The 115,343-nt window shown below is 43.5% G+C and carries 84 protein-coding genes and 1 pseudogene (1 of these 85 only partly in view); 31 read left to right on the forward strand and 54 right to left on the reverse strand.

Annotated elements, in window-relative coordinates:
* Positions 1 to 91 precede the first annotated feature (91 nt).
* Positions 92 to 7,201: a LamG-like jellyroll fold domain-containing protein gene (locus AM228_RS00230; RefSeq protein WP_054464078.1), complete on the reverse strand. Its 7,110-nt coding sequence runs from the start codon at positions 7,199 to 7,201 to the stop codon at positions 92 to 94.
* 629 nt (positions 7,202 to 7,830) lie between these two features.
* On the opposite strand from AM228_RS00230, the gene AM228_RS00235 reads away from it, so the two are divergent.
* From AM228_RS00235 to AM228_RS00255, 4 genes are all read left to right on the forward strand, one after another.
* Positions 7,831 to 9,612 carry an ATP-binding protein gene (locus AM228_RS00235; protein ID WP_054464079.1) on the forward strand — a complete coding sequence of 594 codons (1,782 nt, stop codon included), beginning with the start codon at positions 7,831 to 7,833 and terminating at the stop codon, positions 9,610 to 9,612.
* A gap of 520 nt (positions 9,613 to 10,132) precedes the next feature.
* On the forward strand, positions 10,133 to 12,511 hold the full coding sequence (locus tag AM228_RS00245; RefSeq protein ID WP_054464081.1) for a GAF domain-containing protein: 2,379 nt from the start codon (positions 10,133 to 10,135) through the stop codon (positions 12,509 to 12,511).
* A gap of 80 nt (positions 12,512 to 12,591) precedes the next feature.
* Positions 12,592 to 18,957, forward strand: a complete 6,366-nt coding sequence (locus AM228_RS00250; RefSeq protein WP_054464082.1) for an AAA family ATPase — start codon at positions 12,592 to 12,594, stop codon at positions 18,955 to 18,957.
* 160 nt (positions 18,958 to 19,117) lie between these two features.
* Complete coding sequence (locus tag AM228_RS00255; protein WP_054464083.1) at positions 19,118 to 19,492, forward strand: response regulator transcription factor; 375 nt, start codon at positions 19,118 to 19,120, stop codon at positions 19,490 to 19,492.
* Between the two features lie 385 nt (positions 19,493 to 19,877).
* Here the strand turns inward: AM228_RS00255 and AM228_RS00260 are convergent, their stop codons facing one another.
* Entirely contained in the window at positions 19,878 to 20,477 is a 600-nt protein-coding gene (locus tag AM228_RS00260) for a tRNA-(ms[2]io[6]A)-hydroxylase (RefSeq protein WP_054464084.1), read from the reverse strand.
* A 122-nt stretch (positions 20,478 to 20,599) separates the two neighbouring features.
* Here AM228_RS00260 and AM228_RS00265 point away from each other — a divergent pair, with 122 nt between their 5' ends.
* From AM228_RS00265 to AM228_RS00295, 6 genes are all read left to right on the forward strand, one after another.
* Positions 20,600 to 21,142, forward strand: a complete 543-nt coding sequence (locus AM228_RS00265) for an adenosine-specific kinase (protein ID WP_231636507.1) — start codon at positions 20,600 to 20,602, stop codon at positions 21,140 to 21,142.
* Between the two features lie 267 nt (positions 21,143 to 21,409).
* Positions 21,410 to 22,549 (forward strand): DegT/DnrJ/EryC1/StrS aminotransferase family protein, encoded by a 1,140-nt coding sequence (locus AM228_RS00270; RefSeq protein ID WP_054464085.1) that lies wholly within the window; start codon positions 21,410 to 21,412, stop codon positions 22,547 to 22,549.
* A gap of 125 nt (positions 22,550 to 22,674) precedes the next feature.
* On the forward strand, positions 22,675 to 23,559 hold the full coding sequence (crtB, locus tag AM228_RS00275; RefSeq protein WP_054464086.1) for a cyanoexosortase B: 885 nt from the start codon (positions 22,675 to 22,677) through the stop codon (positions 23,557 to 23,559).
* Positions 23,560 to 23,693: 134 nt separating this feature from the next.
* Positions 23,694 to 24,476: a cyanoexosortase B system-associated protein gene (locus tag AM228_RS00280; protein ID WP_255353121.1), complete on the forward strand. Its 783-nt coding sequence runs from the start codon at positions 23,694 to 23,696 to the stop codon at positions 24,474 to 24,476.
* Between the two features lie 68 nt (positions 24,477 to 24,544).
* Positions 24,545 to 26,836 carry an SLBB domain-containing protein gene (locus AM228_RS00285; protein ID WP_054464088.1) on the forward strand — a complete coding sequence of 764 codons (2,292 nt, stop codon included), beginning with the start codon at positions 24,545 to 24,547 and terminating at the stop codon, positions 26,834 to 26,836.
* Positions 26,837 to 27,197: 361 nt separating this feature from the next.
* Entirely contained in the window at positions 27,198 to 29,429 is a 2,232-nt protein-coding gene (locus AM228_RS00295; protein ID WP_156331428.1) for a tyrosine-protein kinase domain-containing protein, read from the forward strand.
* A gap of 30 nt (positions 29,430 to 29,459) precedes the next feature.
* Here the strand turns inward: AM228_RS00295 and AM228_RS00300 are convergent, their stop codons facing one another.
* The gene (locus AM228_RS00300) at positions 29,460 to 30,413 is read right to left on the reverse strand and encodes a ChaN family lipoprotein (protein WP_054464091.1); all 954 of its coding nucleotides are present in this window, start codon (positions 30,411 to 30,413) and stop codon (positions 29,460 to 29,462) included.
* A 298-nt stretch (positions 30,414 to 30,711) separates the two neighbouring features.
* Between AM228_RS00300 and rnhA the strand changes: the two genes are divergently transcribed.
* A complete protein-coding gene (gene rnhA / locus AM228_RS00305; protein ID WP_054464092.1) occupies positions 30,712 to 31,551 on the forward strand; it encodes a ribonuclease HI in 840 nt (279 codons plus the stop codon).
* 178 nt (positions 31,552 to 31,729) lie between these two features.
* Here rnhA and cruG read toward each other — a convergent pair whose 3' ends face one another.
* The 3 genes from cruG to AM228_RS00320 form a co-directional block, all read right to left on the reverse strand.
* Positions 31,730 to 32,977, reverse strand: a complete 1,248-nt coding sequence (gene cruG / locus AM228_RS00310) for a 2'-O-glycosyltransferase CruG (protein WP_082348694.1) — start codon at positions 32,975 to 32,977, stop codon at positions 31,730 to 31,732.
* Positions 32,978 to 33,223: 246 nt separating this feature from the next.
* On the reverse strand, positions 33,224 to 34,162 hold the full coding sequence (gene cruF / locus AM228_RS00315; RefSeq protein WP_054464265.1) for a gamma-carotene 1'-hydroxylase CruF: 939 nt from the start codon (positions 34,160 to 34,162) through the stop codon (positions 33,224 to 33,226).
* 231 nt (positions 34,163 to 34,393) lie between these two features.
* Positions 34,394 to 35,719: a dihydroorotase gene (locus AM228_RS00320; RefSeq protein ID WP_054464266.1), complete on the reverse strand. Its 1,326-nt coding sequence runs from the start codon at positions 35,717 to 35,719 to the stop codon at positions 34,394 to 34,396.
* Between the two features lie 521 nt (positions 35,720 to 36,240).
* Between AM228_RS00320 and lepB the strand changes: the two genes are divergently transcribed.
* Entirely contained in the window at positions 36,241 to 36,846 is a 606-nt protein-coding gene (gene lepB, locus AM228_RS00325) for a signal peptidase I (RefSeq protein ID WP_156331429.1), read from the forward strand.
* A 272-nt stretch (positions 36,847 to 37,118) separates the two neighbouring features.
* Here the strand turns inward: lepB and AM228_RS00330 are convergent, their stop codons facing one another.
* Positions 37,119 to 37,571, reverse strand: a complete 453-nt coding sequence (locus tag AM228_RS00330) for a VOC family protein (RefSeq protein WP_054464093.1) — start codon at positions 37,569 to 37,571, stop codon at positions 37,119 to 37,121.
* Between the two features lie 118 nt (positions 37,572 to 37,689).
* Between AM228_RS00330 and AM228_RS00335 the strand changes: the two genes are divergently transcribed.
* The 3 genes from AM228_RS00335 to AM228_RS00345 all read left to right on the forward strand — a co-directional run bounded on the left by AM228_RS00335 (position 37,690) and on the right by AM228_RS00345 (position 38,595).
* Positions 37,690 to 37,980 carry a hypothetical protein gene (locus tag AM228_RS00335; protein ID WP_054464094.1) on the forward strand — a complete coding sequence of 97 codons (291 nt, stop codon included), beginning with the start codon at positions 37,690 to 37,692 and terminating at the stop codon, positions 37,978 to 37,980.
* A complete protein-coding gene (locus AM228_RS00340) occupies positions 37,917 to 38,264 on the forward strand; it encodes a hypothetical protein (RefSeq protein ID WP_156331430.1) in 348 nt (115 codons plus the stop codon). Before AM228_RS00335 ends, AM228_RS00340 begins: the two co-directional genes overlap by 64 nt.
* An 85-nt stretch (positions 38,265 to 38,349) precedes the next feature.
* Positions 38,350 to 38,595, forward strand: a complete 246-nt coding sequence (locus AM228_RS00345; RefSeq protein ID WP_156331431.1) for an endonuclease/exonuclease/phosphatase family protein — start codon at positions 38,350 to 38,352, stop codon at positions 38,593 to 38,595.
* A gap of 319 nt (positions 38,596 to 38,914) precedes the next feature.
* Here AM228_RS00345 and AM228_RS00350 read toward each other — a convergent pair whose 3' ends face one another.
* Complete coding sequence (locus AM228_RS00350; protein ID WP_231636508.1) at positions 38,915 to 39,829, reverse strand: mechanosensitive ion channel family protein; 915 nt, start codon at positions 39,827 to 39,829, stop codon at positions 38,915 to 38,917.
* A 222-nt stretch (positions 39,830 to 40,051) separates the two neighbouring features.
* Positions 40,052 to 41,269, reverse strand: coding sequence for an alanine racemase (gene alr, locus AM228_RS00355; protein ID WP_054464097.1), 1,218 nt, complete (start codon positions 41,267 to 41,269; stop codon positions 40,052 to 40,054).
* 467 nt (positions 41,270 to 41,736) lie between these two features.
* Between alr and AM228_RS00360 the strand changes: the two genes are divergently transcribed.
* The gene (locus tag AM228_RS00360) at positions 41,737 to 43,623 is read left to right on the forward strand and encodes a diguanylate cyclase (protein WP_156331432.1); all 1,887 of its coding nucleotides are present in this window, start codon (positions 41,737 to 41,739) and stop codon (positions 43,621 to 43,623) included.
* A 271-nt stretch (positions 43,624 to 43,894) separates the two neighbouring features.
* On the forward strand, positions 43,895 to 46,891 hold the full coding sequence (locus AM228_RS00365) for an adenylate/guanylate cyclase domain-containing protein (protein WP_054464099.1): 2,997 nt from the start codon (positions 43,895 to 43,897) through the stop codon (positions 46,889 to 46,891).
* 129 nt (positions 46,892 to 47,020) lie between these two features.
* Here AM228_RS00365 and AM228_RS00370 read toward each other — a convergent pair whose 3' ends face one another.
* The 4 genes from AM228_RS00370 to AM228_RS00380 form a co-directional block, all read right to left on the reverse strand.
* Complete coding sequence (locus tag AM228_RS00370) at positions 47,021 to 47,236, reverse strand: hypothetical protein (RefSeq protein WP_054464100.1); 216 nt, start codon at positions 47,234 to 47,236, stop codon at positions 47,021 to 47,023.
* A 23-nt stretch (positions 47,237 to 47,259) separates the two neighbouring features.
* Positions 47,260 to 47,397 (reverse strand): hypothetical protein, encoded by a 138-nt coding sequence (locus tag AM228_RS31500; RefSeq protein WP_156331433.1) that lies wholly within the window; start codon positions 47,395 to 47,397, stop codon positions 47,260 to 47,262.
* A 96-nt stretch (positions 47,398 to 47,493) separates the two neighbouring features.
* The gene (locus AM228_RS00375; protein WP_054464101.1) at positions 47,494 to 50,157 is read right to left on the reverse strand and encodes a CHAT domain-containing protein; all 2,664 of its coding nucleotides are present in this window, start codon (positions 50,155 to 50,157) and stop codon (positions 47,494 to 47,496) included.
* A gap of 220 nt (positions 50,158 to 50,377) precedes the next feature.
* Positions 50,378 to 52,984 carry an S-layer family protein gene (locus tag AM228_RS00380; RefSeq protein WP_054464102.1) on the reverse strand — a complete coding sequence of 869 codons (2,607 nt, stop codon included), beginning with the start codon at positions 52,982 to 52,984 and terminating at the stop codon, positions 50,378 to 50,380.
* Positions 52,985 to 53,115: 131 nt separating this feature from the next.
* Here AM228_RS00380 and AM228_RS35880 point away from each other — a divergent pair, with 131 nt between their 5' ends.
* Entirely contained in the window at positions 53,116 to 53,250 is a 135-nt protein-coding gene (locus tag AM228_RS35880) for a hypothetical protein (RefSeq protein ID WP_255353122.1), read from the forward strand.
* 147 nt (positions 53,251 to 53,397) lie between these two features.
* Here AM228_RS35880 and AM228_RS00385 read toward each other — a convergent pair whose 3' ends face one another.
* The 4 genes from AM228_RS00385 to AM228_RS31505 form a co-directional block, all read right to left on the reverse strand.
* Positions 53,398 to 54,252, reverse strand: coding sequence for a DUF928 domain-containing protein (locus AM228_RS00385; protein WP_054464103.1), 855 nt, complete (start codon positions 54,250 to 54,252; stop codon positions 53,398 to 53,400).
* A 720-nt stretch (positions 54,253 to 54,972) separates the two neighbouring features.
* A complete protein-coding gene (locus AM228_RS00390) occupies positions 54,973 to 55,158 on the reverse strand; it encodes a hypothetical protein (protein ID WP_054464104.1) in 186 nt (61 codons plus the stop codon).
* A 219-nt stretch (positions 55,159 to 55,377) separates the two neighbouring features.
* The gene (locus AM228_RS00395; protein WP_082348682.1) at positions 55,378 to 56,169 is read right to left on the reverse strand and encodes an isopentenyl phosphate kinase; all 792 of its coding nucleotides are present in this window, start codon (positions 56,167 to 56,169) and stop codon (positions 55,378 to 55,380) included.
* Between the two features lie 10 nt (positions 56,170 to 56,179).
* Positions 56,180 to 56,383 carry a hypothetical protein gene (locus AM228_RS31505; RefSeq protein ID WP_156331434.1) on the reverse strand — a complete coding sequence of 68 codons (204 nt, stop codon included), beginning with the start codon at positions 56,381 to 56,383 and terminating at the stop codon, positions 56,180 to 56,182.
* 64 nt (positions 56,384 to 56,447) lie between these two features.
* Between AM228_RS31505 and AM228_RS00400 the strand changes: the two genes are divergently transcribed.
* Complete coding sequence (locus AM228_RS00400) at positions 56,448 to 56,591, forward strand: hypothetical protein (protein WP_199317350.1); 144 nt, start codon at positions 56,448 to 56,450, stop codon at positions 56,589 to 56,591.
* 326 nt (positions 56,592 to 56,917) lie between these two features.
* Here the strand turns inward: AM228_RS00400 and metH are convergent, their stop codons facing one another.
* The 5 genes from metH to AM228_RS00425 form a co-directional block, all read right to left on the reverse strand.
* Positions 56,918 to 60,556: a methionine synthase gene (metH, locus tag AM228_RS00405; protein WP_054464106.1), complete on the reverse strand. Its 3,639-nt coding sequence runs from the start codon at positions 60,554 to 60,556 to the stop codon at positions 56,918 to 56,920.
* 200 nt (positions 60,557 to 60,756) lie between these two features.
* The gene (locus AM228_RS00410) at positions 60,757 to 61,323 is read right to left on the reverse strand and encodes a hypothetical protein (protein WP_054464107.1); all 567 of its coding nucleotides are present in this window, start codon (positions 61,321 to 61,323) and stop codon (positions 60,757 to 60,759) included.
* 1 nt (position 61,324) lies between these two features.
* Positions 61,325 to 62,707: an AAA family ATPase gene (locus AM228_RS00415; protein WP_054464108.1), complete on the reverse strand. Its 1,383-nt coding sequence runs from the start codon at positions 62,705 to 62,707 to the stop codon at positions 61,325 to 61,327.
* Between the two features lie 345 nt (positions 62,708 to 63,052).
* Positions 63,053 to 63,865 (reverse strand): SPFH domain-containing protein, encoded by an 813-nt coding sequence (locus tag AM228_RS00420; protein WP_054464109.1) that lies wholly within the window; start codon positions 63,863 to 63,865, stop codon positions 63,053 to 63,055.
* Positions 63,866 to 63,876: 11 nt separating this feature from the next.
* Positions 63,877 to 64,089 (reverse strand): hypothetical protein, encoded by a 213-nt coding sequence (locus tag AM228_RS00425; protein ID WP_054464110.1) that lies wholly within the window; start codon positions 64,087 to 64,089, stop codon positions 63,877 to 63,879.
* A gap of 433 nt (positions 64,090 to 64,522) precedes the next feature.
* On the opposite strand from AM228_RS00425, the gene AM228_RS00435 reads away from it, so the two are divergent.
* A complete protein-coding gene (locus AM228_RS00435) occupies positions 64,523 to 65,236 on the forward strand; it encodes a hypothetical protein (RefSeq protein WP_054464112.1) in 714 nt (237 codons plus the stop codon).
* Between the two features lie 184 nt (positions 65,237 to 65,420).
* Here AM228_RS00435 and AM228_RS00440 read toward each other — a convergent pair whose 3' ends face one another.
* The 7 genes and pseudogenes from AM228_RS00440 to AM228_RS00470 all read right to left on the reverse strand — a co-directional run bounded on the left by AM228_RS00440 (position 65,421) and on the right by AM228_RS00470 (position 73,951).
* On the reverse strand, positions 65,421 to 65,822 hold the full coding sequence (locus tag AM228_RS00440) for a fasciclin domain-containing protein (protein ID WP_054464269.1): 402 nt from the start codon (positions 65,820 to 65,822) through the stop codon (positions 65,421 to 65,423).
* A 307-nt stretch (positions 65,823 to 66,129) separates the two neighbouring features.
* The gene (locus AM228_RS00445; RefSeq protein WP_054464113.1) at positions 66,130 to 67,428 is read right to left on the reverse strand and encodes a CO2 hydration protein; all 1,299 of its coding nucleotides are present in this window, start codon (positions 67,426 to 67,428) and stop codon (positions 66,130 to 66,132) included.
* Between the two features lie 179 nt (positions 67,429 to 67,607).
* Positions 67,608 to 69,185, reverse strand: coding sequence for an NADH-quinone oxidoreductase subunit M (locus tag AM228_RS00450; protein WP_082348683.1), 1,578 nt, complete (start codon positions 69,183 to 69,185; stop codon positions 67,608 to 67,610).
* 24 nt (positions 69,186 to 69,209) lie between these two features.
* Entirely contained in the window at positions 69,210 to 71,069 is a 1,860-nt protein-coding gene (locus AM228_RS00455; protein ID WP_082348684.1) for an NAD(P)H-quinone oxidoreductase subunit F, read from the reverse strand.
* A 547-nt stretch (positions 71,070 to 71,616) separates the two neighbouring features.
* Positions 71,617 to 72,233: pseudogene (locus AM228_RS00460) on the reverse strand (Uma2 family endonuclease).
* Between the two features lie 204 nt (positions 72,234 to 72,437).
* Entirely contained in the window at positions 72,438 to 73,313 is an 876-nt protein-coding gene (locus AM228_RS00465; RefSeq protein ID WP_054464115.1) for a D-alanyl-D-alanine carboxypeptidase family protein, read from the reverse strand.
* A gap of 104 nt (positions 73,314 to 73,417) precedes the next feature.
* A complete protein-coding gene (locus AM228_RS00470) occupies positions 73,418 to 73,951 on the reverse strand; it encodes a phosphoribosyltransferase (protein ID WP_054464116.1) in 534 nt (177 codons plus the stop codon).
* Between the two features lie 39 nt (positions 73,952 to 73,990).
* Between AM228_RS00470 and AM228_RS00475 the strand changes: the two genes are divergently transcribed.
* On the forward strand, positions 73,991 to 75,415 hold the full coding sequence (locus tag AM228_RS00475; protein ID WP_054464117.1) for an MFS transporter: 1,425 nt from the start codon (positions 73,991 to 73,993) through the stop codon (positions 75,413 to 75,415).
* A 750-nt stretch (positions 75,416 to 76,165) separates the two neighbouring features.
* Positions 76,166 to 76,360, forward strand: a complete 195-nt coding sequence (locus AM228_RS00480) for a hypothetical protein (protein WP_054464270.1) — start codon at positions 76,166 to 76,168, stop codon at positions 76,358 to 76,360.
* A 222-nt stretch (positions 76,361 to 76,582) separates the two neighbouring features.
* On the opposite strand, the gene AM228_RS00485 is transcribed toward AM228_RS00480, so the two are convergent.
* The 6 genes from AM228_RS00485 to ribD form a co-directional block, all read right to left on the reverse strand.
* On the reverse strand, positions 76,583 to 76,891 hold the full coding sequence (locus AM228_RS00485) for a hypothetical protein (RefSeq protein ID WP_054464118.1): 309 nt from the start codon (positions 76,889 to 76,891) through the stop codon (positions 76,583 to 76,585).
* Positions 76,892 to 77,263: 372 nt separating this feature from the next.
* Positions 77,264 to 78,958: a methyl-accepting chemotaxis protein gene (locus AM228_RS00490; protein WP_054464119.1), complete on the reverse strand. Its 1,695-nt coding sequence runs from the start codon at positions 78,956 to 78,958 to the stop codon at positions 77,264 to 77,266.
* Positions 78,959 to 79,313: 355 nt separating this feature from the next.
* Entirely contained in the window at positions 79,314 to 79,457 is a 144-nt protein-coding gene (locus AM228_RS31510; protein WP_156331435.1) for a hypothetical protein, read from the reverse strand.
* A gap of 188 nt (positions 79,458 to 79,645) precedes the next feature.
* On the reverse strand, positions 79,646 to 80,677 hold the full coding sequence (locus tag AM228_RS00495; RefSeq protein WP_054464120.1) for a hypothetical protein: 1,032 nt from the start codon (positions 80,675 to 80,677) through the stop codon (positions 79,646 to 79,648).
* Positions 80,678 to 80,958: 281 nt separating this feature from the next.
* Positions 80,959 to 81,840, reverse strand: a complete 882-nt coding sequence (locus AM228_RS00500) for a hypothetical protein (RefSeq protein ID WP_054464121.1) — start codon at positions 81,838 to 81,840, stop codon at positions 80,959 to 80,961.
* A gap of 42 nt (positions 81,841 to 81,882) precedes the next feature.
* The gene (ribD, locus tag AM228_RS00505) at positions 81,883 to 82,962 is read right to left on the reverse strand and encodes a bifunctional diaminohydroxyphosphoribosylaminopyrimidine deaminase/5-amino-6-(5-phosphoribosylamino)uracil reductase RibD (RefSeq protein WP_072160605.1); all 1,080 of its coding nucleotides are present in this window, start codon (positions 82,960 to 82,962) and stop codon (positions 81,883 to 81,885) included.
* Between the two features lie 308 nt (positions 82,963 to 83,270).
* Here ribD and AM228_RS00510 point away from each other — a divergent pair, with 308 nt between their 5' ends.
* On the forward strand, positions 83,271 to 85,223 hold the full coding sequence (locus AM228_RS00510) for a mechanosensitive ion channel family protein (protein ID WP_190880742.1): 1,953 nt from the start codon (positions 83,271 to 83,273) through the stop codon (positions 85,221 to 85,223).
* Between the two features lie 334 nt (positions 85,224 to 85,557).
* On the opposite strand, the gene AM228_RS00515 is transcribed toward AM228_RS00510, so the two are convergent.
* From AM228_RS00515 to AM228_RS34755, 11 genes are all read right to left on the reverse strand, one after another.
* Complete coding sequence (locus tag AM228_RS00515) at positions 85,558 to 89,073, reverse strand: Swt1 family HEPN domain-containing protein (RefSeq protein WP_054464122.1); 3,516 nt, start codon at positions 89,071 to 89,073, stop codon at positions 85,558 to 85,560.
* A 171-nt stretch (positions 89,074 to 89,244) separates the two neighbouring features.
* The gene (locus AM228_RS00520; protein ID WP_054464123.1) at positions 89,245 to 89,661 is read right to left on the reverse strand and encodes a type II toxin-antitoxin system VapC family toxin; all 417 of its coding nucleotides are present in this window, start codon (positions 89,659 to 89,661) and stop codon (positions 89,245 to 89,247) included.
* Between the two features lie 8 nt (positions 89,662 to 89,669).
* Positions 89,670 to 89,897 (reverse strand): hypothetical protein, encoded by a 228-nt coding sequence (locus tag AM228_RS00525; protein ID WP_054464124.1) that lies wholly within the window; start codon positions 89,895 to 89,897, stop codon positions 89,670 to 89,672.
* Between the two features lie 306 nt (positions 89,898 to 90,203).
* The gene (locus AM228_RS00530) at positions 90,204 to 90,620 is read right to left on the reverse strand and encodes a type II toxin-antitoxin system VapC family toxin (protein WP_054464125.1); all 417 of its coding nucleotides are present in this window, start codon (positions 90,618 to 90,620) and stop codon (positions 90,204 to 90,206) included.
* Positions 90,617 to 90,832 (reverse strand): hypothetical protein, encoded by a 216-nt coding sequence (locus tag AM228_RS00535; protein WP_054464126.1) that lies wholly within the window; start codon positions 90,830 to 90,832, stop codon positions 90,617 to 90,619. The genes AM228_RS00530 and AM228_RS00535 overlap by 4 nt, the downstream gene beginning before the upstream one ends.
* 228 nt (positions 90,833 to 91,060) lie before the next feature.
* Complete coding sequence (locus tag AM228_RS00540; protein ID WP_054464127.1) at positions 91,061 to 91,459, reverse strand: type II toxin-antitoxin system VapC family toxin; 399 nt, start codon at positions 91,457 to 91,459, stop codon at positions 91,061 to 91,063.
* Position 91,460: 1 nt separating this feature from the next.
* Positions 91,461 to 91,754 (reverse strand): hypothetical protein, encoded by a 294-nt coding sequence (locus AM228_RS00545; protein ID WP_054464128.1) that lies wholly within the window; start codon positions 91,752 to 91,754, stop codon positions 91,461 to 91,463.
* Positions 91,755 to 92,077: 323 nt separating this feature from the next.
* The gene (locus tag AM228_RS00550) at positions 92,078 to 94,966 is read right to left on the reverse strand and encodes a DUF1156 domain-containing protein (RefSeq protein ID WP_054464273.1); all 2,889 of its coding nucleotides are present in this window, start codon (positions 94,964 to 94,966) and stop codon (positions 92,078 to 92,080) included.
* Positions 94,967 to 95,004: 38 nt separating this feature from the next.
* Positions 95,005 to 95,388: a GxxExxY protein gene (locus tag AM228_RS00555; protein WP_054464129.1), complete on the reverse strand. Its 384-nt coding sequence runs from the start codon at positions 95,386 to 95,388 to the stop codon at positions 95,005 to 95,007.
* Between the two features lie 138 nt (positions 95,389 to 95,526).
* A complete protein-coding gene (locus tag AM228_RS34750; protein WP_231636510.1) occupies positions 95,527 to 97,593 on the reverse strand; it encodes a helicase-related protein in 2,067 nt (688 codons plus the stop codon).
* Positions 97,594 to 97,770: 177 nt separating this feature from the next.
* Positions 97,771 to 99,051: a DEAD/DEAH box helicase gene (locus tag AM228_RS34755; RefSeq protein WP_231636512.1), complete on the reverse strand. Its 1,281-nt coding sequence runs from the start codon at positions 99,049 to 99,051 to the stop codon at positions 97,771 to 97,773.
* 715 nt (positions 99,052 to 99,766) lie between these two features.
* On the opposite strand from AM228_RS34755, the gene AM228_RS00565 reads away from it, so the two are divergent.
* Together AM228_RS00565 and AM228_RS00570 are read left to right on the forward strand one after the other, a co-directional pair.
* Positions 99,767 to 99,955 carry a hypothetical protein gene (locus tag AM228_RS00565; protein ID WP_054464130.1) on the forward strand — a complete coding sequence of 63 codons (189 nt, stop codon included), beginning with the start codon at positions 99,767 to 99,769 and terminating at the stop codon, positions 99,953 to 99,955.
* Between the two features lie 111 nt (positions 99,956 to 100,066).
* The gene (locus AM228_RS00570; protein ID WP_054464131.1) at positions 100,067 to 100,264 is read left to right on the forward strand and encodes a pentapeptide repeat-containing protein; all 198 of its coding nucleotides are present in this window, start codon (positions 100,067 to 100,069) and stop codon (positions 100,262 to 100,264) included.
* Between the two features lie 329 nt (positions 100,265 to 100,593).
* Here the strand turns inward: AM228_RS00570 and AM228_RS00575 are convergent, their stop codons facing one another.
* On the reverse strand, positions 100,594 to 101,103 hold the full coding sequence (locus tag AM228_RS00575; protein WP_072160606.1) for a DUF4168 domain-containing protein: 510 nt from the start codon (positions 101,101 to 101,103) through the stop codon (positions 100,594 to 100,596).
* A gap of 427 nt (positions 101,104 to 101,530) precedes the next feature.
* Positions 101,531 to 102,517 (reverse strand): DNA polymerase III subunit delta, encoded by a 987-nt coding sequence (gene holA / locus AM228_RS00580; RefSeq protein ID WP_054464133.1) that lies wholly within the window; start codon positions 102,515 to 102,517, stop codon positions 101,531 to 101,533.
* A gap of 135 nt (positions 102,518 to 102,652) precedes the next feature.
* On the opposite strand from holA, the gene AM228_RS00585 reads away from it, so the two are divergent.
* Both AM228_RS00585 and ndk read left to right on the forward strand, forming a co-directional pair.
* Entirely contained in the window at positions 102,653 to 103,432 is a 780-nt protein-coding gene (locus AM228_RS00585; RefSeq protein ID WP_054464134.1) for a DUF1868 domain-containing protein, read from the forward strand.
* Positions 103,433 to 103,908: 476 nt separating this feature from the next.
* A complete protein-coding gene (ndk, locus tag AM228_RS00590) occupies positions 103,909 to 104,358 on the forward strand; it encodes a nucleoside-diphosphate kinase (protein WP_054464135.1) in 450 nt (149 codons plus the stop codon).
* A gap of 68 nt (positions 104,359 to 104,426) precedes the next feature.
* Here ndk and AM228_RS00595 read toward each other — a convergent pair whose 3' ends face one another.
* Positions 104,427 to 105,152: a TerC family protein gene (locus AM228_RS00595; protein WP_054464136.1), complete on the reverse strand. Its 726-nt coding sequence runs from the start codon at positions 105,150 to 105,152 to the stop codon at positions 104,427 to 104,429.
* Positions 105,153 to 105,495: 343 nt separating this feature from the next.
* On the opposite strand from AM228_RS00595, the gene psaM reads away from it, so the two are divergent.
* The gene (gene psaM, locus AM228_RS28970; RefSeq protein ID WP_072160594.1) at positions 105,496 to 105,588 is read left to right on the forward strand and encodes a photosystem I reaction center subunit XII; all 93 of its coding nucleotides are present in this window, start codon (positions 105,496 to 105,498) and stop codon (positions 105,586 to 105,588) included.
* A gap of 241 nt (positions 105,589 to 105,829) precedes the next feature.
* Positions 105,830 to 106,321, forward strand: coding sequence for a hypothetical protein (locus tag AM228_RS00600; RefSeq protein WP_054464137.1), 492 nt, complete (start codon positions 105,830 to 105,832; stop codon positions 106,319 to 106,321).
* On the opposite strand, the gene AM228_RS00605 is transcribed toward AM228_RS00600, so the two are convergent.
* Positions 106,318 to 107,076 carry a tetratricopeptide repeat protein gene (locus AM228_RS00605; RefSeq protein WP_231636514.1) on the reverse strand — a complete coding sequence of 253 codons (759 nt, stop codon included), beginning with the start codon at positions 107,074 to 107,076 and terminating at the stop codon, positions 106,318 to 106,320. The two genes, AM228_RS00600 and AM228_RS00605, sit on opposite strands and share 4 nt — an antisense overlap.
* 577 nt (positions 107,077 to 107,653) lie before the next feature.
* Positions 107,654 to 108,373: a two-component system response regulator RppA gene (gene rppA, locus AM228_RS00610; RefSeq protein WP_054464139.1), complete on the reverse strand. Its 720-nt coding sequence runs from the start codon at positions 108,371 to 108,373 to the stop codon at positions 107,654 to 107,656.
* A gap of 173 nt (positions 108,374 to 108,546) precedes the next feature.
* Between rppA and hisG the strand changes: the two genes are divergently transcribed.
* Both hisG and AM228_RS00620 read left to right on the forward strand, forming a co-directional pair.
* Positions 108,547 to 109,191, forward strand: a complete 645-nt coding sequence (hisG, locus tag AM228_RS00615; protein WP_054464140.1) for an ATP phosphoribosyltransferase — start codon at positions 108,547 to 108,549, stop codon at positions 109,189 to 109,191.
* 203 nt (positions 109,192 to 109,394) lie between these two features.
* Entirely contained in the window at positions 109,395 to 111,248 is a 1,854-nt protein-coding gene (locus tag AM228_RS00620; RefSeq protein ID WP_054464141.1) for an ABC transporter ATP-binding protein, read from the forward strand.
* 482 nt (positions 111,249 to 111,730) lie between these two features.
* On the opposite strand, the gene AM228_RS34760 is transcribed toward AM228_RS00620, so the two are convergent.
* From AM228_RS34760 to mgtE, 3 genes are all read right to left on the reverse strand, one after another.
* Positions 111,731 to 111,970 (reverse strand): PAS domain-containing protein, encoded by a 240-nt coding sequence (locus AM228_RS34760; protein ID WP_156331436.1) that lies wholly within the window; start codon positions 111,968 to 111,970, stop codon positions 111,731 to 111,733.
* Positions 111,971 to 112,666: 696 nt separating this feature from the next.
* Positions 112,667 to 114,352, reverse strand: a complete 1,686-nt coding sequence (locus AM228_RS00630; RefSeq protein ID WP_054464143.1) for a WD40 repeat domain-containing protein — start codon at positions 114,350 to 114,352, stop codon at positions 112,667 to 112,669.
* 45 nt (positions 114,353 to 114,397) lie between these two features.
* Positions 114,398 to 115,343, reverse strand: partial view of a magnesium transporter gene (gene mgtE / locus AM228_RS00635; protein WP_054464274.1) — the 3' portion only. It continues 455 nt past the right edge of the window; 946 of the gene's 1,401 nt are visible here — the last part of the coding sequence; its start codon lies beyond the right edge, outside the window; it ends in the stop codon at positions 114,398 to 114,400.

The raw sequence follows: 115,343 nt of genomic DNA on the forward strand, positions 1-115,343 counted from the left end.
GGTTTTTTTTGTAATTTATAACTATGACAATTGCGATAATTAAAAAGGAGAGGAAATCATTTCCCCTCCTTTTTAATTATCTAATTATCGACTATTTCTGCTCTTGCAACAAACTGAGGATAGTATCCAGTTTTTCCTCAAGTTTTTGGTTTTTCTCCTCCAATTTAGTAATCTTATCCAACAGTGCTTGATTTTCCGAAATTTCCGCTGCCGCCCGCAATTTACGGACATCGCGACCAAAGCCCATCAATGCTGGACGTTCCACATAAGTAACCCGGTGCAGTACCCGCCAGGCTTTATTGGGTTTACCTGCTTGGGCCTGACGCAAAGCCACCGCTTCCTCATCATTACTGCGTAACCATTCAGGATCGACTACATAGTTAAAGAAGTCGTGGAAGTGATTGCTACTGCCTTCTAGGTAGAAACTCATAAACCGATAGCGGTCTACTTTTTCCCCAGGCATAATCGGGCGATCGTTGTAGTCGGTAATGCCTTTATATTCCAAACCACTCAGATCTACATTCAACTCAAAACCCTTACTCCGAGCTTCAGTTTTGCTCATGGTTTGAGTTAAGTTGACCGTAGCTTGGGCGGTGAGTTCTACATCAACCCCCCCTATTGAGAATGAACTGTCAACTCCTAACCCGGCATTCAGACCAAAAGAGCCACCAATGGTATGTTCTACGGTATTGGCAAAGCTTTGGGCTTCAGTTCGCAGACCACCATCGGCATCCCAAACGTAGGTATTGACGATGTTGCGCTTACCTGCCCGAATTTGGATACTTTCCATCCGTTTCTGCCAGCCGGCAAAACTTTCTGTGGCTTGCACTCGTTTGTCTTGGTCAGTAATTTGGCTTTGAATCTCCGCTTGTTTAGCTTGAGCGGCAGCGCTGGCCTTGTCAGAAGCAGCAGCAGTATCTGCTTGAAATTGTTCGGCTTTCTGGTCTTGGGCTTTTTTCTTCTCCTCGTCAGTCATTTGGGTATTCGGTTTGTCTTCTTCCCGTTGTACTCCAATGGTGGTTGGTGCATCCCCACTGTCGATGTTTCGGTTCAAAGAGAGTTCATCGACTAAACGCACATTAAAGTTAGAAAAGTAAGATTCTCGGCGTTTATCTTCCGCTTCAATTTGGCGTTTTAAGTCATACGCCTCTTTCAAGCGATAGTAACTAGCGGGATAGAGAGAACCATACTGGCTACGCATTTCGGGAACGTGCTTGAAGAAGCGCTGGCTAGTAGCACTGCTGCCGGTCATCCCGTCCAAGCTACCGCTCATCGTGTAGGCAGGATTCATCAAAAAGGTGATGGTGTTGACATCTGGAGGAATGCCATCTACCGGCTGCACTTGGTAGCCGACCATTTTGCCACTGCGGGCCAGTCGGGTGACAAACACATCTGCCAAGGCTGAAACAACCAAAGCATAGCCAATATTCTTGGGAATAAATCGTGTCCCCAAATGGGGAAACTTAGTAGTTTCTTCGGGTGTGCCGCGTAGTTCCAGTTTATCGGTCATGCTCAGAGATGAACTCGAAGTAATGTTACTTTCATTTTGGAATTGGTAGCTGAAGTCAAAGTTGCCTTTAAAACCCACTCTGGCACTGCTGTCGATGGAAGTCCCCACACCCGCAGCTGTAGTGATAAAAGACATTGTTCCCCCTGCTCCAATAAAGGTATCAATTGTTGCTCCTAACCCAGCATCTTGCGATCGGTTCCAGCTAAACTCGACATCTTCAGACATGGTTAATTCCACAGAAGTCGCGCCATTGTAATCGTCTGACAAGGTTAGGTTTTCACTGGGTACGGGGGGTGGACCTTCGATATAACCCAACAAAGTCGGAGCAAATTGGGCGTTACCAATCCATTTCAGTTCTAAGGTTTCAATCCGCTTATCTGGTAGCAGGGTGACTCCATTGGTGGCAGGATAAGCAAAGAATCGCCGCATGATGGCCACCTTGGTTTTCGTGGATGATTCCACAGTCACGCTGCTGTACTCAGCAGAAACTAGGGCATCGGCACTAGGGAGATTGTCAATTTTGCCAATGGGTGCTGTACAACCCCACCAATTTGCCCCCGATACCGTGGCATGATTGCCATTACCGGAATGGTCGCGCACTTCCACTCCTGTGGCTTCACTCATGGGGTAGTAAGCCAACAAACCTGGTTCGTTGCCACTCAGAAGTAGGGTGCTGTTGATAGCAATTTCATCATCACTTAGGGCAACTTTCCAAACACGAACTTCTGCCAATTTACCGAACTGCTCACCTCGGATGAAGCGGGCAATAGATAGGGTTTGATCCTGCACGATGTTCGCTTCCACCACAGTGCCACGATTATTCGCCACTAGGTCTAGAACTCTTCTGGTAGCACCTTCGACTTGAATGAAATTAAAGGGATAATAGGCCACTAAATTCGCTTCTTTTCCACTAAGGCGTCGAGACATATTAGCCTTAATTTCTGCTTGGGTGCGGGCTGTATTCCAGATGCGGACATCGGTAATTTGGCCATGAAAAAATCTGTCACTAGACCAGTTACTTCTGCCAATATAGTTAATAGTCCGTCTCAGATTATTTGGAAGATGCACTCTGCCTGTTTGAATCCGCTCACCATTTTTATAAAGGGTTGCCATTCCTGAAGCATCAATGGTTGCGGCTAGGTGAATCCATTTTTTTGTTTCTAATGCACCTGTTGCTCTAACTGACTGTTCTGTGGATTGCCGATATACCCCAAAGTGGAGTGTGTTAGATGATCCGTCATTGGCAAGCAGGATATTTTCATTACCAGCACCATTGCCAAAGTCGATAATTCTGGACCAAGATTGGAAACTGTCATACCATACCCAAGCTTCCACCGACATTCCTTTAGATAAGTCATAGTTGATTTCCGGTAAAGATACACAATCATTTACCCCATCAAACTTCATCACTGAATAATCAGGAGACTGATTAATAGCTAAATGATTGTTCGCAATCGCATAAACATGGCTATTAGATTTCAGACTAGCTTTTTTAATGTCTGTAACCTTTTGCTTCGCGGCGGCATCGTTGGGGTTTTTATTCAGATTCTCTTCCGCATCTTTTAGGGCTTTTGCTTTCACATCACCCACTTTTTTGCCATCAATATAAAACAGAGTCGTATCCCCCCGACCGACAGCAGCGACATGATGCCATCCCTCGGTTAACAACTCCATATTGAAACCGCTATCGTAAAAGTTCTGCCCCAAAGAATCATTGGTCAGATAAATCCCTAACTGTTTACGATTTCTGACCAGAATGTGATGATTGGCATCTTTTCCTCGGATTAAAGTATTCCATTCTGCCGTTTCTGGTAATGGATAAACAAACCAAGCTTCAATACTCCAGTCATCTGGAAGATACAAGGCTTGATTTAAGGTAACGATACTATTGCTGTTGCTAAAGTTTAAACAGGCCCGTTGAGCATCAGGAATCCACTGTTCAAAGGCGGCATTTTTTCCGTCTGCTGTGGCATCATAGTTCGTTTGTCGCATCCGTCCTTCCCTGTCCAAATAACTCAATTGGACATTGCCTTCACAGGTTTCAATGGCATTCAGACGGCCGGCAGGTTGCACAAAACCAAGTAACACTCCTTGAGTGACTAACCCCTTGCTATCTTTAGCAACCTGGGGCATTGTTTGAGGCTTTGCCTGAGTGTTTTTGACAGCATTGAGGAAGTCAGTGTTCAGGGTATTTAACTCTGTTTGAAGTGCAGTGATTAAAGCAATCACTTGTGCCAAACGCGCATCCCAAGCTGCTTTATCCGCAGGAGTCGCAATTAATGCTGCATTAAGCAATTTAAAGCGGTCTTGTGCTTGGTTGAGTTCTTGAAGTTTTTTCTCCCAAGCTTCGCGTGCAAGAATAATTTTATCATTGCTAGTCTGATTCGTTTTTTGGATTTGAAACAGATTTCCATTGCCCTGATGTCGAATTAGCCGAACATAGTCATTATTCGACTGGTTTTCAACGTGGATTCCTTTCCACTCAGTTCCTACTTGTACACTGATGTAATAATTGCCCCCGTCAGCGACAGAGAATCGGAAAAGATTCCCATTACCTTGATGCCGAATCAAAGAAGCATAGTCATTATTCGACTGATTTTCAACGTGGATTCCTTTCCACTCAGTTCCTACTTGTACATTAACGTAAGAATTTTCACTGTCAACGGCATAGAATCGGAAAAGATTCCCATTACCCTGATGTCGAATTAGCCGAGCATAGTCATTATTCGACTGGTTTTCAACGTGAATTCCTTTCCAAGAATCACCGACTTTTACTAGAATGTAGCAGAAATAATTAAAAGGGCTACTATTTTCGGCATTAAATCGAGATAATAGGGTTTGCTCTTCACTGGTGAGTTTTTGAATTTCTGCGGTTAATTTCTCAATCTCTGCTCTAGTCGCAGCCTGAGCATTATAGGCAGCAATTTTTGCTTCTAACTCTCGCTTTTCTTTGAGCAGAACAATTTCCTGTTTCTCTTTCACCTCCAGTTCTTTTAACTTCGCTGTTAAGGTGGCATGGTCATCGGCCAAAGTTGCCAAAGTCACACCATCTGAGTATTTCGCTTCCGTAATACTATCGGATAAGAGGCGAATCCGGTGTTTGCGAATTGCTAAGGATTGCCAACTTCCTTTAACATTGGCAATTTCAAAGGAACGTAACACACTGACTTCATCGGGAATTGTCACATTACAGGAAGCACGATACCAACCATTGCCCAAGTCTTCAAACTTATTTTGTACCCCCGAAATGGTCTTTTTCTCTTCGGCACTGCGGCTGGTTTTTCCCCAATAGGAAAAGGTGAAAATTTTCGTGCCAATATTTTTACCATCGGCATTGTCTAGATAGGCTAAATTAACCGGATTGGCTGAGTTAACTTTAAACTCAAAACTTTCCTCGTAAGTTGCCCGTTCGCTAACGGCAAATAGCTCAGGATTGCTATATTTAACCGCTGCAGATCCTCCGGCAAGATTGCGGTTGAGAGTTGCCGCACTGACATAAGGTTCACCATAGAGAGTGCCGTCATTGCAGTTCACAGAAAAGTCAACTACTTTGCCTTCAGAGATACCACCTAAGCGCCAATACCCCACTAAACCGACTTCTTTTCCTGTCAGTTGTAGGTACATACTATTTTTAATGTCTTCAGCAGTCCGGGCTACTGTCCAAAGACGCAAATCGCTAATTTTACCGTTAAAGTAGCTGTCATTAGACCAATTACTTCTGCCGATATAGTTCTTAGTCCGTTTGTTATTATTAGGCAAGGCAAATTTACCCGATTGTACCTCCAGACCATTTTTGTATAGTTTGGCAGTTCCTGAATCATCAACTGTGGCGGCTAAGTGCAGCCATTTTCCGGTTTCCAATGCTCCTATGGCTTTAATACTTTGGACTTTTCCTTCCTGAAAGATAAAAAAGGCTAGGTCATTGGATGTGCCGTCATTGGTAAACACAATATTATCCGCCGCGCTTCCATTGCCAAAGTCAATAATTCTTGAAGAAGATTGGATACTGTCATACCAAACCCAAGCTTCTACGGTAATTCCTTCGGAGAAATTGTGATTGATCTCGGATAGAGAGACATAATCATCCACCCCATCAAATACGATCCCCCGTCGCTTTTGGGATACCAATTTCACATTAACAGCTTCTCCCATTACCCATTTGCGTTCAATTACAAAATGGGTGTCATCAATTTTTTGCACGGGGTAGCTATCGTTGTAGTCTTCTGTGCCAGTAATTTGGACTTGATCGCCATTTTCCAAACCATGATTAGCACAGGTGACTCGTAATTTGCCATCGGCAGTTTTTTGATAAGCGGTAATCATGCCATCAACAATCAAACCACCTTCTTCTTGGTCTTCTTTTTCCCAATAACCCAATCCACCATCCAAGGAGATGTCAATATCAAAGGTATTTTCATCTACTTTAATCGTCGGATACAACCCTTGATAATCACTGGTGCCGCTGATTTTTACCAAATCGTAATTGGCTAAATCTGAAGCACCGCCATCGGTTGATATTTTAACTAAATCTTCGATATCTTCCTCATCAGTTCCTGCGGAGAATCCGCTAATAATGCCTTGGGGAGGAGGAGTTCTGTCACCTATTGCTTTTATTTCATCTAAGGTGTTTAAGGGTAACAAAACTTCTCGCTGACGACTGCGAATAATCTTGCTATCTGGGGTTTCGTCAATTTCTCCTAAAGTACCATCCCCTGCGATGGCAAAACTAAAAGCGGCCGCCCCTTTATCTGTGGGAATCGCTAACATTAATCGCGTGGCAGTCTTTAACAGTTGTTCTTCCCCAGACTGGGTTTGCTGGGCCTGTTGTAAATCGTATTTAGTGGCCGATAAACCGTTGGTGACTGTCACCCCATTAATGTCTAAAGTCCGCTTAATCACCCCCGGAATTTTTCGGGGAACTAGGCTATCGTTTGATTCTTCAAAAATGGTGTAATCTTGAACATCAAATAGTCCCACTTCCGAGGCGCGAATCGTGGTTAATTCCACTTTCTGAGTTTGACTATTGTAGGCGAAAATATGCCAGCGATAAACATCATTTTCAATCGTCGGAACCAATACCACGGAAAACCAGCCCTTATGCAGGTTATTGACTAAACTTAATTCGGTGGTGGGTTCATAGAAAAATTTACCGTTGGCATCACGAAAGTCTAAGGTGTCAACATTAACCAGTCCACTAGACCGCCTTTGCATATTTTTCGTGGGTTCGTGTTTCTGCTTACTCCGTTTAAACCGAACTTCTAGCTTGCGGTTCAGCTTATTGGTCATGCCGTCTAAGATAAAACGATCTACCAATAAAGTGTTAGATTTGGACTGACGAAAAACATAAATATGTTCCAGTGCGGCAATGACTTGTACTGGCGCAACTGCGGTTATATTTTCGGTTTTGTAAAGGGATTTGAGAAGATATTGACTGGGATTTTCTTGGTGAGTCAGTTCGGCTTTTTCTTTCTCAATTACGGACTGGTCATCAGCTTCATCGGGGAATTCTAGAGTTTTCCAGTTTTCCCAGCCGGTTCTTTGATCGGCGGGGGTGTTGAGGTAGCTATCTTCAAACCCATCTTGCTTCACCGTATAGGAAATTTTTCCCTCGCTATCGGTGGCTAAGACGACTATTTTACCCTCATGGGTAATTGTACTAATATGTTGGAGTTTGTCTTTTGTTAGGTACATAAGTTCCTGTTTTAGGGAAAATTGGCTAGAAATTTTATTCCGCACTTCTAACAAAGATCGCGATCACCCACTCCTACCGTGGAGGGGATCGCTGCTATCTATATGCAAACTTCACCAGACATTATCCGATGATTAGCTTTCAACTGTAGCGTAAAAGCGATCGAACGACTAAATTCTTTAGCTTTTTTTAAGAAAGTAGCGATCGCCTAATAATTCAGCGATTTTCCAGGCAAAATCGTAAAAATATTATTTTGTCAATAGCATTTTATTAAAGTTTTGTTAAGGCAATTACTCCATTAATGGTGAAAATTTATTCTTTGATTATTTTTTTCTCTTTGGTCTACGCATATCTTATGACCGCCAACCAAAGAATCCCTAACCAAAGAATCCCTACCCAAAGAATCCCTAATCAAAGAATCCCTACCCAACAATCAAAGAATCCCTAACCAAAGAATCCCTACCCAACAATCAACAACAAAAAAAGTCCGTATTTATACGACTAATACTTGAGTGAATTTACGGAAAAAAATCTCTGGATTTTCCCGGATGACGGAATGAGGAATCAAACAGATAATATACTTAAATAGATAATCAAATAATCAAAACCAGAGTAAAGTAGCAGAAAGATTATGGCAATTAATTTAAAGAAATTATGTGACTCTCCTCTATTGTTAGAGGCGATCGCCGATTTAGTCAAGTCTATGGGTACATCCATTGTAATACAGGATACTAAAGGACGGGTGATTTTCGGTGATGAGAGTAAAAAAGCTGGCAGTCAATTGCCCATAGAAATCGATGGTGAGGTCATAGGATGGGCGATCGGGGAGGCAAAAGTCGCCCCTATTGCCTCAATTATCTCTTGTTTCGCCCAAAAAGAATTAGAGAAAAAGACTTTAGCCCACGAAGTCCTGGATAACTATCGGGAAATTACTTTTCTGTACGATCTGTCCGAAAAGCTAACTGCCAGTTTAGATATTGATGAATTGGTTAACTTATTATTAGCCGAAGCTAAAGAGTTAATTAAGGCCACCAGTGGGGCAGTCATGTTACTGTCAAACACAGGCAACACTGAGGAATTGAAGGTAGTCTCAGCTTTTGGTCAGGAATGGAATCGCGATCACCTCCGTATTCCCTTGGATGAAAGTATTTTGGGTGTGGTGGTGAAAAATGGCTTGGGAGAAATTATTAATGATGTTGCCAATGACCCGCGATGTATGGATTTTGAGGCGACGATGAGTGCTTTAATTTGCATACCTTTAATCAGCAAAGGTCGTCCGATCGGCGCGATCGCCCTGGGCAATTCTTCTCCCGTTACCTATACCGCAGCGGATCTCAAACGGATGAATACCCTAGCATTTCAAGCAGCAGCAGCGATCGACAATGCCCAACTCTATCAAGAAAGTTGTATTGCCGCAACTACAGCCCAATTGCAAGCGGAAAAATTACAGCAAGCGTTGCGGGAATTGCAAGAAACCCAAAGCCAACTGATTCAAAGTGAAAAAATGTCTAGTTTGGGTCAGTTAGTAGCCGGAGTTGCCCATGAAATTAATAACCCAATTAATTTTATTTCAGGGAATCTTTGTCACGCCCAACAATATACTGAGGAACTGTTAAAAATCCTGCAACTCTATCAGCAAGAATTCCCCAATCTGACCCCAGCCCTGGAAGCAGCGATCGCGGAAATCGACTTAGAATTTTTATCGGCAGACTTTCCAAAACTCATTTATAGCATGAAATTGGGAACCGATCGCATTAGAGAAATCGTTTTATCCCTACGCAACTTTTCTCGGTTGGATGAAGCCCAAACTAAACCCGTAGATTTGCATTCGGGGATTGATAGCACCTTAATGATTTTACAACATAGGTTAAAACCCCAGCCCGGACGCCCGAATATTCAAGTGATTAAAAATTATGGCGATCTGCCGCTGGTGGAATGTCATGCGGGGCTGATGAATCAGGTATTTATGAATATTCTGAGTAATGCGATCGATGCCCTAGAAGAACAACAAAAACCGGGAGAAATTGTGATTACTACTGAGTTAATTTCCCATAAACCAAGGCTTTTGGCCACAACAGGAGAACCCATGTCCCATGATGGCAACGAAAGCGTACTAATTAAAATTCGCGATAATGGCTTTGGTATTCCTGAAGAAATTTGCTCGCGATTATTCGATCCTTTTTTTACCACTAAACCTGTAGGCAAAGGCACCGGCTTAGGTTTATCAATCAGTTACAAAATTATCGTGGAGAAACACGGAGGAATCATCAAATGTTTATCTCAACCGGGTCTAGGTACAGAATTTTATATTCAAATTCCTCTAAAACTATCGATTGAATTAGGGAAAAATTCTGCCGCCACTGCGGTGCGCCGTCGGTCTCCGTCGGCGCACCGCAGTGGCGTATTATTTTAGCAACAACGGTTCGTCCCAAATGCTGAAGCCGCACCTAGAATCACCAATTTGCCACGGGAATACCCCAGTCAATTATTAACAATTTTGTCCCGCAATCAAATTGTTAATTTTTGTAAAAATAAAGCATCTAGGCAATGGAATAGCCGCTAATTGCTCTATATTAATTGATTGATGGATTAATTGAAATGGTGAAAATAAACAAATAATATTGTATTGTATGGTGAAAATTACCGACCATTCCTGAAGAATATTTTCTGCTGGAAAATCACCCGCATATCTGCCTATAGACATAAGGGCTAATGCTTCGCCAGGGCGCGGTATCAGGCTGATGAAAAAAAATCATACAAGAATATTAAGAGATTACTGACTGAAAGTGATTAAGGTGATTTTTGACTAATAAAATAAATTAATTAATTTATTTGGTAATTAACAGATAAAAATTGGTAAAGTTTAAGTTTAAATGTTTACTTTTTTGAAAAAAATAGTTATCCTAGAAAAATGATAAACCAGAGGTTAATTTATGTCTCAAATTAGTCTGAAAAAACTATGTGCCAAGAAAGAAATTATGGAAGTAGTGGATGAGTTAATCCAAACTTTAGGAGTCCCAGTGACTTTGAAAGAGTTAGACGGGAAAGTCATTATCGATCGCGGCAATAAATCCGAGCGTTATCAAAAAAATCAATATCAGATTACCTGGGAGGGAGAAATCATTGGCTGGGTAGAGGGGGATGAAAAATCTAAAATTATCGCGATACTCTTTGAGTTATTTGCCAGCAAAGAACTAGAGAAAAAAGCCCTAGCGCAAGAAGTATTAGATAAATACCGTGAACTGACGCTATTCTATAATATTTCTGATAAAATATTAGGGATTATCGAGCCAGAAAAAGTAGCAAAATTAGTGTTTGAAGAAGCCCGTAAATTTATCAAAGCCACTAATGGCGTGGTGATGTTATTCGATGACAGTACCGGCGAACTGGAGAGCATCGGGTCGTTTGATTCCGACCCAGAATATTCAACGGAATACCGGACGTATCGTCCCTGGAAAAGTGAGGATTTTGTTTATCATGTGGCTACTTCTGGTCGGGGAGAAATTGTCAATGAAGTGTCATCAGATCCTCGGTTAATTGATAGTCAATTGCTGGTGACTTGTATGATTTGCGTTCCCTTGAAAACCAAAGATAAAATAATTGGCGCGATCGCCCTTGGCAACAAAACACCGGTGACATATACCGCAGAAGACCTCAAACTTCTGACCACTTTGGCATCCCAGGCCGCCAGCGCAATTAATGCTTTGCTGCACGAAAATAAGCTAAAAGAAAGCCGCAAAGAAGCCCTATTATTTCGGTTAGCTAGTCAAATTAGGTTGTCTTTAGACTCTAATTGTATTTTAACTATTGCCCTGAAAGAAATCCGCCGGTTATTGCAAATTGATCGCTGTCTATTTATGTGGTATAGACCGGCAAATTGTCCCGCCGAACTATTCACGGAGCCATCGGGAAAAAAATTGGAAAAATTTAGCGGTTGGCTGGTGGTCAATGAAGCAAGTCAAGCGGATATGCCCAGACTGATTAATCACTATTATGCAGAATCGCCAATTGGCAAAATAACCGGCTGGACGAAAGAACTGTTAGCCATGAAAATTCTCCGCATCGATGATATCAATTGTTTAGAAGATAAGGCTATGCGCGATTTTTTTCTCGCCCAAGGGTTGCTGTCACTTTTAGCCGTACCACTGGAGACGCGATCGGGAAAAATTGGATTGATTAGTTGTAGCAACTGTCAAACGTTACGTCCGTGGAGTGACGATGAAGTGGAACTGCTACAATCCGTAGCCATTCAGTTGGCGATCGCCCTCGATCAAGCCGAACTATACCAACAAAGTCAGACCGCTAAAGAAATAGCCCAAGCCAAAGCGGAAGAATTGCACAAAGCCCTGGAAGACTTAAAAAAAGCAGAAGTCCAGTTGATTCAAAGTGAAAAAATGTCTAGCTTAGGTCAAATGGTAGCGGGGGTTGCCCATGAAATTAATAACCCAGTTAATTTTATCCACGGCAATTTAAGCTACCTGCAAGACTATGTAAAAGACTTACTGGACTTGGTGGAAATGTATCAGCAGGAATATCCCAGCCCATCATTAGCCATTCAACAGGCGATCGAGGAGATGGATTTGCAATTTTTAGCCGAAGATTTACCCCAAATTCTTGGTTCTATGAGAATTGGGACAGAAAGAATTCGGGAAATTGTGCAGACTTTGAGAAATTTCTCTCGTGTGGATGAGGCACAAATGAAGTCAGTGGATATCCACAGTGGGATTGATTCGACTCTGCTGATTTTGCGCGATCGCCTCAAAGCCAAGCCCGGGCATCCTACCATTGAGGTGATTAAAGACTATGGGGATTTGCCGGAAATCGAATGTTATCCGGGTCAACTAAACCAAGTCTTTATGAACCTATTAGCCAACGCCATTGATGCCCTAGAAACTGCCATAGAAACGAAAGTAATTGGAGAGCGATCGCCGACTATTTGGATTCGCACGGAAGTCAAAAGAGGCGTCCCCAACGAGCAAATTTCTGGCAATGGTCAAGAGCAATATGGTAATACAGTAATTGTACCGAGTAGCGATCGGGCAATGATTCGGATTATTGACAACGGATCGGGAGTTTCTGAGGCAGTGCAACGGCGGTTATTTGACCCTTTTTTCACCACCAAACCCGTGGGCAAAGGCACTGGCTTAGGACTTTCAATTAGTTATCAGATTGTGGTAGAAAAACATCATGGCACATTAGATTGTATTTCCACTCTTGGTAAAGGCAGCGAGTTTGTGATTTCTTTACCCCTGCGACAAAGCCTGCAAGGGCAAACTAGGGAGCGATCTCCGCAAGCATCGTTAAAAACATAATTTTATTTTCATTTATTTTCAGGGATGCCATCTATTAATCACTTATAATCACTTGAAAAATTCAATCAGGAGAAGAAAAAATGACTCTGACCCTCAAAGGATATCAAATCACTGAAAAAATTCACCAAGGAATCAACACAAAAATCTATCGGGGAATTCGCTTTGCCGACCAAAAGCCAGTGATTATAAAAATGTTGGTGGCAGATTATCCCACCCTGGAAGAATTAACTCAATTCAGAAATGAATATGAACTGAGTAAAAATATTCAAGAAATTCCCGGCATTGTCACCCCCATAGAATTACTAAATTACCAAAATGGAATGGCGCTAATTTTAAATGACATGGGCGGGATTTCTCTGAAACAATATCTAGAACAAAAATCAGCCCAATCTAGCCAAATTTCTGGCTTAAGCTATTCTGGCTTAAGCTTAAAAGAATTTTTCTCTATTGCCATTCAACTTGCTACTACTCTGGGGGAACTACACCAAAGGCAAATTGTCCACAAAGATATCAAACCGCAAAACATCATTATTAACCCGGAAAATGGGTCAGTCAAAATCACCGATTTCAGCATTGCTTCTCGCCTCAGCGAAGAAATTGCCACGGTGAGTAATCCCGACCAATTAGAAGGCACTCTAGCCTATATGTCCCCGGAACAAACCGGCAGAATGAATCGCACCTTAGATTATCGCAGTGATTATTATTCTCTGGGAGTTACTTTTTATGAAATGCTCGCTGGCTGCCTGCCTTTTGAATCAGACGACCCCCTAGAATTAATTCACTGTCATATTGCCAAAAAACCGCCCAAATTAAGTCAGTTTAATCCAGAAATTCCCCCAGCCATAGAAGGCTTAGTGCTGAAACTAATGGCCAAAGCTGCGGAAGACCGTTATCGCAGTGCCAACGGGCTAATGTATGACTTACAAACCTGTTGCCAACAGTTAGAAACAACCGGAACTGTTAACCTAATTCCGGGAGAAAGCGATCGCGCCGGTCAATTATTAATTGCCCAAAGACTCTATGGTCGAGATGCGGAAGTCACTCAACTAATGGAAACCTTCGACCGTGTTGCCAACCCCCCCGAACCTGGGCAAGCAGGGACAGAAATGATCCTCGTCTCTGGATATTCGGGAATTGGCAAAACCGCCTTAGTCTCAGAAGTACACAAACCCATCGTTAAAAGTCGGGGTTATTTTATCAGTGGCAAATTCGACCAGTATAAACGAAACATTCCTTATAGTTCTCTAATTCAAGCCTTTGCCGAACTAATTCGCCAACTGCTAACCGAACCAGAAAGCGCCATTCAAACTTGGAAAAAACAACTATTAAATGCCCTAGGAAGCAACGGCCAAGTGATTTGTGATGTGATTCCCGAAGTCGCCCTAATTATTGGCGAACAACCAGAAGTGCCCTCCCTCGGCCACACGGAATCCCAAAACCGTTTTAACCGGGTATTTCAGCAATTTATGGGCGTGTTTACCACCAAACAACACCCCCTAGTAATTTTCCTCGACGACTTACAATGGGCAGACAGTGCTTCATTAAAATTAATCCACCTATTGCTGACTAATTCAGATAACAAATACCTGCTATTTATTGGCGCTTATCGTGACAATGAAGTCAGTCCCACTCATCCCACAATTCAAACCATAGAAAAAATTGCCGCTGCTGGAACTCCGGTAAATAATATCCTTTTAAAGCCATTGGAACTTCACCAGGTTTGCGCCTTCCTTGCCGATACCCTAACCAACAGTGCGGGAACCGAAGAATTAGCGGAATTACTGACTCACAAAACCCAGGGCAACCCATTTTTCTTAACCCAACTGCTGAAAACTTTATATGCAGAATCCTTGTTAGTCTATGACTATAGCCAAGGCTCATGGCAGTGGAATATCCAGGAAATTCAAGCCCTAGGCATCACCGATTATAATGTGGTAGAACTGATTGCCAGAAATCTGCAAAAACTTCCGGCATCTACCCAGGAAGTCTTAAAAATAGCCGCTTGTATTGGCCACCAATTTAATTTAGAAGTGCTGGGAATTGTGGCGGAAAAATCGCAGACAGCAACCGCAGGAGATTTATGGGCATCCTTACAATCCGGGTTAATTTTACCCCTGAGTAAAGATTATAAAATTCCTCTGGTATTTGGCAATGATAAGAAAAACGGGCAGCCGCGATCGGATGTGAAGATAAATTACAAGTTTTTACATGATCGTGTACAACAAGCCGCCTATTCTTTGATTCCCGAATCTCAGAAAAAAGCCACCCATCTAAAAATTGGCCAATCCCTGCTCCGAAATACCAGTGAAGCTGAACGATCAGAGCATATCTTTGCCCTGGTCAACCAACTGAATTATGGAATTGATTTACTCAAAGACCAAAGGGAAAAAGATGAACTGGCTTATTTAAATCTTTTAGCGGGGAAAAAAGCCAAAGAAGCTACCGCTTATGAAGCGGCTGTCAAGTATTTAAGTTTGGGTATCGATCTATTAAGCGAAGATAGTTGGGTCAGTAACTATGACTTGACATTAGCTTTATACACCGAAGCAATGGAAGCGGAATATTTCTATACCAACTTTGACCGGACAGAAGTTTTAGGGCAAGTGATTTTAGCAAAAGCAAAAACTTTGCTCGATCGCATCAAAGTTTATGAAATTCAGATGCAAATGTATGCGGCGCAACATCAAATTATTAAAGCCATTGAGATCGGAATGCAAGCCTTAGACACCATGGGAATTTCTCTGACAAAAATCCCGAAAAATCAGGATAAAATCGTCAAATTGCCCGACGTTGAGGAATTAGAGACTTTTCCAGAAATGACCGATCCATATCAACTAGCTGCTTTGCGGATTTTAATGAATTTATTAGCGCCAGCTTTGCACACAAAATCTGATATATTTCCTCAGCTAGTGTTGACAATGGTGCATCTTGGTTTAGAAAAAGGTCATTCTGCCTTATCCGCTTTTACCTATAGTTGGTATGGCACCATGTTGTGTGGTGCTGGGGAACTGGAAACTGGATATTTAGCGGCTCAATTGTCCTTGAAATTGCTAGAACAATTTCATGCGACTTCCCTAAAATGTCAAGTGTATAATATGGTTTATGCTTTTATTCTGCACTGGAAACAGCCCGTCAAAGATACCATTAATGCTTTCATTGATGGGATGCAAAGTGGTTTAGAAATGGGCGATCTGGAATATGCCAGCTATTGTGCTTGTAAGTATTGCAGTTACTTATTTTTAAGTGGGGAATATTTGATTTCTGTAGCCGCCGAACAAGCGAAATACATGAAATTACTGCGAAAACTGAAATATGAGATTTCTCTCAATGATGGCAGTATTTGGACTCAATTAACGGCAAATTTACAAGGGCGGGCTACTGATAAATATCGGTTGATTGGGGAAACTTTTGATGAAGCGATCGCCTTACCTCGGTTGCAAGCTGCTAACGATAACTGGTCTTTATTCAACTTCCATCTAGCCAAAACCATTTTGCTTTACATACATAAAGACCATCGCGGGGCGCTGCATCATGGGTTAATGGCAGTCGATTTTGTCGGTGCAGTGAGTGGGGCTTTGACCATGACCGCTCATAATTTTTACTATTCTTTAGTGCTGCTCAAAAATTATCCCAATGCCCTGGAAGAAAAACAAATCGAATACCTAAAACAAGTAGAAATCAACCAACAAAAATTACAGCAATGGGCGAACCATGCGCCGATGAATTTTCAGCATAAATATGACCTGGTAGCCGCAGAAAAAGCGCGAGTCTTGGGGCAAAACTTAGCAGCAATGGAACTATACGATCGCGCCATTTCTGGAGCGAAAGAAAACGAATATCTCCAGGAAGAAGCCCTAGCCAACGAACTAGCCGCCGAATTTTATCTATCTTTAGGACGAGAAAAAATCGGCAAAACCTATATCACCGATGCCTACTACACTTATGCCAAATGGGGCGCTGTAGCCAAAGTCCAAGACTTAGAAAGCGCATATCCTCAATTATTAGAGCAAATTAAACAACAGGCAGGAAACAAAACTCTGGCTGATAAATCCACTCAAACCACCATTGTCAAAACCACCCTAGGCAATACCGGCGCCCTGGACTTAGCCACCGTAATGAAAGCCTCCCTAGCCATTTCCAGTGAAATTGTTTTGGATAAATTACTCGGCCAATTAATCAACATTCTCCTAGAAAATGCCGGTGCCGAAAAAGCATTTTTATTCTTAAAAGAAAAAGCAGGATTAGGACTTGCGGCTAGTACCCAAGTCAACCAAGAGGCGATCGTCTATCCTACACCCTACACCCTACACCCTACACCCTACACCCTACACCCTACACCCCCGAATACAGATTTGCCCCTGGGAGTGATCAACTATGTGCAACGAACGGGCAACCATCTGATGCTGGCTGATGCCCAAACCCAAGGTGTCTTTACCAATGACCCTTATATCACCCGGCATCAAGTCAAATCCTTGTTATGTGCGCCCATTATTAAAGGGTCAAAATTAGTGGGCATTATCTATTTAGAAAATAACCTCACCACTGGGGCATTTACCAGCGATCGGCTGAAATTCTTACAACTGCTATCAGGACAAGCGGCTATCTCCTTAGAACTTGCCCGTTCCGTCAACGAAGTGCAAAACACCTTAGCCTATCTCAAAAGCATCCTCAACAACATTGCCGATGGCTTATTAGTCACCGATCGAACGGGTCGGATCACTCAATATAATCCCGCCCTATGCCATTTGTTTGGTTTAGCTTCATCTGCCTCCCTGGGAAGCCAATATTGCCACGAAGCATTAACCGTAGAAATTGGCACTTTGGTGACGCAAACCTTAAGCAAACCACAAGAAGTTTTGAGTGCAGAAATTAACCTAACTCCTGGGCGAATTGGTGGGGCAGTAGCCACCGCCATTACCACAGACAAATCCCCTGAAGTGATTGGTTGTGCCATCATCATCCGGGATATCACGGCGGAAAAAGAAATCGATCGCATGAAAACCGACTTTATCTCCACCGTCTCCCATGAACTCCGCACCCCATTAACCTCCGTGGTGGGATTTGCCAAAATTATCCATAAAAAGCTCACGGAACAAATCACTCCCGCCTTAGTTTCAGCGGACAAAAAAACAGTGCGATCTGTGCAACAAATTGGCGACAATATTAATATTATCATTTCCGAAGGGGAACGGCTGACCAACCTAATTAATGATGTGCTCGATATTGCCAAAATGGAAGCGGGTAAAATTGAATGGGTAATGCAGCCAGTCAACTTGGGCGAAATCATCGATCGCGCCGTCAATGCCACCTCTTGTCTATGGCAAACTTCTGGACTACAGCTAATTAAACAAGTCCCCCATGAACTGCCAAAGGTCAAGGGCGATCCAGCCCGCTTACTTCAAGTGCTAATTAATCTAATTTCCAATGCGGTTAAATTCACCAACCAAGGTTCAATTACCATCACCGCCGCACAGCAATTTTCCCCAGAGGGAGGGGCGCAAATTATCGTTAGCGTCATTGATACGGGAATTGGCATTGCCCCGGAAAACCGGGAAAAAGTGTTTGAAAAATTCAAACAAGTCGGTGAAGTAATGACCGACAAACCCCAGGGAACTGGACTGGGACTGCCCATTTGCCAACAAATTATCGAACACCATGAAGGTCGCATTTGGGTGGAAAGCGAGTTAGCAGTTGGCAGTAATTTCTCCTTTGCCTTACCCTTAAACTCTTCTAATATTCAGGGAACAGAAAATCTAAACTTCGATACTCTCGTGCGACAATTAAAACAAAGTATTGTACCCAAGTCTTCGGAATCTACGGAAGAGCAAAAAACCATTCTGGTAGTAGATGACGAACCTTCCATTCGCTCGCTTCTGCGACAACAATTAGAAGACCAAGGGTATATCGTCAAAGAAGCTGCGGATGGCATGGAGGCGATATCCCAAGTCAAACAAGTGCCCCCGGATTTGATTATTTTAGATGTAATGATGCCTGCGATCAACGGCTTTGATGTAGCGGCGGTACTGAAAAATAATCCCACCACAATGGATATCCCGATTATCATCTTATCCATCGTGGAAGATAAACAACGGGGCTGGAAACTGGGGGTTGACCGTTACCTCACCAAACCCATTGATAGCGAAAAACTGTTGAAAAATATTGAGGTGCTAATTTCTCGCGGCAGTTCCCCTAAGAAAGTCATGGTAGTGGATCAAGATGTGTCCGCGATTAAGACCCTAACTGAGGTATTGCAAGCCAAAGGATATAGTGTGGTTGAAGCCTTGTCCGGTTCAGAATGTATTCAGAAAGCCTTAGCTGAAAAACCTGATATGATTATTGTGGATTCTCTTCTGTCACAGCAGCATGATTTGGTCAAAACTTTGCGCTTTGAAAAAGGGCTGGAAAACGTTTTATTTGTCTTGTTAGCTGACCGGCAAGAAGATTAATTCCAGAAACCGGGTTTATCTCGCAAATCTTTGTGTATTCCAGAAACCGGGTTTCTATCCCAAATCTTTGCCGAAGTACAAGAATTACATAGAAACCCGGTTTTTTTATGTTTATCACCCGGTTTATTAACAAAAATAATCTAAAAAATAGGAAATTCTTATGTCTAAAAAGATATTAATTGTCGATGATGAACCCCATATCAGAATTTTGATTTCGCAAACCCTGGAAGAATTGGAGGATGAAGGGGTAGAATTGCTAACAGCCACCAATGGGGAAGAAGCATTAGAAATCATTCAACAGGAAAAGCCTGATTTGGTATTTCTTGATGTAATGATGCCAAAAATGAACGGTTTTGAAGTTTGTCAAAAGGTGAAAAATGAGTTAGGAATGCCAAATATTTACATTATTATGCTCACCGCCAAAGGCCAAGAGTTTGATAAACAAAAAGGCAATGAAGCCGGGGCAGACCTTTACATGACCAAACCTTTTGACCCCGATGAAATTTTGGCAAAAGCAATGGAAGTTTTAGGTTAATTCCCTCCAAGAAACAGGCAGAGGTTAGAAACCGTCGGGGGTTTTAACCCCCGCCTCATAGCGCAAGTCGGATAAATCCGACTAAAATTATATAATTTAAAATTCCGAATTTCAGTCGGTTTTAACCGACTTTAGCTATTAGCCAGGGAAGACGATTCCCCGGCGGAATAACGGAATAACCGAATAACGGAATAACGGAATAACGGAATAACGGGATAACGGAATAACGGAATAACGGAATAACGGAATAACCGGATAAACGGATAAACGGATAAACGGATAACGGAATAACCAGATAACGAAATTCCCGAAACCGGGTTTCTTTCCCAAATATTTGCCACCAACCAAGAAACCGGGTTTCTTACAAAAGCCGGTTTCTTTAAACCTAACTATGTATCCGAGGTTCGGGATGCAATGTGGCTAATAAATCACTTTCCACGGTGGATAATTCTTCTAACCTTTCGGTGACTTCTGTGGGGTCAAAATAAGTATTGGCTAATACCCAATAAATGCCATAATGTCGGGCTTCGGATGCCATTAATCCGCGATAAAATTTCGCCAAATCTGCATCAGGGCAATGGGTGCCAAGTAATCCCAAACGTTCGTGACTGCGGGCTTCAATTAATGCGGAAATCAGCAGAGAATCTAATAATCTTTTGGGTTCATCTCGCCGAATTGCCGCTTTGAGTCCAGCCGCATAAGGAGGGGCGGAAAGGGGACCGAGGGGAATGCCCCGTTGTTCTAATATTTGGTTGACTTGTTCAAAGTGTTCTAGTTCTTCTTGGGCGATCGCGGTCAGTTGTCGGACTAGCTTCGTATTCGACGGATAACGAAACATTAAATTTAAGGCAACTCCTGCCGCTTTCCGTTCGCAGTGGGAATGATCCAAGAGAATCGTATCGAGATTAGATAAAGCTTGTTCGACCCACTCGTTCAAAGTTGGTTGCTTGAGAAACTTGATTTTCGGCAAAGTAGGGGACACCACAGGGCAACACTCCGGCTATATCTCGGCAATTTTTGATGGCAAATTTGACTAAGCTGTGATTGTATCGCAATTTTAATGGTGAAAAGAATGGCAACCAACAGAAAGGGAACTATTCCCTGGTTATGCTGGTTGCCCCAAATATCGGATATTTGTGTAATTTACAAGAAATCGAGGTAAAAACGATGGAACTCAAATCCGTAGCTGCAGAAATTCCCGAAGGGGCCAATGTCATCATTGGTCACTCTCACTTTATTAAGACCGTGGAAGATTTACATGAAATTCTGGTAGGAATTTCTGGGTCAGTCAAATTTGGTCTGGCTTTTTGCGAGGCTTCTGGCCCTTGCTTAATTCGGGTTACAGGAAATGATGATCGTCTGCAAGCGATCGCCACCAAAAATGCCCAAGCGATCGCCGCAGGTCACAGCTTCGTCATTCTGATGCAGCAAGCATTTCCGGTCAACTTCTTGAATGCCATCAAACAATGTCAAGAAGTCTGCACAATTTACTGCGCCACCGCTAACCCCGTAGAAGTGATTTTGGCGGAAACCGCACAAGGACGAGGAATTCTCGGCGTCATCGATGGCTTTTCTCCCAAAGGCGTAGAAACCCCAGAAGACGTGAAGCACCGCAAAGATTTTCTGCGACAAATCGGCTATAAGCTTTGATTACTGGGGGGTGTAGGGTGTAGGGTGTAGGGTGTAGGGGGAAGAGGGGGAAGAGGGGGAAGAGGGGGAAGAGGGGGAAGAGGGGAAATTTCCTTCCCACACTCCGATGGCGGCCTCCCACACCCCCCACACTCCGATGGCGGCTCCCCACACTCCCCACACTCCCCTAACAGTGGCGGATCGGCGGAAACATCGTGCATAACAATAGTAGGGGCGCTTCGGCTTGCGCCCGCTATCAATGGCAAAAATTGTTTTAAATCAGCACTTATGTCTAGCCCTACCGTTAAAGTCCCCTTCGTTGACCTGCAAATTATTCATCAGCCCATTCAAACAGACTTAGAAAAAGCGATCGCCTCTGTACTGCACCAAGGGGATTTCATTTTGGGGCAAGCGGTCACAGAATTTGAGTCTGATTTTGCCGCCGCTTGTGGAGTAAACTATGGCATTGGTGTCGCCTGTGGCACCGACGCGATCGCCTTGGGACTAAAAGCTTGTGGCATCCAACCAGGGGATGAAGTAATGTTACCCGCGAATACCTTCATTGCTACCTTAATTGGGGTGGAAAGGGCTGGGGCAATTCCGGTGTTGGTAGACTGCGATCGCTGGACGGCTTTAATCGATCTGGAAGCAGCAGAAAAAGCCATTACCCCGAAAACCCGTGCGATCGTTCCCGTCCATTTATATGGTCAAATGGTTTCGCCGCAAAAACTCAGATATCTGGCGGAAAAATATCACCTGATTATCCTCGAAGACTGTGCCCAAGCCCACCTAGCGGAAAAAGAAGGCGATCGGGCAGGTTCAATCGGTATGGCAGCCGCTTTCAGCTTCTACCCCAGCAAAAACCTCGGCGCCTTCGGAGATGGGGGCATCGTCGTCACCTCCGACCCCGAAGTCGCCCAAAAAATGCGAACCTTGCGGAATTATGGCGCCCCCAAAAAATACTTACATACCGAAGTGGGCACCAACAGCCGTCTAGACACCTTACAAGCCGCCATTCTCAAAACAAAACTGCCCCATCTTGCCCAATGGAACCAATGGCGTAACCATGCCGGTAAACAATATGACGCCGCATTAGCACCCCTGCAAAGCCAAGGCATTCGACCCATTCAAAATCAAAGCAATACCGGCCATGTATATCACCTCTATGTGATCCAAGTCACCGAAGATTGTCCCATTGACCGCAATACTTTACAAAATATACTCAATCATCAAGGGATTCAAACGGGAATTCATTATCCTATTCCCTGTCATCTACAACCGGGCTATCAAAATTTAGGTTATCATCAGGGTGACTTTCCCCACGCAGAAATGCTCTGCGAGGAAATTTTGTCATTACCAATGTATCCGGGCATCAACGAAAGGCATATTCAGCAAGTTGTCACCGCCATTGAATCAGCTTTGATCTAATCTAAAACAAGAAACCGGGTTTCTGGCATAAGTTTTGCCACCAAACAAGAAACCGGGTAACTTTGGCGAAACCCGGTTTCTAACCCGGTTTCTAAAATTACGCAAATTTTACGCAAATTTTAGCCATGCAAATTCTGGAAAAAAAATCTAGTTTAATTCAGCAATATTCCGGCTGGATCGTTATCGGATTATTAACGATAATTTACGCGCCTTTAGTCATGTATTGGTATGACGGATGGTTAAATAAAAGTATTAGTATTGAGCACGAATATTTTAGCCACGGCTTAATTGGCCTGCCTTTTGCTGCCTATATTGCTTGGGGCGATCGCCAAAAATGGCTCAAATTGCCTGAAAAAACTCATCCCATAGGTGGATTTTTACTTGGTTTAGCAGCGGTATTTTATCTCAGCACTTTACCAGACTTAGTAAATTTATCCTTGCCGATAGTTTTAGCGGGAATTTGTTTATGGTTAAAAGGAATCGATGGATTAAAAATGCAAGGATTTCCCCTGTTGCTGGTTTGCCTTGCCACTCCTAACCAAATTCCCTACTTAATCTCTCCTTATATTATTCCATTGCAAGCATTTATTGCCGCGATCGCTGGGTTTATTTTACTTCAATTTAGCATAAATGTTAGAGTGGAAAATATTTATTTATATGTCAATGATGCCGTAGTCGAAGTAGCCCCCCATTGTTCTGGCTTAAAAATGTTACTAACGAGTTTATATGTAGCGTTAATGTTACTATACTGGAGAGATGACTTATCCTCCCGATTCAAAATAAATCTATTTTTATTCAGTACAGTGATTTTGAGTGTACTGGGTAATATTATTAGAAATACGTTACTGACATTTTTTTATGGCACAGAACGGGATCATCTTTTTCATTGGTTACATGAAAGTTGGGGCGGAGATTTATACTCAGCATGTATGTTAGGTTTGTTAATTCCCCTGCTGATTGGCATAGAAAACATCGCTGACCATTTAACGGTGCCACCTCACGAGTCATAAACCGGGTTTCAGCATAAAACAACCAAGAAACCGGGTTTATTAAAGAAACCCGGTTTCTAATCCGGTTTCTTTAAATCGTGGATAATCCTGAATTAGATGAAGTCCTATTTTTTTCTATTTAAAGTATATTTAAAGTGTTAAAGCAATCTTCACTAATGAGAATATTATTACTGTTGCTCCTGCTATTACTATTGGGAGGAGCAAACATACCCAGCTATCTCCAGGGTATCAAGCCTTGGAAAGAACCCCCCCCAGTTCCAGGGCTGAAAAAACTACAAGAATTACAAAGTAATGGCATTCAAGTGGCTGGATGGGAAACCGTAAACAAAGTGACAATCGAAGCCGGGGGGCGGAAATGGTTACTCCATGAACTCAACCAAAACAATCAGATGGCATTATTGCTCCTGCGATCGCAACGGGGATCGACGGAACAACCCCAAGTTGAATGGATGGATATTAATGGATATTGGCGATGGAAATCTGACTCTGAAACCTGGTCTGAATTTACCGTGGAAATACCGGGCACAGATCCCCGGTTTCTTGAAGAAACCGGGGATCTAAAACCAGAAACCGGGGATCTAAAAGGGGCTCTAAAGCCAGAAAACGGGGATCTAAAACAAAAATTAGCATTAGTTGAAGCCCGCTATTTCCGGGGTGTCACCAGGCAGCAAACCTACGCCATCATGCAATGGTATGCCTTCCCTGATGGAGGACATCCCAAAGCGAGCCGTTGGTTTTGGCGCGATCGCCTCTACCAAATCTCTGGCAAACGGGAACCTTGGGTAGCCGTATGTATCATCATGCCCATTGAACCTTACGGTGACATTGAAAAAGCCCGACCCCTCATCGAATCTCTTGCCAAAACCGTTCAAGCGACCTTAATGGCAGAAGCGTTTAACAATATATCTGCACGGTAAGCGAAGCAATGCCGCAGGCTATATGCTTCGCCCTTAGCCGTCAACCGTCAAAGAATCCCTACCCAACCATGAACAGTCAACACTCAACCCTCAACATCCTGCTTTTGGTTTGTTTAGGAGTCATTCAGTGGCCATTTTCTATATTCGCCAGACCCGCCCAAGTTTTGGCCGCCACGAATATCTGTCAACTACCAACTCGTGCCGGTATTTCATCGAACCCAGTCCCTCCGACAGCCAACGGGACAGCCAATGGCGGAAATATTCCCAGTCTAATTCCCAGCCCAATTCCCAGCCTAAATTCTCCGGGTAGCCGCATCCCCGTCTCTCCTGTTGCCGAACCTGACTTACCAAACACTTCGCCACTCCCTACACCCCCCGCCGAAGTACCACGGCAGACGAGGCGCGATCGCGCCAACCGACTAGGACGTTATCGCCTCGGTCCTGGGGATCAAATCTACATAGAAGTGCAACCCTTTAACGAACTCAGCCTGCAAACCGCGATCAACCCAGAAGGCAGTATCGTACTGCCCCTGATCGGGGCAATTTCTCTAGAAAAACTCACTCCTGCCCAAGCCCAACAAAAAATCCAGGCTCAATTAAATCAATATCTCGTCAATCCCATCGTCAGCCTGCAACTGCTGGTGCCAAGACCCATTAACGTCACCATCACTGGAGAAGTTGCCCGACCAGGATTCTATCCCGTCACCCCAACCGGAGCCACCCTCGCCACCCTATTAGCCACTGCCGGAGGCACCACCGCCAATGCCGACTTACGGCAGGTGCGTTTACGTTGGACAGAAAACGATGGCATCCTCAGAGAACAAGAAGTTAACTTGTTAACCCCTTTAACCCAAGGACAACCAATTCCCGATATCCCCCTAGAAGATGGAGATGCGATCGTTGTCCCCAAACGGGAATCCCTGGAAGACCGACAGTATAACCGCAGCCTCATCAGCCGCTCCAACCTAGTAGCCCCCCCGTCTGCCGTAGAAATTACCGTACTGGGAGAAGTCGCTCAACCGGGATTCTATATCCTCCCCCCCTCCATTCGTCCCTTAGCCGATGCCTTACTCATTGCCGGGGGAGCCACTCCTGCCGCCGACCTCCGCTGCGTCATCGTGCGTCGGTTACAAGATGATGGCACTTTAACCGAACCGATTTTCTTAGACATTTATAATGCCTTACAAACCAACGGCCAAACCTTGCCAGACTTTCCCTTAAATAATGGGGATATAGTGATTATTCCCAAACTGCCATTAGCAGATCCAGATTATGACAATAATTTGGCTCGTCGCTCTAATATTTCCGCCCAACAACCTGTACAAATTACCATTGTCGGCGAAGTCACCCAACCGGGTTATCATATACTCCCGGCATCCCTTCGCCCCTTACCAGATGCCTTATTAATCGCTGGGGGAGCCAGTCCAACCGCAGATTTGAAAAATATTCAAGTGCGTCGCTTACTCGCAGATGGCACCATCAGTGAAGAAACCGTTGATTTATTCACTCCTTTAATGAATGGGGAAGAACTTCCTTCCATTCCCTTGAGCAATGGGGATGTAGTATTTGTCCCCAAACGACCATTAGGCGATGATCAAGATTATGATCATAATATCGTCGGTCAATCCAACTTAGCCGCCCAGCAACCTGTGCAAATTACGGTACTCGGAGAAGTAGCTCAACCGGGATTTCATCTTCTGGATCCGGCTCCCCGTCCCCTGCCCAATGCTTTACTGATTGCCGGTGGCACCACCAGTGAAGCGGACTTGCGATCCGTTCGGGTGCGCCGATTAATTGGCAATGGCACCGTTAGTGAAGAAATCGTAGACCTATTTACTCCTTTACAAACCGGGGCAGAATTACCTTCTTTACGCCTAGGAAATGGAGATGTAGTGTATGTGCCGAAAATTGAACCAGGCACCGATCAAGATTATGACCGCTTGCTTATCGCTCGTTCCACCTTGGCCAACCCGGAAATGACTGTCCGAATTTTAAGTTATCCTGGACAAGGGGCAAATTTAATTACCCTACGCAATGGCAGTACCTTTTCGGATATTCTCAACACCATTCCTCTCAGTCAAGCAGATTTAAGAGACATTGCCGTGATTCGCTTTGACCCAGAACAAGGACGTGCTGTCACCCGAAAAGTGGATGTCAAAAAATTACTTGAAGGTGATAACTCCCAGAATATCCCTTTACAAAATAATGATGTGGTGGTGATTGGGCGAAATCTCCTAACCAAGTTGACCTATTCACTGAATACGTTTACCCAGCCTTTTCGCGATGTTCTTGGCTTTTTGCTATTTTTTGATCAGTTACGGGATAGCGCTGATGCTCTCTTTGGACCCGGTTCTAATTAATAGACCTCTTGCAAAAATCCGAATCGATCCCCCCAACCCCCCTTCCCAAGGGAGGCTTATTAGAATTTTGCCAGAAGTCTAATCAAGCTATTGGTTATGAGTTATTGGTTATTGGTTATTAGTTATTGGTTATTGGTTATTGCTCCCCTGCTCCAGAAGGGCGCAAGCATTGCGCCCCTACATCTGTGTTCCCCCCGCACCAGAAGCTCCGGGGCAACCACCGCCTTAAGGAATTGCCCCTACCTCCCTGCCCCCCTGCACAAGCGCACCCCTACCTCCCTGCTCCCCTGCCCCCCCTACCTCCCTGCACAAGCGCACAAGCGCTGCCCCCGTTCCCCCCGTTCCCCCCTATTTTTGACTTATGGCTCCTTCAATTGTTAAGCGTTATCAAATAGCTTTTGCTAAATACAAATGGTTCGGATTCGCCGTAGTGGTACTCTGTTTGGCCGGTGCGGGTGTCATCGTTATGACCAAGGAAACGCCGGAAACCACTTATGATGCTAGAGGTATCCTGAGCTATTATCATCCGCCTGTAACTTTTTCCGATACGGGAGGACTGATTCAAGAACAAGGAAAAGCACTGACGGAGGAAATTCTAAAATCTGATTTTGTGCTGAATACTGCTGCTGCCAAAGTTCAGGAAGATCCGAAAAGGATTAGAAAAACGTTTACTGTTCGCTTACCGAAGCCAGACTCCCCCCCTGTGATTACCGTTTACTATGACGGTGCTCCCAGTAAAGAAAGAGGGCTGGAAATTATGGAAGCCTTATTGGATGCAATGATTGAGCAGAGTCGGTTGATTAATACGGAAAGATTGCGGACTTTGATTACGACAATTAATCAACGATTACCAGAGGTGGAACAGAATCTCGATCAAGCGGAACGAAAATTAGAACAGTATGAACGGCAACAAGGAGTGGCAATTTTAGCCGCCCGTTCTGGCAGTTTGGCCAGTGAAATTGTTGCGAATCAAGCGCAACAAGCTCAACTCCAAATGCAAATTGAAGGGGTGCAAGGGCAAATGATCGATTTAGAGGAAAGATTGGGATTAACGGTGGATCAAGCTTATGTGTCCCAAGCCCTGAGCGCCGATCCGATTATTGCGGATATCCGAGCGGCATTACATCAAATTGAAACTCAGATTTCACTGTCGAGTAAGAATTTTCGGCCTGCCCATCCTCAGATGGTTGAGTTACGCAAACAGCAAGAAGCGTATAACCAACTGTTAGAAAATCGTGCCGCTGAGGTGATTGGAGGAGATGGAATTACGGCACCTTTGTTGAGTGGGACGCAAATTAGAAAAGATAGTAGTTTAGATCCCGAACGGCAGCGGTTAGCCCAAACGCTGATTGGTTTATCGACTCAGAAAGAAAGCTTAGAAGGTCAGCTTAGTGCAATGACGAAACGAGAAGCGGAGTTGAGAAGAGAATATGCGACCCTGCCTAATTTGCAGTTGGAACAACAACGGTTAGCCCAGCAGGTAGCGTTGCATAAACAACGCTACGATCGCATGCAAACCGCTTTGTCTGATGCTCTCGCGGCTGAGGCGGAAACCGTCAGCAGTTTGTTGAAGCAAAACCCCTATGTAAATACCAACAAGCCCCAACCATTCAGCGCTATGTTGACGGTGGTTATGGCTGGTGTGATTGGTACGGTGTTGGGTGGCGGAATCATTTTTGTGCTGTCTTTGCTCGAAGGCAAATACTACACAATGGAAGAAATCAAGGCGGGTTTACAGGGATTAGATTTGCGGGTTTTGGGGATTTTGCCCGAGGTGATTTCCTCAGATCCAGAGAGTAATTTAATGCCACTAATTTTAGACTCTCCCAGTCCCTATTTGAGTTTTTGTGAACAACTCCGCAGTAACTTACGGCGTTTGGGAGAAAAGCAGATCAAAATGTTGTTAATTACCAGCGTGGGAATAGATGAAGGCAAGAGTTTTTGTGCGTATAATTTGGCGATCGCCTCAGCGAGAGCGGGCAAACGCACTCTGATTATTGAAACCGATTTGCGATCGGCTTCTGCTTGTCGTTCCCTAAAATTAACTCCAGATACTTCAGCCAGATTAGAACCTTTACGTTACTATAGCGATTTGAGTCATTGTATTCGCTTGGCTCCAGAAGTAGAAGAACTTTATATTATTCCTAGTGTTGGGCCATTACCAAATAGCGCGGCTATTCTTGAATCTAATGAAATGCGGCGAATTATTAAAGAAGCTGCTCATCGGTTTGATATGGTGGTTTTAGAGGCGCCTCCTTTGAGTGTTTGTAATGATGCATTTCTGTTAGAACCATTAACTGATGGGATGGCGATCGTGACTCGACCAGGTTACACTCAAAGCAGTTTGCTGGCGGAATATATTGAGCCCTTAATTGAACAAGAGGAAACCACAATATTGGGTGGGATTATTAATGGGGCGGATATTCCGGTAAATTTTGCCGAAAATCCCAGTGAATTTTTACCAGAATATCCACCTACCACTGACTCTTTTGAACAATTTGAACCCTCTGGTGCCGACATTTCTGTTAACGGTGTTCGGGGCGATCGCTCTCGTTCCCAAGAGTCTAAGAACGAGAGTAGTAAAATCGCCTAATAGATAATAGAAAACCTAAATTTCTAGAAGTTACTCAGCCCCGGATATTTCTGCTGATGTTGGCCAAACAAAATCAGCGAGCGGTTTGTTTGTGTCCCATTCTAATTCCGGGATGGGACTTAAAAGTACCGAAAGTTGGCGAAAAGGTTCTCGCTTGTTTTTTTCGGTGTTTTGCTCGGTGTTTTGTTCAGTGACTCTTCTCAGGACTCGACTGGGGATGCCATAACCATAAACAATATGACCTTTTCCGGCTAACACAATGATTTGATAATCGGGGTTAGCTTGCCGAAATTTGGCAATGACTTCGGCCATTGTTTCGTCCCAAAGAACTTGGGCTAAAAAGAAATTTTCAAAGTTATCACTACTGCCATGATTTTGGTGAATTGCGTCATATACTTCGCGGATTAACTGACGATATTCAAGGTTATCTGTGCGAATTTCTGAAAATGGAGGAATAAATTTTTTTTGTTCTGCTGTCAAACTTTCTAACCCTTGGCGGGCAACTTGGCGGGTAATTTCATTGGGAACATTTAAGGCTAATACGGGGATTTGATTTTCTTGAGCAAACCGTAAGATTGGGGCATAAAATTCCCAAGGAAACCCCCAGCGGTTTTGATATTCTGTTTGTTCAATGAGTTCGGCTTCACTGAGGTTGCCTCGGAGGTATTCGTCTAAAACACTTTGATAAGGTCGCTGGAACATTTCCATGGCGATCGCAATTTTGTTGTTTCGGCTCATTTGCTGAATAATCTCTAATTTTGCTGCATGATCCGCTGGATTATCATGGGTTTCTCCTAAGTAAATTACATTGGCATCAAACAGTTGTTTTAAAATCTCTTGGGCGGATGGGTTTGATGATGAGGATTTGATGGGGTAAGGTTCTACGGAATTGACAATCCCTTCATTCGATAAAACAGGTTTCTGACTAACCGCTAAGGTGCCGATCAGCAACAAAACCAGGCTATAAATTTGAAGTTTGAGCATATCGGATTTTCTTTTTTTCTTTTAATGATGACTTTTGGCCGAGCAATGAGCGAACTCATGGATGCGCTTTGGGTTAATTTTAACCATTGCCATGACGGATAATTTTTGGCAAAAATCCTGAGTATCATAAGATTATATCAAAAAATATCAAAAAGTATAAAATTATATGAAAAAATATTCATATAATTTTATACTTTTTATATAAAATTATATGATTTTATCCATTGATAATGTTAAGATTAGCGGGCAAAAATGATTTTAAGGCATTCCCTAAAGAAAAAAATATGGAGTTTCTTCTATGACAATTAAAAGCATTTATACCGATGGATCTTGTAACGGCAACCCTGGGCGTGGTGGCTGGGCTGCAATTATTTGTTATCAGGATGGGCAGATCCATGAAATGGGGGGAGGGGATCCCAGTACCACTAATAACCGGATGGAAATGCAAGGGGCGATCGCCGCCTTGGAATTTTTCAAGAAATCTGGACAAATTGAGCCAATTATTTTGCATACGGATAGCGAATACTTAATCAAAGGAATTACCCAATGGATTCATGGGTGGAAAAATAAAGACTGGAAAACTGCCAGCGGTAAACCTGTGCTGAATCAAGACTTGTGGCAAAAGTTAGATGGCCTCAACTCTTCTGTCATTAAATGGCAACATGTGCGCGGTCATAGTGGCGATCGATACAATGAACGATGTGATGCGATCGCCAAAGCTTATGCATTTGGTAACAAAGTCAAACTTCAAGAATATCAACCAAAATCCCACAGTCCGATAGAGAGGTTACAATGTTCGGGGAACTCTGACCATAAACTCTCTGATTTAAATATGGACATTAATCTTAACGCATCTTCTGAATCTATAGATTCCTTACCTCGTGAGGTTAGGGTAAACCAACTGAGAAACTTGATCGAGACTCTGCAAATTGCTGATGAAATTTCCACGAAAGGGTATTTAATTACCAGTTCCGAACTCGCAGACTTGATGGATGTCAATGCCAGTGCTGTCACCAGTCGTGGTGATAATTGGGTATGGCGTAATTGGATTGTGTCACGAGTGCGGCGCGAAGGAAACCAAATTCTCTGGCAATTAGAAAGAGTGGATTTGGTCAGTGAAGAAGCAGCAGAAAGCTAATTGTTAGTTGTTAGTTGTTAGTTGTTAGTTGGTAGTTATTAATCTAACAACTAACAACAAACAACTAACAACTAACAACTAAGAACCAACAACTAAGAACCAAAGAATCCCTACCCAACAACTAAGAACCAACAACTAACAACAAACAACAAACAACTAACGATTAAACTAACTAAAATCATTGATAACTACGGCCACGCCATTGAGTGGGTCGGTTTATGGCGGAAATAAAAATCCGCAGAAAGGCGAATGGATCTGCGAGAGGAGAAAACCAAAACATCAACTTAGCTAATGGAGTGGCACGACTGCGATCGTAAGAAGGGGCGATCGCAAAATTCAAAGCAAATCTAATCACCAGCAAAAATATATTTAACCTCAGCAATAGTAGGAATAGTATGTTGGGTTGAGGAACGAAACCCAACGAGAAAACACCTGAGAACAAACCCGTCAACACCACCGGCAACGGTAAACCTTGAACCGCGAATAGCAGCAATACATCTCCCCAAGTCTGAAGTTTAGATGAAGCATCTTTCAGATCGAGACTGCGGCCCCATTCTTGCCAAGTTTCTTTCATCCCCTCATACATTCGCACCTTGAGCACTTTTGCCCCATCCAAAAAGCCCACTTTAAACCCTTGTTTGGCGGCATTTCTGGCTAAAGTCACATCATCACAAAAAGATTTCCGGGCAGTGGTATAGCCATCAAGTTTAGTTAACACCGATCGCCGACAGAGAAAACATTGCCCATTAGCCATCACCCGTTGCTCTCCACCACTGTTGGTCCCCGTCGGGCCAAAGCGGTAAACCAAGGTCATCAACAACGCCGGTTGTAACCACATTTCCCCAGGGGTTTCTAAAATAAATTGCGGGGAAAGGGAAACCAAATCATAACCGCCCGCTTCGGCTACTTTGAGTAAACCAGCGATTAACCCTGGGTGGGGTTGGGTATCCGCATCAATGCCTAAAATCCACTCGCTGGCTGGAGAACTTTGTAAAAAACCTGTATGCAATGCCCACGGGCGTCCCACCCAATCTTTTGGTAATGGATCGTCATTAATTAAGCGAAAGCGGGGGTCTTTGTGGGCGATCGCCTGAACCAATTCGGGAGTGCGATCGGTGGAATAACTATCCACCACAATCACTTCCCGGAGTTCATAGCTTTGGCGGGTCAAGCCATCCAAACAAGGCTGAATCCGTTGCGCCTCATTCAAAGTAGGCACCACCACCGTCACCCAGCCCAATTGTTCCAGAGTGGCGGACTGGGGTTCAATTGGCGGCATCCTAAATGGACCTTTGATCAAGCGAGAAAGTAACAAAATCACCGCTGGGATTTGCAGCAGCAGGAGTGGTACAACCCAAGCGCTGATTGACCAATCGGCGAAAATCGATGTTTGGGCAAATAATTGGGCAAATAAAAAGTAAATCATCATAACAAAATCTTTAATCAGGCAACTTGGTTGCTTATCACTTGGTTGCTTATCATAATTGTTTCCGGGATGGTTTCCAGGCAAACATTGACGGTTTTAAAGGTTTTGAGCGGGGCAAAACTCTTAATAAATACAAATAAAAAGAAATAAAAAGCACTGGTGGCGTTAGTCGTCCAGTGCTATGGGATGCATGAGTATTGCCATCCAAGGTGCTGCTAGGTTAAATCAGTGCGGCGGAGACTATGGTTATTTTGCCAGCATTTTTACCGGGGACACTACTAAATTTTCTGCGTTGTCCGGTTTGACCCCATCGCTGTTGCTGATTGCTTCTTCCGTAGAAGTTGGTGCGGCCATCCACCAGAGGACGATCGCCGGTACGACACCCACCAGTAAGCCCAAGGCGGTGGGAATTAAAAAGCGAGAGTCTAAGGAAGTAACGGTAATTACGGCACCGAAGGCGAAGTTAACCAGATAAACCGTCAGGGGAACCAGTAGTTGCGATCGCTGCACATTTAAGGGTTTTTTCTCCCAGACGATGGCAGCAACGGTCATAAAGACTACACCAGTGCCGATCCAGCCGCTGAGGTTACGATAGGGCATCCCAAAGAATTCTCCTACTTCTTGGAATTGCCAGAAGGGAACGGCGGTCTGAGTCATGGCGGGGTCCAGTACCAAATCCCAGGCGGTGAGTAAGATGGAACCCAGGGCGATCGCGCCAACCTGCTGAATCCAAGGGGCTATTCTAGTATTTTCCAACCCAGCGCGGGCTAGGAGATAAGCGGAAAAACCGAGATAAAACCAGGACAGGGGAATGGTAAATGGGACTAAACCGGCAATTTTATATCCCAACCCACTTAAATATTGGTAATGACCAAAGGGAAAACCTGTGCTGGTGCCTAAAAGTTCACTGCTTAAGGACAAGACCACCGCTGGCAACATAAAACCCAACCACTGCCGCACCCCTAATACTCGATAAGCATAGATGGCAACTGCGGCGGCTCCTAACACAATATATCCGACCCCGCCATTCGCCATGCTCACTTGGAAAACATCTTGGCCAAATTTTGACAAGCTCAAAATAAATTCTGGATTGGGAATCACCAGGATGAGTCCCGCCAATCCAAAGGCCATTGCAGCGATATGACCAATTAGGCATATGCGCTCGATCGTTACAAGTTGCCTTATCGAAATCATAAAGAAATTCTTAGAATAGGGAGTTAGTTCGCTTTAAACTTTATATTACTTTACATTTAAACAATAAACCACAGATTGTCAATCAGATTGTCAGATACAGCTTGTTCATTATTTACTTAACACATTGCCCTCACCCTAAATCCGGATCCTCTACCCCCCTTTGAAAGGGGGGGAGGGAGAGGGACTTTGAAAGCAGATCGGATTATTTCTGAACAAGCTGTACTACCATACCTGTAAGGCTTGACCGCGTACTTCGGTGTTAATCTTTCCTCGGTTATAGACCACTTGTCCCCCGACAATTGTCACCACGGGCCATCCGGTTAAATTCCAGCCTTCAAAGGGACTCCAACCACATTTGGTGAGCATATTTTCCGCCAATACTGGATGATAGCTGTTTAAATCCACTAACACCAAATCCGCATCATACCCAGGAGCGATCGCGCCTTTATTGGCAATACCATAGCCTTTCGCGGGGGCGGCGGACATCCAGTGAGCCACTTGTGCTACGGTACAGCGTCCTTGCATTGCTTGGGTCAACATCAACGGCAGAGAGGTTTGCACTCCGGGCATCCCCGACGGACTATTGGGATATGCTTCGGCTTTTTCCGCCAAAGTATGGGGCGCATGATCCGTGGCAATAAAATCAATCACCCCATCCAGCAGCGCTTGCCAGAGAATCTCATTATCTTCGGGATCTCTTAAAGGCGGATTCATCTGTGCCAAGGTGCCAATAGTTTCATAAGCACTGGTATTTAAGAGTAAATGCTGCGGTGTAACTTCTGCTGTCACCCAACTGGGTTTATCTTGGCGCAGCAAATTCGCCTCAACCCCCGTGGACAGGTGCAAAATATGCAGTCGTCGCTGATATTTTTTGGACAATCGTAGGGCTCTTTGAGTCGCCAACAACGCCGCTTGCTTATCTTGAATGGTTGAATGAATCGCGGGATCGGTACATCCGGCAAATTCCTGTCGCCGTTGACTAATCCGTTCTTGGTCTTCCGCATGGACGGCAATTAACCGCGAACCATTGGCAAAAATTGGCTCTAGCAATTCATCGGTATCTACCAAAAGATCCCCCTTCATCGAGCCCATAAAAATCTTAATTCCCGGAGTGGGAGTGGCTGCGAGTATATCCGCTAAATTTTTGCCCGTTGCCCCAATAAAAAAGCCATAATTAACTAAGCATTTCTGGGCTGCTCGCGCTAACTTATCATCAAGGGCTGCTTGGTTGCTGGTAATTGGCCGAGTATTGGGCATTTCCAAAAAAGAAGTCACCCCACCGGCAGCACAAGCACAGGTGGCGGTAAATAAATCTTCTTTATGTTCCAAACCCGGTTCCCGGAAATGAACTTGCGGATCGATGACTCCAGGCAACAAAGTTAAGCCCGTGGCGTCGATAATTTCACAGTGGTGGCTCTCAGGGGGCGAAATTTCTCGATCGATTTGGACAATTGCTCCCCCCCGCACCAAGACATCACCGAGTAAAAATTCCCCATCAGTTTGGAGGATCCGAGCTTGTTGGATTAATAAGTATGAATCAGCAGACATGGCTTCAATTAGGCGGGGTTCCCCCACCTTTCCTCACGAGTCGCTTTACAATACTAGGATATGACTTTCCGGTGCCGAATGGTTGCCACCAGGGGATAGAACTGAAAAAAATAAAAAAGTTGTCAAAAATTCTTTTAACCTTTTAAATTAGAAGTAAGACGTTGGTAAATCTGAAGATCGGCGGCTGGGGCGATTCCGCTATCTCCCCCATCCAAACAGTTCAATATGCTTACCAGGGCAGCTTTGTGGAATTTCCCCTTACCAGACCCCATATTACCCAGTCACAGATTTGACACCAAACTTACCCTAACCACTGGTCATCACTGACACTAACCATTTGTACAAAGAAAACAATCATCAAAACCTATTACCGGCGATCGGTTCTTCTTTCTTTCCGACCGATAAAAGCCCTCGTCAAAATTTGAGGTGAGGATTTTCTGTTGGCTTCAGTGAAAAGAGAATTGACCAAAAGCCCCTAGCATTTTATTCACTTATCTAAATCTTGGATCTAAATAGGCAACATGACCCGTATCGAGGAAACCGTGTCTGATTCTAAATCTCAATTACCCGTTAATCAAGCCCCAAAGTACACCGAAGAAAACCCCTGGCTTGAATCACTAAAGACCATTGTACTGAGTGGAATTTTAGCAATAGGGATTCGCACTTTCGTCGCCGAAGCCCGTTATATTCCTTCGGGTTCCATGTTACCCACCCTTGAGATCAACGATCGCCTGATTATTGATAAGTTGGGTTATCGTTTTAAAGACCCGCAGCGGGGAGATATTGTTGTCTTTAGCCCGACCCCTGCATTACAAAAGGAAAACTTTAAAGATGCTTTTATTAAGCGGGTGATTGGTTTACCTGGTGATACGGTAGAGGTTAAAGGAGGAAAGGTGTATGTTAACGATCAACCGCTCCAAGAACAATATATTCAAGAGCAACCTAACTATGATTACGGCCCAGTGGTCGTGCCGGAAAATCAATATTTGGTGTTAGGAGATAACCGCAATAATAGTTATGATAGCCACTATTGGGGCTTTGTCCCTCGCGAAAATATTATTGGTCAAGCAGTGATTCGTTTTTTCCCTTTTAATCGCATGGGTGGCATTGATTCTGCTGATAATTAATAATTTAAAATTGATAATTGATAATTAAACCCAGTTATCAATTATCAATTATCAATTACTAGCGAAAAACAACAAACAACAGGGAACAGGGAACAGGGAACAGGGAACAGGGAACAGGGAACAGGGAACAGGGAACAGGGAACAGGGAACAGGAAACAGGCATTCTTGCATTCTGGCAATATTCCCTGATAACCGTTCCCCGTTCCCTGATAACTGTTCCCATTTCTCCAACAGCAAACAACAAACAACAACCAACAATATCTGAATGTTTGCTAAGAGCGATCGCAGCGAATTTCTAACATAAAGCCATCGGGATCGTAAAAATAAATGCCTCTTCCTGTAGGGCGACTGACTGGGCCGTGGTCAATGGGAACTTGATGCGATCGCAACACGGCTACCGCTTGGTCAAATAACTCTGGATCGATATCAAATGCCAGATGATTTGCCCGAGTAAATGCTTTTCTCGGATCTGGATCTGCTGGAGATAAATCCGGTTCAGAAAATAGATCGATGACGGTGCCATCTGGAGTGACAAAATTAGCCACTTTTCCCTCCTCCACTAACTTTTTCAGGGTTGCAGGAATTTCCGCTCCCGTGAGTTCACGCAACCCAAGAATCTGGCCGTAAAAATGGCGAGAAACCTGCAAATCTTGGACGTTAAAAGCAATATGGTGAACGCGACGTAAATTTCCAGCCTCAATCCCGGTCAGATTTGAATTAGACATGATGATTCTCTAGGTTATATTTTTAGTCTTATTCTATCTTAATTGAAAAACGTAATTGAAAAATTTTTCCCCTTGTCTCCGCGATCGCACGATTGAACATTTTCCATGAAAACCCTAGATGCTGACTATTTTTTTTCCCCAAAGCGTTCAGTGGATTATTTTTGCCATAAATTCGGCGGTTTTTGCCGCATTTTTAGGCACAATGTTGGAGTTTGCTGGTCGAATTTGGTGGGGGTTTGAACTGCTGGATCATCCCAGACCCCAATATTGTTTACTGTTGGTATTAGCGATGATTGCTGGGGCGATCGCTGGCAAAACTATTACTGACAAAAGTGTTATTTTTATTTGGTGTATCCCGATTGCCATAAATTTGGGATTAATTTTGCCGTTATTTTTTTCCCACCTTTAACCCAGGATTTTAAATCGGTTAATATCAGTGCTATCCCCAATTTACCGCATCCAAATTTACAGATTGTTCATGCCAATTTAGACCGCGATAATCAGAATTTTTCAGAGGCGATCGCCTATTTAAAAAATCAAAAAGCCGATATTCTCTTGTGGCAAGAAGTGACCCCACAATGGTTGACAGAACTTTCTGCTAGTCTAGCGGATTATCGGTTGGTGATTTCCCGACCCTTAAAAAATACTCAGGGAGTGGCCATGTTTGTGGCTAATAATTCAACCTCCGTATAAATTATGAACCCAGAAATTATTCATTTACCCGACGGTTTCGACCGACCGATGATTGCATCGATTATGCGCTTTTTTGGGAAATAAATTGCTTTCTTTATTAAGTTTACATACCATTCGTTCCCGAAGTCAAGATACTTCCGCTTATCAAGAAATAGAGTTTTCTGCCGCTGCCCAATGGAGTCAAAGGCAGTTAAAGGCTAATCGAGAAGTGATAATTATTGGGGATTTTAATAGTACGCCTTGGTCCGATCGATTTCGCCAGTTTGTGCGAAGGTGCTCCGCACCGCGGCATATGCCGCGATCGAGTGATTTAATTAATTCTCAAAAATGATATGGCTTACAACCGACCTGGTTAGCGGGATTTTCTTGGTTTTTAATGATTCCCATCGATCATTGCTTACATAGTAAATCTCTGGTGACTTATGAGCGCATTGTGGGAAAAAATATCGGTTCAGATCATCTCCCTTTATCGGTCAAAATTGCGGTTCGTTATTAGTTGTTTTTAATGGTTTATTATGGTTTATTGTTGATTGCTTGTTTGTAATGTTATATCTACCCCCAAACAAACCATACCCGATCAAAAATTATCCCTATTATAACCAATTAAACCAATTAGAACGAGATCATGCTGAATTTTTGGTAATTTTATCTTAATCTGATGGCGCTTTGATATCATTAGCTTCCCAGGATTTTGCCGATCGCCACCACCATTCTTGAACCAATTTCTGCACATCCGATCGCACTTGTTCATAATATTGAGACTGACACCAAGGACGTAAAGATAATACGGTGCTTTTAGGAGAAATCGCCTTCACCAGACAGCTAGGGGCTGGTTCTTTCAGTACCAAAGGATGAGTTTTGATTAATTGTAATAACTCATAAATTGTGGTATCTAAAGAATATTTTTTTGCTTCATTTAAGCAGATTTCGCCCAAGTCTACGGTGACATCTACTCGACGAATTTTTAAAGTTGTCGTATTTTTTAAAGTGCCATTAAATAACTGGGCATTAGGCACCATAATTTTAATATAATCTGGGGTAATAATTGTAGTAGAAAAAATACCAATGGCATCTACTAAACCCGATACTCCAGCCGCTTCAATCAAATCACCAACTTCAAAAGGACGCAAAGTAATCAACATCACCCCAGCAGCAAAATGAGACAATGTATCCCGCCATGCTAACCCAATGGCTAAACCAGCAGCCCCCAAAACTGCCACCAGAGAAGTGGATTGAATTCCTAACGCATTCAAAGCGGCAATTACGCCAATAATTAAAGTAGAAGTTTCCGCCGCTTGAATTAAGAATTTGCGTAAGGTTGCCTCGGTTCGGCTGAGGGTTTTAGTCATCACTCGACTAACCAAACGAATGGCAAACCGAGTCAACACTAAAATAGCGATCGCCACCAAAAGTTTTGGCAGCAATAGCCAAATTTGCGTTAATACCTGATCGGAGATTAAAACGATTAATAGAGTGTGAAGCATCATACAGCAATTTTCTATTAAATAAACCACAATAATTTGTAGCGGCCCGCGCATTCCGGCAGTGTAGGGGCGAATGGCCATTCGCCCCTACGATGCTTAGAATATTAACTGTACGGGCGAATGGCCATATAGCCTGACGGATTATGCTCCGCAAGGACGCCCCTACCCTTGGGCGCAGGCCCGATCGTGGTTTAGTAATCTGAAAACCCCTGTAAAAATAGGGAATGGTAGGGGCACAATGCTTGCGCCCGCTTGCGCCCGCAACGGGTAGGGGCGATCGCGAATCGCTCCTATATATAGCTGTCACGATCGCGCTACTTTTTCCAGGGGTTCTAGCTGATCCACGGTGACTCTAGGCAGTCGATGTTTAAAACCACAGAGAATTTCCCAAGAAATCGTACCGATCGCGTTTGCCCAGTCATCGGCAGTAATTTCATAATCTCCGTCACTGCCCAACAGGGTGACAACTTCTCCCGCTTGTACATTGGGAACGCTACTGACATCAATCATCATCTGATCCATTGTAATGGCTCCCAACTGGCGCACCTGCTGACCTCGGATTAACACCTGCATTTTATTGGAAAGCAGACGGGGCACACCGTCCGCATAGCCAATACCAATCACCGCAATGCGTAAGGGGCGATCGGCAATAAACCTATAACCGTAACTGACCCCAGTCCCCGCTTCAATGGTTTTTACCTGGGTGACACGGGCTTTGATTTGCATCAGGGGTTTCAAATTGCAAGTATGGCGCAAATGGGGCGCCGGATATAATCCATAAAGTCCCAAACCCACTCGCACCATATCGTAATGTAATCCTGGATCTGTTAATGTCGCCGCTGAGTTGGCAAAATGCAGGCGGGGCATTTTAGGCTGGATCTGAGCAATAGTGCGAATGGCTTGTTGAAATCGGGCTTGTTGTTGCCGCATCACCGTTTGATCTAGGCTATCGGCGGTGGCTAAATGGGAATAGATGCTGGCAATGGTGAGATTGGGCAAACCCTGGATCAGTTTGACAAACTCTGCCGCTTGCTGCCAGGGTGCCCCTAGTCGGGACATTCCCGTGTCTAATTTAATATGTACCGGCACGACCCAATCGGTATCGCTCAAAATCTCAGAAAATACCAGGGCTTGCTGGGGCGTGCAAACTGTTGGTTGTAGCTGCCATTGGGCGATCGCGCAGATTTGCTCTGGGGTATAGGTGGCACCCAAAACCACGATCGGGGCGGTAATTCCCGCTTGCCGCAGTTCAATTCCTTCGGGAATAGTCGCCACCCCCAGCCAACTTGCCCCCGTTTTCAGTACCGTTTGGGCAACGCTGACCGCCCCATGACCATAAGCGTCTGCTTTCACCACTGCCATCAAATCCGTCTCCGATGAAATCAGCCGTTTAATCTCTCGGACATTATGGCTTAAAGCATTCAGGTCAACTTCTACCCAAGCACGTTGACGCAACCAGTCCACCGAATTCTTGCTCTCACTCCTTGATGGCACTCTGGGGGTTGGATCGGGGCTTAACATCTTTCATCACTCCTTGTTTTGGCTAATGTTGCCTAATTTTGTCACACCACTATTGAACTTGGGACGGCACTATTTATCCGGAAGTCCTTGACAAGTAGATTTTAAACAGAGATTTTAAGAGGCGATCGCCTCAAGTTACAATTTAATCTGACCGTTTACCATCTATTTATTTGCTATTCGTTATTACTTATTCGTTATTCAAAAGGCTATATTACCAATAAACAATACTTGATAAGTAATATAAATCATCCTCTAGTGGCTATTGTTGAGGCAAAATATCGGCAATAACTTCATTGAAAATCCCTCACAATTGCCCGTCAATCAACTCAACTTCATCACATTTATTTACCATTAATAATTATTTGCTAAAATTATTTGCTAAAATTACTTGCTAAAATTACTTGCTAAATCACCAAGTATTGATCAATGATAAATTATTTACACAATATAATGGATCTATTTTGATTATGTTAACTCTAATTGAACAAGTTATTTTGCAAAAACAATCAATTATTTATGTAGTAATTGACAAAAAATTTAAAATTGTTATGGCGTCAGATAATGTTAATAAATATACAGATGCTTCGGATATTATTATAATTGGAAACGATATCAGAAATTATTTTCCCGAAATATTCGGCCTAGAAGCAAAATGCCTGGATCTGATAAATAATACCGATCAACATAGCTTTGAAATCGAAGGTATATCACGAGAAAAAAGCGATAAAAAACCTGTTTACTTTAACTTAAACATTGTGGGAATTGCTGAAAATGTAAATCCTGGTTTCATTGTCTTAATAATCAAAGATGTAACTAGGGAGTTTTCCCTCAAGCAGAAGTATGTACAATCGGTGAATAATTACTACCTATTTTTAAACAAAATAATGGAAACAAATGCTTATATTAATCGATTAATTGATTCAATGGCAGATAGTTTATTTGTTACGACATTTTCGGGTAAAATTAAACAATTGAATCAGGCGGCGAAGCAGTTGTTTGGTTATGAGCAAGAGGAACTAATTGGCCAGCAAATTTCGCTGATTATTACCGATGAAATAGTTTTGAAAAAAATCAGTAAACAAAGCGATGAGTTAGATCCTAATTATCCCTGGGAAGACAAAAGTGGGAAATATCTAGAGGTAAATTGCCGGACTAAAAATGGCAAGGAAATTGTGGTGGCTTTTTCTTGTTCTATGTTTTCCACCGAGAGTGCTGAGTTACAAAATTATATTTACATTGGTCGAGATATCACCGATCGCCTGCGGATGGAAGCGGCACTGCAAAAAGCTAATGAAAATCTGACCGAATCAGTGCATCAATTACAAGAGCGTAACCAGGATATTACTCGATTAAGCAAATTGAGCTATCAACTTCAAGGGTGTTTTACTTTAGAGGAAGCAGAAAGAGCGATCGCGGCAATGGTGCCGCCAATATTTCCCGAAAGCATTGGGGCAATATTGACAACGCTCGACGATCAATCAGAGCCGAAACTGGTGACGACTTGGGGTGACTTACCTGCGAGCAACTGGCAAAACTTCTTGATATCTAATTGTCCGGCATGGACATCAGGACAACGCTATTTTATTTGTGATCATCAACTATGCTCATTTCGGCAAAATATCGGCCTAGATTCATCAAGGGATTCATCTTGCTGTATTCCCATGCTCGTGCAAGGACAAACCATCGGCTTATTATATTTGAGTTGGCCTGAATTAGAGCAAATCACTCAGGAAAAACAAGAATTAGCCATGACCGTGGCCGAACATATTGGGTTAGCTTTGATCAACTTAACCGTGCGAGAAACGTTAAAGAATCAAAGTATTCGCGACCCCCTGACCGGATTGTTTAATCGGCGTTATCTCCAAGAATCTGTGGAACAACAAATCCAGCGAGCGGCAGCACAACAACAATCGATGGGGATAATTATCTTGGATGTGGACTATTTTAAACGCTTTAATGATACTTTCGGACATCAGGCTGGGGATATCGTTTTGCAGGTGATCGGCCAATTATTAATCCGATCGATTGGCAATGGGGATCTGGCTTGTCGCTACGGGGGTGAAGAATTTCTGGTGGTATTACCAAATGCTGACTTGGAAGTGACTCAAGCCAAAGCCGAAACACTCCGGTCAGGGGTGAAGTTGCTCCGGTTAGAGGATAAAGGCCAATCTCTGGGATCAATTTCCGGCTCTTTTGGGGTGGCTTGCTTCCCGGAACATGGCCAGACCCTCCCGGATTTAGTGGCGGCAGCAGATGCGGCTTTGTATGAGGCGAAAAGGCTAGGGCGCGATCGCGTCGTCACAGCGGCGGATATCGCGATCGCCGATGGGAAATCCCATGATTTCGATCCCTGAGCAGATATTTGAGGTTGGGTGAGGAAAACCTAGGCAACCCTAAACACCGAGACTAAATTACCAAGGCAGGGTAAATCCGATTAAAATGTTCAAGCAGATAATCTGGAATCAAGCCTGGAATCAAGCAAAAATTCCCCCAAAGGTAATGGGTAAGTCCTGTAGAGCATAATAAGGAATGAACCGAACCAAATCTGATGTTCATCATCACGCTTGGGTACGCGGATATCAGGGGTCTGAGAAACTTGTTTATGGGAGCAATGTGGCAAGCGCAATGAATCCTTTTTTAAAAAAATTCTGCGCTGGGCGTGGTCTGGAGTACCTGAAGGTCGATGAGCATTGGCGAATCCAAGATTTTTCTCACGACGTTCAAAAGTTTGTGATTGCTCCAGAAACTCTCGCAGTGGGAAAAGATATCTATGAATTTTTACCGGAACTTTCCGACTGGAAAGACTCTTTAAGTGCTGTTTTAAGCGGGCAAACCGATCATTTTCAGTTAAGCAAGATTCATCGGGGGTCAAAAAACCAGCCTCCGGTTTATTTTGATTTGTGGGCGATCGCCAACGATAACGCTGCACCTACCGACTTGTCCACCCCGAATCAGCCCCATCAATTGATGATTTTCCTGGAAGATACCACCGCCTCTTTTATCTTAGAACAAAAATTAGCGAAACAGGACAAACAGGTTAATTTTTTACTCAACAAAATTCAAACGGATCACTTGTCCATCGATCAAATCATTGATTGGCTAGGATTTCCTTTATTTATTACTGATGACTCTGGGGATATTTTGAAAGCTAATTATGCGGCTGAAAAAATCTTAAAATATCATAGAAATGAACTAATTGCCATAAATATTAATGAAATTATTACTGATTTCAATATTTTAAGTTATATCAAAAACAACCATCTAGTTGCCGAAGATGATTGCCTAAAATATGTCGAAACCTTATGCAAGCAAAAAACAGGTGAAGAAATTTATCTAGCTTTTTCCGCCGTATTAATTCACTCAGAAATCCCAGAAATTAAATCAACTTATATTTATCTGGGTCGAGAAGTAGGCAATAGTAAACAAATGGAATTGGCGATTCGGCAAAATGAAGCTTACTATCGATTAATTACGGAAAACACTAATGATTTAATTTCTCGACAAACTCCAGAAGGCATTTATTTATTTGTTTCTGATTCTTGTCGCTCTTTATTAGGTTATGAACCAGAAGAAATGATTGGTTGTTTGGCGGATGAGTTTTTTCATCCAGAAGATAAAGTGCCAATATTTAACAGCAATAATCCCTTGGTACGTCACCGGATCCGTCGTCAGGATGGTGCTTATATTTGGGTGGAAACCAATCGCCGCTTAGTGCGGAATCCCCAAAATTCTAAAGAATTAGAAATTCTGGCAATTTCTAGAGATATTTCTGAATATATTAGCGCCGAAGCTAAGTTACAAGAACTGAATGAAACTTTAGAAACTAAAGTGGCTGAACGTACGGCGGCTTTGGAAGAAGTGAATATACAGTTTTTAGAGGAAATTGTAGAACGGAATCGAGTGGAAAAAACGCTCCGATCCAGCGAACAAAGATTGCGGCGGCAAAGTAATGCTTTATTAGAACTGACAAAACATCGCACCCGGACCGGGGGAGATTTACATTTAGCCATTCAGGAAATTAGCGAAGTGGCGGCTCGAACTTTGGAAGTGGAACGGGCGAGTGTCTGGCTATATAATGAGAAAAAAAGCGCGATTGTTTGTTTTGATTTGTATGAGCAAAGCAGCGATCGCCATGGTTCAGAAATGCCGATATCCGTCAGTGATTATCCCCAATATTTTCAAGCTTTAACCGCTGAACGCATCCTGGCAATAAGTCATGTGGAAACTGACCCTAGGGCTCAAGAATTGGCGGCTAATTATTTAGTACCTTTAGGGATTGTTTCTCTTTTGGATGCCCCAATTAGACTAGCAGGTAAGATTGTTGGGGTGATTTGTATTGAACATACCGGCAGTCCCCGGCAATGGGCTTTAGAAGAAGAAAATTTTGCCGCTTCTTTGGCGGATTTTGTGGCTTTAGCGATGGAAGAGTCGGAAAGAAAACGGGCTGAGGCTGAACTCCAAAAAGCTAATGAAGAGTTGGAAATGAGGGTAGAAGAACGCACCGCAGCTTTGCAAGCGTCTAATCATCAATTAAGAATTGAAATTCAAGAACGTCAGCAAGCTACGGAAGCTTTGCGAGTTGCGGAGGCGAAATATCGAAGTATTTTTGAGAATGTGACGGAGGGGATTTTTCAAACCAGTCCTGATGGACGTTTTCTTAGTGCTAATCCCGCATTAGCGAGAATTTTGGGCTATGGGACTCCGGAAGATTTGATGCAGCGGGTGACGGATATTCGCAATCAACTTTATATCGATCCAAAACGTCGCGATGATTTTATTCATGCGATCGCCAATTCTGGGGCTGTATCGGATTTTGAGTCTTTAGCTTATTCTACTGGGGGCAATGTAATTTGGATTTCTGAAAATGCTCGCGCCGTTTATGATGAACATGGTCAAATCCTTTATTATGAAGGTACGGTTCAAGACATTACTACCCGGAAAATTGTGGCGGAAGCCCTGCGTTATCAGCGGGAAGAATCGGAACAATTGCTGTTGAATATTTTGCCAAAACCGATCGCCGAACGGTTAAAACTGAATGAAAGTGTGATTGCGGATAGCTTTCCCGAAGTAACGGTGATGTTTGCGGATATTGTCGGTTTTACCCAGTTAAGTGCCCAAATTTCCGCGAAGCAATTAGTGGAATTGTTAAATAAAATTTTCTCCCTGTTCGATCAATTAGCGGATAAACATGGGTTGGAGAAAATTAAAACTATTGGGGATGCTTATATGGTGGTGGGAGGCTTGCCCACTCCTCGACAGGATCACGCGGAGGCGATCGCGGAAATGGCCCTGGATATGCAAGCGGCAGTAGTCCAGTTTAACCATGAGTTAAATATCCCCTGTCCGGAACCGTTGCGGATTCGCATTGGGATTAATTCTGGCCCCGTGGTGGCTGGGGTAATTGGCTTGAAAAAATTTATTTACGACCTGTGGGGAGATACGGTGAATACTGCCTCGCGCATGGAGTCTCAGGGCATTCCGGGCTGCATTCAAATCACCACCTCCACTTATCAGTTACTCAAAAACCAGGATAAATATCATTTTGAACAGCGCGGGCAGATCGAGGTTAAAGGTAAAGGTCTGATGACTACTTATATGCTAACCGCTAAAACTTCTATTTAACCGACCAAGTTAACTGACAAAAAACCTCGGTTGTCCCAAACCGAGGTTTTTTTGTATTTATCAAGTGACTTATCGAGTTATTTGGATTAATGTTTGGATTAATGTTTGGATTAATGTTTAGAACACGGTTTAGAGCACGGTAGAGAGTTCATCGACAATTTGCACTCGTCCCCGGTAGATAGAACCCAGGAGGCGATCAACGGAAAAGCGGTCTTCTTCGCTGATGGATTCATCTAAAATTGCGGCCATTAGTCCATAGCGGTCTGCTTTGGTGATTTTATGAGTGTCGCGGACAACGGCAAGTAGTTCAGAAATGGCTCCGGGGATCAGTTTAATGGGGAACATGGGACGTTTTTTTAACTCGATACTTATATCATCTCCCCATTACCCAGATTAACCTGCGATAGCGCATCCGCGCCGCGAGAGCGATCGCACCTGTCAAGCACTGGTGATTTTTTCCCTGCGATCGCGTGATTTCCGTTATCCCTGATGATGATTTTGGTCACAGTCAATGATCCTTATTGGTTATTCCGGTGAATTGATCGATAACCAATCACCAACCAATCACCATAATTCGTAGCTTAACCGACTTATCCATGTCCCTATCGCCAATTGCCCACTAAAACATAAGGCGACCAAAAATAAGGAAATTTGTATCCATCTTGTTGTAAAAGACTTAACTGAGCCCGTCGCAGTGCTTCGGCTTTAGAAACGTTGGGATCGCGGGCTAATTCCTGATAGAATCTGACCATTAGCTGTGCCGTAGAATCATCGCTGACTTGCCACAATGTGGCCAAGGTACTGCGTGCCCCTGCCCTGACCACAACACCCGCTAATCCCAAGGCAGCGCGATCGTCTCCAGCGGCGGTTTCACAAGCACTGAAAACCAATAATTCAATCGGCCTCGATAATTCTGCTTCTTTTTTGCGGAGTAAATTATCTAAATCTTTGACATTAATTTTACCATCCCAGCTTAAAATAAAGGTATTTTTCGCTTGAGAACTAAATTGGCCGTGAGTAGCAATATGAACTACTGGAAAAGATAGTGAATTGATTTGCTCTTGTAAAGTAGCGCTAGTAAATTCCTCATTTAAGATAACCTGACTGGGAATTTCTGTGGTAATTTGCTGTATTTCCTTCTCTACATTCGGCAGCGCCGAGAACCCATGCCTTGCTGCTGATAAACCGGCGATTAGTAGTTGGAGATTTTCTCTAAATAACGGTTGAGATGGGAGGAGTTGCAGTCCAGGATTGAGGGCAATACTATAGGTTTCAATTAAATATTTATCTCCATCGTGCAAAGCCGCCATTGGAATATTTCGCAGGAGTCCATCGAGGATAAATACCAAAGTTTGCACCTGACTATTTTTTAAATCAGATTCAGCAGGCAAAATTAGCCAATTATATATTTGTTGAGCCGTTTCTAAACCTCGTTTATTGTTACCCGATTCTCGGGCGATATTTTGCCTTAATTTATTTATTTCTGATTCAACTTTTCCCTGAGTTTGCATTGTATTGTAAAGACGTAATGGTGCGTTGGGTAAAGCTAAGATTACGGCAATTCTGTCCGGTAAAATAATCGGATAAATTACCGCAGCGGTGGGATCAAGTTGGTCAATTTGTACAGGGTTTGCGTCTAAACAAGCTTCTTGAAAAAAGTTGTCTAGTTCAGCGAGTTGTAGGTATTCGATCGCCTGTCTAGCGGCTCGTAAATTCTCTTGATTCGCTTCTTCATTCGGAGCGGTTAATAAACTGACAAATTCCCGATAAACGGGTTCAATACTGTCCCGAAAAGAAAACTGAATATCCGGGTTATCGGGATTGATAGAAGCTAAATCTTTGCGTAGATATTGCAGGGTTTCCACGGCAACGGAATAAGCAGCGATCGCCTCTTTTCTATTTCCTTGGGCTTTCAACACTCTTCCTAACTGCCACTGCCATCGATAAGCAATTTCTGTGGCATTGATGGATTGGGCTAAAACTAAAGCTTTTTCGGTGATATTTTTGGCTTCTTCCGGTTGTTTTGTCAGTTCATATAATTTCCCTAAACTACCTAGGGCATAAGATTCAGTGCGGGGGTCATTTAACTTTTTGGCCTGTTGAACTGCGATCGCTAATTCCCTAGCCATCTTAGAAATTTGCGATCGCTCATTTAAGGATGAATCGCGATCGAAAGATAATCGCATTAAATTGTTAACCCAATTAATTCGAGCATTTACCGATTGACGACTAATGGGTAATTGCTCAAGTTGTTGTTGAATTAAGGGAACTAAAGATTGCGCTTCCTTGAGTTTTTCTGTATCAATTAGTAAACTAAGCTGGTTAAGCTGCGCTCGCAATCTCAAAGCGGGAGAATTAGATTGATCCGCTACTTTTTGATAGCCATTGAGAGCAATTTTGATTTCAGTATTGGCGGTTTTTTGGTCTCTGAATTCGAGGGCATTTTTGGCGATCGCTCTAGCTGTATTGGCTAAACTTAACTCAGCCTCTGCGATCGCCGATGATAACCTTAAATTTTGTGATATAGTTAAACTTTGCTGCAATAATTCCCGGGATTTGGCTAAATCCCCGGTAGCCCGTAAGACATTGCCTAGACTGCGTAATCCCGTGGCTTTAATTAAAGAGGCCGGTTCATTTTTTATGGCAATTTCTACCGCTTCCAAAGTTGTCCGCGATCGCCGATAAAGTCCTAAAGTTTGCATTGCCTGAGCTTGGTTAATTTTGGCGCCGATCGCTCCTGCGGTATCATTAATTTCGGCGTAAGTTTTTGCGGCATCCTGCCAACTACTTAAGGCTGCTTCCGTTTGACCTGTCGCATATTGCAAATGACCTTGGGTATTGAACGCTTGCGCTAAAATCGATAATTCTGCGGCATTAAAATCAGTTTTTTCCGGGGTTTTAATCAGGGCAATACAAGAGGCGATCGCATTCGTCGCCTCTGGCCATTGTCCTAATTTTTGAGCGGCCAAAGATAAATAATTCAATGCCAACGCTTCATTTAATGAATCTCCTGCCCGATGAGATTCTGTCACCGCTTGTTGCCACACCGTTGCCGCTTGGGAAAATTGTTCCGCTTGGAAAAAATCCCGACCTTCTTGCAACCGTTGTTGATAATTATAATTCTGGGGAGTTTGGGCAACGGCTGTTATATCTTTGGTGTCATCGCTATTTGATTTTAAAATAGCGATCGGATTTGGCAGAATCGGCATCATAGCGATCGCCATTCCCACCCCAATACTAAAAAAAAATTTTGGATAATTTTTCATTGATATTCCCCTAGGAATGATGGTGATAATATTAAGTGCGATCGGACAGAAACCGGGTTTCTAGCAAAATTGTTGGGAATAGACGCAAAAATCATCGCAGAAACCCGGTTTCTTTCATTCGGATATTAATAGGACTTACGGAACGAATCTATATATGGCGTATTGGTGCGTTACTGCTCGGAACAACACCCTACGGATAGCGTTCATGCGTAATTCCTGATTAATTCACAAGACAGCCCTCCTGGGGTCTTAGATTAAGATTATTCGGCGTTGCCGTCGGCGTTTTAGCCACCAACTCCATATTTCCATTAGCATTAATCGTCCATCCTTGGGCTTCCACCAGTGGCAGATTTGACTGTGCAGAAATCACCGGATTTGGGATTTTTTCCCAAGAGAAAAACTCTCCCAGGGGTCTTAAATCAATCCAAGTGGCCTCATCATTCATCGCATCAATTGGATTTGGTGGTATCCCCCCCTTGCCGGTGACAATAAACTCGCTTTGTTGCTCACCGGGACGGCAGCTAGAATCGATTTGTTTGGTGGCATCCACAATATTTTCCGGTAACTGGATTAACCCAGAAGTCACATCAATTTCTGTATTAATTTCCACGATGCCACTAAATTCCGCACCTAGTGCTGATGTAGCAGTAATGTCACTTTTGGGGGTTGGTTCATCCCGAAACGCTGTGCCAAAAATCCCATTTGCATCGATCATCACACGACCGCCAAAACTTTGTGCGGCATTGGCATTAATATCACTATTTTCTAAAGCCACTAAGTTGTCCGTATTGATGGTAATATTCCCACCAGTTGCTAGGCCGGTGGCTTCGGTGATCATGGTACTACCCCGACGTAATTCAATATTTGATGCGTTAACAGTAATATTCCCCTGGTCTCCAGAGGCTGCCTTTGCCGTAATAATTCCCTCGTTATCCAATAAAACAGAATTTGCTTGAATCTCAATACTACCCGCTGGCCCTTTTCCTTGAGGAGTTAGGTTACGACTATGAAAATTACTCGCGCTTACGGTAGCACCATCCCGGATCGTCAGTCGATCAGTAATAATATTCACATCGCCCCCCGCTCCTGTCCCAGTGCCATCTTTCCTCCCATCTATGGCACTGGCCAATAACCCAGTGCGACGGATTTCAGTCTGACCAATTAGCTCTATGGTTTCGGCTGTGATGCTTAATTGACCAGCATTCCCCGCCGCAAAAGTAATCGTGCTGATCTGAGATCCATCAGTGAGGGCTAACTGACCTGTTTTTATGGTCAAGTTGCCTGCATTGCCTTGTTTATTGGTATAAGTAGTAATTGTAGCGCTATCAGAGAGAGTTAACTGGCCTGTTTCTATCAATAGGTTTCCTCCATTTCCAATAGCTTCTGATTCCACGGAAGTCGCCAATCTGCTACCGGATTTATAAGCAGTATTCAACCCGCTTAAAGTGACTGATTCACTAGCGCGAATCGTCAAATCCCCTGCATTGCCTTGTCCGTAGGTTGCTGTAGAGATAAAAGCTCCATCATAGAGATTTAATTTTGTCGTTTCCAGAGTCAAATTGCCTGCATTCCCAGTGGCTTGTCGATAAACTGCCATCTGCAAGCGGCTACTTACGCCATTGCTATCTAACCCACTGAAAGTCACTGAATCCGCAGCCCGAATACTCAAATCTCCCCCATTTCCCTGTCCTAAAGTTGAGGTGGTGATAGCGGCTCCATCAGAGAGAGTTAAATTATTGCTTTCCAGGATAACTGTGCCTGCATTGTTGCTGCCGTTGACATCAACCCCAGTGCCGACAAGACTCGCAAAACCCAAGGGGTTAGAACCGTTTAATTGTATGCTCTCGGTGGTGCGAACCGTCAGATTTTGACCAGGTTGGTTTCCTTCTGTGAAAGAAAGAATCGCTGACCCGTCCCTTAACCACAGATTTCGCCCTTGAATTTGGATTCGACCGCCGCCAGATCCCGAAGCATCTAACGAGGCAGCAGCATTGAGGTAAATATCTCGGAAATCTGTGAGTTCTGAATATCCTAAGTCCCAGCCATTGTCTGTGGCATTTAAGTCAACGGTTTGATGATCTCCAATCCCAGCGAGTTCAATTCTTCCCCCTCTTGACGTGAGGTTTCCTCCGTTTAGCTCAATGTCAGCACTGACTAAAGCTAAGGTTTTATCTTGTACTTCTAAGCCTATAGGACGATTGTTTCTGAGAATTAATCCGGTATTTGGGTCAACAGAGAGATTATTTCCAGAACCTTGGACAATAATTTTGCCCGGATTGACTCCCATTTGTAAGCCGACGGGAAGGGTTACCGTGAGTAAGGGTGTGGTGTCACTGGGTAGGCTACTGAAAGTCGCGCCATCAGCAAAGTTAATTTGATGAGCCGTCGAAGCAAAAAATGAGCCGCCGATGTTTAATTGGGCATTTGGGCCAAAGACCATCCCGTTAGGATTTAGCAAAAATAAATTAGCGGTGCCATTGGCTCGAATTAACCCATCAATATGAGAAATCGAGTTGCCGGTCACTCGACTAAAAATATTTTGAATATCCAAAGCATTATTAAAAAATACTTCCCTACCAGTGGTTAGGGAAAAAGTTTCAAAGCTATGAAACAAGTTTCCCCCAGATTGGGTTCCTCCGTCAATCTGATTAATATTCCCCTGTGGGGTGACAAGGGAATTCACTGGAAGAGTTGCATCGGGGACGATTTGAGCTTTAGCTGCACAGGTTAAATCTATGAAAAATATCGATAAAATTAATATTGTCCTTTGAGTATTTAGGTGGATTTTTAATCGTAAATTTACGATTTTTTCTAGGTAATATTTCATTATACTTAAACCATCGATTGAGCAAACCAAATTTCAGAGAAGTTAAGGAATTTTCTATTTAGAAAACCAGAAATATCTGTAGGGGCCAAGCATGACCGCAGTAGGGGCGAATGGCCATATAGCCTGACGGCATGGGCTTCGCAAGGACGCCCCTACAATATTGTACGGGCGAAGCATTCCGGCAGAAGTTTGATGCTGAAAATATTAAATTAAATACCGGAATGCTTCGCCCCTACGGAATGCTTCGCCCTACCGTGGTTCAGTAGGGGCGAAACCGCTGTAAGTGATTTTGGCGATCGTTAACAATTAGCTTGTAATGAGAGCGCAATAGGGTGGGTAAAATTTTGCCCACCCTAACCAGAAGTAGCTCCTGATTTTTCCGTAAACACTGTTACTTTTTCAGATTAAGGAGTCTATTCTTCTGTTGATTCTTCTAATGAGATCGTCTCTATTGGTAAGGACACAAATTCTTGAAGTCCTGCGGAGTTTAAGAGATTTTGCCACTTTTCCGCAGCGATCGCATCATCAGAGTTTTCCTGCCGAAGTTGGGCTAAAATGGCGATCGCATCATACCAAATTCCCGTTTTTGCATATAAGCCCGATTGAGTCAGGGTATCTGCATTTTTCAGTTCATTCGCTAAAGCTGGATTAACTTCGACTCGTTGCGTCCAGGCATTGATATCAACATTCTTGCTTAAATTATCAGGATCGCACACGATAGAAAAATACCAGTGATAACTACGATTAACTTCAAGATTAATCGATTCAGGCAAGCGGATAACTAAGGTTTTCGCTTCCCCAGAAATGGGAAAGGTCTTTCTGTAGATATCCTCCTCATTTTCATCTTTTAAAACAAATTCTGCGGTTGATGCCGTCGTTTGAGGACTATAGATGAAAAATTGAGGAGAAGCGGAAACTGTCATTCCCGATCTTGGGGGATGATTTGGCAATTTGGGAGTTAATGGAGCCAGCGATGATCCGATTAAATCCTGGTCTAACTCCTGGTCGGCTTCGCATCTTCCTCCTCGATTTTCTAGAGCAAATGGCTTAGATGTTTCAAATGCTTCTGGTGGCGGTGGTGCATAACCGCCTTGGCAACCCGGGTTATTTATGGGGCACCCCTGAGCCAATAGATTCTCTTGTGGAGAATGGTCAGGCCCAAATTTTACTGAGGTATTAGCTTCTCCGGGAAAAGGTCGCACAATTCCCGCAATTGCACTAATTGAAACAAGACAACTGAAAATGCTTAATTTCCATAAAACGCTCATAATTAGAAAATCCTACTAGGATATATTTAATATTGACAGACAATCACGATAGCCGAGAGCAGAAAGCCGCCTTTGCTATATCAGCCGTCATCATCTAAGCCTTCACCAGGGAATCAGACATTTATGTAAGTAGGCTTTTGGCCTAATTGCACGACTAATTACATAATTGAGAACATAATTTAGATGCAGCCATATGATTTTAAATCTTAACAATAACCTGATTAATCATATAGCAATTTAGCTTGGGTTTTTCAGTCTGGGAGTTCAGTCATCAATCATCAACATTCATAAAAATGATCGGCCAATTTCGGCATTGGTGAATCCGGGCGCTGTTTTTGAGTCTTCTTCCCATTGTCCTCTATGAGTACCTCCCCCAAGTATAAGAGGAGTGCCGTCAAATCCTCTTCGTGGTGGTGTATATTTAGCCCGTTTATTTTCTTTTGGGGAAGGTTATTGGGCGAAGGTTACGGAATGATAGGCTAGTCTGAGAAATGGTCGGAGAGTTCCACTGATTCCACCAATCGTAAAAATAAAACCAACAATCGCTATTTTCCCGATTCTGCTCACAAATTTCATAGGTACTCCTATTTTGAGTTCCTGTAGGCACTAACCTAACACATAATATTGGGATCTGTCTAGTTCTGCAATAAAAATTAATCTATCAATGCACCCTTTAACCCTTAGCTTAGGTCAGCAAAACCCGATAAACCAGATCGACATTCACGGGGTGTTGGCGTTTTTTTTAGCAAATGCAGATAAATTATGTGCGACTTTTAGCTGGTAGATATTCGCGTTTTTTCGGCAATTAATACCGTTTACAATTAAAAAAGCATAGAATAGCGGGGCGGGGCGAAGCATTCCGGTATATAGGTTAATATTTTGATCATTGTAGGGGCGAATGGCCATTCGCCCTTGTACGGGCGAATGGCCATTCGCCCCTACGGAATGCTTTGCCTCTACTGTTGGATGAATTTTTGTAAATAGTATAAAATCCGGTAAATACCCCTATAAATGGATTTTGCAAAACTTTATAATTTGGCTAGAATATTATTATGTTTATTGCCAAATAAAATTGCTTTATTTAAACCGATCGCTCGTCGTTTCTGTTCTGTGACTTTTGCCAGTCTATTTCCGACTAATTAAAGTTCCTGGAGTCTTGTAAGCCAATAAAGTTGCCTCTATTTGTCCCACAACTTTACCGCTAAAAATTCTAACTTCTAAATCCGGTAATTCTTGAATTAATGCTAACATTTTTGCCACTTTGTCCGCCATACCCCCGGTGACATCAGTGCCATCAGACCCGCCTAATTCTGGCGCGATCGCATCAAAGTTGTCTGGGGTAATTTTCTCAATAATCTTGCCGGTGCGATCGTAAATACCCGCCACTTCTCCTAATAAAAAAATCCGCTGCGGCTTTAATTCTTTGGCTAAATAGGCAAATATTTTTTCTGTAGAAATAATCGTGCCTCCCAGCCGTGCATCCACTGCCACATCCCCATAAACCACGGGAATCAAGCGATGTTTTAATGCGGTGACAATTGGCACCGTTTGCATATGAATTATTTGGCCATTTTCACATAAAGTAGATGCCGAAGGCTGTACAGAAAAAATCGGTAAACGAAATTCTGATAAAGTCTCGATAACTAGATGATTTAATCGTCTAGCCATGACACTAACTTCGGCAAATCCCTGCCATTGTTCAGCGGTGACAACTCCATCGATTGTGCCATATTTTTTGGCTACAAAATGACCAAAAGACCCGCTACCATGCCCAATTAACCAGCGCCATTCCGGTTGTGTTCTTCTGACCTGGGCAATTTCTTGGGCAACTTGATAGATAATTTGGCGATGAAAGCTGCTAGGTTCTCGTTTGTCCGTAATCAGAGAACCACCCAATTTAATAAAAGTTAACATCATGGCAATTTTCTTAGATAAGCGATCGCTGACAAAAAAGAAACCGGGTTGCGAAAAAAAAACCGGGTTTCTGGGTTAACTTAATCAAAAAACTCGGTTTCTGGGTTAATTTTAGCATCATCGCCCACATCTTAGTTAAGAAACCGGTTTTCTTGGGACTTTGGTTTCTGACAGAAAAGGCGATCGCCACCTGATCGCCTGCCGACCGAAAAAGCAATCTCCGCCTAATTAATTTGAAAAATGCTATAATCTTAATAACTGTTTAGGAGAATTGAGTAATTATGACAGTTGAACAAATTGAAGCCGCTATTTTAAATCTTTCCGAAACAGATTTTGCTAAATTACGCAATTGGTTACTAGATTTAGATTATCAACAATGGGATCGACAATTAGAACAAGATATTCTGGATGGTAAAATGATTTAGCTAAAGAAGCCCTGGCTGACTTTGAAGCTGGAGACTATCAATAAATATAATGCGATATACCGAATCATCCTTCTCTACATTTTAAGAAAGTTAATCAATATTGGTCGGTTAGAGTGGGAAAATCCTATCGGGCTTTAGGGATAGAAGTTGAAAATGGGATTTTATGGTTTTGGATTGGGTCTCATGGTGAATATGATAGATTAATTGGCAAATAAGCGATCGCACTTCTCAAGAAAAGAAACCGGGTTTCTGGGTGTGGAAAAAGAAACCCGGTTTCTTGAAGAAACCGGGTTTCTGGGTTAACTTAGGGGTTTCTGGGTATTGACTTATGCACTGAAATATTTCGCCACTGGGTGATAAGTAATAATCGCCGTAGTTGACTGTTCAGGATAAATTTGTTCGCTTTCGTCCATATACATATTAATGCGATCGCATCCTAGCAACTCTAGCTGCTTATATTGGTCTTGCATATTCGGACAAGCGGGATAACCGAAACTATACCGAGAACCGCGATAACGTTGTTGCAACATATCGCGAATATTGTCCGGTTCTTCTGATGCAAATCCTAACTCCCGACGAATTCGGGCATGAAGCCATTCCGCGATCGCCTCTGCGGTTTGGACGGCGATACCGTGGAAATACAAATAATCGGTATATTGATTAGAATCAAACAACTTCTTAGCGTATTCCGTGGCAATTTCGCCGACTGTCACCGCGTGCATGGGAAACACATCAATTTTACCTGTTTCTTTCGGGGCAAAGAAATCCGCAATACATAACCGTCGTCCTGACTTTTGCCGGGGAAACTCAAAGAAAGTAATCGGTTCTAGAGACTGAATATCTTGATTTTCGGCCACAGCTTGCGGGTCATATATATATAAAGTGTTGCCCTCTGCTTGACAGGGGAAATAGCCATAAATTGCCTGGGGATGCAGGATATTTTCCGCCACCACTCGCTGTTTCCATTCCGCTAAAATCGGATGGACGGTTTCCGCGAGAAACTGGTCATATTCTTCCCGTGATTGTTCTTTCGGTTTGCGGAATTGCCACTGCCCCACAAATAGGGCTTGTAAGTCCAAATGCCAAAAGATTTCTTCTAAAGGAATATCCGCCGGTTGCAATATTTTCGTACCCCAGAATGGTGGGGTGGGTCGTTCAATATCCACGGCAACGGCTTCCGAACGTCGCGTATCAATTTCTACGATTGTTTCTGCTTTTTGCTCTCCCTCTTTTTGACCGGGGCTAGAATTAGAAACCGGGTTTATATCAGGATTTTGGTTATTTGACAGAGATTCTGTTAATAAACCCGGTTTCTGAGTTTCTGATATTTCATCCAGGAAGCCTTGGATATCATCCCAGTTACCTGCTTTTTTCGCAGGCATTAATTTATCCATAAAATGCAAATCAGAAAAGGCATCTTTTCCGTAAATCACTTTACCTTTATAGGTATTTTGGCAATCTTGATGGACAAATTTCGGGGTTAAAGCTGCCCCTCCTAAAATCACGGGGACGGTAATGCCGCGTTCGTTGAAAGTTTCCAGGTTATCTTTCATAAAAGCGGTGGATTTTACCAGTAACCCACTCATGGCAATACAGTCAGCTTTATGCTTTTGGTAGGCTTCGATGATATTTTCTACCGGCTGTTTAATGCCCAGGTTAATCACCCGATAGCCGTTATTAGAGAGAATAATATCGACTAAGTTTTTGCCAATATCATGGACATCCCCTTTCACCGTGGCAATGACTAAAGTTCCTTTGGCATTATCCCCTGCTTCTTCTTTTTCCATGAAGGGTTGGAGATAGGCAACGGCGGCTTTCATGGTTTCCGCAGATTGCAATACAAAGGGCAATTGCATTTGCCCGGAACCAAACAGTTCGCCCACAACTTTCATCCCATCTAATAGATAGATATTGATGATATCTAAGGGAGGATATTTTTCTAAGGCTTGGGCTAGTACCTGTTCTAAACCAATCCGTTCGCCATCAATAATATGCTGGGTGAGACGTTGTTCTAAGGGCAAGTTTTCCGTGGCGCTGCGATCGCGCTTGGTGGTCTTACCTTCAAATAATTTAGTCAGTTCTGTTAATGGGTCATAAATGCAAACATCCCCATCAAATTTACGTTCGTCGTAAATTAATTGACGGCAAACTTCTTGATGTTCGGGGTCAATTTTGGCCAAAGGAAGAATCTTACTAGCGCTAACAATGGCGCTATCTAAACCTACCTGCATGGCTTCATGCAAAAACACTGAATTCAGCACTTGGCGGGCCGCTGGATTCAAGCCAAAGGAAATATTAGAAACCCCTAATAAAACATGACAACCGGGCAATTCTTCGCGAATGCGCTTAATCGATTCAATGGTAGCTTGGCCATTTTTGCGGTCTTCTTCAATACCCGTAGAAATGGGTAAAGCCAGAGTATCAAAAAAGATTTCATGGGCAGGAATTCCATATTCAATGGCGGCATTATAGGCCCGTTGCGCGATCGCAAATTTTTTATCGGCTGTGCGGGCCATACCCTCCTCATCAATGGTGCCCACCACCACCCCGGCGCCGTATTTTTTCGCCAGTTCTAATACTTGATAAAAGCGCGGTTCCCCATCTTCATAGTTAGTGGAATTCAGCAAACATTTGCCCCCTGCCACCTTTAAACCCGCCTCCATCTTTTCCCATTCTGTGGAGTCCAACATCAGGGGTAAAGTCACATTTGTGACTAACCGGGACACTAATTCATGCATATCCCGTACCCCATCCCGACCCACATAATCAACGTTCACATCGAGGACATGGGCGCCTTCTTTTACTTGGGATTTTGCCAAAGCAACCAACCCATCCCAGTCTTCATTATTCAACATGGTTCGGCATTGCTTAGACCCACTAGCATTTAAGCGTTCGCCAACAATTAAAAATGAATTATCTTGTTGATACGGTTGGGTACTATATATAGATGCGGCAGCGGGAATATAGTTGAGAATTTGCCGGTCTTGTTCATTTTGCAAATGATTGCGAACGGGGCGCGGTTTCGGTTTCAAAGTTTGGACAACTTCCGCTAATGCGCCAATATGTTCTGGTCGGGTTCCGCAACAACCGCCAATAATTTGTACGCCCAAATCTTCCACAAAGTGCATTAAAGCCATGCGGAATTCCATCGGGGTTAATTTGTAGTGGGCTTGACCGCCAACATTTTCTGGCAAACCGGCGTTAGGAATACAAGAAACAATAAATGGTGACTGTTCCGCAAGATAGCGGATATGGTCTTTCATTAAATCCGGCCCAGTGGCGCAATTTAGACCCAAGATATCAATAGGATAGGGTTCTAAAATTGACAAAGCGGCGTTAATTTCTGACCCTACCAACATTGTGCCCATTTGTTCCATTGTGACGGAAACCATAATCGGACGGCGATCGCCTTTTTTGGCAAAAACCGCCTCAATACCATTCAGGGCTGCCTTAATTTGCAACACATCTTGGCAAGTTTCCACCAAAAATAGGTCTACGCCCCCGTCATAAAGTCCTTCCGCTTGTTCGACGAAAGCGTGATACAGAGTATCAAAATCAATATGTCCCAGGGTCGGTAATTTCGTCCCCGGCCCGATCGAACCCGCCACAAACCGGGGTTTTTCCGGGGTGGAGAACTCAGCGGTCACGGATTTTGCCAATTCTGCCGCCGTTTTGTTCAGTTCATAAGCTTTGTCTGCTAAGTCGTACTCAGCCAAAACTATAGAAGTGCCGCCAAAGGTGTCCGTTTCGATCACGTCAGCCCCCGCAGCCAAAAAACTGCGATGGACTTTTGCCACCGCTTCCGGTTTGGTGTAAACCAGGTATTCGTTACAACCTTCATACTCCGGCCCGCCAAAGTCCGCAGCAGTCAGGTTTTGGACTTGCAGGTTGGTGCCCATTGCGCCATCAAAGACAATTACTGGGCGATCGGGGCTGTGGAGACGTTCCAAGAAGGGGCTTTTCATTCGTGTTCTCCCAAAAATCTTTATCCTTAAGGATTTTCTCATTATTCGCTATTCTATTTTGCCTTGTTTTCGGGTTTCTCTCTGTGTCTTCGTGTCTCTGTGGTGAAATTTATGGAATGGAACCACAGAGACACAGAGTTACACGGAGAGCACCAGAAACCCGGTTTCTTGTCTCTCTGTCCCTCGGTGTCAAAGAAAACCTATTCCAATTTACCGATTAAGCGGTTAAACATCAAAGTGTTGGGAGAATAAATTTTTAACATATTTTCGGGGCGATCGCACGGTTGAGAGTTAGGCTTTTCACGAGTTGAACGTTTGGCAATGTTAATATGTTTTAGACTAATAAAGCGATATTGATACCCGGTGAGAAAATTGGGCTGATGCCAAAATAGCTGACCAATTTTCTGGCAATAAGCGATTAAGCATTCTGAACCCCTCAGTTGATGAATTACTTCCTTTTCAATCGCTTTTCCAGCTTTCATTTCAATCACAATAATAAATTTTCGCCGGTTCTCGTCAGAAATAATCAAATAATCAGCCCGTTTACATTCTCCCTGGGTTCCTTGAAAAAATTTGGTCGGGGCGGGAAACTCATCAGACTTAATCACCAGAGTATTTTTAGGAATATTTTTAATGGTGACTTCGTAGTTAACTCCATGAGTTTCTCTTAACTCTACTTGAAATTTACCATAGGCTTCAGTTAAGGGGACTTTGGCACTATCTTGAATCATTCGATCGAGAATTATCAGGTCTTCTGACTCATACATATTATTCGCCCCAGATGATCTGTTCCTGAATGCGGTTCATGGTGGCGATCGCACTATCAAAACTCTTCACCTCAATTCCCAATTCTGGGCTAATATCCGCTGGGGTCAGGGTTTGGCAGCGAGTTTTTCGCTGACCCCCATCAAGTTTAATCGATGCGAGTTCGGCAATATAGACTTTGAGGCGATCTACTGAAAGCAATTCTTCAGGAACATAGCCTTCAGCTTTGGCAATTTGCTTGAGATAATTCTTATCCTGATTCAGCATAATCAGAGTGTTTAACTCTTTAATCAAATAGTCGCTATGAGTAGTGACAAAAACCCGAATCCCCAGATTTACCAATCGAGCCAAAATTCTGGCCATCCGCCGCTGATTTTCCGGGTGAAGATTTAGTTCTGGTTCATCAATCATCAGTAAATCTCCCGGTTTAGCAATATGCTTTAAATAAAAGCCCACGTTCAACAAAGAACGCACCGCACTAGAACTTTCATCCATTGAAATTTTTACTTTTTTCCCCTGGGGAATATAATAAAGTTCATCATGTTGTGTCACGGTATAATCACCGCCAATCATCTCCGCCAAAATCTGGAGTAAATCCGGGTGATGTTCGGCAATAAAGCTAGTTTGCTTAAAAATACTTTCTAATTTTCGGGTAAATTCTACATTGCTTTTAATCGGCAAAGCATAATCATCATATCCTTTAAATAACAATTCCATTGGGTCAATTGTTCTATCCGATTGACTCAATTCTTCCAGTAGCCGGTTGCGGGCAAAATTTAATTCTTTTCTAAAAATTGCGGTGCCAGTTCTTTCGGCACTGGCAATAAAAGGATTTGGGAAAAAATCCCCAAAAAGAATCTCTTTCACTGCATCACTGATAATTTGCTTAATAATCTCGGTGGGAAACTTAATTGGCTCTTTTTTCAGCAGCAAAGCGATCGTCAAATCTGGGCTATCGGCATTTTTTACCAGGGAAAATAGATCCAAATTGGCTGAACCAATTGATTCTTGGTATTGCCGTTGTAAATAGTTGGGTCGATCGGTCAGATAGACTTGAAATTCCGTATTTTTAAACCGAGTTTCGGGAGCGGCAAAAATTTTCGGCAACAAAGCCGTATATTGCTGACAACCTTTAGCCAGAATGTCCGCAATTTCTTGGCTATATTGGGCAATATCTAGGTGAATCACGCCATCTTTGAGTAATTGCTGAATTGTGGCATCTTTGATATCAATCGATATTACTTGCTTCCAATAGAACAAAAAGCCAAATAGAGCATAATTCGCATAGGTTTTACCCGTATTATTGCCGCCACAAATAATCGTGAAATTTCCCAGGGAAAATTCTGCTTGTTTTAAAATACCGAGGTTTTTGATTTTTATCTGCATACAAGACCTGAAACCGTCAGAGAAAAACCGGCTTTCTTAGTTAACTGTTGATATTTTCCCATCAATCTTATACCATTTACAACAATTCATCCAACAGCCCCTAAGATTCTTCGGGTGGGCAAAAACTGCATAGAAAAGAGGAGAGAGGAAATAGAGGAGAGAAAAAAGAAGAGAGAAAAAAGAATTTTCATGGTTCACCTCTTTCCTCTTTCCTCTCTCCTATGAACCTTCCATAAGTGTGGAGTTTTGCCCACCCTACAATATAAATACTTTCTAGCGATCGCCCACTTAATATATATCCGCTGCCAACTTTCCAGCGCTCGCATGAATGACTAATTGATTCAATTACTTATTCGTTTGCAAATCTAAAAAAGGCATCCCACTGGTAGACATAGGTAGTTGACCATTCCATTTTTCCAGGGCTTCTTTCTGAAGCAATTGGGGAGTAATTGAATCACTCAAAACCTTATTTGATTGAGCATTAATTTTGGCAATTTCCAGTTCCGTTTGCGCTTGTTTTAAGCGATTTTCTGCTTCCGCTGCTTTTTGGGCTGCGGTTAGGGTGGCATTAATGGAATTTTGTACTTGCTGATCCACTCGCAGGGCATTGACAAAGGTAATTAACTGCACCTGAATTCCTTTTGCTTCTAAGCGCTGATTGAGGATATTTTTCACTTCAGTTAAAAGTCCTTCTTTGCCCGCGCCAAAAATATCCGTTACTTTCATTTTACTGGCGACTAAATTAATCGCATCCCGCACTTGCGCTCTAATAATCGTCGATGTAATATCATCAGCATTCTGGCGATATTCTTGGAAAATTTGCGGGACTTTTTCCCGTTTAAAAACGAAAGAAATCGCCACATCCGCATTCACTACTGCCCCTTCAATGCTATTAAAAGTAATCGATTCATCGGTGCTACTGCCTTCATTAATATCTTTTGTCCAAACATAGTTTTGTACAAAGACCGGAAAGGTATATATTTCTTCCGTCCAAGGATTATACATCACCCGACCTGTTTCTAGGGTATAGTCTTGAACCCCGCGATCGCCCCCAAAATTATTAATTCTAATCCCCACATATCCGGGTTTAATGGTAGTACAGGAGGTCAACCCCCAACCGACTACACTTAATAAAAGAAGTTGAGTAATTTTCTTCATAGCTAACTCTCCTATTTTTCATTTTTATTAAAAAACTTGCGTAAATCAGGAAACCAAAAAAAGAGGCTGCCAATCCCCACAGCGATCGCTGATACAATGAGTAAAAATCCCCAAGTCACATCTGCATCACTGGGTTCTGATACCAGTCTAAACCCTTTGGTCAAGATACTGGAGATAATAAATGCTTCAATGGCAATTCCCAAAAATTTAAGAGCGAGTTCCATGTTAGTTCCATGTTAAATTTTGGCCTAAATTACGATCCAGATCAGAACCAGAATATTGTGAATCAATTTCCTGGGTTAGATTTCGTAACTTCTATTTTAGTAATGATCCTAGTAATACAGAAACATTTTATTTATTATAGCTTCTCAGCTTTGCGGTTGCGTGCATCCCTCGCCAATTGTTAAAAAATGTAACAGTTTACCACCATAAAATTTTAATTTTGTTTAATTGGGGTTAAAATATTTTGCATCATCTCTTGTTCAGAATAATTGTTTGTTGTTTGTTATTTGTTGTTTGTCGTTTGTTGACCACCAACCACCAACAAGGAGCAAATAAACACCAAAAAATAACCACCAAACACCAACCAATAAATAAACAATAATAAACAACCAATAAATAAACAATAACAAATAAACAATAATTTTTCAACTAATTGTGAACGATTTAGATTTTTTCCTCATAATTATCTATTTAACCTGCATTTCTTATGTATTATTGCAGATGATTTCTGCCTTATTTATTGAACAGGTAGAAATAACTTTTGACAAGCAAGATTTACAAAACCAACTAGAATTACAACTATTAAAAGAGGTGATTAGCATTGAATTTAAAATGAAACCCAGATATGACCGGAGTGCTTTGCCTTCAAATGTAGACATCATTATTAAGAACATTTCCCAGCATCAATGGATTTATTTAGAGTGGGATTATAGTTGTTTGATTTCCGTAGATGGGGAATCCAAACGCTTGGTGCGCGTGCCTCCTGGTTCTACATTTGACCTATTACCCCCGCAAATGTTTACGGTTTTGTCACCGGGAACTAGGTTTAAAGAAAAATTATCCAGCGAAGCGGCATTAACCAGAGATCCGGAAACGGGAACCCTGAAACTTGATGGCGCTTTGATTAATCTGGCAAGGCTGAATAAAGATAAGCGAAGACGCAAAAGATTTATGCGCCTCAGTATATTACTAAAAGAACCGGCAAAGTTTTATATTCGCTTGTTACTGCGAATTGAAGATAAGTCTCAAGGAAATTCAAAAATTGCTTTTTATACTATCAATAATCTGTTTGTGGTGAAAAAAGTCCATTGGGTGCAACAACTTCCTTGGAATGTTCCCCGACCAAAACCTGAAGACCTAAAGCTGTAATTTCCCCCCGGCTACGAAAGAACAAAGACACAAAGAAAAACCAACAACCTTTGTGTCCTTTGTGTCTTTGTGGTTTTATATTTTTTATTTTACCACAAAGGCACAAAGGTCACAAAGAGATAAAAGCCCATTTTTGGGGAAAATATCCCAGAGGTTAATTAAGAAACCCGGTTTCTGCTGTACTCTATCCCATTAAAATGACTGTATCAATTACATGAATAACCCCGTTAGTTGCCTCAATATCTGCCGCCAAAACTGTGGCATTTTTGACTTCAAAAATATCCCCACAGCGAATCGGAATCGGCGAACCTTCCAAAGATGTTAACGTTGACAGATTTTTTAACTCATTTGTGGTATAATTACCTGCTACTACATGATATTTTAAAATCCGCTGAAGCTGAGGAATATTCTGGACTAATGTATCCACTGTTCCCGGCAATAATTTGGCAAAGGCGTCATCATTCGGGGCAAAAACCGTGAATGGTCCTGGTTGTTGTAATGCCTCAACTAAGCCTGCTACTTTGACAGCAGTCACCAAGGTGGTAAAGGCATCATTACTGACAGCGATTTCGACAATATTAGGCATAATGTTATTTGTTGTTTGTTGTTTGTTGTTTGTTGTTTGTTGTTTGTTGTTTGTTGTTTGTTGTTTGTTGTTTGTTGTTTGTTGTTTGTTGTTTGTTGTTTGTTGTTTGTTGGGGCCGCCATCGGCCGCCATCGGCCGCCATCGGTGTGGGGGGGGGAAAGTGAAAAGTTAAAAGTGAAAAGTCGTAGGGGCGTCCTTGCGAAGCATAATCCGTCAGGCTATATGGCCATTCGCCCGTACAAAAAAAATATCACTATTCACTATTCACTATTCACTCTTCCCTACACCCTACACCCTACACCCTCTCTTACCGATAGTCCTGCCGCTGAATGTCGGTTAACCGGGCTTCGGGACGGAGAAAACGATCCATTTGGCCTTCAAAGAATTGACGATTTTTTAATAAGTGTTCCGGGTTGGGGTCGTCTAAGGGATAGAGTAAAGCCGTCCGTAAGGCTTGAATTACGGCGGAGGTGACGTTGTACATCGATCGCTGAAAAGTAATCCCTAATTGAATCAACACATCATCTTCCCCCCGGCAATATTTCTGGTAATATTCTACTAGATATGGGGGCAAAAAATGCAGCATATCTTGCATTAATAATGTGGGGGGAATTCCCGCCGTACCCACTGGGAAAACATCGGCATAAAGGATGCCATAGTGAAAGTCTTTTTGCTCTGCTGGGACTTGTTTGGCTTGGGCGTTATATGATTTTGTGCCTCGGAACGGTGCGGTGCGATAAAATACTGCTTCAACGTAGGGTAATGCGGCTTCATAAAGCCACATAAAGCCTTTGGATTTGGGGATGATTTCATAGCATTCCCCACCAATATACACATGATGATAGATGGGTCGTCCGGCAGCGATAAAGATGCCATTTACTAGAAAGTTCATGGCGTCCGGGACGGTTTTAAAGTCCCCGGCATCATAGCGATCGCTCATTTCAAAGAAGACCGGGGCCATGACTTCCCAGAATAATCCGAGGTTGGCATAGTAGGACAGTTCCCGGACTTTTTCATAGAACATTTCCGGGAATAGTTTATATAAACCCAGCATCAAGGGATTGCCTTTAAAGTAAGCTTTGATGGCCCGATCGCAGTTAGCGATATATTCCTCACTTTCCAGGTAATCATAAAATTGACCGCCCATTCCTTGATGCCACAACATTGCCCGCATACAGGCTTCGGCAAACTCCATATTAACGCGATCGTGCCACAGGTGATGGAACAATTTCGGGAGTTTTTTCTTTAACTCTCCTTTGTCCATAAACTCCAACAATTCCGGGTGGGCAGTTGCTTTGCCTTTTTGCCAAACGCGATAATCTGCGGTATCCCCGGCATAGTGGTTAGGCAGGTCTAAATATTCCTGGGGCAAGAAATATTTAAAGAAGGGTAAAGGATCGAGAAAAACTCGTTCGGCAATATAAAGTAAATCGCGCCAATAAAAGTCCATCGGCACGGCATAAGCTTTGTAAATGCCGATAATTTGCATTAAGTTTTCTGGTGTATCTGGTAACATCGAACCGCCCGCTTCCAGGCGATGAATAACATCAGCATATTTGTGAGTAGAAGGCGGTATTTTTGTATTGTGAGTCAAAGTTGCAGACATATTTTGTTATTAGTTGGTGGTTATTGGTTGGTGGTTATTGGTTGGTGGTTATTGGTTTTGTGAAACCCGGTTTCTTTTTGGTATTTCGCAGATAAATTTTAATATTCACAGAAGAAACCGGGTTTTTTTGATGCTTCGGAGTGTCACCGCTACCTCTACTACCTCTGCTACCTCTATCCCTATTTTAGGGGTATATGCCGAATCATTTCCTTGACAAAGGGGAGATTATCAATCCCCTTGGGGACGACTGCGGGATTATATGCATCAAATTGCCCTCCGCGATTGCTGATCTTTGGGTAATGTAATTGAGCAACCATCGTGGTGCTGGTGGGTTCCATCCAACGCAATAGTCCGTTCGGTTGGATGCCTAAAAATAGAATGATTGCCGTGAGCACTAAGGCTGGCCATTGATCTTTGACGGTGACGCGAGCATAATAAGCGCGACTATTGTCCAATTTGCCGAAGCAAGTGCGGTTAATCAAAATGACAAAATAGACGGCGGTTAACCCAGAGGAGATGATACAAATCAGGGTGGGAATGGGGAAGGTGGCAAAACTACCTTGAAAGACGACAAATTCAGCGGCAAATCCTACCAGTCCAGGAATTCCGGCGCTGGCCATGCCCGCGAGAATTAGCAACGCACTGGTCAGGGGCAAGCCGCGAATGGGGTTCATTAACCCGTTGAGAATGTCTAAGTCACGGGTGCCAGTGGTTTGTTCGACGATGCCGACGAGGTAGAACAGCAGGGCTAAGATTAAGCCGTGGGCAACCATTTGCGCGATCGCCCCTAAGACACTCAGTTCGGTTCCCGCAGCCGAGGCTACGAGAATATAACCCATGTGACCGATGGAGCTATAAGCCACCATGCGCTTAATATCCCGTTGGGCGATCGCGCTCATAGCTCCATAAATTACGCTGACGGTGCCAATGATGGCCAAACCGGGGGCGACGGTTTGCCATGCTACCGGGAACAGTTGCAAACCAAAGCGCAACAGGCCATAAGTTCCCAACTTGGCGAATATACCACCGAGCAAAATCGTGGTACTGGGAGAGGCTTCCACATAAGTGTCTGGCATCCAAGTATGCAGGGGAACCAGGGGGGTTTTAATGGCAAAGCCAATTAGTAAGGGGGTTAATAGCAACAGTTGGGTAACTAAATCCAGTCCTGAAAATGCTTGCAATTGCAGTTGGCCAAATTCAAAGCTGAACGATTCACTGGTGAAGGCGATACCCAAGAAGGAGAAAATCACCAGCAAACCGGAAACAGCGGTATAGAGTAAAAACTTCGTAGAAGCGTAGCCGCGCTTTTCCCCACCCCAGATAGCAATCAGTAGATAGAACGGAATTAGTTCTAACTCGTAAAAGATGATGAAGAGTAGCAGGTTTTGGGACATCAGCGCTCCGGCAATTCCCGCGTTAATTAACAGTATTAGGCTGTTATGAAGGCGAGGACGATTTAGCTGTGGTCGATTGGTGTATAGGGCAACTACGGTCAGGAGACTATTTAGGGTCAGCAGGGGCAGGGATAGACCATCGACTCCCAGGCTGTAGTTGAGACCCAAGGGTTGAACCCAGGAATGGAATTCACTAAATTGGACAGCGCCTAGGTTCAAGTTCAACTCACTGAGCAAGTAAACTGCCCAGCCCAGACTGGCAAGGCTGAAAGCTGTGGCGATTTCTCGACTGGCTTGGGGTTTTGGGTACAGGGCGATCGCGATCGCCCCCAGCAGAGGCACCAGAAGTAATGGGGTTAACATAGTTTCTCTATTTGGTTGGGGAATTTAAAACAGGGACAAATGCAAATTAGACAGCAGAGGATAGGACAGCAGTAAGCCAAATAGAATGGTGCCAAGCAATATCGACAAGGCATAAAATTGCACTTGTCCGCTGGTGTTGTATTTCAAGCTTTCGCCGCTGGCAATGGTGAACAGTCCGACTAAGTTCACCGCTCCATCAACTAAGACGCGATCGCACCAATCAATCGCCTTAGCCACAAATCCCACTACGAAAATCACCGTTACTTTATATAGTTGGGCGGTGTATAAGTCGTAGGCAAAGAAATCTTGCACCCCTGGGTAAGGCAAGCGAATGGGCTTCGGTATGAGATCGCCCACATAGAGGTATAAACCAACTCCGGCACCAGTTATGGTTGAGCCGATTAATAATAAGGTGGTGGGTTCTATGATTAAAGCCAAATCTGGTAATAGTCCCAAGACTGCTAACAGTTGCGGCAAATGCAGAGCAATACCCAGTAACACGGTCATGGGCAACACCAACGCCCATAAACCTTCTGGCGATCGCTTCGTCCAGTCGGTTGCTGAACCCGTAAACATATGACCAAATACCCGCGCCAAACTGCAAGCGGTTAAGCCGTTCACCAATAACAAGACGGTTAATAATACCGGGGGCAAGCTGTTGGCAATGGTTGCCAGACCCCAGAAGCAACCCAGGGGCGGCACTGCTACCAGAGACAAAGCTCCCACGACAAAGCAAATTGCCGAAACTGGTCGCCGCGACCACAGGCCACCGAATTGGGTAATATCTTGGGAGACATTGTTAAGAATAATGCCGCCAACACTCATCAGCATTAGAGCCATAGCCACCGCATAAGTCAAGAGTAAGACTAGGGCGGCTTCAGCTTCTCCCGTACCCACAGCAATGAACACGACGCCCAAATAGCTACTGGTGGCGTAGGAGAATATTCGCTTAATATCAATTTGGGCTAAGGCGATCGCCGCACAACTTACCGCTGTAAACGCGCCGACAAAAATTTCCGCACTTACCACCACCGGAGACAGATCGAGAATAGGCTGCATTTTTATCAACACCCACGCCCCAGTGGAAACCACCACCGAATTCCGCAACACAGTCGCAGGCATTGGGCCTTCCATCGCTTCATCCAGCCAAAGCTGCAAAGGGAATTGAGCGCATTTCCCCAACGGGCCTGCGAGTAAGGCAAAACCGAGGAGGGTGGCAACGGTGGGGTCTAATTTGGCGGTACTTGCCCAGGCAGCCAATTCATCGTAGTTCCAAGTGCCTGCCAGGGGATAGAGGGCTACCACACCCATCAGCAATACTAAGTCACCAACCCGCTTAGTCAGGAAGCCGTCCCGGGCGCCTGTCACCACTAGGGATTGGTTAAACCAGAAACCAATCAATAAATAGGTTCCCAAGGTGAGAATTTCCAGCATCACATAGCTGAAAAATAGGGAGTTGGTCAGCATTAGGGCAGCCATCCCCGCCTCAAAACCAGCAAGCAAGGCATAGAACCGCGCCCAACCCCAATCCATTTCTAGATAGGCGATCGCATAAATTTGGGTTAACAAGTTTAAACCCAAAATTACAACTAACGCCCCCACGGTGGTGGCGGTGACTGTCACGTCGAAAGTAATATTCAGAGAAGCGGCGTGCAGCCAGTTAATCGAGAATTTTCTGGGGGCTGACCAAACCTCCCCCAAAGCCAAAAAACTGTGGCCTACGGCTATTGCAGTCATTAGTAAGTTAATATAGCCAGCCGGTCGTGGGCCTGACCGACGAATCAGACCGGGCGACCAAGGCAAAGTCAGCACCGCGCCGAGTACGGCGTAGATCGGGACTAACCAAATCGTTTGACTAAAGGTATTCATTGGGCAATGGGTCATCGCTATGGGTGAAACGTTGGCCATAGTCCAGCAACATTAGTAAAACTTAATCTAAAACATGAGATTTACTTATGTTTTTTCTATGTTGCATTGTTAAAAGTCTATGACTAGAGGCAGATTATAAAGTTTTATGAAGCAAAAGACAATAAGTATTTACTAATACGAATGTTTAATTGCGGTAATATTTTTTGAATTATCCTCGATTGCTCCCCGATCGCCTTTAGTCTATTTCTGTTATATGGAGTAATTTACAGCTTTTTTTCAGAGGCATAGAGATATATAAACAATTTTATTGAATTATCATAAGAAAATCTAATTGTTTCTATTTGTCTCCATAAATAAGAGCGCATTTCTGATTTTGCGGGTGTCTCTGTACCATCTTGACTTTTCCTATCATAGAGATTAGCGATTTAGTCGGTCAAAAACTCGGTTTCTGACTCAAATTTTTATCGGTTGCCTAAAACTCCGTTGAGAAACCGGGTTTTTGTTTCTATTCACCTATTTTATGCGATCGCCCCCCGTCCCCCGACGAAAGCGGGGGCAGGTTCTAACCCCAAACCCGACGCAAATTAAACACAAAACCGGGGAATACTTCCTCACCGGATAACTCAGCCGGATTTGACAATATCTCTACTTCTAAACCCACTCGATAAACTTCCACAATTCTATTTTGCGGATCGATTAACCAACCCAGTCTAGCCCCATTCTCCATATACTCTTGCATTTTCTCTTGTAGCGACTTCAGAGTATCAGAAGCAGAACGCAATTACACCACAAAATCCGGGCAAATATTCGGAAATGCACCTCTTTGTTCATCCGTCAGTGCATCCCAACGTTCTTGACTAATCCATCCAACAAGCATCGGGAGAACGATTTGCCCCATTGGGTAAAATAAATCCCGTATTAAAACTCAAATGCTTCTCCCTGTTGATAATCTTCATACCGGCGATGCAGTTGTCCGATGATGCTGAAATTACCTTTTCCAGTTTCCCAACCTGTTAGTGGATTCACAATTAACTCTGCTTTTGCGGTTCTCTCCAGTCGTAATTCTCGATTGCTGGCTGCTAGGGCTGTAAATTGTTCCTGGGTGACATAAAGTTTTAGGGTTCTGGGTAACTCAAGTAACAGCGTTTCGGTTTCCGGTTTTGTAAGTGTATGTACCATTTTGACCTCTCCTATTATAGAGATTGGCTCATTAGATAGATTTTAGCCGATCATCTTCCTAGCCTAACACACCCTACGGTAATAGAGGGTTTTTTTGGGGTTATTGGTGCGTTACGGCGCGGTATTTCACATTAATTTAAAGTCTAAAAACATCTAATTTTTGCGCCGAACACACCCTAATTTTGATCATAATTAATCACTTAATTATTTTAAAGTTTGTGCTCTGTAGAACGTTTCTAGGCTATGGCGATCGCCCACAAAGCGCCAATGCCAAGGTTCATAACTAATTCCTTGGGGGTTATTTTCTGGAAACGATAACTCAAAACTATAGTAAGGGGCATTTTCTTCTAGCCACTTAAATGCCGGAGTATTTTCAAAACTCTTGCTTAAATCCGTAGCCGGAACATTCCCATCCCCAATATCTACCGCATAGCCCGTGTGGTGTTCGCTATACCCTGGAGGGGCGCTAACTTCCGCCCGTTTTGTCGCCCCTTGACCCCGTTCGGCTTTCATCCTAAAAAACAAATAATCTTGGTCTTCTAAGGTTCTAAATGCGGAAATCGCTACTAATTCAACCCCATCTAAACGGGCCGCTTCCTGCATTTTTAGAAATGCCTCGGCTGCCGCTTGGCGCATTTTCAGCCTACCATCGGAAGTAATTGGGCTGAGTTCTGACTCGGGGGCTTCTTCGTATGGCAAATGCCCGAGTATGTTTTCCGTCTGTTGAGGGGCAGAAGCATTCACGTCTGCTGCGGGAGAAGCTGCGGTGGCCACCGCTGAAGTTGAATTGGACGTTGAATTGGTAGTTGAATTGGCAGTTGAATTGGCGGTCGCTTCCTGAGAGTTCTGTTGCCCAGGCCAAACATACCAAACTCCGGCACTGGTGGCGATCGCGCCTATCGCACCTATGGCACCTAAGACAATCAATCCCCCAATCGCCCAAAGCGCTTTGGGTCGAGACTCAGATGCTATAACCAACGGTTTTTTTCCTGGCTCCCGAACCGCTTGGGGAATATCCTCACCGGCGATCGCCGAGTAAGAGGTTAATTCTGATTTTTTAGACAGACTGGGGTTATCCAAAACACAAACTCCTGCACAAAGACGATCCACGCTTATCGTTAGACAGATTTTAACTTGATTCCGCAATCGATTGCTTCTACCAGAATAATTATCCTCAATTATCCTCAAAATATGCTGGTATTCCTGGTGTTGTTAACCATTGCCGCGAGTTCTCCTGGGTCGATTGTCTCATATCGTTCAAACGGCTGATGAATCCAGGGATTATCTGGCAGATAATCCACAAAATAATCGGGATGGAACCGCGAACCAGCTTTGTACCACAGTACCGCAGTCCGAATTTCCTGGATTTCCTGTCCATAATGACGATTTAACCAGGCGATCGCTTCTTGGATCGACCCCCCAGAGTCTACTAAGTCATCTACCAACAGCAGCCGACTCCCCAAACTCTGGCTGGTCATGGTTATGTGGGAGGCGATCGCCACTTTTCCCTGGTCTTGACCCATCACCCCACCATAAGAAGAGACTGCTAGAATTGCCAGAGGTTGCCGGTAAATTCGCGATAACACATCGCCAATCCGTAACCCACCCCGCGCTAAACAAACAATTTGATTAAATTGCCAGCCATCAATATAAATTTGGGCAGCTAACTGCTCAATTGTTTGATGATACTCTGGCCAAGAAACATATAAATCAGTCATAACCCTAGAAATTAATTATTAGCAATTATCATCAAAACCATGAATGATTCTCCCTCCAATCCCTCACAGGCTCAGGTATCGATCGCCCCGCCGATGAATTTTTCCACCAAATTGGCTTTTGGGGCGGGGGATCTCGGTGCGGCCATCACTGCCAACATCTTAGTATTCTTCTTAATGATATTTTTTACCAATGTGGCCGGTCTGCCTGCGGGGTTGGCCGGAAGTATTTTAATGATTGGCAAAATTTCTGATGCCATCAACGACCCGATTGTCGGGGTATTAAGCGATCGCACCAAGTCCCGTTGGGGTAGACGCTATCCCTGGATGATTTTTGGGGCTATACCCTTTGGCATTCTATTCTTTTGCCAATGGATTGTCCCACCCTTGGGTCAATGGGGGTTATTTGCTTACTATGTAGCGATCGGGGTCTTATTTAACCTGGGCTATACCGCCATCAACTTGCCCTACACGGCCTTAACCCCAGAACTGACCCAGGACTACAACGAACGCACCAGTTTAAATAGTTTTCGCTTCGCGTTTTCCATCGGTGGCAGTATTGGCTCCCTAATATTAGCCCAAGTAATTTTTGGCACCGTTGAAGACCCCCAGCAACGTTATTTGATTCTCAGCGGTATCTGTGCCTTGATTTCGGTTTTACCGATTTACTGGTGCTTTTTTGGCACTCGTCACCGCTTGACCATGATGACCCAAAGGCAACCAGAAATGGAAGAGCCGGTATCGTTGCCCATAGCCGAACAGTTAAAAATTGTCTGGAGTAATCGCCCGTTTCTCCTAGTCATTGGCATCTATCTCTGTTCCTGGTTAGCGGTGCAAATGACCGCCTCCATACTTCCCTATTTCGTGGTCAACTGTATGCAACTCGAAGAGAAAAAATTTCCCCAAGTGGCTATTATGGTGCAAGGAACCGCTCTGTTGATGTTATTTGTTTGGAGCAAAGTCAGCGATCGCTACGGCAAAAAAGCCGTCTATTTTATGGGAGTTAGTTTGTGGATCGTTGCCCAAGGGGGACTATTTTTTCTGCAACCAGACCAAATTCCTCTCATGTATTTCCTCGCAGTCCTAGCCGGGTGTGGTGTCTCCACCGCTTATCTAATTCCCTGGTCAATGGTGCCCGATACTATCGACCTCGACGAACTGAAAACAGGGCAACGTCGTGAGGGCATTTTCTACGCTTTCATGGTGTTGCTGCAAAAAATCGGTCTAGCGGTGGGTTTATTTTTGGTCGGCATTTCCTTAGAGTCGGCGGGGTTTATCGAACGAGTTGCCGGACAACCTTTGCCCGAACAACCCCTATCTGCACTCATGGCCATTCGAGTGGCGATCGGGCCTTTGCCTACCTTGGTTCTCTTAGGGGGCTTAGTTTTTGCCTACTTTTATCCCATTACCCGCGAAATCCACGCCAGTATTTTACTGCAACTCGCCGAACGGCGGCGTCAGCAATAATAAATAATAAATAATAAATAATTATCAATTATTTATTATTTATGAGCGTTTCTTGACCAAGCCTGAATTTCCTCTTGGCAAAATGTTATGCTCAATGGGGTTATGCTTAATGAGCAGTAGAGGGCGCGATCGCCTGGAAAAGCGGTGATTAAAATCGGAGAAAAACTCAAAGCAGTAGATAAGCGCATTTACTGCTAAAATTGCAATAAACCGCTCACGGTTCCAAGTTCAAAAAATTTTTTGAACCCCCAGCACTCTTGGTAGCGATCGTCAGGATTGGCGAAATCGCGGCAGCAAGCTAAAATTGACGCTAAAATTGACATTTGTCCTTGTCAATAACTGGCTAATGCGTCTCTCTGATGGGCGGCGTGAAACGGGTAAACAAGTCTTCAAGCCCTTGAACTGTATCACCGTTAAAGATCAAGAGCGATGCTTTTAGAGAGCGAAAGTTCAAGGTCACGTCCCGATCGCCAGTAAGTTATTAACCAAGACATCGCTTTTCCCCTGAATCAATCCATCAGATCCCCCAAGGGCTGGGAATTTGGTATCCAGTGGGCAACCATCCAGATCAGTGACTCCTAGTGACTCCTAATGATTATCCTAAATAATTAATAAAATTAATAATTAGGAATTAATTAGGAATATTTTGGCGCTGACAATCAAATCAAAATAATAAAGCCTTTGGGAACTGCCCATCGACCTAAAAATCGTATCCCCAAAGCTTTATTTTGTCCTATAAATGAGGTTATTGTGGCTAAACGTCGTAATCTAAAAAAAGAAAAAGCAGAACGCAACAAAGCATACGCCCGTAAGTTTCGGAAGCGCACCACAGGTCGTCGAGGCAAAAGATATGGTGGCTATAACCAGTCTTATGGCAAGTCTAACAATAATGAAGACAATAATGATGATGAAACCATGCAAAAAATGGGCGCTGCCCAGGATTAATTTTGACTGGTTTCTATCGGGCGATTCGCTCTCAGGATCCGCCTGGGGGAATCACATAATTTATCTATCATTATAAAGTCTAGGCAGTAGAAAACCCCATGTGGGGCTAATCTACTGCCTAAATTGTTTTCACTTGCAGGCGATCGCCCCAACCAGCACTCACCGTGGGGCGATCGGTTCCATCAAAGATACTTCAAGAAAGTAGATAATTTTTTTCTCCCTTCAAATCGGGCGCTTAAAAAAACACAAGATAGAATTATCACTACTTTCGACATCACAGTTAATCATTTCCCAGCCATTTTTGCCGCTTTCGATCACTGTTTTCCAGTCTTCTTCAAGAGATGTAGTTCTGAGTCTAATTCTCCAATAATCCCATCTTTGAACCCGGGGATTTTGCGCCATAACTTCTTCTTGCCCGGGCAGAGTTGCTAAAGTCGGTTTCGCCGAAACTAAACTGCTAAAACCTAAAATTACCAACGCAATATTTAGGACAATTAAATTCAGTAAAATAAACTTACGCCAATCAAACATCTTCATTTTCTCCATTGCTCGTTGAATATTCTGGGATTCTAGAAATAGATTCTAGGAATAGATTCTAGGAATAGATTCTAGGAATATTTTTGTCTAAAGAGTCACTGGTCAAAATTTGATCGGATCATTTCCCCTGAAAACAAGGTGATTCCTTCCGAGAGCGGGAACAGCCTATAGCCTTTACCGCCCAAACCATTCCACTTTCAGACCACAGCCCCATGTATTGCTGTTTTACTAACAGAGGAAAAGCGAGAATGTCCTCGTTCACTAAGCGGAAACTAAATCAACATCCTCGTAGGTGTTCAGCCAAGGCTGGTCAGCGTTGACTGGTCAGCTTTAGCTGACCGGCACCATGACATCCTGTTAATTATTCTAGAATGCTTTATCTCGATCCGCTAACCGAAGCATCTCTGCTTGCAATTGTTCTACAGATTGATGCAAATTCTCCAGAGAATCATTAGTTTTATCTAGAGTCTTCCTCAGATAATTTGAGGCATTTTCGGAAGCATAACTCAGTTCTTTCAAGGATTCTTGAATTTTATAAGCTCCGTCTCTTTGCATTTTAATTGTCCGATCAATTGTTTGAGTAATTGCCGTCAATTTATTAACTTCTTCTATTGTCAAATGATTCAACTTATTCATTTCTTTAACCCCACTGTTGACAGCCGCTTGCATTCCCTGAATCATGGGATTAATCTCCTGAGTAATGGCTGATGTTTGCTCCGCTAACTTGATAATTTCATTAGCAATCACCGTAAATCCTGTCCCTTCTTTGCCCACCTTTGTGGCTTCAATAGATGCATTAAGCGACAGCATTTTGGTTTGGGTGGCAATATAGTTGATTTGGTTAATAATCTGAGGTAAATGCGTGGTTTCTTGGGCGATATTGCCCAACTTAGAGGAAAGGGAATCGCCAGAATTTTTTATCCTAGTAAAAGCTTGCTCTATTTCGCCTACTATTGAGAATAACTGTTCTGAAACTGCCGATATTTCTTGAGTTGTCTGGACAGCCTCTTGGGTGGCTGTGACTTGTTGAATTACCATGCTTTCTAGTTGTTCTCCCGATTCCTGAAGTGGTCGAGTTAACCGAGTTGAATCTAGAACTTGATCCGCGAGAGAATTAAGAAATTCCCAACTGCGCTGTAAGTCGATTGACAAAGAGCGATTTTGGTTGCGATAACTATTAATATAGTCAGAGGATAAGCCAATCAAAGGTACAAGATAGGCAAAAATCTTGAGAAAGTGAGCGATGTTAAACCCATTGTCAAATAAGGCGCTAGAGCCAAAAGCCATATAAAGCTGAGTCGCTATGTTAGGAATGACACTAATCACGATAGAATGGGTAAAAACATTCGGATTTTGCTGGTAAAACTTGGGATAAATGACCAATCCGGCAAAAGCAAATATTAGCATGGGAATAACATCCCAAGGCCGAGAGATTATCTGATTAGGAAAGATAGTTTCGGGCAGATTATGGTTGCTGGCATAGAAATTAATAATACCATAAGCAATGATGCCAAAAATGCAGCTAAATATAGAGATAAATATCAAAGTTTTTCGCTGGTTTTTTCGATCTGTGTCCGGTGAATAAACGATTAAAATACTGACGCCAAAAACCATAATCAGAGCATGGAATAAACGGCAGATTACCCATGTAAAAGGAATCAGATTCGGATTATCAATCGCCAAATCTAGGAGTCGATTTGCCATCAGAGTATGAAAAGCATCCATTAGTCCAGCAAAAAATAATGCTAACCCTAAAATTGGCGAGATAGGTTTGCCGGTTGCGGTGTAATTTAGTAAGCTTAAAAAGACAATTACAATGGCAGCACAACAAGCAGTCCATTCTAATAAAGTATGTACAAAGCTACCGGCTAAAGTGAGATGCAGCGCATCGGTTAACTTTTCTGAGTCCCAGTCAAGGATTTCGGTGACTTCTAGGGGAGTTCCTGGCGTAGAAAAATCTAGTCCCAATTGATTTAATAAAAACGGTAAGATACACAGGATGATGATACCGAAAATTATACTTTTAGGAACATTTGGCCGAGAAATAGATGGATTGTGCATCAGTGGTCTATCTAATACGCTAATCTAGCTAATTGATTTTTTCTGTTATTAAAATTGATGGCGATCGCTGATGAGTTATTCATTTAGGAATTGCCTATTAACCTTATATTAGGGCAACCACCGCCACGAAAGATGGGCAACCACCACCAAGGGAAAAAGAGCAACCACGGGGGGATTGCCCCTACAAAACCCTAAATATTAAGTAAGTGATGTTATTATTGATCTCCGAAAATCAATAACTAATAACCGATCGCCGAGCCAAGAAACAGAGTTTATGAGTAAACCCCCGTCTTCACGGGGGCAGGCTTAGGCATCAAAGCCAAATCTCAATTAAAAAACCGGGTTTCTGTAACTATCAACCGTCAACGGTCAATAGTTGAATATTCGAGTAATTTAACTCAGTCGCGATCGCTTGACCATTTTCTTTAACATGGACGACCTGACCCTTGGGATGTTTCAAATCGGTTGTTTCACAACTATTGCGCTGACGGTGTGCCACCACGTCTTAATGGGGAGCCGCCAATCGAGCCGCCAATCGAGCCGTCAATCAGGCGGGGGAGGATACTAATGAAAGAGGATGCATAGGATGCTAATGAAAGAGGTGAACCATGAAAATTCTCTCTCCTCTCTTTTCTCTCCTAAAGCCCCTCATCCCCGCCCCGGATGCCCCCTGCCCCGGAAACTTCTCTATTCGTTGAGGACTTGTAGGCGAATGGTGCGATCGCTACCTTCGTCCATTGGCACCTCGATCGTGTTCCGGGCAAGTTTATCCAAGCAAGTGAGTAACGCCCGTAAGTTTGGGGTGCTCGCCCCGGTATCGACATAGAGGCGATCGGTTAAATTCGCTAACCTGCGCCAGGTGGTGTAGAGCTTGGTGACAGACTGTTCTAAGATAGCGGCTTGCTTGACCATATCAGCGGCGGTGTTTAAACAGCCTAAGCGTAAAGCCTCTTCTAAAGCCATTTCAATATCTAACGACTGTTCGTTAATCGTTTGAACCTGTGCCGCTGCTTCTATATATTTGGCTAGGTTGCGAGCATCAGAGGTTAGTTGCTTGACCGTATCTACGTCGGGATTTTCTGCCGCCTCAGCGCGAATTGATTTTTGATGGGCTTCTGGCAACTTTTCCATTTCTTTGACCAAGGGCGCCAGATAACGGGTGGGTAAAGACCCGGATGTGGCTTTTTCTTTGAGTTCCTCTGGCAAGAGATCGCTGGTCATGGCAGTCCATTCGTCCGACAGTTGTCGCACTTCTTTGCGGGTGATGCGATCGCTATTCCGAGCCGCTTGAGCAATGGTTTCTTGAACTTCTGGGGCGGACTTGGCCGTTTCTACAAAAGCTCGTTTGCTGAATTTATTGATGTTCTCTGGGTCAAGGTGTCCCTGACTTAGTAGAGTATCGGCACTGTTCGCCAGTTCTATCAAGGCATAAGCTTGACTTTTACTAATTTCTCGGTCTTTGAGCCAGTTGAGAAAACCGGCGCCGCGTCCTTCTCCCCCTTTTTTTTCCCGATCGCGCACTGCTCGTAGAATCCTTCCCCGCCAGATATCGGTTTGCAAATCAAAGCGATCGCAAACTTTCCAGGCATTTTCCACCTGATCGGTAAAATCAAAATCGGAGATTTGTTCATCTTCTGGATCTGGCAATTGAAAATTCAGATCCGGCAGTTCCGCCAGGGTCGCGACCAGTTCTGCCGCAGATGTAGGGACTTCAGCCATTGATGCTCTTCAAGAAAACAACCAACCATCAACCATAGCATCATTTGGCGAAATCCTTCATCAATTAATCATTAAAACTTTATAATTAAAAATCACAGATACTCTGGCCCGCCCTCACAAACTAACAATAATCTAGCAAATCTGGCCTAGATCAGTTATTTATTTTTATTTTTATAACAATAAAAATAAATACCCAAATAAATCACTTTATATATCCGCATATATCGGCAATTTTAGCATCAATTAGCATCAAGCATCAATTAGCATCAATTAGTATCAAATTAAGGAATTTGTGGCGGAGCAAAATCTGGATTAATCAACTCTACAGGGGCTTGGGTTTGAGAATTTTGTTTCGGGGCTTCTTGTGTAGTCTGAGACACCAAAATATAACCTAAATAAGCCGGTAAAACCATCACCGTCATCGCCGCGATCGCCCCCACAAAATGAGTCCATTGATTAGAAGGGCCATAATAACACCGATAAGGGTCAAAAGAAAGCTGACTCCCATCAAATTGTTCGCGCATGGCCACAGAACGCTTAAACCTTACTCGGCGATCATCCAGCTTTTCTAACAAAATCCAGCCCGCTTGGGCTTCTTCTTCACATAACTTAACAAACTCATTAGCATTGCCAAATAAATCATAATGAGCGCGAACAATTTTATATTCCCACTCAGTGGTGGAAGCATCGGTAAAATACATTGGCTTTTCTCTGATTTCAGCATAATCAAAACCATTTACAACCGGCGGACACTGGCTCAGGATATCTGGTTCAAGATTAGCTAAATTTGTCGGCTCATAAATCACAGCAGTTTGCTCCTGCGGGAGGTCAGCTTTCTGGGGTTGAGTTTTTATAGCCGCCATATTTTTCCGGTTAGGTAAAGGCGTAGCTGGAGGGACAGGTTTAGGGGGGACGGTGGAACCTGGATGCGGAACGGCAGAACTGGCTAAACCATTCAAAGTCTGAGGCGATCGCCCCACCGTCCCCCCGGAAAAAGATTCTCCAGTCAACCGATCTTTAAATTCATGGTTACTCAAAATTTCCTCCTCCTCTTCCTCCTCAGTGGTGACAACCGTTTGCTGCCAACGCAGCCATGCACTGACCAGCACGCCATCTATGCCTAACGTACCCACAAATAGGCTCCAGATCAAAACTTCAAGCATAAGTAAATCTTCCCCAGAAGCACCAGAATACTGGTAAAGCCTTTACGGTTTTGCCGATTGATTTTCCGGTAAATATCCTTCCATCAGACAATCAGAGCCAACCGTGCGCCATTGTACTCGCTCTAACATCAATGCCTGACTCATCGATGTTAAACCTAAATTGCCCACCGGAGAAGGCGCACTCTCTCCACCAATAATTTTCGGCGCAATAAAGGCCAGAACTTTTTGCACCGCACCAGAGGCGATCGCCGGAGCCGCCAAAGTCCCGCCGCATTCCCACAACACCGAGAGCAACTCTCGCTGATATAGAGATTCCATCACCTTTCCTGGAGTCAAAGTGTCAAACTCTACCAGTTCAACCCCTTTATTCAGCAACAATTTTTGTAGCTCAGGATTACTGCCCACTTCTGTAAACACCAAAGTTGGCGCCTCAGAAACATCCCACAAATGAGCTTCTGCGGGCAACTTCAAGCTCCGACTCATTACCACTCGTAATGGATTATGAGTTCCGGCATGATGACTGGTCAGAAATGGATTATCTTGGCAAACCGTATTCGTCCCCACAATCACCGCATCACAAGCGGCTCGAACCCTATGCACCTCATGGCGAGCCGCATCTTGAGTCACCCAATTGCTATCCCCAGTAATTGTGGCAATTTTGCCATCCAGGGTCATAGCATATTTTAAAATCCCAAAAGGCCGATGGTGAGTAATGCGGTAAATAAAAGCTTCATTCAACTTACGGCAAGCTTCCTCTTCCACTCCCACCACCACTTCAATCCCCGCCGATCGCAACCGGGCAATTCCCCCACCAGACACCAGGGGATTCGGATCCACCATACCCACCACTACCCTAGCCACCCCCGCTTGCACCACAGTCTCCGAACAAGGAGGCGTGCGTCCGTAGTGATTGCACGGCTCTAAACTGACATAAATCGTCGCACCTTTCGCCTCTTCCCCGGCTTCCCGCAAAGCAAACACCTCCGCATGGGGCTGACCAGCACCCGGATGAAAGCCCGTGCCCACAATTTGACCATCTTTGACCACCACTGCACCCACCAGGGGATTAGGGGCAGTCTTTCCCAGGGCAAGGCGTGCCAGTTCCAGGCATTTTTGCATCATCGCCCGGTCAAACTCGCAGACCCGATCGCTGATATTATTGACATTGGTATCATCGTTGTTCTGTGAATATCCCCCAGTCACCGCTACCTCCCGATCCAAAATTAAGTGTTAACAGAAAAACTTGCCATCAGTTTACCGAATCATCACCCTCTATGCTAATAAGAACGCACCACTAAGTTTCTGATAGATTTCTAACTTTCGTGATAATCTTCTGACAATGAAGTTTTGTGAAGTTCATCAGGATTGTATGAGACTTTTTACCTCAAATCAATATGTATCAGCGACAAAAGCAAACCCTAAATCGATTGATGAACCAAAATCAGACCATGTATCACCATAATAAAATGGCCAGAAAGCATCCCCGGAAAAAGCCGCCAAGAAAAACCCTGATGGCGATCGCGATCGCTTGTACCCTCAGCTTCAACCCATCAGCCATTTCTGCGGCCTGGTCACAAACCGAACCGACCCGTCCAAACACCACATCTACCTCAGAACCACTAACAAAAGCTCAAACCAACCCTCAACCAGCCTTAGTAACTCCAACCAACTCGTCAGATCAACCAAAAGCATCTAGCCCAGCAACTTCGTCAACACCTCCCCTGTTTAAACCAGTCACCAAATCCACCGCCAGAACAAGCTGGCAAATCATTTTGCCGCCTCTATTATCTGCTAATCAAAATCAAAAAATTACTCCTGCCCCGGTCAGACTGGATGGCAGAATCATATTTTCCATCGCTCCCTTAACCAACAATCGGACAGAAATTATTGAACATCATCTAAAAACCGTGCTTCAAAGCAATTTTGAGCCAAACACGCTTAAAGTTTACTATGAAACGGTTAATGGTCTGCCAGTTATTTACGTTTCTTGGCAAAATCAACCCCAACCCATTTATATTTTAACCGTTACCAATCTCGATGCGGAAATTCAGGGCATTGACTTAGAAACCTTAGCCTACCAATGGATTCAAGAAATTCAACAAGCCTTAAAAAACGCTGAGTTAGAACGTCAACCCGAAGCACTTAAAAAACAAGCCATGTCCGCTGCGGTAGTAATTTTTATCATAATATTGTCTAATTTGACTCTGGTTTCTATGCAGCAAAAACTGCAAAAAGACCATAAAAAAATTGAAAGTAAAATTACTCCAGAAACCGCAGATAAAGAAACTGAAACCAAGACCAACATCTCGGAATCATCGGAAAATTATTTAGATTCTTTAGAAAATTTTTCAGAATCTTCTGAAGCAGTAAACCCTCTATTGCAACAACGGATTACCCTACTGCAAAAACGAAATTTTAACGAAATCCAACAAGGGCTGGTGCCTTTGGGTCAAGGGGGAGTTTTGGGAGTTGGCACTTATGTTGTTTTAGGCATATTTCCTTATAGCCGCTGGTTACAACCTATAATTATTTCCCTTTTGCCAATTCCTTTACAGCTAATATTTACAGGTCTTTCCACTTATTTGGCGATTCGGATCGGTCGAATGGCAATCGATCGCTTCTTTGCTGCTTTAGAAAACAGAAAATTTAAATCGATTGACAATTCTGAACGCCTCGCTTTAAGATTTTCTACGTTTTCCAGAGTGCTTAAAAATCTCAGTAGTGGCCTATTAATTACTGTAGGGATTTTCGTCGGTTTATCCGTGATTGGGATTAATATTGGCCCGTTGCTGGCTGGAGCCGGAATTTTAGGTTTAGCTATTTCTTTGGGTTCACAAAATGTGATTAAAGATACGATAAATGGGTTTTTTGTTTTATTAGAAGACCAATATGCCGTTGGCGATGTGATTGCCGTGGGTGATGTCGGTGGACTGGTGGAGAACATGAATCTACGCATCACTCAACTGAGAAACGGAGAAGGTCGCTTAATTACAATTCCCAACAGTTCTATTACCATTGTCCAAAATCTTTCCAAAGAATGGGCTAGAGTCGATCTGACTTTGGATGTGTCTTATCAGACAAATATCGATCAAGCTTTTGCGGTAATTCAAGAAGTGGTTGATGAGATTTACAACGAACCTGAATGGCGCGAGAAAATTATTGCCCCTCCAGAACTTTTAGGCATTGACCGTATGGATCATGCGGGGTTGATGATTCGGGTTTGGATAAAGGTAAAGCCTTTACAACATTTGATTGTGGGACGAGAATGCCGTCGTCGATTAAAAACCCGATTAGATCAATCCGGTATTTCTATTGGCATCCCGCAGCAAACTTTATTTGTGAATAATGCTTTAGAATTGTTATCTTTGAAGGACAATAATTAGCTGTTGGTTGTTGGTTGCCCTTCGACCCTTCGCATCTCGACCCTTCGCATCCCGACCGGCTCAGGGTTCAGGGCTCAGGACTCAGAACTCAGGACATCGCTTCGCGGAAGTTGAGTCCTGAGCGAAGTCAAAGGGAGCGGGGTCGAAGGGTCGAAACTCAGGGCAAGGTGGTTGTTGGTTGTCACCTGTTTTACGAAAACATCAGAAATTATCGCTGTTGCAAGACCATTATTCCGCCAGTAATTCCCATAGAAACAAAGACAAATTGACGAACTCCTCTGTGTTTCTCTGTGCCTCTGTGGTTTAAATTACTTATTTTTTCCCTCAAATCTATTTACTCTGACTCAAAAGATTGATGTTTAAATTTCAAAGTTAGGCAATTTTCTGTCACCGTTCTGACAATATTATCTGGTGCTCCTTCGGGGATATCCGCTGAAATTTCTAAGGTGATTTTTACTTCTGCCCCGGTTAAAGCTGTCAAATGTTGGATGATTTCATTAGCGATCGCACCTACATCTCGATTAATCCGCATCGGGTCGATTTCCACACTGCCATGAAATCGGCGGGGGGGTTGCTTTTCTGGCAACTTTATGCTATCATTATTAGCGTCGGTTTTTCCGCTAGTTTCTGATGTTTGATATGCCCCACCTTTTTCGGCAAACTTTGAAATACTGGGACTATTAGATGCTTTTGCCGCTTGTGCCGCATCGATTTGTCTTTGGGCAACTTCCGGTTTCACAATCAGGCTATTTGGGCTAATACTAGGATTAATTCCTGTGCCAAATTGTAACCCGATATATTCGCCTTTGACCTCATCAAAACCTGTGGCAAAGGCAAAATGATCCGCCCAATTAATCGAGTTTACCCCATTTTGAATACATTCTAAAAGAACCGATCGATCCTTTAAGCGGGGTAAATATAAATAGCGGGTCAAATAGTCCCACAAGCTGCTTAGGTCAAGGCGATCGCGCCATAATATCTCATCTAACACTTCAAGCCGCAAAAGATTAGGGCCATAGGTCGTGAGTAAATTACTTTCATATTCGGCTTTTTTACTAGCAGTTTCCACCAGATAACCTTGCACTTGCAAGCGGGTTTCTTTCCATTCAATCGGGGAGATAATAGAAGAGAGAGGAGAGAGACTATTTTCCGCTTTACTATCTTCTCCTTCCGCTTTACTTTCCCCTCTTTCCTCTCCTCTCTTTCCTCTCTCCTCTTTTCTCTCCCCTCTTTCCTCTCTTCTCAACTCTTGCGTCGGCACCAGCAACCATTGATAAGTATCCAGCAGAATCACTCCTACATCTTTATCTGATTGCTCTTTTTTATTCATCGCCTGCTTTTCTTGGAAAGCATCTAGGTTTAAAATCTTCTTATCCTCAACGATCGCCTCCCAAGCCAGATATTGCGCCACATTCCGGGCTAAATTCTCAATTTTATTGCTATCGGCAGCTAAAAATAGCAGCGTATTCTTATAAAACCGGGGGCTATTTCCTTTATGGTGTAAAGCGTCTTCCGCCCATTTTTGCCCCTTACTTTCTGGATTATTCCGACTATGGGGATATTGCGGCCCCAAAATCACCAACCGCACCCCCAAATTGGCATCGTCCGCAATATCAGCGGTAGATTCTGGGGCTATTAATACCGCACTAAATTCACCTTTGGACTTATCTTTTTTCAGCCGTCTGACGATTTCTGCCTCAACCTTATAGCGTTCGTTTTCTTCTAATAATTGATTGGTCCGTTCGATCGCCGTTCGGTTCACATTCGGTTGTGTCGAAACCCAATAGCGATTACCATCTAAATAGATATAGGTCGCTTGGTCGCTTAACCGCCGCAACGCATCCCCAAACGCTGCCGGATTTTCTCCCGGTTGTACGCAACCTAACTTAATCCGACGGTCTTCTAAGCCGCGATTTGCCGCCCGCAACGTGGGGGCTGACCCCATATAAATTGTCCGCGTTACTCGACGACAAGCAGAATATCGGCCAAAGTTGGGATTTTGGCGATCGAGAGTTAAGGGCAAGGAATTTGGCCCATCTACATCTTTCTCAATTACCGGAATCCAGTTATCTTCTAAATAGCGACTAAGTTGCGACTGCACTTGGACATCATCGATCGCTACATGGGCTGGCATAATCATTAAACTTTGATCATTGCGTTCCCACAGAGAATGAATCACTTTCGCCATTAAACACAACACCCCGCGAGTCCGTTGGAACTTATCCAAACTCGACCAGTCCGAATAGAGGCGATCGAACAGTTCGGGATGAATAGGATAAGCGGCTTTCATTCGCTGCTGATAATCCGGTTCCTTACATTCCGAGGGAAACTCCTGACTTTGGTTGCGGTACATTTCGGCAAAAGCCCGAACCACCACATCCCGTTTGGCAAATAAATTCGGGTCTGTATTGGTTTGAAATAGCCGCCGTCGGACAATCTCAAAACTCTCCTCACCCGTCGCGGGACGCCAAGGGGACTCCACCCGCCCGATCGCATTCTTCAACCGTTCCAGGGCTTCCTTCCCCCGTTCTCCTCCCGTCTCAATATCATTGCTGCGAGTTTGACCCGTATGAGGGTCGGAAATATCAGAAGCGGGAATACTCACCACCAACAAAGTGCGATCGGCATTCTTCGCCGACTCACTCAAAGTTTGGGCAAAAGTAAATTGCGTCTCAAAACTGCCCCCGGCAATATCACTCTGGTCATGCAACTGCCTCGCATAAGCCACCCACTCATCAATCAAAATCAAACAAGGGGCGAACCGATTAAACAGAACCTTCAACGCATCCCCAGGATTAGTCGAAGTTTCATCCGCCTTGCGAACCAACTCATAACCCTCCGCCCCACCCAACTGCCAAGCCAACTCACCCCAAAGCGTATTAATCACCGGGCGACTTTGACCCTCATGTTCTGGCTTATAACCAACAATCCCACTCGGCTGTAACTTATTCCCCACCAACACCGCCACATTCACATCTTGGGGCGGTTCCTGAAAACCCAAATCCTGAAAAATCGACTCCATCCCCGGCAAATCGGCAATTTTCAAAGCATTAGCCAAATGATAAAGGGCTAACATCGCGTGAGTTTTCCCACCGCCGAAATTCGTCTGCAAAGAAATCACCGGATCTCCACCCTGACCACTCAACCGCCGTAGGGCATTCGCCAAAAGTTGCTTTAACCCTTCCGTCAAATAAGTCCGACCATAAAACTCCGTCGGGTCGCGATACTCATTACTCCCCTCATCCAAATACACCTGCCACAAATCTGCCGCAAACTCCGCCTGCTGGAACCGACCGGAAGCCACATCACGATGGGGCGTCACCACCTCACGCCAAGGACTCAAACCCCCTTGGGGCTGCCCCTCCGTCGGAATCACTGCTGCCCGTCGAGACCGATAACGGGCTTGTTCCTCAAACTGGACTCGCAACAACTCCTGCTTATGCCGTTCCACCTCCGCCACCGCTTGGGGGGCAGAAACCGCCGACAACAACCGGGCAACACTATCCAAAGCCCGATAAGCATCATCACTAGAAAAAGTAGTCGTATGGGCCCACTCATTCCGAGTATCCCGTAACTCGCTAACAATACTCCGTTCGCTGCGCCCCAAAACACTCTTAAAAACATTACTCCACTGTTCCCACATCACAATCAACAAAGCGGAAACATCCTGACGCAAAACCTCCTGAATATCCTGCTTTCGCCCCAAATAATTATCCGGTAAACAAGCGGCAGCCGCTGACAACCAACGACTGCCATAATGACTTCTCATCTCACGTTCCAAAAACGGATAAACACCTTCCTGGAGTAAAGCCAAAGCCTTAGTCACTCGGTCATAATTAGTAATAGCCATAATCTTAAATTAAATTGAGTTTGACTTCTTCGTGTTCTTCGTGTCTCTGTGGTGGAAGTTTAAACCACGAAGGCACAAAGGACACAAAGGGTTTTTTCTTCGTGTTCTTTGTGTCTTTGTGGTTTTATATTTATTTTACCACAAAGGCACAAAGGACACAAAGGTTAAAAGTTAATCAGGACGACGAATCAAGCCCATTTGCGAAAAATGGCGGTCGAAAGTAAATGCTTCAGTAATTCCAGATTCTTTCATCACTACATAAGAGGTACAGTCGGTAAAAGACCATTGCTTATCTCTATTGAATTGCTCGAATATTTGCCAAGTTTTTCGGTTAATTTCTGGGGAAATCCAGACAATTTGTAATAGGTTATGAGCAATGAGTATATCCAGCTTGGCTTTAAATTTTACCGTTGGGTCGTACCCAACATTCATCAGCAACAAAGTATAAAGCTCATCTAAAATATAATTGCTAGTCACGAGAATAATTCCCTTAACTTGACGATTAAATTCTACCGCTTTGATATGATTATCATCATTTTTGTCAGCTAGGGCAGCAAAAGCACTTGTATCTACAAATATTTTTTTCATTAATTTTTTTATTGCTCCTGAGAATAGAGATATTTATCATGGTAGATAGAAGTATTTTCTAACCGCCCTGCCACGGCATCATCCCCTAGCGATCGCCAAACTTCCCAGGCATCTTCATTAATAGAGTTTGTGTCAGATTCTACCATGCGATTAAGTTGGTCGATCAGCATTTTTCGTTCGGCTTGGGGTAATGCCTGAATCACTTGAATAATCGAATCAACTAACTGAGTATTCATATTTTATCCTTTAGTAATTTATTTAATTTATTCGTGTTCTTTGTGTCTTTGTGGTTTTATATTTATTTTACCACGAAGGCACAAAGGACACAAAGGGTTTTTTGTTCGTGTTCTTTGTGTCTTTGTGGTGGAAGTTTGAACCACGAAGACACAAAGGACACAAAGGGGTTTTTTCTTCGTGTTCTTTGTGTCTTTGTGGTTTTATATTTATTTTACCACGAAGGCACAAAGGTCACAAAGGGTTTTTTCTTCGTGTTCTTTGTGTCTTTGTGGTTTTATATTTATTTTACCACGAAGGCACAAAGGTCACAAAGGATATGGCGTCCAAAAATCCAGATTTTTGAAAGTGCCAAAATCCCGAAAGTTATATGTCCAAACTGGGCTATGGTAGCGCAATGCTATAAATACAACTGTGGCATCTTCTAAAGAACCTTGCCATTGAGGTAATTGAGTCACCATTGCTTGTATTTGTTCAAAGTCATTTTGATCTAAGGCTACTGGGTGTAAACTTTCTTGCATAACTTTGAGGGTATTTTGAGCGATCGCTGGATAAGTCCGCTGTAGTAACCATTTGTAAACCTCAAAAATAATGGGAATGGGGGTGAGTAGAATTGTTTTTTGTTTAGCCAATTGTTGAAATCCATTAACACATTGTTCGTGGTAAGTATCTTTGGCATAAAATAGACCAATCAGAGGGCCAGCATCCAACACAAGCTGTTTCAATTTTCAAAGTCCTCCGCATGGTCTGCTGCCCCCCGTGGGGCTTCGGTGACAATGCCCGCAAGTTCTAAAAGTTTTGAACTATCTTTTGGAGTTAGCTTAATTTGTAAAGCTTCATCAATTAATCGGGCTAAACTATCTTGGGGATTTGCTTCGAGATAAGCATTCAATTGTTCAGCTAATTTATCTGGTAATTCTATGGTAATTTGAGTCATATTTTTTTACCTATTAGGAATTTCTTCGTGTTCTTTGTGTCTTTGTGGTTTTATATTTATTTTACCACGAAGGCACAAAGGACACAAAGGGTTTTTTCTTCGTGTTCTTTGTGTCTTTGTGGTTTTATATTTATTTTACCACGAAGACACAAAGGACACAAAGGGTTTTTTCTTCGTGTTCTTTGTGTCTTTGTGGTTTTATATTTTATCACCACGAAGGCACAAAGGTCACGGAGGAGTAAGTAATTGGAGATTAGGAATGTCTAGAAAATCTTTTACATTATGGGTGACAAGGGGTAAGTTATGACGCAAAGCAGTAGCGGCAATCCAAGCATCTTGAGGCGAAATTGGCCGTCCAATACTTTGTCGATCGCCCCGAACTTTTGCCCATTGCCGACAAAGAGGTAGATCCGTTGGAATCACCAAGTAATTTAATAGATATTCCTCTAATTGTGCGAGACGCCGATCGCCCCAATGATGCAGAATTGCCCATTGAAATAGTTCGGCAACTGTCATAAATGAAAGGGCTAACTGATGACCGGGCAAAAGCGGTAGATAAGGGTCAGCGTAATTACTACCCTTGAAAATAAAAGAAGTAATATCAGTATCGATTAGTATCACACCCATTTTAACTTAAATCACTGCTTAATGTTCCTTGACGTTGTTCTCTCATAAAAGTTAAAAAATCATCAATAGACTCTTCTTCTGGCCAAAAATATGCCCGGAGTTCTTGGGGCTGATTTACTGTTATTGGTTTTTGAGATTCTATTAACTCATGCAAAGCAACTCCTTGCCAAAAGCGATCGCTAAGTTTTTCGAGATTGGGTTGTTGGCTTTCCAGCAACATTTGCAAAATTTGTTGCCGTTCTTGGGGAGATAACTTTTCAATAGCCGCGATCGCGGCTTCAATTTCTGGACTCATAATAGATGTATTTATTTTACGAATAGGACTTTCTTCGTGTTCTTTGTGTCTTTGTGGTTTTATATTTATTTTACCACGAAGGCACAAAGGACACAAAGGGTTTTTTATTCGTGTTCTTTGTGTCTTTGTGGTTTTATATTTATTTTACCACGAAGGCACAAAGGACACAAAGGGGGTTTTTTATTCGTGTTCTTTGTGTCTTTGTGGTTTTATATTTATTTTACCACGAAGGCACAAAGGACACAAAGGGTTTTTCCTTCGTGTTCTTTGTGTCTTTGTGGTTTTATATTTATTTTACCACGAAGGCACAAAGGTCACAAAGGTTACAATAAACCAAGTTGTTCGGGGGAAGATTTCTGGTGATGGGATAAGCGCTGGATTTCCGGCCAAGCGATGACTAAACTATTATAGGCTAGGGCTTCGTTTGTCCAGCCTTTTCTGTCGCATAGGTTATAGAGGCGATAGGCTAAGTCGCGGGCAATTTCTGCTTTATCTCCGAGTTGGGATAAGAGTTCGGCGGTGGCTATTTCTCCCTGTTTATCTAAGGTGTGAATTAGCTGTTGGGTGATTTCCCAGTCCGGCATTCGTCCATCAGTTTTTGGGTTCCAATCCGGTTCTAATTCCTGGCGTTGTAAGAGGCGGACTTTACCCGCTTTGGCTTCGAGAATACCGGCGGCAACTAAGCCTTGAATGCTGGTATTTTTGGCTTTGGAAAGAGTTTCCGCATCCCCATATAGTCCTTCATTAAATTGATTTTGTTCAAACCAAGTTAATGCCCAGCGAGTGTCCGCGTCAAATTCCCCTTCTTGTTCGGTGAGGAATTGATCGAGGAGTTGGTTGATTAGTTGCAGGGCGGTTCGGACTGGCAAGGCAGTGCCGTCATTTTCTAGAATAGCGGCATATTTAGAATAGATGGCCATGCCAGGGCCAATACTCGCTTGGGCGAGGTCAACCGGGGCAATGTTGCCTTGTTGTAAGGTTTTTAGGGCTTTGGGGAGTTCTCGCTGCATTTCACTGAGGAATTGGCGGCGGGAAATTTTCGGGGCATTCTTTGGTCGGGGGCGACAGACTAGGACAATTGAAGAAGCCAGGGCATTTGAACCTTGTCCTCTCATACGGTTACTTAATTCGGTTCTTAATGGCCATGTTCCGTTAATGCTAAAATTAGCCTGCATTAACCCTTCGAGAATTGTTTCCCAACCCGTTGAAGCCACATTATCATCATCGTCTGTTTCTGTTTGTTTCAGCGCATAATAAACTGTGAACGGATAATCTTGATGATTGATTTGATTGACTCGATTGAAAACCTTAATTAAGCTATTCTCAAAAAATTGTTTGGCTTTGGCTTGGCTACCATGCCGAAATTTATCCGCCACCATCTCTTGAGACTTTGGTACTAATAAAGTGCTGCAAATATTAGGATAAATTGAACCCAGAGATTCCCGCAGCCAAGTATAGAAAAAATCCGATAAGTCAGCATAAGGCACCGCATCATAATATGGTGGATCTGTAGAGATTAATTTGGGAATTTCGTCGTTTTTATGGCAGGCTGTGGCGTCGTGTTGGCTGACTATTCCAAAAATGAAACCAGTAGAATTTTCAATAACTTTTATAATCCAATCAATTGCCCCGCTAAAATTTCCTGTTGAATCACTCATAGGATTAGCTTCTGCAAAATCCCAAGTCATAGGAATTGCTTGTCTTGCAAAAGTGTTGCGAACTTTCATATATCCTATATCCCAACCGCAAACAGTAGAACATCTATCAGCTAATCTATCAATTCCAAAAGCCAAATAAACTGCTACAGCCTCCCCATAAGCCCTTGCCCCAGTACCGCCGTCGCTTAACGGCACATTATCATCCGGTAAACCGGCAGAAATCGCATCTTGAATCGCCCGATCTTTCGCCTCACTCACCAAATCACTAAACGTTGTCAGGGCAACTAATTGACGATTTGTAAAAATATCTCCATATTTTGTCAGTCCATAAATAGGGGGAGAAAACCATCGAGGATTATCACAAATTTCCTCTTCCGGTTTCCATGTTGGTTTAGCGGAAAAAGCAACCTTTTCCTGTTCCGCAGTGGGCGACAAATAAATCCGACCCTTATCTCCCTCAGCAACTATAGCCATCAACTGCTGACCCATGCGTCCAGCCATTCCCTCAGCCTTAATATATTTATCAGTTGTAGGTTGTTTACAAGATAAACACTTAAAATTTGCGCCTCGTCCTGTTTTGGGAGAATCCGGCGCCTTTCCTTCCCCGGTCTTCACCGTAAACCGAACCTTCGTGTCCTTCGTGTCTTTGTGGTTCTCAACCTCCACCCAAGCCTCTTTACCCTTCTTCGTCGAAAGTTCAAAACTCCTCACCAAAGGCATTTCACACCCACAAGCGGGGTTGGGACATCTCACCGTCCGGGCCCACAACCAAGCAATTACCGTTAATTTTTTTTCTTCTTCACCACAAAGACACAAAGAACACGAAGGATATAAATCCCCAATCTTTTCTAACGCCTTTTCCCGCATCCAACCACCATAAAATCGCACATCAGCCGCTAAACCCTGTGCCCCTTTCCAAGACTCTAAGTTACTCCGCTTCCGATCTTCCCCATTCACCGGCGGCAAATTCTTAAATTTCGGCGGAATTTCAATTAATGCTTTATTGATCAATACCGCTACCGGGTTTAAATCACTGGCATGGGACTCTAGCCCTAACCGTTGGGCTTCCAAGGGAATAGACCCACCCCCGGCAAACGGGTCATAAGCTGGTGGCGCATATTTGGCAATATATTCTCGGACAGCCTCCGGTTTCGCGGGCGGTTCCTCTCCCCGTTCCCACGCCAAACACCGGGCTATTTCTGCTTGGGCTTGATGAATAATCTTCTCGTCTTTAATATCATCCCAAGATACTAGCCCGCGTACTGTCTCTTTTTTGTTCCCTTTCTTATCAGTCTCTATTTCAATTCGCCCTAAAATATCAAATAGTCTCTCCCGTTCTTTGTTCTGTTCTTCTTCTGTAGGGAATTTATCAGGCCAACTGCTGGGGTCATCCACAAGAGAAGCCCATAACACGGCCCGACAAGCCGCTAAAGGTCGCCGTGCCCACCATAAATGTAACGTTGAGGGGTGGCCATGACGGATGGACTTTTCCCGGGCTGATTCCACGTTGATGGCTTCCAGGGGGAGGGATACTTCGATGAGTTTTTTACGCATGATGAGATAACCACAAAGACACAAAGGACACGAAGAAGTTAACCGTTAAGTAGGCGTTTGATGCCGTTTCTGAGAACAGGGACGTTGAAATTAATCAGTAAACCTAGCCAACGTTGCTTTAATCTAAGATAAGTGAGTAGTTGGGCGGTATGGATAGGTTGTAAACTTTCTACGGTTTTAATTTCAATAATGACTAAGTTCTCTACAAATAAGTCTAAACGATAACCGCAATCCAGTCGTATTCCTTTATAAGTCACTGGCTGGAAAACCTCGCGTTCTACATATACCCCTCGCTGTTTTAGTTCATACTCTAAACAGTCTCGATACGCGGACTCTAGTAACCCAGGACCTAATTCTCGATGGACTTCAATGGCTGCCCCAATAATTATATTCGATAATTCATTAGCCCTTTCTCTACTCATCCTTCGTGTCCTTTGTGTCTTTGTGGTTTTATATTTTATCACCACGAAGGCACAAAGTTCACAAAGGGGGATTTCCTTCGTGTCCTTTGTGTCTTTGTGGTTTTATATCTATTTTATTTTACCACAAAGGCACAAAGTTCACAAAGGGTTTTTTCCTCGGTTCCATAAGTCTGCCCAGTTATAGTTTACGCTATTAACCCCAAAGTCCGGTTCTTTTTGAAATGGTTGGCAAATATAGCGGATTTCTGGATCGGTTTCTGGGGATATTTTTACTAGGGCTAGGATATATTGTTCCGGTTGGTTTAAGGCGGTGATGATTTCGTTTTTGGTGATGGTGACATTGGTGGCCCCGGCTATTCTGCCTTTGACTTCGATGAATGTTAGTCTGCTAGTTTGGGGATTTAAGGATTCGATGTCATAGCCCCGGTTTTCCCCGCTAATGTCTTGGGGTTGATGGTCTAGTTTTTGTTCGGCGTTAATTACTGCGTTTATGGCGGCTATTTCTATTTGTTTTTTGTCTAGGCTATTGCTGATATTTTCTCTTTCAAGAAGTTGGTTTAATCGTCCCTGGGAAATTACTAATGCCCCCCCGACTACTACCGGCGGGCTGGCGATGATTTGCTTTTCTTGTTCTAATTCTATTAGGCGTTTTTCCAGTCTGGCGGCTAATTCATCAGCCCGTTGCTGGGCTTTAGCCGAGTTTATTTTAGCGTTAACTTTTCCCGCTTGTTCCTGTTGCTTGAGTTCCGCTGCCCGCCAGTCCCAATAGTTGATTTCTTTGGTCAGCCGGTCTTTGACGGCATAAGTTATTTTATCCAGCAATTCTTTTTTATGTTGATATACTTCCTGGCGATGTTGGTTGACTAAGTATTGAATGGCATAGTTTTTGGCTTTGGTTTCAATGGTTTGGGATGTATTTTCACCACAAAGACACAAAGGACACAAAGGAATTTCTTGTGGGGTGATGGGTCGATAGTCTAAGTAAGGGGCATATCCGGCGTTTCTGCCTTCGTGTTCTTTGTGTCTTTGTGGTTCATTTTCCCCTGCTAAGGGAATTTCTACATATTGCATCCGTTTGGAGATGATTTGTCCCCGTCCGTCTTTGATGGAATGTTCGAGATAAATTAAGGCGAAAGTTTCTGATTCTGGGTTGTTTTCATCGATTAAAATAGTTCCTTGGCGGAGGAGTTGGCGGTGTCTTTCTAGGATTAGGTCTAGGGTGGCGTCTAATAGTGGGTGTCCGGGGCAGATGAATTCCGCGAGGGGTTTGCCCGGAATGCTGATGAGTGATTTGTCAAAGCAAATGCGTTCGTAGGACCGCAAGATGGGATTTTTTCGCCCAATTAGGCGATCGCGGTTGCGGATAGTAGCGGGGACATGGGTGATTTCATAGCGTTTTGGTTCCCGTTGGCGAATAGTTCCCCCCAGGTGTTGAAAGGCTTCTAAGAAGAAGGTGGCGATAAAATAAGGTTGGAGTTTGCGGGCTTCGGCCCGTTCCATGTTCTGCCGAATGCGTTGGACTTTGCTGGCATCCATTGAGTCTCGGGCTAAGGCCCGTTCTTCTAATAAGTCTTGGAGGCGGTTCTGATCTAGGCGATCGCTGAGTACCTGATTGAGTTTGGCTTTCACGTCGGGGCGATCGCCATAGCGAATAGCCTCAATTAACAATTCCCGCAACTCCTGACCGGCGATCGCCTTACCGAGGACATCAAAGACTTTTCCCCCTAGGGCTTTTTGTTCTATTTCTAACTTTTTCAATAGAGAAAGATAAACATCACCTTCGCGAGTTTCCCCTGCGACCAAATTCCATAAATGACAAACCTCGGTTTGCCCAATGCGGTGAATTCGCCCAAACCGCTGTTCTAACCGATTGGGGTTCCAGGGCAAATCATAATTCACCATCAAATGTGCCCGCTGTAAATTAATCCCTTCCCCCGCAGCGTCCGTAGCAATTAACACCTCAACCCTAACATCCTGCTTAAAAGCTTCCTCAGCTTTCTTCCGTTCTTCGCGACCCATTCCCCCATGAATTGTCACCACCGCTTCGGGACGACCGAGTAAAGTAGTAATCCGATGATAAAGATAATTTAAAGTATCCCGGTGTTCGGTAAAAATCACCAACTTTTTAGCATAACCACAAAGACACAAAGACCACAAAGGGTGTTCTTCTTTGTGTTCTTCGTGTCTTTGTGGTGAGAAAATCATCGAAATCACCCGCGATAATTCCTCCCATTTGCGATCGCGACCACTCCTTCTAACCCGGAGGGCTAAATTTTCTAATTCTTTGAGGCGATCGATTTCCGCTTGTAATTCAGCGATCGTTCTTGCGGCAGTAGCTTGGTCTACTAATTCTTCTTCTGCGGCTTCTTGTTCTGCGGAAGATCAGTCTTCTAAGTATTCTTCCCAATCTTCAGGAACATCAATTTCTTCTCCCCGTTTTAGCAATTCTTCTTCGCGGAGTCGGGTTTGTAAGCGTTCTTTCCGTCGGGAGATAGACTGATAAATCGCTTCCGGGGAAGAAGCGAGGCGTCGTTGCAGAATAGTCAAGGCAAAACCTACGGTCCCTCGGCGTTTTTTGGCTAAATTATCTGCCCGGTTAAATTCTTCTCGTACATAGTCGGTGACTTGTTTATAAAGATGGGCTTCTAAGTCAGATAAATTATATTGAACTGTATGGGCTAACCGTTCGGGAAATAGGGGTTTGGCGTCAAATTTCAATAAGTCTTCTTTAACTAAACGTCGCATTAAGTCGGAGGTATCGCAAGCATGAACCCCATCCCGAAATTTGCCTTCAAAGCGATCGCCGTCTAAGAGGGCTAAAAATAGCTGAAAGTCTTCTTCTTTGCCATTGTGGGGAGTAGCGGTCATTAGGAGAAAGTGACGGGTCAGGGTAGAAAGAAGTTTGCCCAATTTATAGCGTTTAGTTTCCCGAATATCGCCGCCAAAAAAGGAAGCGGACATTTTATGGGCTTCATCGACTACGACTAAATCCCAGTCGGTTTGTTTCAGCTTTATCTGCAAATCTTGGCTGCGACTGAGTTGGTCTAAACGGGCGATCGCCAGGGGAATTTCCGCCAAAGGATTACCAGTCCGCGAGGTTTCAATTTTCTCTTTAGTTAAAATCTCAAAAGGCAGATGAAATTTCTGGTCTAACTCATCTTGCCATTGGACGGCCAAACTGCCCGGACAAACAATTAAACACCGCTGTAAATCCCCGCGAATTAATAACTCGCGAATAAATAAACCGGCCATAATAGTTTTCCCTGCCCCTGGGTCATCGGCTAACAAAAACCGCAAGGGCTGTCGGTTCAACATTTCCCCATAGACAGCGATAATTTGGTGGGGCAATGGTTCCACCAAAGAGGTATGAACTGCCAATAAAGGGTCGAAAAGATGGCCTAAATTAATCCGGTGGGCTTCAGAAACTAGGCGAAATAATGCCCCATCCCCATCAAAACTCCAAGGTTGCCCTGCGGTGACAATTTCTAAATCCGCTTCACTATCTCTAAATAATAATTGTGTATGGGGTTGTCCCTGGATATCTTTGTAGGTTAACTCTACTACATCATTCCCATGCCATTCGGCATTAATCACCGTGACATTTTGATTGGGGATAATGCCTTTGATGATGGTTTTTGGGGTGAGGTCTTCAAGTTTTGCCATTGATTTTGTTTCACCACAGAAGTCGGACAGGGAGAGGGAAAAGCAAAATAGGAATAAACCCGGTTTCTGGCCTCTATATATATGTCGGCACAGTTTCCCACTTTACCATTTTTTTTATTTTAGCGAGTATTTTGGGATTTGTCAATAGTTTTTGGGTAAAAAATTGGGTTTTTTTTACCACAAAGGCACAAAGGACACAAAGAATATTGATTCAGTCGATGTGCTTTTTCCACCAGCTATATAAAGGGTGGTTTTTGTTGGGGATGTATTTACTTTTTACTCTAATTAATTCAATGGCTAAACGTAACTGCTTTAAATCTGGGTTAAGTTCTTTAGCTCAATATTTGACTAATTCTAATGTGGAGATGATTTGAATCTGAGGCGCTTTTCTTTTGGTAAACGAGATGGCTTTTTTGTCGTCAGTCGCGATCGCTCTTGATCAAGGCTAAGAGTTTTGGGCAAATCTAGGGATAAGTTCTTCGCGGGATAATTGCAGCAGCAGCGGGGTAAACTCTTCTGGAGTTAGCGCTAACAAAGGGTCGATGGTAGACAAAAGTATAACTATGAGCTTGATCCGTAGAATGGGCAAAACCTTGCCCACCCTACTACTCACTACTCACTGGAGCACAATCGGTGAGACAATTAAAATAGAACATTTGCGAATCAATTACTATGTCTCATCAACTACAAGAAATCGTCGCAATTCTCGGTCATATTGCAAAAGGTTGAAGATCAACAAGCCCTGCTGAAAAAATATGTGGCAGGGTTGAAACGACAGGTAGACAGTCTGACGGAACGCTGTCAAAATCTGCCAGAAGCGCAACAACTCAATCTTCTGATACCATTTCTAATTAAATATGCAAATATGCCATCATTTGGGGCGCAAGCACTGTGCCCCAAATGATAAATCGCCAGATGCTTGTAGGGGCGCTTCGGCTTGCGCCCAAATTAACCTCGAAATCGTAGCAATAATTTTTAAAATTGGTATGACTTAAGTGGTCAACCTTTAACGGGAATGAATTTTTGTGGCGCTAATTTATCCGGCGCTAATTCGAGTCAAGCTAATTTGAGTTCAGCCAATTTGAGTGGGGCAAATTTGGAAAATGCTAACTTAGAAGGAGCGAATCTGAAAGAAGCTAATTTAACGGGGGCTAAGTTGAATGGTGCTAAGTTAAAAGGTGCCACCATGCCCGATGGCAGCACTAAGGAATAATTTCTCGTTTTCTAGTTCCCAGGCTGTAGTCTGGGAACTAGAAAATGGTGAGCATTGCCCACCCAGCCCTGTCAAGGTGATAAATTTGATGACCAAAAATCGTTATTTCATGTAGGGGCGCTTCGGCTTGCGCCCTCAATTTAGGACAGATTCCCAGGGGTCAAGGGCGACAACCAGGGGTCAAGGGCGCAAGCCGAAGCGCCCCTACAACAACCACAGGGTTAGTATTGCCCACCCTGTCCCGGAGAGAATCGCCCATAAAATTTAGTGAAACAAATTACTGAAACAAATTACTGAAACAAATTACTGAAACAAATTACTGAAACAAATTACTGAAACAAATTCGGGGTTTGTAAACGCAGCAATTCCGCAGTAATTCGCTCTAGGATTCTCGTGTCCTGGGTTAATAAATTAGTAATCTGGTTAAATCGCTGAATGGTTAAGCTATTGTTTTCTACAATTGCAATCGATTTTTGGCAGTAGTCGATCGCCGATTCGCGAATTTCTCTTGGCAGCCTATTCACACTATCTTGATCGCTGCAAATAATCTGGGGCATTTCTTCCCTACCTGTGAACCGCTGTTTAATCTGATTATAATATTCTTGCCGCAATGGTTCAATGGCCAAAAGCGATCGCGCATAATTCGTAATTTCCGCTGCGGACAAACTTGGAGCCGATTGTTGTGCCAAAGCCGCCGAATTAAAGTCTAAAATAGCCGCAGATTTGAGGGAAATACTGGGAGTTAGACCAGTGAAACAACTCATGGTGGACAATATCGCCGCCAGGAGCGATCTAGATAACCATTTAGAAGTCAATGGGGAAAAGTTAGAAGTTAACATAATCAAATTAAACCAACAAAACAGGGTATGTGAAAAGTACAACAGTCATTAACAAGGTCAAGCTTTAAGATTTCGTTCCCTGGTGTTATGATTGCTATTTAGTGTGCTTATAGCGGTTATTGTGCGAATTACAGAGGTTTTCTGGATTCCCGCTGGCGCGGGAATGACAGTTTTTTTGTACTTCATAACTCTGAGAATTGTTATATCCCAGAATTGGTTAAAAAAACCGCTGAACAGATAGACACTTAAGCATTCTAGTTATCTTGAGCAATGTTGTTGTCGTTACTTAGTTCAAACATCAGAAAATTCAATGGCCAGAATCAATGATCGGAATCAATGGTCTTTGACCGCTCTTATGGTGTTTGATTTATTTTAAAACCTGGAAGTTCCAATTAACCCTAAACTTAATTAAATCTTATCAAATAAATCAAGGGCGACAGGCTTGGCAAAGTTCGATCGCTTTGGTTTGCAAAGTGGATAGTTCCTCAGCCCCACGTTTTAAGCTTACTTCTAGGTCTAGCAAAATGCTCAAGGTCTTTTGCAATTGTCCTTGGGTGATTGCTTTGACTTCCTGACGCAGGAAGTAAATCCGCTTGGGATTGCCAATTTCTGCTGCTTGGGCGATCGCCTTCTCATCTCGTTCCCCTGCGGAAATCATCACCTTCACCCATAACCAGGTTCTAAACTGACCTGTGAGAGTAGCGACGATTTTTAAAGCCGGTTCGTTGCGACCGATCAAGTCAGAGATCAATGTTAAAGCGCGAGAAGTATCTCCTTGGAGAATGGCGCTCGCCAATTTTAAGCTATTGGCAGCGCTGGATGTGACCAATGTGCCGACAATTTCATCTTTGAGAGGGCGATCGCGCCTTTCTCCGGCATACAGTTGTAATTTCTCAACTTCACTATAGAGCAATCGCGTCTCATTGCCGACGCTTTCGGCTAAAAGTTGCACGCTGGCATCGGTCAGCTTCAGCCCCATTTCTTGAGCCACTTTTACCACAGCTTTCTCTAGCTGATCTTGTTGCCACGGGGGAATCGGCGAAAACTCTTGAATTTGAGCATATTTTTGTAATAATTTAGTAGATTTAATCCGGCCATCCGGTTTACTCGGCGTAGTCAACAGTAACACCGTTGACTCGGGAATCGCCGTGACAGTGCGTTCCAACTCTGCTAACATATCCCCGGAACAATGGTGACAAATGGTGGTATCGACCAACCAAACCAAACGACTGCCGCTGCCAAAAGGGGGGGTCATGGACTGATTCAAGCCTTGAATCACCCCATCGGGGGTATCTGGGGAAATTTTTTCATAGTTAAAAGCCGCCCAAGCAGGATCCAAGACGCGATCGCGCAAAGCGGCCACAGCTTTGCCCATCGCAAAATCATCCTCACCCCAATACAAGTAAATTGGCACAAAGAAATACCTGTGTAAATAATGAGTACACTAGATAATGATGTAGTCTTTCCCGTAAAGTTACAAAACGTAAACTTGATGAGGTTGACTTCATCATGTTCACCTAACTCTAGTATAATAATTAGGAGTGATAAATTGGACGATACATATCAGGTCTATCTCAATCGCGTAGTGCGACAGACCCTCCCCGAAAAATATCTGTCTGCCCTGCAACATATTCAAGAGTCTCCGAAGTTCAAGCCGGATGAAGCGGGAAACAGGAAACCTGTACCATTCCCCGGATATTCGGTAATTACTCCTCCGTGGAAAGATGACTTAAAGAATGCTGAATTTTATCAGCAGATCCATGAATGCCAAACGCAGTTATTGGCGCAAATTCCCGGAAATTGGCTGGTGGCATTGCCCCCAGATAGTTTTCATTTAACCCTAGCGGATTTAATCTGGGATGATACTTATCTTCAGGTGATTTGTACCCCGGATCTGGAAAGGCAACTACGCGATCGCATTGCTGACAGCTTTCAACAATCTAGTCACTTAACCAAAGGAGACCCGATTGCTTGGCAAGTGATAGGGATCATGGTATCCAACCGCTCAATTGGCGTTTTATTAGTGCCGGTGGATGAGCATTCTTATAGTCAGACTGTGCAATTACGCCGTGCTATCTATCAAAATCAAGGACTAATTGCCTTGGGAATTGAGCAACAATATCATTTTACGGCTCACATTACTGTCGCCTACTTTGGCAAAATTCCTGAAGATTTAGAGCGCGATCGCCTAAGTTCCATTTTCACTGAATTAAACCATCAATTGATGGATAATCCGCAGAAATTATTAGTAGAACGAGCGGAATTGCGTAAATTTGAAAACATGACTGAGTATAGACGCGAACAAGACTGGCCATTTTTTCAATTTTAAGGAGTTGCTGTTCAAACATTATTATTAGCAATCATAGCAATCATAGCAATCATAGCAATGATCTAAAAAGCTACTTTTGCTCAACAAGTGGTGTTTGCTAAACTGTTTGATAAACTGTTTGCTAAACTATCTTTACATGATGGATATTATCGGTAAAACCATCATAGACTACTGAAACAACAGTAATCATCACCCCAGGTTAAGTATCCGTTAACCCATTAATTCATCATCCTAAAAAACCGGGTTTCTTTTTTCGGTCAATGACTCACTTTTTTGCTCTGCCGTCTAAAAAACCCGGTTTTTTAATGTGTTCGGTGGGGGGTGGGCTTTCGGGACTTTCGGGGCTTTCGGGGCTTTCGGGGCCGGCTTTTATCAAAATAATTAATTACCAATAAACAATCATTAATATTTAAAAGATTGCCTTTGTGAGATAATATTGTGTTTGGATAATTTGATACAAATCTAGGACAGACATTTTGGAACGGACATTTATCGCAATTAAACCCGATGGCGTCCAACGGGGACTCGTTGGCGAAATTATTCGTCGCTTTGAATCCAAAGGCTTTACTTTAGTCGGGTTGAAACTGATGCAAGTCAGCAAAGAATTAGCTGAACAACATTATGGGGTGCATCGGGAAAAACCATTTTTCCCTGGGTTAGTGCAATTTATTACCTCTGGCCCTCTGGTGGCGATGGTTTGGGAAGGAAACGGGGTGGTAGCCTCAGCCCGGAAATTGATTGGGGCAACCAATCCTTTGTATAGCGAACCGGGAACGATTCGGGGTGATTTTGGTGTGGATGTGGGACGGAACATTATCCACGGTTCTGATGCAGTAGAAACTGCTAAAACCGAAATTAAGCTTTGGTTTAAAGATGAAGAACTGGTGAATTGGACTCCAGCGAACACTCCTTGGTTGTATGAGTAAGCTAAATTAAAACTAGGGGGCGTCCACGATGGTGGACGCCCCGAAAAATTATCAGCCAGATGCATGAATTACGGATTGGCGTCTGGTTTTTCTTGAATTTTTGGGCTGTGATCTTTTGTGCGTTCCGAGAATCCCCAGATAAAGATTAAAGCGATCGCCGAAACCATCAACCACTGGGGCGGTGCCCAGTCATGGTTGACTACTCTCAACAACAGCCGTAAGCCTACCAACCCAACGCTGATATAACCAGCATCCTCTAGGTGAGTAAATTCATCGAGCCAACGAATAAATAATCCGGCCAAAAACCGCAAGGCAATGATGCCAATGGCACCCCCAGCGAGAATTAACCAAGTTTGGTCAGCTACCGCGATCGCCGTCGTCACACTATCGAGGGAGAAAGCCAAATCGGTCATGGCAATCAGGGGAATCACCTGCCACAAAGCGGTAAAGCTATGCTTATGGTGAGTGGTGCCATCTTCATCTTTTTCTTGTTCAGATGCAAAGTATTGCCACACCAACCACAACAAATACAATGCGCCAATAAGTTCAAATTGCCAAAATTGAATCACCCAGGTGGCGGTTAAAATCAGCAACATCCGCAAGGCAAACGCGGCAATCAACCCAAAGTTAAGGGCTTGACGTTGTAACTTCGGATCGGTCAAGCCTTGGGCAATTGATGCCAGAGCGATCGCATTGTCCGCAGACAACACCGCTTCCAGTCCCACTAAAATTAGCAGGAGGAAAAATGTATCAATCCCAAAATTGGGCGAGAGGTCAATAAACTGCTCTACCATTAACTATCCTTCAGACCTGACAGGGTATCAATGAGCCGTGAGTCAATCTTCTATTATGGATCAATATCAGAAGATCGTCATCTTTGGATACCTGGCGATGTAAATAATTGTTAATTGTTAATTGTTAATTGTTAATTGTTGTTGGTTATTCGCAATTCTAACAACAAATAACCAACAACAAATAACTAGCAACAAATAACCAACAACAAATAACCAACAACAAATAACCAACAACCAATCACGAATTTAATTTTTGTTGAGTCTTGTAACAAATTCTTCCAAAAGTTCACGAGATAGCGCAAATTAGTTTAAAAATAACTAGCCGTCAAAGGAGTTTTCTCGTATGCTATCGGATACCCAAGTTTATGTAGCTCTCGTACTAGCCTTGATTCCTGGAATTTTGGCCTATCGCTTGGCTTTGGAATTGTATAAGTAATCTCTGACATTGGATCAAGCCATCGGCAAGTAACCCTGAAAAGGCTTCTACTTTCCTACCCATGCAGGGTTGATCCGCGATGTGGAAGTGGGGGCGTCCTGGATGGATGTCCCCATTTCATCATAAATTTAAGCCGAATGCGGAAATGCTACGGAGTAAAGTAAATTGTGGCGAAAGTGATAATTAGTAAATAATTAGTAAATAGTTAGTAAATTCAATCTCAACGCCTAATTTAAAGCTCATGAACTCCATACAAGTCTCCCGAACTCATTTAAAATCAGCAACCAGGGATCGTAGTCGTCACAACGCCTCAGTCCGACGCCAACCTACCCCCAAGCGGAAACTCAGCGCTAATCCCAATCGAGCGATCGCCGTTGAAACCAGTGTGAAATTAGTGGTTAATCTGGCAATATCTGTGGTGGCAATTTCTACCTTGGCGCAGTTGATTCCTTCTTGCAAAGAACAACAACAAAAGCTGCAAGAGATTACCCAAGAAGTCCAACGCACTGAAGCGCGTGTGCAGCGCTTACGCTCCGAGTTTAGTCACAACTTCGACCCACAGCAGACGCAAAAGATTATGCAGGAACAAACTGAACTGCAAGATCCACAGCAGTTGCAGATTGTTTGGCAAGATAATCATCCATCAACCAGAGAAGCACCCAAACGGCAGATTCCCAAAAAACCCGTGAATAGTCTGCCTAGCGATCCCAGGGCAACCGCTTTAGCGCCTTAAGCAGTCAGCGGGGCAATAATTGCTTTAAGCCAGGTGTTGACGAATTTGCCAATCCCCGAATTTAGCGACCCAAGGGCATTTTTTTCTTGGTTGAGGTATCGGAGCGATCGCAGGTAGTCGGCGATCGCCCAATTCCAATCCCCGGCTAGGTGATGGGTCCGACCCCGTTGAGCATAAATATAGGCTTCTAGCTTGCCTTGGGCTAAGGCAATGTCAAAATTATCCAGGGCTTCCCGATACATTCCCAAATGACGGAATGTCACTCCTTGATTAATCAAAGCCCGAAGATGAAATGGGTTGAGGTCAAGGGCGCGATCGTAGTCCACAAGGGCATAAACCAACTCCCCTTGGTTGACATAGCAGTTAGCCCGATTATTGTAAGCAGCGGCTAAATTAGGATTCAGTTCTAAAGCGCGGTTGTAGTCAGCGATCGCCTCTTCAAGCTGACCACAGTGGAAATACATCAACCCACGATTGTTATAGTCCATCGGAGTTCGCCCACTCAAACTAGAGTTAATCACTTGTGTCAGCAGAGAAATCGCTTGCGGGTAATTTCCCCGTTTGGCGTGATGCGCCGCTTCTTGGCGTAACATCTGCACCGTAAATTCTTTGGGTAATTTTTCACCAGATTCTTGCACTGCTTGATTCATGCTCGGACTTCTCCGGTGGGATGCCGTTGGTGGCAGCGGCATTCTCATTAAAGAAGAGCATTGGTTTTTCTGAGCTTGGCGATTGAGTTTATCAGGAGCTTTCATAATTTTTTTTTGAATGATTTACTAGAATCAGCTTATAAACTTCCGTTGCGTGATGGAGTAGTGGTTGTGTCACTTTTATAACCGGATCATGCCCCTGATTCAAATCAGTACACAACAAAACACATTAGGTAACAATTTGGATCATTAATGGATCATATTAAGGATGATATTTAATAGCCTATTTAGGCATTGATTTAGTAATCATAAGGCACTCGATTCGGGACTCCACTCAAGAGGTTAGTTTTTTTTAGTATAAATAGATAATATCCTATTTTATACCTAGTTTAAATTAAGAAAATATTTATTTTTGATAAGTACATTGCCCTGATTTGGCGGCTTAAAAGCAAATAAAAACAGTTAGTAATGAGTGAGATCCGCTGTTTAGGGGTTTAGCCGGGAAAGAGGGATCCTTAAATTTCCTTAAGCCCACTGCATACCTGGTAATGCAAAATTGGTCATGGCTGGTAATGCAGAATACATAATTTCAGTATGCGATTGCTCATTGGGGGAATTTCCCCAGAAAAGGAAAACAAGGGACAAAATTCTCCCTCCCTTAAAAATTGTAAATTTTTCTTGATTAAGCGTTGGTCGCCGTGGATAAACCAAAGCGATATCCCTTGCCATAAACCGTATGAATTAATGAAGCTTCATCATTGGTTTCAATTTTGCGACGGAGTAATCGAATTTGGGCAGCTAATACATTACTGCTAGGTTTGGTGGTGCTGCCCCACAAATGTTGATGGATAGCTTCGTGGGTGAGTAATTGATTGGGGTTGGTCATTAAATATTCTAGTAGTTGGCTTTCTTTTTCTGAAAGCGCGATCGCCCGTTTTCCCCGATAAGCAATCTGATTGTCACAATCTAGTTCTAAATCTTCCACCCGCAACCGGCGAGGGTGACTTTCATTCGGAGGGGAAACAATGCTAGACTCTTGACTGGGCGATCGCCTGACTCGTGCCCGTACCCTCGCTAACAATTCCCGTAACTCAAACGGTTTGACCAAATAATCATCAGCCCCCGCATCCAGTCCTTGCACCCGGTCGTCCAAAGTATCTTTAGCGGTCAGAAATAATACCGGCGTCAAATCTCCATTGCGTCGCAGTTGCTGGCAAATTTCCAACCCAGACCGATGGGGCAACATCCAATCCAGAATCAACAAATCATAGCCCCCCGTTGACGCCAACTGCGTGCCCGTCGCCCCATCATAAGCCACATCCACCTGATATCCTTCCCGTGTCAGAACGCGACTCAGGGGGTCAATTAATTCCACTTCATCATCAACCAAAAGAATTCGCATAGATTCAATCTCCTACATGGTTATATGTTATTTGTTGATCGTTATTTGTTGATCGTTATTCGTGATTCGCTATTTACGTCAAACAACCACCAACCAATAACCAACAACCAATAACCCCCCAACCCCCCTCAAAGGGGGGCAACAACCAACAACCACCAACCATCAATTAATTTATGCTTACCGTTGCACTTCCTAAAGGTTCTCTGTTACGCGATAGCATTCGGATGCTCAAATCAGTGGGTTTAGATTTTAGTGCTTTTCTCGACTCCGGCAACCGGCAACTAATGATTACCGATCCCACCGGAACCGCGAAAGCTTTGCTAGTTCGTACCCATGATGTACCCGTCTATGTAGAATATGGCCAAGCCCAATTAGGAATTGTCGGCTATGATGTGCTGCGAGAGAAAAGCCCCAAAGTGGCGCATTTGATCGATTTGGGATTTGGCACTTGTCGTCTATCCGTCGCCGTGAAAGAATCCAGCCCTTATCGCCGGTCTTTAGAACTGCCAGCGAATAGTCGGGTGGCTTCTAAGTTTGTTCACTGTGCGCGGGAATATTTTCACCGTCTCGATTTGCCCGTGGAGATTATCCCTTTGTATGGTTCAGTGGAACTCGGCCCGATTACTGGAATGTCAGAGGCGATCGTGGATTTGGTGTCTACGGGGCGGACGTTACAAGAAAATGGATTAATTGAAATCGAGGTATTGTTTCAAAGTAGCGCCAGATTGATTGCCCATCCTCTGAGTTATCGGATTAATACTGGAGGGATGAATGATTTAGTTACCAAATTACGGGAGATGACCTTAGCAGCAGTATAATTTTATCCTATTGTCAGCGGTCTGGGGTCAGCAGTTAGCAAGCTGCTGTTACCCGATCGCTGATAGAAGTTATCCCCAGAATTGATCGGCAGCATTTCTTAAATTCCACCGGGCTTTTCCCGTTAGTGTATAATCCATTAAGTTTTGTTAAGCTACTAAGATAACCTAACTTATTGGGCAAAAAATTACCCTTAATCTAAGAAATGACGATTTATTCACCGCCAAAATCCAGTCAAACACATCAGCGCCAACGAGAAACGGACTGGCGTTTATTCTTGCGTTTGTTGCCTTATGCTCAACGCAGTGGGCGAATTCTGCTGATTTCGATGTTCTTATTAATTCCATTGTCCATAGCCGGTGCCATTCAGCCTGTGATCATCGGTCAGGCGATTTCATTGATTCAAAATGAACCCAATACCTTTAGCTTTCTGAAAAATTTGAGCTTAAGCCAGGGGTTAAATTTATTAGCCTTGTTACTAGGGGCGACGATTTTTTTGCGGTTATCTTTGCAATTTGTGCAATTATATTTAGTCCAAGAAGTAGGCCAAAGAATTACGGCGGATATTAGAAATGATTTATTTGTTCATGTGACCTCTTTGGCGACCAGATTTTTCGATCGAACTCCGGTGGGCAAACTGATTACTCGTTTAACCAGTGATGTGGAAGCTTTAGGAGAGGTTTTTTCTAACGGGGCGATCGGCATTGTCACCGATTTATTTTCGATGGCCGTGATTATTATTATCATGTTTGCCCGACAATGGCAATTAGCCCTGATGTTGTTGATGATGTTGTTGCCGGTTACGGCTTTGGTGATTTATTTTCAACAGCAATACCGTAAAGCGAACTATATCGCCAGAGAAGAACTGTCTAATCTGAATGCGAAACTGCAAGAAAATATTATTGGCATTGGGGTTGTGCAGATATTTCGCCGAGAATTTTTTAATGCTGATTTGTTTAGAAAGAATAATCAAGAGTATATAGATGAGATGGATAAAACCATCTTTTATGATGCCGCAGTATCGGCAACTTTGGAATGGATTGCCTTAGTCGCGATCGCCGGGGTTTTATGGCTCGGCAGTCTGTTAGTCATGGATAAAACTTTGGCTTTTGGTCAACTCTCAGAATTCATCCTATTTAGTCAGCGTCTATTTGAACCATTACGGCAGTTTGCGGATAAATTCACCGCCATTCAAGCGGGACTGACCTCCATTGAACGAGTCACGGATATTTTCAATGAACCCATTGAAATTGGCGACCCAGAAATATCCGCCGGTCAACATCTATTAGCCAAAAATCAAGATAAAAATTCAGCGGATCAAGCACACCTGGGAGAAATTTGCTTTGAGAATGTTTGGTTTGGGTATAAGCCCGATGAATATGCGATCAAAAATATCAGCTTTACCATCAAACCGGGGGAAAAAATTGCTTTAGTCGGGCCGACTGGTTCCGGGAAAAGTTCAATTATCCGACTATTATGTCGTCTCTATGAAATTAGCCAAGGTCGCATCCTGGTTGATGGCATTGATATTAGAGATTTAAAACAAGCTGAATTACGTCAGCACGTGGGGGTGATTCTTCAAGATGGCTTTATCTTTGCCGGGGATGTGAAAAGTAATATTACCCTGGGAGAAGAGTATGCGATCGAGGCGGTTCGTCAAGCGGCGGAAGATACTAATGTGGCTAGTTTTATTGAAAATTTGCCCCAGAGTTATGATACAGAACTTCGGGAACGAGGCACAAATCTTTCTGGCGGTCAAAAGCAGCTTTTAGCCTTTGCGCGTTCAGCTATTCGCAATCCGAAAATTCTGGTGTTAGATGAAGCTACCGCGAATTTAGATGTAAAGACGGAAGCGTTAATTCAAGAAGCCCTGGATAAGCTGTTAAAAAATCGCACGGCGATTATTATTGCTCACCGACTTTCCACGATTAAGAATGTGGATCGGATTTTGGTACTCAAGCGGGGTGAATTGGTGGAGTCAGGCACCCATGAAGAATTGATGAGTCTCGATGGACTTTATGCCAGTTTGTACAATTTACAGTTTTTGGGATTAACTTAATCATCTTAGTAGGGTGGGCAATTTGCCCACCCTAAGTCTATTAATTAATTTTTGGTTAAAAAAGTCGCTTTCCAGGATAGCAATTTGTACGATCCATCACCAGTCAGATAGCGATTGACAAAGGAAATGGGCTTGCCAGCAAAGGCATTCTGTTCCGTGGAATTGAGCAATTTCTCTAATTTTTCTTGGGTGGTTAGGCGATCCCATGGATGAACTGCCTCAATAAATAAACCTCCAATTGAGTTTGGGGTATTACTATATACCAATTGCCCCCATTTATCGATCGCCACCACAAAAATTGGGCAAATTTATTTTTCCAGGCGCGATGCTCTCAATTTTTGTTACCCAATGTTCTGTGAAACTACGGATTTTTTTTCCTCGGTAATGTCTCTGGCAAAAGCATAAATTAACTCGTTTTATTCGGGGAATAGATGCCAAGATAACCACCGATAATATCCATTATTATGACCATAGCGAGTTTCTCAGGTGATTTTGGAGTTGATTTGATTTTCTTGCAACTTGGCTAAAATTGCCGATCGCTCATCTTTATGGATTAAGTAACTCCAAGGTTGCCCGGCTAATTCTTTTTCCTTACAGCCCAAAATATTGTGCCAAGCTTGATTGATTGTTTGTAAACTTACGTCAGGATTAATTACACAAAATAAATAGTTTATTTTTTCAATTTTTTTTATCTTAAGTTTTTTGGGAGGTAAAAGGGAGATTCTTGGGTGTTAAAATACTGTAAATCATCAATTACTCTGAAAATTAGTTAATTTTTTGTAAAAATATATTCAGTTCACATCAATCGGTCTCTGGCAGCTATAATTCTGACAAATTCAGAGACTCATTCATATTTTTTATCAGGTAAACCAGCGATAAAAAAATATTTTCGTAACCCCTAATAATGTATAGCGTATAGCGGTTATTATCAGGATTACAGAGGTTTTATAGATTCTAGCGGGCGCGGTTCGGGACAGGTTTTTTTGTACTTACAGGACTTAGGCATTATTTAATATCAATCAATCTAGGGTTGATAAAGCGAATCAACCCTACAGATTTAGGGTTTATGCATAAGTCCTGACTTAATAACTCTGACAAGTGCTATATTTTCTATACGGAGATGGGAACACACCGGGTTTTTAGCTAAAAAAATCCGGTTGTTTAACTGAATTCTATTATCTCTCTATTCTAGATTTTTTTTATATTATTGATAAGGAGTAAAATACGGATTTCTGTTGCGTATGGTAGATCCATATTTTCCTCTAAGTAGGCTTGTGTAAATCTACAAACCACCTATTAGACAAGAAAGCTTTCATAACGTATCGATCCCCCCAACCGATGGCGGATCGACCGCCATCGGCTTTGCACGAATTTTGCCAGAATTGTCTGTTAGACAAGAAAGCTTTCTGGTCTATTTTTTAGGCGCGTTGCCAAATTTTAATCGAGCCTTCTGCCATACCAGTGGCCAAAAATTTACCATCGGGGCTGATGGCTAAGGACATGACCGCCCCGGAATCCGCAGGCAAAGAGGAGAGTAACTGCAAGGTGTCTAGGTGCCAAATTTTGACGGTGCCATCAGCACTGGCACTGGCAAAGCTTTCGCCGTCAGGGGCGATCGCCAATGCGGTGACTTCCCCAGTATGAACTGTTAGGGTATTTTGCAGGGAGGCTACGGCCACGGAAGGGTGATCGCTCAATAACTCCGCTTCATTAAGCTGCCACAGTTGAATGCTGCCATCGCCATTGCCGGAAATCAGGGTTCGACCATTGGGGGTAATAATGAGGGACTCCACCACATCCAAGCTGCTGGACAGAATCGCAATTTCTGAATTTGTGGCCAAATTCCAGAGGATAATATTGCCGTCACTGCTGCCGGTGGCTAGGGTTTTGCCATTGGGGTGAAGTGCCAGAGAATACACCGCTGCGGAATAATCCGTCAGGGTTTTGATTAATTGACCTTTGCGGACATCCCAAAGTTTAATCGTTTCGTCAAAACTACAACTGATTAGGGTATGGCTATCATGGGTAAATACAGCCGATCGCACCGATCCAGAATGACCAGTTAGGGTATCGATCAAATCGCCGCTGGGTAACTCCCAAAGTTTAATAGTTTTATCCCAACTGGTACTCGCCAGGGTTGTACCGTCAGGACTGATCGCCACCGCAAAAACGCCGCGATCGTGATAATCCAGAGTTGCTTCTATTTGCCCGGTAACTAAATTCCACAGCTTAATTTTGCTGTCAAGACTGCCGCTGACTAATTGCGTGGAAGCGGGACTAATGGCGATCGACTTTACCCAGTCTAAATGACCGGACAAGGACTGAATATATTTCCAAGTTTGCGGCATGGGGGTTGTTTCGGGGCTAAGAAATTTGGGCAACACGGGAGAATTATTCTGTTGTCTGGTCTTCGAGGCTGTCTCGTTACTTTTTTGAGGTTGATCGGGCGGCGGAATATTAGAGTCAGGAGGCTTGTGTTCTCCAGTTTTGGCGGTCTGGGTTGCTGGGGCTGCCGAGGGGGTTGCTGGGGCTGCCGAGGGGGTTGCTGGGGCTGCTCGTGAACTATCAGAAGTCATGGGACTGGGTGATTTAATCATCCGTTCGGCGATCGCCTGCTCTAATCGCTCCACTCGCCCTACTAAACCATTAGAATTTAAATAATTAATCACACGATTAATTGATTCGAGCAAATTAGCATATTGCTCTTTTAATTCTTCGATTTGTTTCTGAATCTGCGGATCATTTTGAACGCTCGGAGTAGAATTTTCTCCAGTCGCGGTTGCTTTTTGTCTACGAGCTTGATCGAGCAACTTTTGACCCAAAGAAGAGGGCATGGCGTTCGCTCCTGGAGAAGGCGATCGCTGCTCTAGGGACAACGAGAGTTCTTCTTTGACTTGTCGCTGGATTCGATTAATACTGATGCTATTGCGTCGGACTCCCACCTCAAAGCGAGAGCGATTAATCGTATTAAAAATTAGCGAAAAACATAAAGGAACCGTGGCATAAATTGCATTCCCAGAAAAAATGGCCACAATTGAGCCGATTACTGAACCAATTAAAGAGACATATTCTGCACTTTCCAGCCAATTACGATTATTTAACATTGAGTATCTCCAAATTCTCACATATTTTGCAGAAACAGTGAGATTTTATAATCCTAAAATGAGTCGTGCCAAATTAAAGTAAATTAAAACGCCTAATACATCAACCGCCGTGGTGATAAAAGGAGCCGACATCAAGGCAGGATCTAAACCTACTGACCGAAACAAAAATGGCAAGGCCGAACCAGACACGGAAGCTAACACCGAAATGGCAATTAAGCTAGTTCCTACGGCGATCGCCACAGGCAAATTATTTTGCAAGAAATAAGCCCAAACCGTTGTTATGCTGCCTAAAATTAAGCCCAACAAAGCACCGGCTAAAGCTTCTCGCCCAATCACCTGAAGCGGCCCCATCATTCTAATGGTATCGGTATTTAAACCCCGAATCACCACCGTAGAAGATTGAGCGCCTACATTGCCCCCGGTTCCGGTCAGCAAAGGAATAAACGCTGCCAGCACCACCACCTCTTGCAGGAGTTCTCTTTGGGAGTTAATAATGCTCCCGGTGACTGTATTGGTGAGGAGCAATACAAATAACCAGACTACGCGACGACGGGCTACGGTGAGTAAATTGGTTTGAAAATAATTATCTCCGTCGGATTGCACCCCACCTAACGCATAAATATCTTCTGTGGTTTCCTGTTCCAGGATATCGATCACGTCGTCCACGGTGATTACTCCCACCAGACGTTGCTCGCTATCCACCACCGGCACTGCCAAAAAGTCATAACGCTGAATCATCCGGGCTACTTCCTCTTGATCGGTGTCCGTGTGAACAAAGACCATATCACGAGCCATGATTTCGCTGATATATTCTGCGGGGTCAGAGATAACCAAATCTCTGAGGGACACGATGCCGGTTAACCGACGGGCGTTATCGGTGACATATAAATAATAAACAACCTCGGCCACGGGTGCGAATTTGCGGATGCGCTCTAGGGCTTGACCAACGGTAAGCTGTTCTTTGATGGACAGATACTCTGGAGTCATGATC

This window comes from Planktothricoides sp. SR001 (assembly GCF_001276715.1).
In the GTDB taxonomy this organism is placed as follows: Bacteria; Cyanobacteriota; Cyanobacteriia; order Cyanobacteriales; family Laspinemataceae; genus Planktothricoides; species Planktothricoides raciborskii.

Coding starts and splice junctions, on each gene's coding strand:
- AM228_RS00455 (WP_082348684.1), bottom strand. CDS start 71,069: ATGACCCATTGCCCAATGAATACCTTTAGTCAAACGATTTGGTTAGTC.
- AM228_RS34755 (WP_231636512.1), bottom strand. CDS start 99,051: ATGGCAAAACTTGAAGACCTCACCCCAAAAACCATCATCAAAGGCATT.
- AM228_RS00425 (WP_054464110.1), bottom strand. CDS start 64,089: ATGGAACTCGCTCTTAAATTTTTGGGAATTGCCATTGAAGCATTTATT.
- AM228_RS00515 (WP_054464122.1), bottom strand. CDS start 89,073: ATGGCTATTACTAATTATGACCGAGTGACTAAGGCTTTGGCTTTACTC.
- metH (WP_054464106.1), bottom strand. CDS start 60,556: ATGAAAAGCCCCTTCTTGGAACGTCTCCACAGCCCCGATCGCCCAGTA.
- AM228_RS00295 (WP_156331428.1), top strand. CDS start 27,198: ATGGCTCCTTCAATTGTTAAGCGTTATCAAATAGCTTTTGCTAAATAC.
- AM228_RS00400 (WP_199317350.1), top strand. CDS start 56,448: ATGACAGTTGAACAAATTGAAGCCGCTATTTTAAATCTTTCCGAAACA.
- hisG (WP_054464140.1), top strand. CDS start 108,547: ATGCTTACCGTTGCACTTCCTAAAGGTTCTCTGTTACGCGATAGCATT.
- AM228_RS00470 (WP_054464116.1), bottom strand. CDS start 73,951: ATGACTGATTTATATGTTTCTTGGCCAGAGTATCATCAAACAATTGAG.
- psaM (WP_072160594.1), top strand. CDS start 105,496: ATGCTATCGGATACCCAAGTTTATGTAGCTCTCGTACTAGCCTTGATT.
- AM228_RS00500 (WP_054464121.1), bottom strand. CDS start 81,840: ATGCTTGAAGTTTTGATCTGGAGCCTATTTGTGGGTACGTTAGGCATA.
- AM228_RS00490 (WP_054464119.1), bottom strand. CDS start 78,958: ATGCACAATCCATCTATTTCTCGGCCAAATGTTCCTAAAAGTATAATT.
- ribD (WP_072160605.1), bottom strand. CDS start 82,962: ATGATGCAAAAATGCCTGGAACTGGCACGCCTTGCCCTGGGAAAGACT.
- AM228_RS00320 (WP_054464266.1), bottom strand. CDS start 35,719: ATGTCTGCTGATTCATACTTATTAATCCAACAAGCTCGGATCCTCCAA.
- AM228_RS00440 (WP_054464269.1), bottom strand. CDS start 65,822: ATGCCTAATATTGTCGAAATCGCTGTCAGTAATGATGCCTTTACCACC.
- AM228_RS00235 (WP_054464079.1), top strand. CDS start 7,831: ATGGCAATTAATTTAAAGAAATTATGTGACTCTCCTCTATTGTTAGAG.
- AM228_RS00380 (WP_054464102.1), bottom strand. CDS start 52,984: ATGAAATATTACCTAGAAAAAATCGTAAATTTACGATTAAAAATCCAC.
- AM228_RS00410 (WP_054464107.1), bottom strand. CDS start 61,323: ATGTATGAGTCAGAAGACCTGATAATTCTCGATCGAATGATTCAAGAT.
- AM228_RS00445 (WP_054464113.1), bottom strand. CDS start 67,428: ATGTCTGCAACTTTGACTCACAATACAAAAATACCGCCTTCTACTCAC.
- AM228_RS35880 (WP_255353122.1), top strand. CDS start 53,116: ATGGGCTTCGCAAGGACGCCCCTACAATATTGTACGGGCGAAGCATTC.
- AM228_RS00550 (WP_054464273.1), bottom strand. CDS start 94,966: ATGCGTAAAAAACTCATCGAAGTATCCCTCCCCCTGGAAGCCATCAAC.
- cruG (WP_082348694.1), bottom strand. CDS start 32,977: ATGATTTACTTTTTATTTGCCCAATTATTTGCCCAAACATCGATTTTC.
- AM228_RS00335 (WP_054464094.1), top strand. CDS start 37,690: ATGCTGACTATTTTTTTTCCCCAAAGCGTTCAGTGGATTATTTTTGCC.
- AM228_RS00270 (WP_054464085.1), top strand. CDS start 21,410: ATGTCTAGCCCTACCGTTAAAGTCCCCTTCGTTGACCTGCAAATTATT.
- AM228_RS00535 (WP_054464126.1), bottom strand. CDS start 90,832: ATGACTCAAATTACCATAGAATTACCAGATAAATTAGCTGAACAATTG.
- AM228_RS00450 (WP_082348683.1), bottom strand. CDS start 69,185: ATGTTAACCCCATTACTTCTGGTGCCTCTGCTGGGGGCGATCGCGATC.
- crtB (WP_054464086.1), top strand. CDS start 22,675: ATGCAAATTCTGGAAAAAAAATCTAGTTTAATTCAGCAATATTCCGGC.
- AM228_RS00605 (WP_231636514.1), bottom strand. CDS start 107,076: ATGAAAGCTCCTGATAAACTCAATCGCCAAGCTCAGAAAAACCAATGC.
- AM228_RS00250 (WP_054464082.1), top strand. CDS start 12,592: ATGACTCTGACCCTCAAAGGATATCAAATCACTGAAAAAATTCACCAA.
- AM228_RS34750 (WP_231636510.1), bottom strand. CDS start 97,593: ATGATTTTCTCACCACAAAGACACGAAGAACACAAAGAAGAACACCCT.
- AM228_RS00620 (WP_054464141.1), top strand. CDS start 109,395: ATGACGATTTATTCACCGCCAAAATCCAGTCAAACACATCAGCGCCAA.
- AM228_RS00300 (WP_054464091.1), bottom strand. CDS start 30,413: ATGCTCAAACTTCAAATTTATAGCCTGGTTTTGTTGCTGATCGGCACC.
- AM228_RS00630 (WP_054464143.1), bottom strand. CDS start 114,352: ATGTTAAATAATCGTAATTGGCTGGAAAGTGCAGAATATGTCTCTTTA.
- AM228_RS00265 (WP_231636507.1), top strand. CDS start 20,600: ATGCTGGTTGCCCCAAATATCGGATATTTGTGTAATTTACAAGAAATC.
- AM228_RS00395 (WP_082348682.1), bottom strand. CDS start 56,169: ATGATGTTAACTTTTATTAAATTGGGTGGTTCTCTGATTACGGACAAA.
- AM228_RS00595 (WP_054464136.1), bottom strand. CDS start 105,152: ATGGTAGAGCAGTTTATTGACCTCTCGCCCAATTTTGGGATTGATACA.
- rppA (WP_054464139.1), bottom strand. CDS start 108,373: ATGCGAATTCTTTTGGTTGATGATGAAGTGGAATTAATTGACCCCCTG.
- lepB (WP_156331429.1), top strand. CDS start 36,241: ATGACCCGTATCGAGGAAACCGTGTCTGATTCTAAATCTCAATTACCC.
- AM228_RS00285 (WP_054464088.1), top strand. CDS start 24,545: ATGAACAGTCAACACTCAACCCTCAACATCCTGCTTTTGGTTTGTTTA.
- AM228_RS00350 (WP_231636508.1), bottom strand. CDS start 39,829: ATGGCCATTCGCCCCTACACTGCCGGAATGCGCGGGCCGCTACAAATT.
- AM228_RS00545 (WP_054464128.1), bottom strand. CDS start 91,754: ATGAGTCCAGAAATTGAAGCCGCGATCGCGGCTATTGAAAAGTTATCT.
- AM228_RS00540 (WP_054464127.1), bottom strand. CDS start 91,459: ATGGGTGTGATACTAATCGATACTGATATTACTTCTTTTATTTTCAAG.
- AM228_RS00365 (WP_054464099.1), top strand. CDS start 43,895: ATGAATCCTTTTTTAAAAAAATTCTGCGCTGGGCGTGGTCTGGAGTAC.
- AM228_RS00375 (WP_054464101.1), bottom strand. CDS start 50,157: ATGAAAAATTATCCAAAATTTTTTTTTAGTATTGGGGTGGGAATGGCG.
- AM228_RS00575 (WP_072160606.1), bottom strand. CDS start 101,103: ATGTTAACTTCTAACTTTTCCCCATTGACTTCTAAATGGTTATCTAGA.
- AM228_RS00230 (WP_054464078.1), bottom strand. CDS start 7,201: ATGTACCTAACAAAAGACAAACTCCAACATATTAGTACAATTACCCAT.
- AM228_RS00475 (WP_054464117.1), top strand. CDS start 73,991: ATGAATGATTCTCCCTCCAATCCCTCACAGGCTCAGGTATCGATCGCC.
- AM228_RS00525 (WP_054464124.1), bottom strand. CDS start 89,897: ATGAATACTCAGTTAGTTGATTCGATTATTCAAGTGATTCAGGCATTA.
- AM228_RS00385 (WP_054464103.1), bottom strand. CDS start 54,252: ATGAGCGTTTTATGGAAATTAAGCATTTTCAGTTGTCTTGTTTCAATT.
- rnhA (WP_054464092.1), top strand. CDS start 30,712: ATGACAATTAAAAGCATTTATACCGATGGATCTTGTAACGGCAACCCT.
- AM228_RS00485 (WP_054464118.1), bottom strand. CDS start 76,891: ATGTTTGATTGGCGTAAGTTTATTTTACTGAATTTAATTGTCCTAAAT.
- AM228_RS00415 (WP_054464108.1), bottom strand. CDS start 62,707: ATGCAGATAAAAATCAAAAACCTCGGTATTTTAAAACAAGCAGAATTT.
- AM228_RS00510 (WP_190880742.1), top strand. CDS start 83,271: ATGAACCAAAATCAGACCATGTATCACCATAATAAAATGGCCAGAAAG.
- AM228_RS00520 (WP_054464123.1), bottom strand. CDS start 89,661: ATGAAAAAAATATTTGTAGATACAAGTGCTTTTGCTGCCCTAGCTGAC.
- AM228_RS00555 (WP_054464129.1), bottom strand. CDS start 95,388: ATGAGTAGAGAAAGGGCTAATGAATTATCGAATATAATTATTGGGGCA.
- AM228_RS00495 (WP_054464120.1), bottom strand. CDS start 80,677: ATGGCTGAAGTCCCTACATCTGCGGCAGAACTGGTCGCGACCCTGGCG.
- AM228_RS00390 (WP_054464104.1), bottom strand. CDS start 55,158: ATGGCCATTCGCCCCTACAATGATCAAAATATTAACCTATATACCGGA.
- AM228_RS00420 (WP_054464109.1), bottom strand. CDS start 63,865: ATGAAGAAAATTACTCAACTTCTTTTATTAAGTGTAGTCGGTTGGGGG.
- AM228_RS00570 (WP_054464131.1), top strand. CDS start 100,067: ATGAATTTTTGTGGCGCTAATTTATCCGGCGCTAATTCGAGTCAAGCT.
- alr (WP_054464097.1), bottom strand. CDS start 41,269: ATGTTAAGCCCCGATCCAACCCCCAGAGTGCCATCAAGGAGTGAGAGC.
- AM228_RS00370 (WP_054464100.1), bottom strand. CDS start 47,236: ATGTTCCCCATTAAACTGATCCCCGGAGCCATTTCTGAACTACTTGCC.
- AM228_RS00255 (WP_054464083.1), top strand. CDS start 19,118: ATGTCTAAAAAGATATTAATTGTCGATGATGAACCCCATATCAGAATT.
- AM228_RS00600 (WP_054464137.1), top strand. CDS start 105,830: ATGAACTCCATACAAGTCTCCCGAACTCATTTAAAATCAGCAACCAGG.
- AM228_RS00360 (WP_156331432.1), top strand. CDS start 41,737: ATGTTAACTCTAATTGAACAAGTTATTTTGCAAAAACAATCAATTATT.
- AM228_RS00245 (WP_054464081.1), top strand. CDS start 10,133: ATGTCTCAAATTAGTCTGAAAAAACTATGTGCCAAGAAAGAAATTATG.
- AM228_RS00330 (WP_054464093.1), bottom strand. CDS start 37,571: ATGTCTAATTCAAATCTGACCGGGATTGAGGCTGGAAATTTACGTCGC.